The 113,482-nt window shown below is 73.5% G+C and carries 99 protein-coding genes and 2 pseudogenes (2 of these 101 cut by a window edge); 59 read left to right on the top strand and 42 right to left on the bottom strand.

Translation table 11 applies throughout. The features are described from left to right. Positions 1–1,389 carry the 5' portion of an ABC-F family ATP-binding cassette domain-containing protein gene (locus ACIDOF_RS10550; protein WP_409005510.1) on the bottom strand. The gene continues 249 nt to the left of window position 1, outside the view, so only the first 1,389 of its 1,638 coding nucleotides appear in the window; the start codon lies at positions 1,387–1,389; its stop codon lies beyond the left edge, outside the window. Positions 1,390–1,780: 391 nt separating this feature from the next. Here ACIDOF_RS10550 and ACIDOF_RS10545 point away from each other — a divergent pair, with 391 nt between their 5' ends. Further along, positions 1,781–3,832, top strand: a complete 2,052-nt coding sequence (locus ACIDOF_RS10545; RefSeq protein ID WP_409005509.1) for a M14 family zinc carboxypeptidase — start codon at positions 1,781–1,783, stop codon at positions 3,830–3,832. 131 nt (positions 3,833–3,963) lie between these two features. Here the strand turns inward: ACIDOF_RS10545 and ACIDOF_RS10540 are convergent, their stop codons facing one another. After that, positions 3,964–4,866, bottom strand: coding sequence for a helix-turn-helix domain-containing protein (locus ACIDOF_RS10540; RefSeq protein WP_409005748.1), 903 nt, complete (start codon positions 4,864–4,866; stop codon positions 3,964–3,966). A gap of 141 nt (positions 4,867–5,007) precedes the next feature. Between ACIDOF_RS10540 and ACIDOF_RS10535 the strand changes: the two genes are divergently transcribed. Then, positions 5,008–6,051, top strand: a complete 1,044-nt coding sequence (locus ACIDOF_RS10535; RefSeq protein WP_409005508.1) for an NAD(P)-dependent alcohol dehydrogenase — start codon at positions 5,008–5,010, stop codon at positions 6,049–6,051. A 73-nt stretch (positions 6,052–6,124) separates the two neighbouring features. Beyond that, complete coding sequence (locus ACIDOF_RS10530) at positions 6,125–7,054, top strand: aldo/keto reductase family oxidoreductase (protein ID WP_409005507.1); 930 nt, start codon at positions 6,125–6,127, stop codon at positions 7,052–7,054. 64 nt (positions 7,055–7,118) lie between these two features. On the opposite strand, the gene ACIDOF_RS10525 is transcribed toward ACIDOF_RS10530, so the two are convergent. The 7 genes from ACIDOF_RS10525 to ACIDOF_RS10495 all read right to left on the bottom strand — a co-directional run bounded on the left by ACIDOF_RS10525 (position 7,119) and on the right by ACIDOF_RS10495 (position 19,308). After that, positions 7,119–8,732, bottom strand: a complete 1,614-nt coding sequence (locus ACIDOF_RS10525) for a phosphodiester glycosidase family protein (protein ID WP_409005506.1) — start codon at positions 8,730–8,732, stop codon at positions 7,119–7,121. An 11-nt stretch (positions 8,733–8,743) separates the two neighbouring features. After that, complete coding sequence (locus ACIDOF_RS10520; protein ID WP_409005505.1) at positions 8,744–9,928, bottom strand: SGNH/GDSL hydrolase family protein; 1,185 nt, start codon at positions 9,926–9,928, stop codon at positions 8,744–8,746. Positions 9,929–10,222: 294 nt separating this feature from the next. Next, positions 10,223–14,344, bottom strand: coding sequence for an amino acid adenylation domain-containing protein (locus ACIDOF_RS10515; protein WP_409005504.1), 4,122 nt, complete (start codon positions 14,342–14,344; stop codon positions 10,223–10,225). A 175-nt stretch (positions 14,345–14,519) separates the two neighbouring features. Beyond that, on the bottom strand, positions 14,520–15,548 hold the full coding sequence (locus ACIDOF_RS10510; protein ID WP_409005503.1) for a GNAT family N-acetyltransferase: 1,029 nt from the start codon (positions 15,546–15,548) through the stop codon (positions 14,520–14,522). Then, complete coding sequence (locus tag ACIDOF_RS10505; protein WP_409005502.1) at positions 15,542–16,804, bottom strand: MFS transporter; 1,263 nt, start codon at positions 16,802–16,804, stop codon at positions 15,542–15,544. The genes ACIDOF_RS10510 and ACIDOF_RS10505 overlap by 7 nt, the downstream gene beginning before the upstream one ends. Continuing rightward, positions 16,801–18,051 carry an acetyl-CoA carboxylase biotin carboxylase subunit family protein gene (locus tag ACIDOF_RS10500; protein WP_409005501.1) on the bottom strand — a complete coding sequence of 417 codons (1,251 nt, stop codon included), beginning with the start codon at positions 18,049–18,051 and terminating at the stop codon, positions 16,801–16,803. The genes ACIDOF_RS10505 and ACIDOF_RS10500 overlap by 4 nt, the downstream gene beginning before the upstream one ends. Before the next feature lie 3 nt (positions 18,052–18,054). Further along, entirely contained in the window at positions 18,055–19,308 is a 1,254-nt protein-coding gene (locus ACIDOF_RS10495; protein WP_409005500.1) for an ATP-grasp domain-containing protein, read from the bottom strand. Between the two features lie 215 nt (positions 19,309–19,523). Between ACIDOF_RS10495 and ACIDOF_RS10490 the strand changes: the two genes are divergently transcribed. The 3 genes and pseudogenes from ACIDOF_RS10490 to ACIDOF_RS10480 form a co-directional block, all read left to right on the top strand. Next, positions 19,524–20,960, top strand: coding sequence for a coproporphyrinogen-III oxidase family protein (locus ACIDOF_RS10490; protein ID WP_409005499.1), 1,437 nt, complete (start codon positions 19,524–19,526; stop codon positions 20,958–20,960). Next, complete coding sequence (locus ACIDOF_RS10485) at positions 20,957–22,000, top strand: DUF1152 domain-containing protein (protein WP_409005498.1); 1,044 nt, start codon at positions 20,957–20,959, stop codon at positions 21,998–22,000. The genes ACIDOF_RS10490 and ACIDOF_RS10485 overlap by 4 nt, the downstream gene beginning before the upstream one ends. Before the next feature lie 160 nt (positions 22,001–22,160). Beyond that, positions 22,161–22,280, top strand: a pseudogene (locus ACIDOF_RS10480) (aldo/keto reductase); the annotation flags it as partial. Between the two features lie 348 nt (positions 22,281–22,628). Here ACIDOF_RS10480 and ACIDOF_RS10475 read toward each other — a convergent pair. Further along, positions 22,629–23,042 carry an SsgA family sporulation/cell division regulator gene (locus ACIDOF_RS10475; RefSeq protein ID WP_409005497.1) on the bottom strand — a complete coding sequence of 138 codons (414 nt, stop codon included), beginning with the start codon at positions 23,040–23,042 and terminating at the stop codon, positions 22,629–22,631. A gap of 251 nt (positions 23,043–23,293) precedes the next feature. On the opposite strand from ACIDOF_RS10475, the gene ACIDOF_RS10470 reads away from it, so the two are divergent. Next, positions 23,294–23,608, top strand: coding sequence for a cupin domain-containing protein (locus ACIDOF_RS10470; RefSeq protein WP_409005496.1), 315 nt, complete (start codon positions 23,294–23,296; stop codon positions 23,606–23,608). A gap of 13 nt (positions 23,609–23,621) precedes the next feature. On the opposite strand, the gene ACIDOF_RS10465 is transcribed toward ACIDOF_RS10470, so the two are convergent. Continuing rightward, a complete protein-coding gene (locus tag ACIDOF_RS10465) occupies positions 23,622–24,110 on the bottom strand; it encodes a glutathione peroxidase (RefSeq protein ID WP_409005495.1) in 489 nt (162 codons plus the stop codon). A 119-nt stretch (positions 24,111–24,229) separates the two neighbouring features. On the opposite strand from ACIDOF_RS10465, the gene ACIDOF_RS10460 reads away from it, so the two are divergent. From ACIDOF_RS10460 to ACIDOF_RS10450, 3 genes are all read left to right on the top strand, one after another. Then, complete coding sequence (locus tag ACIDOF_RS10460) at positions 24,230–25,759, top strand: hypothetical protein (protein WP_409005494.1); 1,530 nt, start codon at positions 24,230–24,232, stop codon at positions 25,757–25,759. 245 nt (positions 25,760–26,004) lie between these two features. Further along, entirely contained in the window at positions 26,005–26,805 is an 801-nt protein-coding gene (locus ACIDOF_RS10455; protein ID WP_409005493.1) for a hypothetical protein, read from the top strand. Positions 26,806–26,822: 17 nt separating this feature from the next. Then, positions 26,823–28,037: a hypothetical protein gene (locus ACIDOF_RS10450; RefSeq protein ID WP_409005492.1), complete on the top strand. Its 1,215-nt coding sequence runs from the start codon at positions 26,823–26,825 to the stop codon at positions 28,035–28,037. A 33-nt stretch (positions 28,038–28,070) separates the two neighbouring features. Here ACIDOF_RS10450 and sigJ read toward each other — a convergent pair whose 3' ends face one another. After that, the gene (sigJ, locus tag ACIDOF_RS10445; RefSeq protein ID WP_409005491.1) at positions 28,071–29,087 is read right to left on the bottom strand and encodes an RNA polymerase sigma factor SigJ; all 1,017 of its coding nucleotides are present in this window, start codon (positions 29,085–29,087) and stop codon (positions 28,071–28,073) included. Positions 29,088–29,270: 183 nt separating this feature from the next. On the opposite strand from sigJ, the gene ACIDOF_RS10440 reads away from it, so the two are divergent. Then, positions 29,271–30,278: an NAD(P)H-dependent oxidoreductase gene (locus tag ACIDOF_RS10440; protein ID WP_409005490.1), complete on the top strand. Its 1,008-nt coding sequence runs from the start codon at positions 29,271–29,273 to the stop codon at positions 30,276–30,278. A 216-nt stretch (positions 30,279–30,494) separates the two neighbouring features. On the opposite strand, the gene ACIDOF_RS10435 is transcribed toward ACIDOF_RS10440, so the two are convergent. Continuing rightward, on the bottom strand, positions 30,495–32,018 hold the full coding sequence (locus ACIDOF_RS10435) for a hypothetical protein (protein WP_409005489.1): 1,524 nt from the start codon (positions 32,016–32,018) through the stop codon (positions 30,495–30,497). A 286-nt stretch (positions 32,019–32,304) separates the two neighbouring features. On the opposite strand from ACIDOF_RS10435, the pseudogene ACIDOF_RS10430 reads away from it, so the two are divergent. Further along, positions 32,305–33,225: pseudogene (locus tag ACIDOF_RS10430) on the top strand (family 16 glycosylhydrolase); the annotation flags it as partial. A 140-nt stretch (positions 33,226–33,365) separates the two neighbouring features. Here ACIDOF_RS10430 and ACIDOF_RS10425 read toward each other — a convergent pair. Then, a complete protein-coding gene (locus tag ACIDOF_RS10425) occupies positions 33,366–34,061 on the bottom strand; it encodes a 4'-phosphopantetheinyl transferase (RefSeq protein ID WP_409005488.1) in 696 nt (231 codons plus the stop codon). A gap of 137 nt (positions 34,062–34,198) precedes the next feature. Between ACIDOF_RS10425 and ACIDOF_RS10420 the strand changes: the two genes are divergently transcribed. The 14 genes from ACIDOF_RS10420 to ACIDOF_RS10355 all read left to right on the top strand — a co-directional run bounded on the left by ACIDOF_RS10420 (position 34,199) and on the right by ACIDOF_RS10355 (position 50,211). Continuing rightward, the gene (locus ACIDOF_RS10420; RefSeq protein WP_409005487.1) at positions 34,199–35,260 is read left to right on the top strand and encodes a saccharopine dehydrogenase; all 1,062 of its coding nucleotides are present in this window, start codon (positions 34,199–34,201) and stop codon (positions 35,258–35,260) included. Beyond that, a complete protein-coding gene (locus tag ACIDOF_RS10415) occupies positions 35,257–35,976 on the top strand; it encodes a TetR/AcrR family transcriptional regulator (protein ID WP_409005486.1) in 720 nt (239 codons plus the stop codon). The genes ACIDOF_RS10420 and ACIDOF_RS10415 overlap by 4 nt, the downstream gene beginning before the upstream one ends. Before the next feature lie 67 nt (positions 35,977–36,043). After that, positions 36,044–37,222, top strand: coding sequence for a cytochrome P450 family protein (locus tag ACIDOF_RS10410; RefSeq protein WP_409005485.1), 1,179 nt, complete (start codon positions 36,044–36,046; stop codon positions 37,220–37,222). A gap of 55 nt (positions 37,223–37,277) precedes the next feature. Further along, a complete protein-coding gene (locus tag ACIDOF_RS10405; protein ID WP_409005484.1) occupies positions 37,278–37,469 on the top strand; it encodes a ferredoxin in 192 nt (63 codons plus the stop codon). Between the two features lie 4 nt (positions 37,470–37,473). Next, positions 37,474–38,652 (top strand): NAD(P)/FAD-dependent oxidoreductase, encoded by a 1,179-nt coding sequence (locus tag ACIDOF_RS10400; protein WP_409005483.1) that lies wholly within the window; start codon positions 37,474–37,476, stop codon positions 38,650–38,652. A 379-nt stretch (positions 38,653–39,031) separates the two neighbouring features. Further along, positions 39,032–39,610, top strand: a complete 579-nt coding sequence (locus ACIDOF_RS10395) for an acyl carrier protein (protein ID WP_409005482.1) — start codon at positions 39,032–39,034, stop codon at positions 39,608–39,610. Positions 39,611–39,662: 52 nt separating this feature from the next. Further along, on the top strand, positions 39,663–40,967 hold the full coding sequence (locus ACIDOF_RS10390; protein WP_409005481.1) for a beta-ketoacyl-[acyl-carrier-protein] synthase family protein: 1,305 nt from the start codon (positions 39,663–39,665) through the stop codon (positions 40,965–40,967). Positions 40,968–40,974: 7 nt separating this feature from the next. Next, complete coding sequence (locus ACIDOF_RS10385; RefSeq protein WP_409005480.1) at positions 40,975–42,138, top strand: beta-ketoacyl synthase N-terminal-like domain-containing protein; 1,164 nt, start codon at positions 40,975–40,977, stop codon at positions 42,136–42,138. After that, complete coding sequence (locus tag ACIDOF_RS10380; protein ID WP_409005479.1) at positions 42,135–43,412, top strand: beta-ketoacyl-[acyl-carrier-protein] synthase family protein; 1,278 nt, start codon at positions 42,135–42,137, stop codon at positions 43,410–43,412. Before ACIDOF_RS10385 ends, ACIDOF_RS10380 begins: the two co-directional genes overlap by 4 nt. After that, complete coding sequence (locus tag ACIDOF_RS10375) at positions 43,402–44,727, top strand: beta-ketoacyl synthase N-terminal-like domain-containing protein (protein WP_409005478.1); 1,326 nt, start codon at positions 43,402–43,404, stop codon at positions 44,725–44,727. The genes ACIDOF_RS10380 and ACIDOF_RS10375 overlap by 11 nt, the downstream gene beginning before the upstream one ends. A 15-nt stretch (positions 44,728–44,742) precedes the next feature. After that, on the top strand, positions 44,743–47,640 hold the full coding sequence (locus tag ACIDOF_RS10370; RefSeq protein WP_409005477.1) for an aminotransferase class III-fold pyridoxal phosphate-dependent enzyme: 2,898 nt from the start codon (positions 44,743–44,745) through the stop codon (positions 47,638–47,640). 102 nt (positions 47,641–47,742) lie between these two features. Beyond that, on the top strand, positions 47,743–48,489 hold the full coding sequence (locus ACIDOF_RS10365) for a 3-oxoacyl-ACP reductase family protein (RefSeq protein ID WP_409005476.1): 747 nt from the start codon (positions 47,743–47,745) through the stop codon (positions 48,487–48,489). Positions 48,490–48,497: 8 nt separating this feature from the next. Then, positions 48,498–49,337 carry an SDR family NAD(P)-dependent oxidoreductase gene (locus ACIDOF_RS10360; protein WP_409005475.1) on the top strand — a complete coding sequence of 280 codons (840 nt, stop codon included), beginning with the start codon at positions 48,498–48,500 and terminating at the stop codon, positions 49,335–49,337. Next, positions 49,327–50,211: a thioesterase II family protein gene (locus ACIDOF_RS10355; protein WP_409005474.1), complete on the top strand. Its 885-nt coding sequence runs from the start codon at positions 49,327–49,329 to the stop codon at positions 50,209–50,211. The genes ACIDOF_RS10360 and ACIDOF_RS10355 overlap by 11 nt, the downstream gene beginning before the upstream one ends. 597 nt (positions 50,212–50,808) lie before the next feature. On the opposite strand, the gene ACIDOF_RS10350 is transcribed toward ACIDOF_RS10355, so the two are convergent. Beyond that, positions 50,809–52,119, bottom strand: coding sequence for a hypothetical protein (locus ACIDOF_RS10350; protein ID WP_409005473.1), 1,311 nt, complete (start codon positions 52,117–52,119; stop codon positions 50,809–50,811). 121 nt (positions 52,120–52,240) lie between these two features. Between ACIDOF_RS10350 and ACIDOF_RS10345 the strand changes: the two genes are divergently transcribed. The 16 genes from ACIDOF_RS10345 to ACIDOF_RS10270 all read left to right on the top strand — a co-directional run bounded on the left by ACIDOF_RS10345 (position 52,241) and on the right by ACIDOF_RS10270 (position 70,520). Further along, positions 52,241–53,221 carry an ABC transporter substrate-binding protein gene (locus ACIDOF_RS10345; protein WP_409005472.1) on the top strand — a complete coding sequence of 327 codons (981 nt, stop codon included), beginning with the start codon at positions 52,241–52,243 and terminating at the stop codon, positions 53,219–53,221. After that, positions 53,218–54,291, top strand: coding sequence for a FecCD family ABC transporter permease (locus tag ACIDOF_RS10340; RefSeq protein ID WP_409005471.1), 1,074 nt, complete (start codon positions 53,218–53,220; stop codon positions 54,289–54,291). The genes ACIDOF_RS10345 and ACIDOF_RS10340 overlap by 4 nt, the downstream gene beginning before the upstream one ends. Positions 54,292–54,302: 11 nt before the next feature. Further along, positions 54,303–55,355, top strand: a complete 1,053-nt coding sequence (locus ACIDOF_RS10335; protein WP_409005470.1) for a FecCD family ABC transporter permease — start codon at positions 54,303–54,305, stop codon at positions 55,353–55,355. 68 nt (positions 55,356–55,423) lie between these two features. Beyond that, entirely contained in the window at positions 55,424–56,314 is an 891-nt protein-coding gene (locus tag ACIDOF_RS10330) for an ABC transporter ATP-binding protein (RefSeq protein WP_409005469.1), read from the top strand. A gap of 104 nt (positions 56,315–56,418) precedes the next feature. Beyond that, positions 56,419–56,532, top strand: a complete 114-nt coding sequence (amiA, locus tag ACIDOF_RS10325; RefSeq protein ID WP_267904559.1) for a streptamidine family RiPP — start codon at positions 56,419–56,421, stop codon at positions 56,530–56,532. A gap of 122 nt (positions 56,533–56,654) precedes the next feature. Continuing rightward, positions 56,655–57,503: a hypothetical protein gene (locus ACIDOF_RS10320; protein WP_409005468.1), complete on the top strand. Its 849-nt coding sequence runs from the start codon at positions 56,655–56,657 to the stop codon at positions 57,501–57,503. Next, complete coding sequence (locus tag ACIDOF_RS10315) at positions 57,500–59,044, top strand: CocE/NonD family hydrolase (protein WP_409005467.1); 1,545 nt, start codon at positions 57,500–57,502, stop codon at positions 59,042–59,044. The genes ACIDOF_RS10320 and ACIDOF_RS10315 overlap by 4 nt, the downstream gene beginning before the upstream one ends. Further along, on the top strand, positions 59,041–60,420 hold the full coding sequence (locus tag ACIDOF_RS10310) for a YcaO-like family protein (protein WP_409005466.1): 1,380 nt from the start codon (positions 59,041–59,043) through the stop codon (positions 60,418–60,420). Before ACIDOF_RS10315 ends, ACIDOF_RS10310 begins: the two co-directional genes overlap by 4 nt. A 9-nt stretch (positions 60,421–60,429) precedes the next feature. Further along, positions 60,430–61,803, top strand: coding sequence for a nitroreductase (locus ACIDOF_RS10305; protein ID WP_409005465.1), 1,374 nt, complete (start codon positions 60,430–60,432; stop codon positions 61,801–61,803). Then, positions 61,800–63,575, top strand: a complete 1,776-nt coding sequence (locus ACIDOF_RS10300; RefSeq protein ID WP_409005464.1) for an ABC transporter ATP-binding protein/permease — start codon at positions 61,800–61,802, stop codon at positions 63,573–63,575. Before ACIDOF_RS10305 ends, ACIDOF_RS10300 begins: the two co-directional genes overlap by 4 nt. Next, positions 63,572–65,341 (top strand): ABC transporter ATP-binding protein, encoded by a 1,770-nt coding sequence (locus ACIDOF_RS10295; RefSeq protein WP_409005463.1) that lies wholly within the window; start codon positions 63,572–63,574, stop codon positions 65,339–65,341. The genes ACIDOF_RS10300 and ACIDOF_RS10295 overlap by 4 nt, the downstream gene beginning before the upstream one ends. Positions 65,342–65,420: 79 nt before the next feature. Further along, entirely contained in the window at positions 65,421–66,563 is a 1,143-nt protein-coding gene (locus ACIDOF_RS10290; protein ID WP_409005462.1) for an amidohydrolase family protein, read from the top strand. Positions 66,564–66,808: 245 nt separating this feature from the next. Then, entirely contained in the window at positions 66,809–67,723 is a 915-nt protein-coding gene (locus ACIDOF_RS10285) for a phenylalanine 4-monooxygenase (RefSeq protein ID WP_409005461.1), read from the top strand. Between the two features lie 225 nt (positions 67,724–67,948). Further along, entirely contained in the window at positions 67,949–68,614 is a 666-nt protein-coding gene (locus ACIDOF_RS10280; protein WP_409005460.1) for a DedA family protein, read from the top strand. Between the two features lie 89 nt (positions 68,615–68,703). Continuing rightward, the gene (locus ACIDOF_RS10275) at positions 68,704–69,885 is read left to right on the top strand and encodes a histidine kinase (RefSeq protein ID WP_409005459.1); all 1,182 of its coding nucleotides are present in this window, start codon (positions 68,704–68,706) and stop codon (positions 69,883–69,885) included. Further along, complete coding sequence (locus ACIDOF_RS10270; protein WP_409005747.1) at positions 69,885–70,520, top strand: response regulator; 636 nt, start codon at positions 69,885–69,887, stop codon at positions 70,518–70,520. Before ACIDOF_RS10275 ends, ACIDOF_RS10270 begins: the two co-directional genes overlap by 1 nt. Positions 70,521–70,566: 46 nt before the next feature. On the opposite strand, the gene ACIDOF_RS10265 is transcribed toward ACIDOF_RS10270, so the two are convergent. Beyond that, entirely contained in the window at positions 70,567–71,076 is a 510-nt protein-coding gene (locus tag ACIDOF_RS10265) for a hypothetical protein (RefSeq protein WP_409005458.1), read from the bottom strand. Further along, positions 71,073–71,582: a cupin domain-containing protein gene (locus ACIDOF_RS10260; protein ID WP_409005457.1), complete on the bottom strand. Its 510-nt coding sequence runs from the start codon at positions 71,580–71,582 to the stop codon at positions 71,073–71,075. The genes ACIDOF_RS10265 and ACIDOF_RS10260 overlap by 4 nt, the downstream gene beginning before the upstream one ends. 66 nt (positions 71,583–71,648) lie before the next feature. On the opposite strand from ACIDOF_RS10260, the gene ACIDOF_RS10255 reads away from it, so the two are divergent. Then, the gene (locus ACIDOF_RS10255; RefSeq protein ID WP_409005456.1) at positions 71,649–72,200 is read left to right on the top strand and encodes a TetR/AcrR family transcriptional regulator; all 552 of its coding nucleotides are present in this window, start codon (positions 71,649–71,651) and stop codon (positions 72,198–72,200) included. Positions 72,201–72,244: 44 nt separating this feature from the next. Next, a complete protein-coding gene (locus tag ACIDOF_RS10250; protein WP_409005455.1) occupies positions 72,245–72,856 on the top strand; it encodes a class I SAM-dependent methyltransferase in 612 nt (203 codons plus the stop codon). A 142-nt stretch (positions 72,857–72,998) separates the two neighbouring features. Here ACIDOF_RS10250 and ACIDOF_RS10245 read toward each other — a convergent pair whose 3' ends face one another. The 3 genes from ACIDOF_RS10245 to ACIDOF_RS10235 all read right to left on the bottom strand — a co-directional run bounded on the left by ACIDOF_RS10245 (position 72,999) and on the right by ACIDOF_RS10235 (position 76,869). Continuing rightward, positions 72,999–73,667 (bottom strand): HD domain-containing protein, encoded by a 669-nt coding sequence (locus ACIDOF_RS10245; RefSeq protein ID WP_409005454.1) that lies wholly within the window; start codon positions 73,665–73,667, stop codon positions 72,999–73,001. 60 nt (positions 73,668–73,727) lie between these two features. Continuing rightward, a complete protein-coding gene (locus ACIDOF_RS10240; RefSeq protein WP_409005453.1) occupies positions 73,728–75,992 on the bottom strand; it encodes an alpha-N-acetylglucosaminidase in 2,265 nt (754 codons plus the stop codon). Between the two features lie 424 nt (positions 75,993–76,416). After that, the gene (locus tag ACIDOF_RS10235; protein ID WP_409005452.1) at positions 76,417–76,869 is read right to left on the bottom strand and encodes a TY-Chap domain-containing protein; all 453 of its coding nucleotides are present in this window, start codon (positions 76,867–76,869) and stop codon (positions 76,417–76,419) included. Positions 76,870–77,401: 532 nt separating this feature from the next. Here ACIDOF_RS10235 and ACIDOF_RS10230 point away from each other — a divergent pair. Further along, the gene (locus tag ACIDOF_RS10230) at positions 77,402–78,256 is read left to right on the top strand and encodes a PP2C family protein-serine/threonine phosphatase (protein ID WP_409005451.1); all 855 of its coding nucleotides are present in this window, start codon (positions 77,402–77,404) and stop codon (positions 78,254–78,256) included. A 60-nt stretch (positions 78,257–78,316) separates the two neighbouring features. Next, positions 78,317–79,369, top strand: coding sequence for an MASE1 domain-containing protein (locus ACIDOF_RS10225; protein ID WP_409005450.1), 1,053 nt, complete (start codon positions 78,317–78,319; stop codon positions 79,367–79,369). Positions 79,370–79,385: 16 nt separating this feature from the next. On the opposite strand, the gene ACIDOF_RS10220 is transcribed toward ACIDOF_RS10225, so the two are convergent. From ACIDOF_RS10220 to ACIDOF_RS10205, 4 genes are all read right to left on the bottom strand, one after another. Next, entirely contained in the window at positions 79,386–80,126 is a 741-nt protein-coding gene (locus ACIDOF_RS10220; protein ID WP_409005449.1) for a hypothetical protein, read from the bottom strand. Positions 80,127–80,178: 52 nt separating this feature from the next. Next, on the bottom strand, positions 80,179–81,450 hold the full coding sequence (locus ACIDOF_RS10215) for a hypothetical protein (protein WP_409005448.1): 1,272 nt from the start codon (positions 81,448–81,450) through the stop codon (positions 80,179–80,181). Positions 81,451–81,562: 112 nt separating this feature from the next. Further along, positions 81,563–82,210 carry a CatB-related O-acetyltransferase gene (locus ACIDOF_RS10210; protein WP_409005447.1) on the bottom strand — a complete coding sequence of 216 codons (648 nt, stop codon included), beginning with the start codon at positions 82,208–82,210 and terminating at the stop codon, positions 81,563–81,565. Between the two features lie 30 nt (positions 82,211–82,240). Continuing rightward, on the bottom strand, positions 82,241–83,710 hold the full coding sequence (locus tag ACIDOF_RS10205; RefSeq protein WP_409005446.1) for an MFS transporter: 1,470 nt from the start codon (positions 83,708–83,710) through the stop codon (positions 82,241–82,243). Positions 83,711–83,866: 156 nt separating this feature from the next. Between ACIDOF_RS10205 and ACIDOF_RS10200 the strand changes: the two genes are divergently transcribed. Next, a complete protein-coding gene (locus ACIDOF_RS10200; RefSeq protein ID WP_409005445.1) occupies positions 83,867–84,448 on the top strand; it encodes a TetR/AcrR family transcriptional regulator in 582 nt (193 codons plus the stop codon). Here ACIDOF_RS10200 and ACIDOF_RS10195 read toward each other — a convergent pair. After that, positions 84,441–84,572 (bottom strand): AraC family transcriptional regulator, encoded by a 132-nt coding sequence (locus ACIDOF_RS10195; protein ID WP_409005444.1) that lies wholly within the window; start codon positions 84,570–84,572, stop codon positions 84,441–84,443. The two genes, ACIDOF_RS10200 and ACIDOF_RS10195, sit on opposite strands and share 8 nt — an antisense overlap. Positions 84,573–84,630: 58 nt before the next feature. Here ACIDOF_RS10195 and ACIDOF_RS10190 point away from each other — a divergent pair, with 58 nt between their 5' ends. Further along, positions 84,631–85,215 carry an NmrA family transcriptional regulator gene (locus tag ACIDOF_RS10190; RefSeq protein ID WP_409005443.1) on the top strand — a complete coding sequence of 195 codons (585 nt, stop codon included), beginning with the start codon at positions 84,631–84,633 and terminating at the stop codon, positions 85,213–85,215. 58 nt (positions 85,216–85,273) lie between these two features. Here the strand turns inward: ACIDOF_RS10190 and ACIDOF_RS10185 are convergent, their stop codons facing one another. The 3 genes from ACIDOF_RS10185 to ACIDOF_RS10175 all read right to left on the bottom strand — a co-directional run bounded on the left by ACIDOF_RS10185 (position 85,274) and on the right by ACIDOF_RS10175 (position 89,580). Continuing rightward, positions 85,274–86,920: an MDR family MFS transporter gene (locus tag ACIDOF_RS10185; RefSeq protein ID WP_409005442.1), complete on the bottom strand. Its 1,647-nt coding sequence runs from the start codon at positions 86,918–86,920 to the stop codon at positions 85,274–85,276. After that, the gene (locus tag ACIDOF_RS10180; RefSeq protein ID WP_409005441.1) at positions 86,917–88,152 is read right to left on the bottom strand and encodes a glycosyltransferase; all 1,236 of its coding nucleotides are present in this window, start codon (positions 88,150–88,152) and stop codon (positions 86,917–86,919) included. Before ACIDOF_RS10180 ends, ACIDOF_RS10185 begins: the two co-directional genes overlap by 4 nt. A gap of 84 nt (positions 88,153–88,236) precedes the next feature. Beyond that, complete coding sequence (locus tag ACIDOF_RS10175; protein ID WP_409005440.1) at positions 88,237–89,580, bottom strand: UDP-glucose dehydrogenase family protein; 1,344 nt, start codon at positions 89,578–89,580, stop codon at positions 88,237–88,239. 172 nt (positions 89,581–89,752) lie between these two features. Here ACIDOF_RS10175 and ACIDOF_RS10170 point away from each other — a divergent pair, with 172 nt between their 5' ends. After that, positions 89,753–90,556 carry a TetR family transcriptional regulator gene (locus ACIDOF_RS10170; protein WP_409005439.1) on the top strand — a complete coding sequence of 268 codons (804 nt, stop codon included), beginning with the start codon at positions 89,753–89,755 and terminating at the stop codon, positions 90,554–90,556. 51 nt (positions 90,557–90,607) lie between these two features. Here the strand turns inward: ACIDOF_RS10170 and aspA are convergent, their stop codons facing one another. From aspA to ACIDOF_RS10155, 3 genes are all read right to left on the bottom strand, one after another. Then, a complete protein-coding gene (gene aspA, locus ACIDOF_RS10165) occupies positions 90,608–92,020 on the bottom strand; it encodes an aspartate ammonia-lyase (protein ID WP_409005438.1) in 1,413 nt (470 codons plus the stop codon). Between the two features lie 83 nt (positions 92,021–92,103). Beyond that, positions 92,104–93,120 carry an asparaginase gene (locus ACIDOF_RS10160; protein ID WP_409005746.1) on the bottom strand — a complete coding sequence of 339 codons (1,017 nt, stop codon included), beginning with the start codon at positions 93,118–93,120 and terminating at the stop codon, positions 92,104–92,106. A gap of 65 nt (positions 93,121–93,185) precedes the next feature. Beyond that, positions 93,186–93,893, bottom strand: a complete 708-nt coding sequence (locus ACIDOF_RS10155; RefSeq protein ID WP_409005437.1) for a FadR/GntR family transcriptional regulator — start codon at positions 93,891–93,893, stop codon at positions 93,186–93,188. A 110-nt stretch (positions 93,894–94,003) separates the two neighbouring features. Here ACIDOF_RS10155 and ACIDOF_RS10150 point away from each other — a divergent pair, with 110 nt between their 5' ends. From ACIDOF_RS10150 to ACIDOF_RS10140, 3 genes are read left to right on the top strand one after another with little or no spacing between them, the layout of a single operon-like run. Continuing rightward, positions 94,004–94,564, top strand: coding sequence for a DinB family protein (locus tag ACIDOF_RS10150; RefSeq protein WP_409005436.1), 561 nt, complete (start codon positions 94,004–94,006; stop codon positions 94,562–94,564). A 38-nt stretch (positions 94,565–94,602) separates the two neighbouring features. Continuing rightward, a complete protein-coding gene (locus ACIDOF_RS10145; protein WP_409005435.1) occupies positions 94,603–95,097 on the top strand; it encodes a hypothetical protein in 495 nt (164 codons plus the stop codon). Between the two features lie 55 nt (positions 95,098–95,152). Further along, positions 95,153–95,545: a DUF3592 domain-containing protein gene (locus tag ACIDOF_RS10140; RefSeq protein ID WP_409005434.1), complete on the top strand. Its 393-nt coding sequence runs from the start codon at positions 95,153–95,155 to the stop codon at positions 95,543–95,545. 39 nt (positions 95,546–95,584) lie between these two features. On the opposite strand, the gene ACIDOF_RS10135 is transcribed toward ACIDOF_RS10140, so the two are convergent. The 7 genes from ACIDOF_RS10135 to pcaD form a co-directional block, all read right to left on the bottom strand. Beyond that, a complete protein-coding gene (locus ACIDOF_RS10135; RefSeq protein WP_409005433.1) occupies positions 95,585–97,393 on the bottom strand; it encodes a gamma-glutamyltransferase family protein in 1,809 nt (602 codons plus the stop codon). A 14-nt stretch (positions 97,394–97,407) separates the two neighbouring features. Further along, positions 97,408–98,406 (bottom strand): ABC transporter ATP-binding protein, encoded by a 999-nt coding sequence (locus ACIDOF_RS10130; protein WP_409005432.1) that lies wholly within the window; start codon positions 98,404–98,406, stop codon positions 97,408–97,410. Then, positions 98,403–99,392, bottom strand: coding sequence for an ABC transporter ATP-binding protein (locus tag ACIDOF_RS10125; protein ID WP_409005431.1), 990 nt, complete (start codon positions 99,390–99,392; stop codon positions 98,403–98,405). Before ACIDOF_RS10125 ends, ACIDOF_RS10130 begins: the two co-directional genes overlap by 4 nt. Next, positions 99,389–100,267 (bottom strand): ABC transporter permease, encoded by an 879-nt coding sequence (locus ACIDOF_RS10120; RefSeq protein WP_409005745.1) that lies wholly within the window; start codon positions 100,265–100,267, stop codon positions 99,389–99,391. Before ACIDOF_RS10120 ends, ACIDOF_RS10125 begins: the two co-directional genes overlap by 4 nt. Before the next feature lie 14 nt (positions 100,268–100,281). Continuing rightward, a complete protein-coding gene (locus tag ACIDOF_RS10115) occupies positions 100,282–101,238 on the bottom strand; it encodes an ABC transporter permease (RefSeq protein ID WP_409005430.1) in 957 nt (318 codons plus the stop codon). Then, a complete protein-coding gene (locus tag ACIDOF_RS10110; protein ID WP_409005429.1) occupies positions 101,235–102,740 on the bottom strand; it encodes an ABC transporter substrate-binding protein in 1,506 nt (501 codons plus the stop codon). Before ACIDOF_RS10110 ends, ACIDOF_RS10115 begins: the two co-directional genes overlap by 4 nt. A gap of 217 nt (positions 102,741–102,957) precedes the next feature. After that, the gene (gene pcaD / locus ACIDOF_RS10105) at positions 102,958–103,770 is read right to left on the bottom strand and encodes a 3-oxoadipate enol-lactonase (protein WP_409005428.1); all 813 of its coding nucleotides are present in this window, start codon (positions 103,768–103,770) and stop codon (positions 102,958–102,960) included. A 143-nt stretch (positions 103,771–103,913) separates the two neighbouring features. Here pcaD and ACIDOF_RS10100 point away from each other — a divergent pair, with 143 nt between their 5' ends. After that, entirely contained in the window at positions 103,914–104,858 is a 945-nt protein-coding gene (locus tag ACIDOF_RS10100) for a LysR family transcriptional regulator (RefSeq protein ID WP_409005427.1), read from the top strand. Positions 104,859–104,867: 9 nt separating this feature from the next. Here the strand turns inward: ACIDOF_RS10100 and ACIDOF_RS10095 are convergent, their stop codons facing one another. Beyond that, a complete protein-coding gene (locus ACIDOF_RS10095) occupies positions 104,868–105,281 on the bottom strand; it encodes an Ohr family peroxiredoxin (protein ID WP_409005426.1) in 414 nt (137 codons plus the stop codon). A gap of 108 nt (positions 105,282–105,389) precedes the next feature. Between ACIDOF_RS10095 and ACIDOF_RS10090 the strand changes: the two genes are divergently transcribed. Then, positions 105,390–105,923, top strand: a complete 534-nt coding sequence (locus ACIDOF_RS10090) for a MarR family winged helix-turn-helix transcriptional regulator (RefSeq protein ID WP_409005425.1) — start codon at positions 105,390–105,392, stop codon at positions 105,921–105,923. Here ACIDOF_RS10090 and ACIDOF_RS10085 read toward each other — a convergent pair. Then, complete coding sequence (locus ACIDOF_RS10085) at positions 105,920–106,249, bottom strand: hypothetical protein (RefSeq protein ID WP_409005424.1); 330 nt, start codon at positions 106,247–106,249, stop codon at positions 105,920–105,922. The two genes, ACIDOF_RS10090 and ACIDOF_RS10085, sit on opposite strands and share 4 nt — an antisense overlap. A 207-nt stretch (positions 106,250–106,456) precedes the next feature. Here ACIDOF_RS10085 and ACIDOF_RS10080 point away from each other — a divergent pair, with 207 nt between their 5' ends. Beyond that, positions 106,457–108,283, top strand: a complete 1,827-nt coding sequence (locus ACIDOF_RS10080; protein ID WP_409005744.1) for an FG-GAP-like repeat-containing protein — start codon at positions 106,457–106,459, stop codon at positions 108,281–108,283. An 18-nt stretch (positions 108,284–108,301) separates the two neighbouring features. Continuing rightward, positions 108,302–108,571: an Imm21 family immunity protein gene (locus ACIDOF_RS10075; RefSeq protein WP_409005423.1), complete on the top strand. Its 270-nt coding sequence runs from the start codon at positions 108,302–108,304 to the stop codon at positions 108,569–108,571. A gap of 8 nt (positions 108,572–108,579) precedes the next feature. On the opposite strand, the gene ACIDOF_RS10070 is transcribed toward ACIDOF_RS10075, so the two are convergent. Next, entirely contained in the window at positions 108,580–109,662 is a 1,083-nt protein-coding gene (locus tag ACIDOF_RS10070; protein WP_409005422.1) for a phospholipase, read from the bottom strand. Positions 109,663–109,815: 153 nt separating this feature from the next. Between ACIDOF_RS10070 and ACIDOF_RS10065 the strand changes: the two genes are divergently transcribed. Then, the gene (locus ACIDOF_RS10065; protein WP_409005421.1) at positions 109,816–110,778 is read left to right on the top strand and encodes a VOC family protein; all 963 of its coding nucleotides are present in this window, start codon (positions 109,816–109,818) and stop codon (positions 110,776–110,778) included. A gap of 78 nt (positions 110,779–110,856) precedes the next feature. Beyond that, on the top strand, positions 110,857–111,357 hold the full coding sequence (locus tag ACIDOF_RS10060) for a nuclear transport factor 2 family protein (RefSeq protein WP_409005420.1): 501 nt from the start codon (positions 110,857–110,859) through the stop codon (positions 111,355–111,357). Positions 111,358–111,361: 4 nt separating this feature from the next. Here ACIDOF_RS10060 and ACIDOF_RS10055 read toward each other — a convergent pair whose 3' ends face one another. Next, complete coding sequence (locus ACIDOF_RS10055; RefSeq protein WP_409005419.1) at positions 111,362–112,042, bottom strand: SMI1/KNR4 family protein; 681 nt, start codon at positions 112,040–112,042, stop codon at positions 111,362–111,364. 355 nt (positions 112,043–112,397) lie between these two features. Here ACIDOF_RS10055 and ACIDOF_RS10050 point away from each other — a divergent pair, with 355 nt between their 5' ends. Beyond that, positions 112,398–113,482 carry the 5' portion of an esterase-like activity of phytase family protein gene (locus tag ACIDOF_RS10050; protein WP_409005418.1) on the top strand. Its footprint extends 124 nt past the window's final position, so the window shows 1,085 of its 1,209 coding nt (coding positions 1–1,085); the start codon lies at positions 112,398–112,400; the stop codon falls past the right edge of the window.

Raw genomic sequence — 113,482 nt, 5'->3', positions numbered from 1 at the left:
ACCGCCGGACAGCACCCCGACCGGAAGGTGCGCCCGCGTACCGCGGAAAAGGAAACGCGCCAGCAGATTCATCCGCTCCGCCTGCGGGCGCCGTGGCGCGAACGCGGCGAAATTCTCCGCCACCGTGCGTTCCTCGTCCAGCAGATCGAGGCGCTGCGACAGATACGCGATCCGCCCTTCGCCGCGCCTGATCTCCCCGCTCCCCGGGGCGAGTTCACCCGTGAGCAGCCGCAGCAGCGTCGTCTTGCCCGCACCGTTCCCGCCGGTCAGCGCGATCCGCTCCGGTCCCCGGACGCTCAGGTCGACGCCGCCCGGCGCGAACACCTCGCGCTCCCCGAGCCGCACCTGCATTCCCTCGCCGAGAAACAGATTCCGCCCGGCCGGCACCTGTGTGTCCGGCAGGTCGAGGATGAGGCGCTGTTCCTCGCGGAGCGCCCGCCCCGCCTCGTCGAGCCGCGCCTGCGCCTCGCCGACCCGCGACGCGTGCATCTGCCCGGCGCGCCCCGCGGATTCCTGTGCGCCCCGTTTCATGTTGCCCGCGAAGATCCGTGGCAGGCCCGCGCTCTTCAGATTCCGTGCGGCATTGCTCGCGCGCCGCTCGGCCCGTTCCCGGGCCTGCTGCAGTTCCCGCTTCTCCCGCTTCAACTCCTGCTCGGCATTGCGCACATTCTTCTCGGCGACTTCCTGTTCGGCCCGTACGGCCTCCTCGTACGCGGTGAAATTCCCGCCGTACAGGCGCAGTTCGCCCCGGCCGAGTTCGGCGACGCGGTCCATGCGGTCGAGGAGCGCGCGGTCGTGGCTGACGAGGAGCAGGGCGCCGGAGAAGTCGTCGAGCACGTCATAGAGCTTGTGCCGGGCCTCGGTGTCGAGGTTGTTGGTCGGCTCGTCGAGCAGCAGCACGTCGGGGCGGCGGAGCAGTTGGGCGGCGAGGCCGAGCGACACGATCTGGCCGCCGCTGAGCGTGCGGAGGGGGCGGTCGAGGCCGAGGGCGCCGAGGCCGAGCCGGTCGAGTTGTGCGCGGGTGCGCTCCTCGATGTCCCAGTCGTCCCCGATGGCGGCGAAGTGCTCCTCGGCCACGTCCCCGGACTCGACCGCGTCCAGGGCGCGGATCACGTCGGCGACGCCGAGCACCTCGGCGACGGTGAGCCCGCCGGCCAGCGGCAGGCTCTGCGGAAGGTAGCCGAGCGTCCCGGTCACGGACACCGAACCGGCGGCGGGAGCGAGCTCCCCGGCGATCAGCTTGAGCAGGGTGCTCTTGCCGGAGCCGTTGGGCGCGACAAGCCCCGTACGCCCGACGGGCACGGTGCAGGACAGCTCACGGAAGACCGGCGTCTCGTCCGGCCAGGAGAAGGACAGGTGGGAGCAGACGACAGCAGCAGACACAGACATGGGACACGACCTCGCAGGCGCGCGAGCGGACAGACTTCCGCCCTGGTCAACGTGGGGAAAAGGGGTACGTCGAACGGGCCACGGCCGGGGTGCTCTCCAGCACCGTCCGGGTGGCCTCAGGGGCGGCACTCACCCTGAGATGTCGACGTCACCAGCCACGTCTGCACTCCTCCAGCACACGGTCAAGGTCTCGGCCAGGCTAACACCACGGTCTGTGACCGCCGCCCGAATATCGTGTACATGCCATGCCGACGGGGTACTACCCGACCGCCTCCCCCCACCGACAGGACCGACAGGATGGGCGGGATGCGTGATGCGTAGAGGCAGAGGCAGAGGCAGAGGTAGAGGTAGAGGCAGAGCACGTTCTCTTACGGCCGTCGCCTGCGCCGCGGTGCTTGCCGCGGTCGGCGGCGCAACGGCAAGCACCACCGCCACAGCGGACACCGCGCACGCGGCGAGCAGCGACTTCCGGCCCCAGCTGGTGACCGTCGACACCCCCACCCGCGCCGCCAAGGCGAAACTCTCCGCGCTCGGGCTCGACCTGACCGAGCACGCCGGGCACGACTTCGTCGAGGTCGTCCTGCACACGCCCTCCGACGCGCTCGCGCTGCAACTCGCCGGGTTCCGTTGGCAGACACGCATCCCCGACCTCGTGCAGCGCGAGTCCGACGTCAACGCCGCGAACCGCGCCTACGCCGCCGCGACCGGCACCTCGCCGCTCCCGTCCGGCCGCGACAGCTACCGGCGGCTCGCCGACTACACCGCCGACCTCGACCGGCTGGCCGGCCAACACCCGGGCCTCGTACGGAAGTTCGCGCTGCCGCACCAGAGCCTCGAAGGCAAGCAGGTCCACGGTGTGGAGATCGCGCACGACGTGCGGGCGACCGATGACGGCCGGCCCGTCTTCCTCATGCTGGGCCTGCACCACGCCCGCGAGTGGCCCTCCGGCGAGCACACCGTCGAGTTCGCCCACGACCTGGTGAAGAACTACGGGAGCGATGCGCGGATCACCGCACTGCTGAAGAAGGTGCGGGTGCTCGTCGTGCCGGTCGTGAACGTCGACGGGTTCGAGAAGTCCGTGAACGACGGGCAGTTGATCGATCTGCGCGACCTCGACGACGGCGGAACCGGGTCGATCCTGGCCACGCCCGGCAACGCGTACAAACGCAAGAACTGCCGGATCGTCGACGGGCAGCGGCCGCTCGCGGGCGAGTGCGCCCTGGCGAGCAGTCCCGGCGGATTCGGGGCGGGCGTCGACCTCAACCGGAACTACGGCGGGCTGTGGGGCGGTCCCGGCGCGGCCGCCGAGCCCGTGCATGCCACGTACCGCGGGGCCGGGCCGTTCTCCGAGCCGGAGACGCAGAACGTCCGGGAGCTGGTCAGCGGCCGTCAGGTGACCGGGCTGATCACCAACCACACGTTCTCCGACCTGGTGCTGCGCCCGAACGGCGTCGCCCCCGACACCGTCGGCCCGGACGGGCAGCCCGTCGGCGACCCGCCCGACGAGCCCGCCCTGAAGGAGCTCGGCGACCGCATGGCCGCGCAGAACGGCTATACGAGCCAGCACAGTTGGGAGTTGTACGACACGACCGGCACCACCGAGGACTGGTCGTACAACGCGACGGGCGGCTACGGCTACACGTTCGAGATCGGCCCCGACGAATTCCACCCGCCGTTCCCCGAGGTCGTCGACGAATACCTGGGCAAGGGCGCGTACGCGGGGAAGGGCAACCGGGAGGCGTACCTGCTGGCGTTGGAGAGCGCCGCCGACCCCGAGCAGCACGCGGTGATCAGCGGGAAGGCCCCCGCGGGGGCGACGCTGCGGCTGAAGAAGACGTTCGCCACGCCCACCTGGTCGGGCACGGTCAAGGACACCCTCGACACGACCATGGAGGTCGGCGCGGACGGCTCCTACACCTGGCACGTGAACCCGTCGACGCGGCCCGTCGTGAAGGCCCGGCAGATCGAGGTCGTCGGCTCGGAGCCGCTGAAGCGGGAGACGTCCACGGGGACGACCGCGCCCGGACAGTCCACGGACCGGGAGTTCGTCGTCGACCGGGACGCCGATGTCCTGGAGGCCGCGCTCGACTGGCCCACACCGGACGACCTCGACCTGTACGTGCTGCGCAGGAACGCCGACGGCAGCCTCACCCGCGTCGGCAGCTCCACGGGATCCGTCGGCGAGAAGGAACGCGTCCTCATCGACGACCCGCAGCAGGGCACGTACGTCCTCCGCGTGGAGAACTGGGCCTCTGCGAGCCCGAGTTGGAACCTCACCGCGTCCCTGTACGAGTCGACGACGAGCGAAGTCGGCGGCGTCATCGAGAACTGGACCCTGTCCTGCGAGAAGGACGGCAAGGTCCTCCAGCAACTCCCGGTCGTGGCGGACCGCGGCGACCGGGTCAAGGCGGACCTGGGGGAGTGCGGGCGGAAGCAGGGCTGAGACGGCGGGCGCGCTCCGCACCGGCCCGGCGACCGTGCGGAGCGCGCGGGCCTATTCGTCGCGACCGCTTCCGGCGGTGCGCGCCTCGCCCTCGGCGGCTGACGACCGGGAGGGGGCTCCTGGGCGGCTACCTACAGCTTCGCCCGAGTCCCCTCGTCCACCCCCCAGCTCGCCAGCAGGCGCAGTGCCTCCGCGGACGGGGTGCCCGGTTCGGCGTGGTAGACGGAGAGGAACTGGCCGTCGTCGTCCGGGAGGTGGAGGGTCTCGTACGCGAGGGTCAGCTCGCCGACGACCGGGTGGCGCATGCGCTTCACGCCGTGGCCCTTCTCCTTCACGTCGTGCGTGGCCCACAGCCGCCGGAACTCGTCGCTCTTGACGGACAGTTCACCGACGAGCGCCGAAAGCTCCGGGTCCTCGGCGTGCTGCCCCGCGTACAGCCGCAGGTAGCTGACCATGTCGGCGGCCTTGGAGTCCCAGTCGAGGAACAGCTCGCGGTAGTCCGGGTTCAGGAAGGTGAGGCGGGCCCAGTTCCGTTCGGCGCGCGGCAGCTGCCCCCAGTCGCCGAACAGGGCCGCCGCCATCCGGTTCCACGCGAGGATGTCGGAGCGCGCCCCGCCGACGTACGCGGGCACGCCCTCGATGGAGTCCAGCAGATGGCGCAGCGCGGGCCGCACCTGCTGCTGCCGCTTCGGCGCCGACTGCCTGCGGCGCTGCTGCGTGGGCCGGGCCAGGTGGACGAGGTGGGCGTGCTCGGCGTCGCTGAGGCGCAGGGCGCGCGCGATCGCGTCGAGCACCTCCACCGACACGTTGCGCCCGTTGCCCTGCTCCAGGCGCGTGTAGTACGCCACCGAGACCCCGGCGAGCTGCGCCAGCTCCTCCCGCCTGAGCCCCGGCACCCGCCGGTGCCGGCCCATCGTCGGGATCCCCACGTCCTCGGGCTTCAGCCGGGCCCGCCGGGTACGCAGGAACTCGCTCAGCTCGGCCCGCCGGTCCAGGCCGTCCGCCGCGGGGGCCGTGCCGTCGTCCCGTGCCATGTCGTCGTCCATGATGTCCAGTATTCCTGGTGGTACGACCATGAGCCTGACCCTGCCAGTAGTAGGACCACTGGACGTACGTAAAGCGGTGACCTGCAGATTCTTTGCCTGCGGGGCCTGAGCGGGAGCAGCCTTGTGGCCATGACCACGACTGTTGCCGCATACGCAGCCCCCAGCGCCAAGGCCCCGCTGGAGCGCACCACCATCGAGCGCCGTGCCGTCGGCGAGCACGACGTACGGATCGACATCAAGTTCGCCGGAATCTGCCACTCCGACATCCACCAGGCCCGTGAGGGCTGGGGCGAGGCCATCTTCCCGATGGTCCCGGGCCACGAGATCGCCGGTGTCGTCTCCGAGGTCGGCCCCGGTGTGACGAAGTTCAAGGTCGGCGACCGGGTCGGCGTCGGCTGCATGGTCGACTCCTGCGGTGAGTGCGAGCCCTGCACGTCCGGCCGGGAGCAGCACTGCGTCGAGGGGAACATCCAGACGTACAACGCCGTCGGCAAGGACGGCGAGCCCACCTACGGCGGCTACTCGCAGCAGGTCGTCGTCACCGAGGGCTTCGTCGTCCGCATCCCCGACGGCCTCGCCCTCGACGTGGCCGCGCCGCTGCTCTGCGCCGGCATCACCACGTACTCCCCGCTGAAGCACTGGGGCGCGGGCCCCGGCAAGAAGGTCGCGATCGTCGGCCTCGGCGGCCTCGGCCACATGGGCGTGAAGATCGCGCACGCGCTCGGCGCGGAGGTCACCGTCCTCTCGCAGTCGCTGCGCAAGAAGGACGACGGCCTGAAGCTGGGCGCCGACCACTACTACGCGACGAGCGACCCGGCCACCTTCGAGGAGCTCGCCGGCACCTTCGACGTCATCCTCTCCACGGTCTCCGCGCCGCTGGACTTCGGCGCCTACCTCGGGCTGCTGAAGACGGGCGGCGCGCTCGTCAACGTCGGCGCCCCCGAGGAGCCGATCGCCCTCAACCTGTTCTCCCTCATCGGCGGCAACAAGATCCTCGCCGGGTCGATGATCGGCGGCATCGCCGAGACCCAGGAGATGCTCGACTTCTGCGCCGAGCACGGCCTGGGCGCCGAGATCGAGCTGATCGAGGCCGCGCAGATCAACGAGGCGTACGAGCGGGTCCTCGCCTCCGACGTGCGCTACCGCTTCGTGATCGACACCGCCACGATCTGAGCCGCGGTCCGAGCGCTGCCCGTCGGGTCCTCCGCCCGTGGACCCGACGGGCGGCGCACCACAGAATGGCGCCATGAAGACGATCGACTTCCCCGGCGCCAGGGTCCCGTCCTCCAACATCGTCCTCGGCCTGATGCGCATCGCCGAGCTCGACGACAAGGAGATCCGCGCCCTCTACGACAGCGCCCGCGCCGCCGGCGTCAACACCTTCGACCACGCCGACATCTACGGGCCCGAACGGCACGCCTGCGAGGAGCGGTTCGGGCGGGCCGTCCGGCTGGGCGCCGCGGAGCGCGCGTCGATCGTCGTCCAGAGCAAGGTCGGCATCCGGCCCGGCTTCTTCGACTTCTCCCACGAGCACATCGTGCGCACCGTCGACGAGTCCCTCGCCGCCCTGCGCACCGACTACCTCGACGTGCTCCTGCTGCACCGCCCCGACACCCTCGTCGAGCCGGAGGAGGTCGCGGCGGCCTTCGACGAGCTGCACGCCGCGGGCAAGGTCGTGAACTTCGGCGTGTCCAACCACACGCCCGGCCAGATCGAGCTGCTCAAGTCGGCGGTACGGCAGCCGCTGGTCGCCGACCAGGTCCAACTGAGCCTCACCCACGCCCCGTTGATCGCCTCCGGCGTCGCCGCGAACATGGCGGGGCTCGACCAGTCGCTGAGCCGCGACAACGGGCTGCTCGACTACGCGCGCCTGCACGGGATCACCCTGCAGGCGTGGTCGCCGTTCCAGAAGGGGTTCTTCGACGGCGTCTTCATCGGCGACGTCGAGCAGTACGCCGAACTCAACGCCGTACTCGACGAGTTGGCCGCCCAGTACGGGGTGACGCCGACCGGCATCGCCGTCGCCTGGATCACCCGCCACCCGGCCCGCATGCAGGTCGTGCTCGGCACCACCAACCCGGGCCGGGTCGCCGAAGCCGCGGCGGGCTCGGACATCCCGCTCACCCGCGAGGAGTGGTACCGCCTGTTCCGCGCGGCCGGGCACACCTTGCCTTAGCGGCACGGGCACACCTTGCCGTAGCGAGCAGCAGCCGGAAGCGGGTTCTTCGGGCCGGGCGGGCTCAGTCCCGTCGTGGCAGGATCAACAGCGCGTCCCCGACCGGGCGTTCGCCTGCCGTGTCGGACGGGTCGGTGAGGAGTTCGCCGTGTGCGACCATCGCGGTCGAGCCGCCGCCGTCGAGGTTGACCGCGTCGCGCAGGCCGAGCGCACGGGCCACGGTCGCGCTCTCGACGAGGCTCAGCCCGAGCGCGTCGGTGTCCCGTCCCTCCGCCGTGACGAGGACGGTCCGCCCGGCGGCGTCGGTACCGGCGAGGGTGCGCGGGTTCCGCTTGTGCGCCCAGCCGTAGTAGAAGCTCGGGTTGTCCGCGTGGACCATGCCGTCGGCGGCCGGGGTGACGTGCAGTCTCCCGTCGCGGACCAGCTCGGGCCCGCCGTTGACGACGCTGGTCGAGGGGGACGTGCCGAGTTCCGCTCCCCGTTCGTCCCGCAGGGCCTGCGCGATCCGCAGCCGTTCGCCGACCCGCGCGAGCCCCGCCAGCCGCTCGGCCAGGGCCCCGGTCGCCTGCACCGAACTCCCGCCCGCCGGCAGCACCCCGCCCCGCGGCGAGCGCACCTCCGCCACCCGGCCCCGCGCGTCCAGGACGGCCTCCACGCCCTCGCCCGCAGGCGTACGAGGCCCGAACGCGCCGGTGAACGCGACGAGTTCGTCCGGGTCCTGGCAGGTCACGTCGTGCAGCGGCCGCGCGGTCGGGGCGTCGTCGGCGGTGCCTCCGCAGTTCCTGATCAGCCCCGGCACCCGGTTGACGCCGTCCAGCTCAAGCGCGGTGTCCCGGCCGACGACCTCGCCCGACCAGGCCGTACGCACGACCCGGCCGCGTCCGCCCGCGTCCGTCACCAGCGCCGGCCGCCCGCCCACCGACTCGCTCTCCGTACGACCGCGGTACACGCCCGCACCGGCCGGGTCGCCGGGGGCGCCGGAGCGCGAGTCCAGGACGAAGTAGCCGCCGTTGACCGCGGCCGACGCCCCGCGCGCGGCGGCGAGTTCGCTGGTCTTCTCGCGCCGCTCCAGGTCGGGCCCGTACGACGCTTCGAGGCTGCCCCGGAACAGCCGCGGGTCGACCGTGAGCACGTCGATCCGCCACGGGCCGCGGTCCCGGGCGTCCCCGTCCCAGCCGGTGTGGACGGCGGAGCCCGTGTGCCCCGCCGCCACGAGCCGGGCCCGCTCGGCGTCGGCGTCGGCGCGGGCCGTGAACGTGCCGACCCGGACCCGCCAGCCCAGCGTGCCGCCCCCGAAGTCGGCGGTGGCGGGCGTGTCCACCCGCTCGGCCCGCGCCTCGAAGCCCTCCTGCCGCAGCCGGTCCGTCAACTCGTCGGCGCTCGCCCGGTCCTTGAGCGCGGTCGGCGGGGCGTCCGGGTCGGGGGACGACTGCCCGCCCGGGACGGCGACCTCGACCGTCCACGGCTGGGCGGGCGCGTCGGCGCCGCGCACGACACGGGTGAGCGTGACCCCGGGCTGCAAGGTCGTCGTGGTCCGCGTCTCGGGCAGGCCGGGCGCGCCCAACGGCAACTCCGCGCCCGCCCGTGTCCCCGCCCCCGCGGCCGCGGGCGCCTGCAGCACCCCCGTCACCGCCACCAGCGACAGCACCGCACCCGTACCGAGCAGTTGAACCCGCACCGCACTCCTCCTCACAGCAGCCTCCGCAGCACCTCGGTGTACGCGTCCGCGTACCGCAGCATGCCGAGGTCGCTGGGGTGCGAGCCGTCTGTCGTCGCCTCGTCGTCGTCACCGAGCAGACCCGCGCCCTCCAGGTACGTGAGCCCCGGCACCCCCGCCCCGCGCAGCCGCTCGTACGCCTCGCGGAACGCGGCCCGGCTGCCCTCGTGCCGCTCGCGCAGCGCGCCCACCAGCCAGGCGTGCGCGTACGTGCGGTCCTCCGCCATGACGATCGGCGTGCCGGGACGTGCCTCGCGCAAGCGCCGGATCAGCGGCTCGGCGCGTGCGGCGACCAGGTCGGCGGTCATGTTCGGCAGGCAGTCGATCACGAAGACCGCCGGGTCGAGCTCCGCGAGCAGGGCCCCGACCTCCGGCTCCATGAACGCGTTGCCCGAGAAGCCGAGGTTGACCACCGGCCGGCCGAGCCGCCGCCCCAGGACCGCCGGGAACGCCATGCCCGGCCGGGAGGCGCAGGCGCCCTGCACGATGGACGAGCCGTAGCAGAGGACCGGCCGCTGCCGCCGCGGCGCCACCGGCCGGAACGCCGCCCCGGCGTCGACGCCGATCTCCAGCGACTCGACGCCGTTGTAGAGCGGCAGATACGCCGTGTACCGCCGCATCCCCGGGTCCGCGCCGCTGACCAGACGCTCCGTCACCGACCCGGACGCCGGCTTGGTGACGCCGGCCCACCGGTCGCGGCCGGAGGCGTCCTGCGCGTAGAGGTCGAGCCCGCTGACCCCGGTCGCCGGCATGTGCGGCAGCGCGAGGCGGGGCGAGCGCAGGGTGTAACGGGCGTGCACGGACGCCGAGTCGGTGGCGAACCGGGCCAGCATGCCCGCCGAGGTGCGGCTCAGCTCCCAGATCACGGGCCGTACGGTCTGCTCCGCGCGGGCGGGCAGCCGGTCGTAGGACCGTGCCGTGTCGGACCAGCCCTTCCCCTCGACGCCCCATCCGGCCACGTCCCACCAGGCGATCTCGCCCTCGACCCGCGGTTCGGCGGCACGTGTCGCGCCGGGTGCGGTCGCGGTCCCCGTCGCCGCCCTCGCCCTGCCGGTTCCGGGCCCGCCGAGCGCCAGGGCTCCCGCCCCGAGCGCGGCCAGGCCGAGCACCTGTTTCCGGTTGAGCCCCTGCCGGTGCGACGGACGTGACGCGTTCACGAGGTTGCCCTTCCGCGGTACATGAGTCGGCACATGCGTCCGCGTGGGGGACCGGACCAGGCAACGGTGCGGGTGGTAGAGACCACTCGTCAAGAGCCGTGCGGGGGCCGTGCGGTGAACAGCTCCGGAACGGCGGCGGCGACGTCAAGGGGCCAGGCGGCGGCGGGTGTTGGCCGTGGCTTGCCGTACCTGGCCGTACCCCGAAGAGGTATGAGGCATTCCGGATCTTCGGTCGCTTGGGTCGCTTCAGTCGCTGCCGCCGTTGCCGCTGCCGCCGCCAGCCGTTGCCGCTGCTCAGTCCCTGCCGAGCCGCTCCGTGAGGATCTGCCCGATGGGCGCGATGTGGTCGGGCTGCATCATCGCGTGATGGGTGCAGTCGTACGCGTACGACGTGATCCGGCCCGTGACCCAGGGGCGCCAGGCCTCGCCGGTGGGGGCGTCGGCGGGCTTGCCGCGGCCGGCGTGGAAGTAGAGCAGGTCGCCGTCGAAGACCTCCCGCTCGTACGTCGGGGCGAGGGCGGCCTGGTGGGCGAGGACGTTGGTCGCGGCGATCATGTGCTCGTCGGCCAGCTCGGCCTGCAGCTCGGCGAGCAGCCGGGAGCGGTCGGCCGGCCGGTCGCCCGCCCCGACGAGTTCCCTGGCCCGGGCGGGCGCCGGGGCCCGCACCGGTTCCGCGGCGGTCCGGCCGCGCTCCGTCGCCTGCGCCGGGATGGGGAGGCGCCCCGCGGCCTCCAGGACGAGGGCGCGGGTCAGCTCCGGGTCGGCCTCCAGGCGGCGCGCCTCGTCCGGGTCGAGCGGCTGGGCGTCGAGCAGCGCGAGGAGTTCCACCCGCTCGCCCTCGGCCCGCAGGCGGACGGCGACGGCGTGCGCGAGGGAGCCGCCGAGCGACCAGCCGAGCAGCCGGTACGGGCCGGCCGCCCGCACCGAGCGGATCTGCCGTACGTAGTCGTCGATCATCTCGGGGAACGTGCCGGGCACCCCTTCGCCGTCCCGCAGCCCGCGCGCCTGCAGCACGTACACGGGCACGTCGTCCGGAAGGTGCCGGGGCAGCGTGGCGTAGCACCAGCCGAGGCCGCCGGACGGGTGCAGACAGAACACCGGCGTACGGGCGCCGGCGGGGCGCAACGGCAGCAACGGGCCGAACGGGTCCGGGAGTTGACCCGCGCCCGCGCCCGAGCCCGCGCCCCCGCCCGAATCCGCATCCGTACTCCCGTGAACCCCCGCCCCGCCACCCCCCATGTGCTCGGCCAGCGCCGCCACGCTCGGCGCCCGGTACAGCGCGGCCGTCGGCACCTGAGTACCGAGGCGGGCGCTGATGCGGGACGCGAGCCGGGCGGCCTTGAGGGAGTGGCCGCCGAGGGCGAAGAAGTCGTCGTCGACGCCCACTTCGGGCAGGTCGAGCACCTCGGCGAAGAGCGCGCACAGCTCCTGCTCCCGCGCGGTGCGGGGCGCGCGCCGCGCGGCCGGCGCGGGGGAGTGCGGTGCGGCGGCGAGGGCCGCGCGGTCCAGCTTGCCGTGCGCGGTGAGCGGCAGGGCGTCGTGGAACAGGAACGCCGACGGCACCATCGCGGCGGGCAGCCGCTGCGCCGCCCACGCCCGCAGGTCGGCGGGGTCCGGGGCCTCTCCGTCGGACGGCGCGTTCGAGGTGAGGTGGGCGGTCAGGGCGGGCCCGGCGGGGGAGACGGTCACCGCGGCCTGCGCGATCCGCGGGTGCCCGGCGAGCACCGCCTCGATCTCGCCCGGCTCGACGCGCACGCCGTGCACCTTCACCTGCTCGTCCGTCCGCCCGAGGAATTCGAGCAGGCCGTCCTCGGTCCACCGGGCCGCGTCGCCCGTGCGGTACATGCGGGCGCCGGGCGGGCCGAACGGGTCGGGCAGGAACCGCTGTTCGGTGAGGTCGGGCCGGTTCAGGTAGCCGCGTGCGACCTGGGCGCCGCCGAGGTGCAGCTCGCCGGGGACGCCGGGCGGGACGGGCTGCCCGGCGCGGTCCAGGACGTAGGCCCGCACGTTGTGCCCGGGACGGCCGATGACGGGCCGGGGGCCGCTCTCGTCCAGGCGGCAGTACACGGCGTCGACCGTGCACTCGGTCGGCCCGTAGTAGTTGTACGCGGCGGTGCGCCGGTGCGCGGCCGTGCCGGGCCGGTTGCGCAGCCGCTGCCACAGCTCGCCGTCGAGGGCCTCGCCGCCGACCATGAGCAGCCCCGGCCGGTGCGCACCGCCGGCGCCTTCCTCGTGCAGCAGCCCGGCGTCCAGCAACTGCCGCAGATACGACGGCGTGACGTCGAGGAAATCGATGCGCTGCCGCCGTACGTGGGCGACGAGTTCGGCCGGATCGAGCCGAACCGATTCTTCGACGAGGTGCAGTTCCTGGCCCGCCGCCAGGAACAACAGGCCCTCCCACGAGGTGTCGAACGTGAACGACGCGGTGAGCGCGGCCCGCAGCGGACGGCCCGCGGCCTCGGCGGCCGGCCGGATCAGTTCGGCCTCGTGGTCGGCGAACAGGTTGCCGAGCTGCCGGTGCTCGACCACCACGCCGTTCGGCCGCCCGGACGTGCCCGAGGTGAAGTTGACGTACGCCGGGTGGTGCGGGGCGAGCGGCCGCGCCCGGTCCCGGTCGGTGGGGTCGGACTCGGGCTGCAGGGCGAGCGCCTGCTCGGCCTCGGGGGAGTCCAGGTCGAGCACGGGCACCCCCGCCACGCTCTCCGTGGCGCCGCCCGTCGCGGTGAGCACGAACAGCGGCCGGCTGTCGTCGAGCATCGACCGCGTACGGGCGCCCGGATGCGCCGGGTCCAACGGCACGCACGCCGCACCGGACTTGAGCACCGCGAGCAGCGCCACGACATAGTCGGCGGTCCGCGGCAGTGACACCGCGACGTACGACTCCGGGGCGGCGCCGCGGGAGAGCAGCAGGTGGGCGAGGCGGTTGGCGCGGCTGTTCAGCTCGGCGGCCGTCAGCTCCTTCGCGCCGCACACCAGCGCCCTGGCCCCCGGCGCCTGCCGTGCCCGCTCCTCGAACAGCTCCGTGAGCGGGACGGGCGGCACCGGCCGCACCGGGCCCTGCCCGGCCGCGAGCACCTCGGTGCGCTCGGCCCCGGTGAGCAGGTCGATCTCGCCGATCGGCAGCTCCGGGTCGACGGTCGCGAGGGTGCGGAGCAGGCCGAGGAACCGGCGGTGGTGGCCGGCGACCTCCGCGGCGGTGTGCCGCTCCGGGTCGGCCTGCAGATCGATCCGCAGCGAGCCGTCGGACGGCCGGTCGTACACGTTCACCGCCCAGCCCGCGACGGGCCCGTTGGACAGGTTGTGGATCACCGCCGGAATCGACCCGAACCGCACGTCCCCGTCGTACGTCATGACGTTGATGCCCCAACTGCCCAGCGGCCCCGGCCTGTTGTGCTGCACGCGCAGTTCGCGTTCCAGCTGCAGGTACGGGTAACGCTGGTGCCGCAGCAGTCCCTTGGCCTGCTGGGCGGTGTGCCGCAGCAGATCGCCGACGGTGGTCTGCGGGGTGGTGTGCAGGCGGAGTGGGAGGACGTTGGCGAGGACGGCGGGCACGGTGCGGGAGGCGGGGCTGCGGCCGGTGACGGTGAGCTGCAGGCCGACGTCGTCGCTGCCGCCGAGCCGGTGCACGTACAGGCCGAGCGCCGCCATCGCGGCCGTCGCGAGCCCCGTCCGCGCCGTGCGGGCCAGGGCGCGCAGGCCCGCGGCGGCCTCGGCGTCGAGGTGCCCGGACTCGCGGACGAACGTGTACGACACCTCCTCGGGCCGGTGCGCGGGCGCGGACTCGGCGATCCAGTCGGCGAGTTGCTCGCGCCAGTACTCCCGGTCGCGGTCCATCGGCCCCGACGTGCGGTAGTCGAGGTCGTCGGCCACGGCCTGCTCCAGCGTGCCGAACGGGCACGGCGGCACGGGCTGCCCGGCGGAGAGCGCCGTGTACAGGTCGGCGGTGCGGTGCAGGAACAGCGAGAAGCCGTAGCCGTCGAGGAGGATGTGGTGCATCACGAGGTGGAACAGGAACCGTTCGTCCGCGGTCCGCAGCAGCGTGAACCGGAACGCGTGGTCACGCTGCAGGTCGAACGCCGGATGCCCGTGCGCCGCCATCCAGTCGTCGGCGGCCCGCGCCGGGTCGGCCTCGCCCCGCAGGTCGATCACCGGCAGCGTCCAGTCGTCCAACGGCCGTACGCGCTGGCGCACTTCGCCGTCCGCGGTGGTGTGGAACCGTACGCGGGTCGCCTCCGCCTCGACGAGCGCGCCGTGCAGCGCCTGCTCCAGGAGCGCGACGTCGACCGGCCCGAGCAGCTCCACGTACTCGGCGCAGAGGAACGCCGGGCTGTGCGGATCGCGTTCCTGCGCCAGCCAGAAGAGCATCTGTGCGCTCGTCAGCGGCAGACCGCGATCGCTGTCGAACGTGCTCTCCATGAACGTCAACTCCCGTGTCCGCACCACTGCTTCGACGCCGCACGTCGCGCATCCCTGCGCAGTCGGCGCTTTCGCGGGTCAACGAGCGGGCGCGGATACGGTGACGATCAGCCGGGGTCGGGCGGGGCGCGCGGAAGGCTGGAAGGCGCGCTCCATGCGCTCCCGAAGGGCGTCTTCACCGCCCCTTCCCGCTCCCGTAGGACGCGTCCGTCACCGCGTACAACCCGCTCACCACCGCGCCCCGCAGCCGCTTCGCCTCGATGGTGTTCATGCCGACGTGCAGAGCCGACGTGCCGTGCGCGTAGGCGGACTCGATGGGCAGGTAGTACGCGAGGTTGAAGTACAGGGAGGGGGCGGGGCGGGAGCTGTCGACGGCGACCGCGCGGACCCAGGTCGTGGCGCCGTAGTGGTAGGAGAGGCAGAACCCGGCCATCCGGTCGCCGTCGTACGCGGCCACGACGCGGGCCGTGTCGCCCATGGCCTGTGCCTGCCGCTTCAGGAGCGCGGTCATGGCGTCGACGCCGTCCCGGTCGCGGCCGTGCCCCTGCTGGTGACCGGCGAGCAGCGCCCCGGCCTCGGCGCAGCAGTCGTCGAGGCTCAACTCCCGTACGGCGAAGGGGGATTCGGCGAGCGTGCGGCGCTCCCGGCGGATGCTGACGCGGCGCTTGCCGGGCAGGGAGGCGAGGTAGTCGTCGAAGCCGCCGCCCGGCAGCGGGATCGTGGCGTCGTCCGCGAGGTGCAGGGGCGGCCGGTCGTGGTGCGGGGAGAGGCGGGCGGCGGCGTCATGCGTGAGGTACGGCCACCAGTGCGTGGTGCCGTGCGCGGCGGCGAAGGAGCGTGCCGCGTCCGTGAGCGCGGCCAGGCAGGCGTCCCTCAGGTCGGGCGTCAGGTCGGCGGAGAGCAGCGGGCCGTTGTGGTATCCGCGGCGGGCGCCCGCGATCACGCGGGGCCGTACCGGAGCCCAGAGGACCCGCTCCGGGCGGTAGTTGTCGTTGGGCTCGTCGTGCACGAGGTACAGCGGGGCCGCGGCGAGGAGGGCGCCGCGGCCGTCCCGTACGAGCGCGTACGCGGGCGTGGCCGTGGGGTCCTGTTCCTCTCCGGCCAGCCACCGGTGGGAGAGGTAGAGGCTCACGGGAGCCGCGAGTACGTCCCAGTCGGCGGCCGGGACCTGGTGGATGCTGTCGACGAGGGCGGTGCTCAACACGGGGGCCTCCTGCGGCGGTGACGGTCGGATGGGCGGAGCGCGGGCGCCGCGAGGAACGCGAGGAGGCAGGCCGCGGCCTCCGCTGCCCACGGGACGACCGGCCCGGCCTGGAGGAGCGAGGTGAACAGGGCCGGGGCGGCGACCATGCCGAGCGCCCACGCGAACTGGTAGAGGCCCTGCGTGAAGCCCGAAGCGGCCCTCGGCGTCAGGGAGACCGACAGCTCGCTCAGGGCCGGCCCGAGCAGGATCTCCGCCACGCTGAACAGCACCGTCGCGGCGACCAGTACGGCCCACACGGCAGGGCCGGGCCCGGTCAGGGCGGGCACGGCGAACGCGGCCATCGCCGCCGCCATCAGCAGATGCCCGGCGCCCACGGCACGGCGCGGCACGGCCGGTGCAAGGCGGGCCGTGACCACGGTGGAGAACCCCGACACGATCACCGTGTTGACGCCGAACAGCAGGCTCGCGGACCACGCCGGCAGCTCCAGCGCGCGGGTGACGTAGACGGCGACGAGCACCGACAGCGCGGCCTGCGCGAGGACGTACGGGACGGTCGCGGCGACGAGCAGCAGATAGCGGCGCGCGTGCGCGGAGCGCTCGTCCCGCGACGCTGGCGGCGGGTCCGGCGGCGGGGGAGTGGCGGTGAGCGTGCTGAAGCAGGCCGCGGCGAGCAGATACGTGCCGGCGTCGACGGCGATCATCCAGGTCAGCGCACCGCTCCCGAACACCGCAAGGGCGAGCCCCGCGACGCCGGCGCCGACCGCGAGCCCGACGTTGCGCAGCGCGCCGGTGAACGCGAACCACGCCCGGCGCTCCCCGTCCCCCGTGACGTGCGCGGTCAGGGTGCGCTGGGCGGTGAAGTATGCGTTGATCCCGGCCTGCACCAGCAGATACGCGACGGACACCTGCCACAACTCCCGCGCGGGCAGGAAGCAGAGAAACCCGGCCGCGGACAGCACGTTGGCCCCCACGACCAGCGACTTCGGCCCGAGCCGGTCCATCAGGCGCCCGGCGACGAACGTGACCGGCAGCGCCAGCGCCTGACCCACCGTCATGGCCACGCCGACGGCGGCCAGAGGGAGCCCGCGTACGTCGGTGAAGTACAGCAGGCCGAGCGGCAGGAGCATGCCGTTGCCGACCGAGTCGATCAGATGGCCGAGGACGAACAGGCCGTGCCCCCGCAGCCGCGGCACCCCCGAGCGGCGCGTGCGGCTGCGGGGAACGGTCCCGGTGGACGAGGTGGGGGCGGGCGTCACGGCGTGAGCAGGGAACAGATCTTGGCAAGGACCCCTTCGTCCGGGAACCCGGCCGTCGCACGGAGTTCCCGCAGCACCTTCACCGTCCGCTCCTCGTCCCCTTCGGCGAGGCGGAGGACGACGATGTCGCCGTGACACGTGTCGTCGATCACCAGCTCGTGCGCGGTCACCACGTCCAGACGCGCCCGCAGCTCGGCCGCCACCGGCTCCGGGATCCCTTCGGGCACGAGGAACTCGATCGCCCAACTCGTGCGCGGAGCAAGGCCGTCGACCGGCGGGAGCCCGCGGGCCAGGTCCGTGAGCGCGGTGAACGTGTTCGTGCCCGAGGCCGCGCAGGACAGGGTGGTGGCGCCGCCGATCCGCGGGTTGACCTCCAGGACCGTGAACCGCTCACCGGTCCAGATCATGTCGACGTTGACCGACCCGAGCACGCCGAGCCGTTCGCACAGCGCGGCGAGCCTGCCCGCCACGTCCCCGAACCGTTCGTCGGCCTCCGGGCGCGGCCCGCACCAGCGCAGGTCCTCGAACGTGAAGACCGGCTCAGGCCCGGCGCGTCCCGTCCAGCACACCGGCAGCACGCGGTAGGCCCCCGGCCGCCCCACGACGTCCACGCTGCACAGGTCCCCGCGCACCACCTCCTCGACCACCGCCGACACCGGGGGCGGATCGGCCAGGTACCCGTCCAGGGCGGCGGGCGAGGCCAGCGGGCGGATGCCGAAACTCGTCGAGTCCCACACGGGTTTGGACAGCAGCGGATACCCGATCCGCTCGGCCTGCGCCCGTACGGCGTCCCGGTAGCCCGGCACCGGCACCCCGCGCCCGGCAAGCAGGTCCGAGTCGACGCGGAAGCCGCGCGGCACGTCGAGCCCGGCGTCGGCGAGGAGTTGCTTGGTCTCCCACTTGTCGATCAGCCGCAGCGTCGAGTCGAGCGGCGTCATGACGGTCGGGACGCCGCGCGCCTCCAGGTACGACTTCGCCGCCGCGTCACGCAGCGCGTTCTCGCACGGCAGGGAGATCGACACGGCCGCGTCCGCTCCCCACCTCGCCACCTGCTCGGCGAGTTCGAGCGGCGTGACGTCCTCGTCGAGGCGGTACCGCTCCCCGGGGAAGTCGCCGTCACCCGGGCCCCCGTGGGTGTGGAAGAGCGCCGCCTGTACGCCCTGCGCGGTGAGGGCGCGTACGGCCTCCTGGATGTACGGGTCGGCGCGCCGGACGTCCACCGACCGGAGAAACGCGATCTTCCGCATGCCTCAGCTCACTTCCACTCGGGCCCCGGCGACCACCAGGTCCGCCAGGCGTTCGGCCGCCTCGACACGCGTCGCCCGCGCCAGCACATGCCCGACCCGGCACGATTCGTCGGCCGGGTCCGGCACCAACGCGCCGGTTTCCAGGCGGAGTTCGTGGTACGTGCCGGGCTGCTGCGGTACGTGCACCCGCTCCAGCCGGCCGCCGCGCTCGGGCAGCAGGAAGCGGATCGCCGCCGCCTCGTCGCGTACGGGCGTGGTGTCGGGCATCCGGCCGAGGACCGCCTGAAGGGAGGCGGCGGCCGTGCTGACGCCGGTGGCCGCCTCGACGACCTCGCAGATGTTCCCGCCCGGCAGCCGCGCGCCCGTCTCGATCACGTACGGCACGTCCGACCCCGGCCGGACCTTCACCTCCGTGTGCGCCACCCCGTTGCGCACCCCCACGGCGAGCGCGGCGCGGGCCGCGGTGTGCTGCACCTGCCGGGCCAGGGGCGCGGGGAGCCCGGAGGGGCAGGCGTGGCCGGTCTCCACCCGGCGGCCGCCGTCGGTCGTCGACTTGCGGACGACGGGCAGCGGGTACGGCACCCCGCCCACGACCACCGTCTCGCAGGAGAACTCGTCCCCCGGCACGTACTCCTGCACCAGGACCCGGGTGTCGAGCCGCAGCCCGTGCGGCTCGGCGTACGCGTGGCGCCGGGCGTCCGCGACCGCGGCCGACAACTGGTCGGGGCCGCTCACCACGCTCACCCCCCAGGAGCCGCCCTGCTCGGCGGGCTTGACCACCAGCGGCCAGCCCAACTCCCGCGAGGACGCCACCGCGTGGGCCCCCGCCTCGTCCTCGACGACCCGCGAGCGCGGCGCCGGCACACCCGCCGAGGTGAACACCTGCCCCATGAGGATCTTGTTGCGGGCCGCCCGGGCGAGCGCCGGGTCGTTGCCGGGAAGGCCGAGCCGCTCGGCCAGGAGCGCGGCGAGCGGCGTGAACAGCTCCCAGCAGGCGGTCACGCCGCGGACGCCGTGCGCGCGGCAGAACTCCTCCATGTCGTCCAACGCCCGCGGCACATCGGTCAGATCGGTCGCGCACACCCCCGCCAACGCCGACCTGAGCCGGTCCGGGTAGGTGTCGTGCACGTCCTTGTGGGTGGCCGCGTACAGATGGACGCCCAGCCGGTCAGCGGCCTCGACGAGGAAACGCCCGGCGTTCCCCATCGGCTCCACGACCAGCACTCTCGACCCCTCGGGGCCCGTGCCGCTTCGCATGGCCCCACCCAATCCGCCGGGCCGGTTGCGTGGCTATCGGGCCGACCGACGAAAACACCAGGCGGCACGGTCGGCCCGTTTGGATCAACATCCGAACAACTGCCCCGTCACAGCAGGGCATTTGGTGTGCACCGCTCATGGCTCCCCGCCGCGCGAGCGTGGTCGGATCGCGTCGCACGGTCACCTTCACTGGCACAACCGAAATGGGGAAGCACGTGAACACCCTGCGCAAGCAGCTCGCGCAGTACATCGACCAAGGCGTCATCCCGCCCTACCAGTACTCCTACCCGCCCCGCTCCACCTACCGGCCCCTGGAAGAGGGCCGCTGGAACGTGAGGGACGTGTGGGAACGCGACCTCGCGCATCACCAGACGCCCGAGCTCAACCTCTACCTGCACGTGCCGTTCTGCAACGTCAAGTGCGGCTTCTGCAACCTGTACACGATCATCTCCACCGACCAGGACGTGTACGACGCGTACACCGACGCCCTCTGCACCCAGATCCGCGACCACGCCGACATCATCCGGGCCCGCCGCCTGCGCACCGTCTACATCGGCGGCGGCACCCCCGCCCTGCTGCGGACCGAGCACTTCGAACAGATCTTCCGCACCCTCGGCGAGGTCTACCCCAACTGGCGCTCCACCGTGGAGGAAGTCGCCGTCGAGGCCACCCCGGACTCGATCGTGGACGACCCCGACGGCTTCGCCCGCCTCCTCCGGCTGGGGCTGACCCGCGCCAACGTCGGCATCCAGTCCCTCGTACCGCAGGAGATCCGCGAGGCCGGGCGGCGCAAGTCCGGCGAGGACGTCATCCGCGAGGCCGTCGCCGTCGTCCAGGACCTCGGCCTGCCCGACCTGTCCACCGACCTCATCATGGGCTTCGCCGGGCAGACCCCCGAGTCCTGGCGGCACTCGGTCGACGAGCTCGCGAAGCTCGGCCCCACCACCGTCAGCACGTACTTCCTCACGGTCCGCCCGGACGCCTGGTTCTCCCGGACCGGCTCCTACCAGTACATGTGGCAGCCCGAGCTGTACGAGCGCTACGACTACGCCCGCAAGGTGTTCCTCGACCACGGCTATGTGCAGGAGGGCTCCGTCCGCTACAAGAAGCCGGGACGCGGCGGCTACGTGCAGAAGGTCCTCACCTTCCACGGCGTGCCCCTGCTCGGCCTCGGCGTCGGCGCCCGCTCGTACACCACCGTCCTCGACTACATGACGGGCAGCGTCAAACCCTCCACCGCCGAGGTCGCCGACTACATCGACCGCGCGAAGAACCACCGGCTCCAGCCCGTCACCGGCTTCGAGCTGACCCCCGAGGAACTCGTCCGCAAACGCCTCGTCCTCGACACCTTCGACCTCGACCTGTCCGAACTGGACCGCTTCGGCCTGGAGAAGATCGGCCCCGAGGTCGAGGCCGTCCTCGACGCCGCCGAGCACAACGGCCTCATCCACCGCCTGGGCCGCCGCGTCCAACTCACCCCGAAGGGCTTCAAGTACCGCGACATCCTGTCCTGGATGTTCTACTCCGACCACGTCACCGCCCTCGACCGCGAGTACTACGAGGGCCTGCACCACGCCAACAAGCGCGCCCAGCGGAACATGGGAGCAACTCCCGTACGCATCACCGGAATCGACCTCCGGGAGAGTGCGTGAGCGATCTGCTCATCGCGGCCGGCGGAGGCGGCGACCCGCTCGGCGCCACCATCGCCGCGCACCCGCTCGTCCCCGGCCACGGCCGCCCCGCGATCGCCACGTACGCCTGGGAGCGCCCCGAAGTCGACCCCACGCCCGGCCCGTTGGGCGCCGCCGACTTCACCGGGCTCGGCCAGGACCCGGCCGGACCCGCCTTCACACCCGCGACCCGGGCCGTCGCCCCCGCCGGCTCGACCCTGCCGGCCCTCGCGGAAGCACTGCCCGCGCGGCTCCTGATGCTCGACCCGACCGAGGGCCTGACCGGCCTGGCCCGGCAGATCGCCGCCATGGCCGTGCCCGCCGCCGGACGGGTCAGGATCGTCGACATCGGCGGGGACATCCTCACCCGCGGCGACGAACCCACCCTGTGCAGCCCCCTGGTGGACGCGTACACCCTGGCCGCCTGCCACCTCGCGGGCGTCACCGCCACCGTCCACGTCGCCGGCCCCGGCGCCGACGGGGAGATCCCCCAGGACACCCTGCTCGCCCGCCTCACCGACCGGTACGTCACACCCGGCCCGACCGCCGCCGACCGGGCCGCCGCGGCCCTCCGGTGGCACCCCACCGAGGCGTCCGCGCTGTTCGCCGCCGCGATCCACGGCACCCGCGGCACCGTCCGCACCGTCGCCCGCGCCGTCCCGCTCACCGACGCCTCGGCCCGCGTCCACGAACTGCCGCTCACCGAGGCCCTCGACCGCAACCCGGTCGCCCAGGCCCTCCTCGACCAGCGGCCTCCGACCCTGGACGAGGCGGCCGACCTCTCGCACAAGGTCACCGGCATCCACGAGCTCGACCGCGAGCGGGGCCGCCCCGGCCCCGTGTGGACCGCCGCGTTCCCCGCCGACCGCCACCGCGCGCTGGCCGAGATCAGAGAAGCCGCGGAGGGCGCCGACCACGCCACCCTCCGCTTCGCCGCCCGCACCCTGGGCCTCACCTGGCACGACATCCCCGCACTGCGGCTCCTCCTGAACGCACACGGGCCACTTCTGCACCTCACCTGAGGGCCCGGCCCCGGCTCTCCCGGGCCGAGCACGCGGTTCTCGTACGGCTTCACAGGCCGTACGAGAACCGCTCAACTGCCCGCACCGCTGGGGAAGTTCATGGGCGACCGGTTCCCGCGGGGCCGGGCGGTGTGCGTGGCTCACGGGGTGCGCCGCCGAACTCGGCCGTACGCCCGCGCAGATCGCCCTGGCCTGGGCGTTGCGGGCGCCGGGCGTGACGGCGCCGGTCCTCGGCGCCCGTACCCCGGGCCAGCTGGAGGACAACCTCGGAGCCCTCGACGTCGCCCTCGACGTCGACCTCGCCCCCGACCAGCGGGCCCGCCTCGACACGGCGAGCGCGATCGAGCTCGGCCACCCGCACGACCTGCTCGCCGGCGACCACATCCGCAGGGTGATGTCCGGCGGTGGGCGCCGAGGACACGGGCGTAGGTGCCGGTGGTCTCCAGGTCGAGGATCTCGCCGCACTCGATCTGCGCCGCCCACAGCCGGGACAGGCCGGCGGCGGAGGCGGCCTGGGAGAGGGGGAGGCCCTGCTCCACGCGGATCGCCCGCAGCCGCTGCCCGAGAGCGAAGGCGTCGACGGAGTCCATGCTGCGACGGACGGGCCGGGCGCTGTCGAAGTCGCGGTTCACGCCCGGCCTCCGAACAGCGTCGCGAGACCGTGCTCCAGGTCGACGGTCACGGCCTCCTTGGCGGGCGCGACGACGGAGTGCGTACGGACCAGGAACCGGCGCAGGACCCGTGTGTCGAAGCGGAGCACGGCCACACCCTGGGGTGTGAAGAGCTGCACGAGGGTGTGGGTCGGCCCTTGCGGCCGGATGCGTACGTTGCCGATGCCGCCCCCCGCGGCCAGCCCCTCGGCGAGGAGGGAACGGGCGAACACCCAGGTCGCCTCCTTCCCGTCGGCCGTGATGTGCTCGGGGAACCTGAGCCGGACGGCGAGCGGGTCGGCGGAGTCGTAGCCGAGGGTGACCGAGACGGGTATCTCGCGGTGCGCGGTGACCAGGCGGGCGCCGGTGGCCAGTTCCAGAGTGACGTGCATGAGGGGCTCCATGGTGGGGACAGCAGCACGGCCTTTCGCGGGCCGCTGTGGTGGGAGAGCGCCTCCGGGGTTTTTCCTTACGCGGGTTTACACAAGAAGATTGTGTGACCTGAGTCACGGTTGGTGAGGGAGGGGTGGCCGGGGTCCGGGTGGGCGTGCGGCGCCGCGGCGTTAGCCTGCGGTCCGGGGCGCGGCCCCGCCCGCCCGCGCCGACGGCACGGGCGAACCGACCGGCAAGGAGGCCTCCAGCCATGACGACCACCGCCCGCGCGAGCGTGCAGCACGAGGACGAGCGGGTGCGGGTCACCCGCTGGGACTTCGAGCCCGGCCAGAGCACCGGCCGCCATGTGCACGCGTACGACTACGTCGTCGTCCCCGTCACCGACGGCCGCACCGACGTGCACACCCCCGACGGCGCGGTCACCACCTCCGAGCTGCGGGCGGGCGAGTCCTACGCCCGGCAGGCGGGCGGCGAGCACGAGGTCGTCAACGCGGGGACCGAGCCGCTCGCCTTCGTCGAGATCGAGATGAAGCAGAAGCAGGAGCAGAAGCAGGAGCAGGGCTGACGGCGGGACCGTGTCAGGCCGGGAGGATCTCCTCCAGGGCCTCCACGATCTCGTACGAGTCCGGGGTGGTCTGCGGGGAGAAGCGGGCGGCGACCTTGCCGTCGGGGGCGATGAGGAACTTCTCGAAGTTCCAGCGGATGTCCCCCTTGTGCCCGTCCGCGTCCGCGGCGCGCACGAGCTTCGCGTAGAGGGGGTGCCGCCGCGGGCCGTTCACCTCGACCTTCTCGGTCAGCGGGAACGTCACGCCGTACGTGGACGAGCAGAACGCGGCGATCTCCTCGGGCGTCCCGGGCTCCTCCGCGGCGAACTGGTTGCAGGGGACGCCGAGGACGGTGAAGCCCCGGGCCGCGTACGTCCGCTGGAGCTGTTCCAGCTCGGCGTACTGGCGGGTGAGGCCGCACTTGGAGGCGACGTTGACGACGAGGACGGCCTTGCCGCGGTACTGGGCGAGGTCGGCCGGGCCGCCTTGGAGCGCGTCGATCCGGACATCGTAGAGGGACATGCCGGAGATGCTAGGTCTCGTCCTGTGCGGGGGTGAGACCGGGGCGGGGCCGGCTTTGGTGGGGTGGCGGGGTCGGGGCGGCAAGTCCGTTGTCAGTGGGCGCTGTTACGTTCTGTGACATGACCGATCACGCGCTGCAGCTGCTTCGGCGGGACCGCCGCCTGGCCGAACTGGCCGCATTCCCCTTCGACTTCGACCTGGACCGAGCCGCCCACGGCCACGTCGAGGAGGTCCGCCTCGCCTCGGGCGGGCCGCTGGAGGTGGTGGCCGGGGACGACACGGGCGGTACGTACTTCGTGTGCGCCGACGGCTCGGTGCTCTACGCCGACTCGGAGGGCAGCGCCGGAATCATCGGCTCCAGCGTCGACGAGGCCCTGGAGATCATGATCGGCCTGCCCTGCTGGCGCGACTGCGCGCACCTGTCCCCGGGCGACGGCGAGGAGAAGATCCTGGCCCGCGTCACGGAGATCGAGGACGAGATCCGCGAGGACTACGGCATCGACGAGGAGCGGGCCGAACTCCGCGCCGCCCTCGGCTTCCCGGACCGCTCCCCGGTCGAGCTGGTCGGCAGACTGCACGCCGCGCTGCTGCGCACCGAGCCGGAGTTCGTGCTGCTCAACGCGGACGAGGGGGGTGCGTACCAACTGCTCGGCCCGGCGGGCCCGCCGCTGTGGGAGCCGGTGCTCGCGGCGGGCCGCGCCGACCTCGCCCGGCTGCGGGAGGGCGACCGCGAGACGTGGTGGCGTGCCGTCCCCGAGGACCCGGTGCGCCGCCGGGCCGCCGTGCGGGCCGCGCAGTTCGACCGGGCCGACGGCGATCTGGAGCTGCTGCGGCATCTGCTGCGGCACGAGGCGGAGTCGTCGATGACGGAGGAACTGCGCATCGCCGCCGTGCTGGTGGGGCTGCACGGGGACACAGCCGATCTGCCGCTCCTGGAGGAGGTCCGGTTCACGGACTTCGACACGGCGTGCGGCCTGAGCGACATACCGGAACAGGGCGCGAGCGCCGACGAGTTGCGGCGGTGGGCGCGCGGGCTCGACGCGTCGATGGTCGGGTCGGACCCGGCGGACGAGCCGCTCTCCACGTGGACCGACCTGGCCCGGGACCAGGGCATGACGGAGCTCGCGCGGGTGGCGCTGATCCGCGAGCTCGACGCGATCGACGGGGACCGGAGCAGACTCCGCCGCCCCGGGACGCCCCACGCCCTGACCACGGCACCGCTGAGCTCGCTCGCCCGGGACTTCGAGGAACTCGGCGACCTCCCGCAGGCGTTGCGAGCCCAACGCCTGTACACCGCGCTCCAGGACACGGCCTGGGACCGTGTCTCGGCCGGGCGCGACCTGGCCCGCCTGGAACGCGAGGCGGACCGCCTGCCGCAGGCGGCCGAAGCCCTGGCCGCCGTACGCACCGCCCTCGCCACCCCCGGCGACCCCTCCCTGGACCACTGGCACCGGACCAACCTCGGCCGCTGGACAGCCGCGGAGCACTACCACCTCACCCGCGCCTTCGCCGACGCGGGCCGCACCGAGGAGGCCCGCACGCTCCTCACGACCGCCGACGCCGTACTCGCCCAGCTCGCGGAGAACGCCGCGAACGACGTCCGCGAACTGGCGGAGGGGACGGCTGCGCGGGTGGGGGAGGTGGGCTGAGGTCAGGGAGGGCGGGGGAGCGCGGGGAGGAGCGACGGGTGCACGAGGCGATCGGCGCTGCCCCTGGCTGCTCTGTCGTCGAGCAGCAGCTTTCCCTGTCCCAAAGGCACGGCGAGTACGTCATCACCTCGTAACCGTGCTTCCCCCGGCGCCGTCGGATCGGGCAGGGTCAAGATCGACCACTTGCACAGCACGGCCTGCCGATCGGCGGGCCGGACTTCGTACCACCATGGGGGAACCGCATCATGCTTCGCACTCAGCGCCGCAGGGCCGTCATCGCCGCCGCCGCACTGCTCGCCACGACCGGGCTGCTCACGGCCTGTCAGGGAGACGCGGACGGGGGCAAGAAGGCGTCCGGGTCGTCCGGGTCGTCCGTCTCCGACTCGGACGCGAAGGGCGGGGGCGGGGGCGACGGCGCCGCGGCGGACGGGGCGAAGTCGCAGGCCGGCACCGGCGGTTCGGGGGCGAAGCCGGCGGGCGGCAAGGACGTGACCGGCACCTGGTTCGGCACCGTCTCCTACCTGGCGCCCGGCAAGTACACCGTCACCGACCTGAAGGACACCCAGCAGGCGTTCTTCACCTCGACCGACACCGACATCCAGGGCGCCGGCGAGATCTGCGGCGACGCCGACGGCCAGGCGGCGACCCCGTGCAGCGAGGAGCAGTTGGAGGCCGCGGCGAAGAAGGGCGTGTCCGCCACGGTGAAGCTGGAGAAGGGCATCGCGGTCAGCGTCGTCGAGGACCGTGCCGGCAGCGGTGGCGGTGACGACTCCGGCACCGGCAAGCCGACCGGCACCCGCTCCGGGGAGCTCGGCTATCTGGCCCCGGGCAAGTACTCGCTGCTCGGCAGCGACGGCTCGAAGCTCGCGTTCTTCAGCGCCACCGCCACGACCATCAACGGCAACGGCTGGATCTGCGGCGAGAACGGCGACAACAAGCGCTGCACGGAGGGCGAGCTGGAGGCCGCGGCGAAGAAGGGCGGCGTGCGGGTCGTCGTGAAGCTCGACAACGGCGCCGCCGTCACCATCGACGAGGAGCACAACTGAGCCGTTTCCGCAGCGAGTTGAGCAAGGGAGCGGGACGCAGGCGGCCCCCCGGTCGGGCCGCGCGCGCCGGGGTGCTCGCGGGCGCGCTGCTCGTGGGAGCGCTGCTCGGGGCGGGCGGCACGGCGGCCTGGCGTTCCGGTGAACTGCCCTTCGTGGCACGGGACATGTGCTGGGGCGCGCTCTCGCCCGAGGTCGCGCACGCCCTGTTCTCGGACACCGACGTCCGCAGCAGCGAACTCCCGCTGCGCCGCGCCACCGAGGACCCGATGCGTACGCAGTGCAGCATGCAGGGCTTCGGGGACGACGAGCTGGAGTCGGAGGTCACGGCGTCGGTGCGGACGCTGGGCGGTCTGCGGGGCACGCCGGCGCGGAGCTGGACCGAGCAGTACCTCTCGGCCCGTATGACCCCGCTCGGCGGCGGCGTGACCGGCATGGCGTCCGCCAACCGCGCCTGGGTGGCGCTCCCGGCGAGCTGCGAGGACCGGCCGTACGAGCCGGGCGAGAAACCGCCGTTGCGGGTGGTCACCCTCGCCTCGGACGAGGCCGACCCCGCGTACCTGAACGAGGTCGACGCGCGGCGCGGCCTCGACGCGATGTCCCGGGCGGTGGTGCGGTTGGCCAACGGGGTCATGGAGCGGTACGGCTGCGAGGAACGGTACGACGACCCGCCGAGGCTGCCCCGCGCCCCGGAGGGCAACGAGCTGCCGGACACCGACCCCGAGCGGCTCTGCGGAATCCGCGGCGTGCGCTTGCCCGACTGGGCCCGCGGGCCCGAGACGAAGGCGGTACGCACGACACCGGGCGCGGACACGGGCGCGGGCACGGGCGCGGGCGCGGCGGCCTGGGCGTGCGACGTCAGGTCGCCCTTCGGCGCCAACAGGCTCCGCCTGATGACGGTGACGGACCCGGAACTGGCCCGCGTCGTCTCCCGGACGCTCTCGAACCGGGCCGCACCGCTGGGCGGCGACGGCCGCGGCGCCCACGCGGACGGCCTCGGCGTCTACACCGCGGACTGCCCCTCCGGCCGTGTCGCCTTCGTGGCACACGAGCGGAAGACGGAGGACGGCTCGTACGAGGACTCGTACGACGACTCACACGACAACTCGTACGACGACGCGTACGACGACGCGTACGACGACAGATCCCTCGCCCTCGCCGTCCTGCCGTCGTACGTCGAGGCGGAGGCGAAGCGGGTCGGGTGCGGCGAGGTGCACGTGGACCTGGAAACGTGAGGGGGTGCCCGCCCGAGGAGCCCGCCGGGCCGCTCAACTCCCCGCCCATGACCGCAACTTGGCCGGATTCCGCACCGCCCAGATACGCGTGATCCGGCCCTCGTCCACGACCTGAGAACCCGCGACCTGAGAACCCACGACCCGCGAACCCGCGACCTCGAACGCGTACACCGCCGCGATCTCCCCGCCGTACTGGAGCACCAGCCCGGCCCGCCCGTTGACCGTGCGCTCCGCGACCGTCAGGCCGCCGGACGCGCGTGCGGAGAGGTCGGTGAGGTGGCGGGCGATGCCCTCGGCGCCCTCGATCGGGTGGAGCACGGCGGCGACCACCCCGCCGCCGTCCGCCGTGAACGTGGCGCCCGGCGCGAGGAGGCCGACGAGCGCGTCGATGTCCTGGGCGTCCCAGGCCCTCTTGAACTTCCTTACCAGTCGGGCCTGTTGGGCCGCAGGGGTCTCGGGGGCGGTCAGGGAGGCGCGGATGCGGCGGCGGGCGGCGGAGGCGAGTTCGCGGCAGGCCGCAGGCGTGCGGCCGGTGATCCCGGCGATCTCGGCGAACGGGAACCCGAACACGTCGTGCAGCACGAGCGCGACACGCTGCGCCGGGGTCAGGGACTCCAGTACGACGAGGAACGCCATGCTCACCGACTCGTCGAGGGTGACCCGGTCGGCCGGGTCCGCGGAGCCCGAGGCGCCCGAAGTGGCGCTGCCGGGGCGGCCGTCGAGCCACTCGGCCCGGTCCGCCCGCGCGGGCAGCGGCTCCGGGATCCACTCGCCCACGTACCGCTCGCGCCGCACCCGCGCCGAGCCGAGGAGGTCCAGGCACACGCGGGTCGCGACCGTCGTCAGCCAGGCGCCGGGCGACTCGACGGCGTCCTGCTGCGGCCGGGACAGGGCGTACCAGCGGGCGTACGTCTCCTGCACCGCGTCCTCCGCCTCGGCGAGCGAGCCGAGCAGCCGGTAGGCGAGCCCGGTCAGCCGCCGCCGCTCACCGACGATCGCGTCCAAGTCGGCCTCGGGCGGCGCGAGTTGCTGTTCCGGCTGGTCGGTCATGGCTCCTGTGGCTCCCTGCTCCTGGATCGTCCCTCGCTCGTACGAGTACGACGAGACAGCCCGCCGGATTGTCACGTCCGCCGCTCTCCCTGACATTCGGGGAGGCCGCGTCGTCGTACTGCTTGAAGCACTCGCTTCGAAGCACTCGCCTCGAAGCACTCGCCACGTCAGGAGACGACAGACATGACGGCTACGGCAGCCAAGCGCAGGATCGGCATACTCATCGGCAGCACCCGGCCCGGCCGCAAGGGCGCGCAGGTCGCCCGCTGGGTGCAGGAGCGGGCCGCCCGCCGGGGCGACGCCGAGTTCGAGGTGATCGATCTCCTCGACCACCCGCTGCCCCACCTCGACGAGCCGCTGCCCGCGCTCACCGGGCGGTACGAGCACGCCCACACCCGCGCCTGGTCGGAGACCGTCGCGCGCTGCGACGGATTCGTCATGGTCACCCCCGAGTACAACGCCTCGATCCCCGGCGTGCTGAAGAACGCCGTCGACTACCTGCACGCGGAGTGGACGGGCAAGCCCGTCGGGTTCGTCTCGTACGGCGTCCGCGGCGGCGTCCACGCGGTCCGGCAGCTGCGGGCGCTCTGCGAGCTCCTCACGATGCGCGCGGTGGCACCGCAGGTGTCGTTCTTCCTGCACACCGACTTCAAGGACCGGACGACCCTCGAACCCGGCGACGAGCACGCCACCGCCCTGGACGCCCTCCTCGACCACGTCGTCGCCCGGACCACGGACGAGCGGCCGCCCACGCCCACGCGGCGCGAGGCGGACGAAGCGGCCGTCCGCCGCAGCGTCGACGCGCTCGCCGCGGCGATCCGGGCCAAGGACCTCGACGGCCTGCGGCGCCGCTACGCGACCGACGCCGTCTCCTTCGACATCGACCCGCCGCTCCAGCACGTCGGGATCGACGCGAAGCTCAAGAACTGGGCGAACGTGTTCACGTACTTCAAGAACCCGGCGTACGAAGTCCGCGACCTGACGCCCACGGTGGCCGACGACCTCGCGTACGCCCACGCCTTCGGCCGCCTCAGCGGCACGCTGGCCGACGGCACACAGGTCGACGGCATGTGGGTCCGCGCCACCCTCTGCTTCCGCAGGACCGACGGCGAGTGGCTCATCACCCACGACCACGTGTCGGTACCGCTGGACATCCGGGACGGGAAGGGGGTGGTGGACCTGGAGCCGTGACCCTCTCCCCGTCGGGAAGGGCGAGGTCGGCCGATGCGCGAGCAGTGCCGGAGGAAGATGGCACGCGGGCCGTGGCCGACGCGTCGAACCCGGACCGGCTGCCCGGACCGGTCGCCGTCGTCGTCGGCCGTGAGCACTACGTCGACGGCGAGGGGTGCGACGAGGCCGAGTACGCATCGCCGCGTGGAAGGAGACCGGCGAGGGCAGCGCGCCTGCTCAGTTCCGCCTGCGTCGGCGGCGGACGACGTACGGGACCGCTGCCAGGGCGAGGGCGGCCGCAACTCCGGCGCCGACGGCGAGTTCCCAGCCGATGCCGCCGCTTCGCCGGCCGTCAGCGGTCTCTCGACGCTCGCCGGGCCCGGCCTTCTTCCCGTCGCCGTTGCCCTCCGTACGGACGTCCCGCTCCGTATGGCCGTTCACGGTGATCGCCGCGACGTTGTCGCCCTTGTCCGGGTCGCGGTCCGCGTAGTCGTCGCCGGCGACGGCCGTCACGCGTCCCGGGGCTCCCTTCTCCTCGTCGATACGGAACCGCAGCACGTCGGTGTCCGACTCGCCGGGGCCCAGCCCTCTGCTCCCGCAGGAGTACCGCTTCGCGCCCGGCTCCCAGGGCTCGCAGACCCATGTGGGCAGTTCGTCCGCCTCCGGGTCCGGGGACGGCTTCTCCGGCGGCAGCAGGGTTGTGCCCTCGGGCGGGACGACCGTGTAGCTGAGGTAGTTTGCGGCGACCTGTCCCGGGCCGTCGTTGCGCAGCCCGACCCTCAGCTCGACGACGTCTCCGGGCCGGCCGCGCAGGTCCCCGGCCACGGCCTGCAGGTCGACGTGCTGCCGGGTGACGATGGAGACGTGCGAGGAGCCCCGGGCGAACCCCTCGGGCTCGGTCGGCGTCAGACCCAGCTCGGGACCTGCGCCCTGGACGGTGTACTCGGCCTCGTCGAAGTAGGGCCCGGCGTCCTGGCCGGGCGCGAAGGCGTTCACGTACACCGAGCCCTTCGTCAGGGCGGTCCCGCCGTCCGCGACGAACGGCGCGTCGAACGCGTAGGCCCGGCCCGGCTCCACGCGCTTGTCGAAGAAGCAGTACGCCTTGGTCGGGCTGGTCTCGGTGTAGCGGCAGTTGCGGTATCTGCGGGCGAGCTGCGTCCGGGAGTCGGGCGTCACCTCCACTCCGAATCCGGTTGCGGCGATGGGCCCGCGGTTGAGTACGCCGCCCCGGATCTCCACGGGCTTCCCCGCCGGGGCGTCCTTGATGGAGACCTTCTTGCCCCACAGCTCCGGTGTCCCCGCCGTCATCACCGTCTCGGCCTCGGCGCGCTGCCCGTCGGGGCCGGTCGCGGTGAGGCGTACGGTGCCGTGCGTGCCCGGTTCGGCGGCCTTGTCGGCGCCGAGGACGACGAGATCCGTCAGGACGTGGCGCTGCCGCGAGGAGGTGAGGCGGCAGGTGAAGACGTACCCGGCGCCCTCCTCGCAGACCCGCTTCGCGTACAGCCGCACCACGCCCCGCACCTCCGAGGCGTCCACGGTGAGCGTGACGCCCCGTACGGAAGCGCCGTCTCCCGCGTCGATCGTCACCGGCAGGTGCACGCGCACCGGGTCGGACGTCTGCGTGTAGTACATGCCCGGGGCCCGGAGGGCCGGCCCGGCCCCGTCGTCATCGGCCTGCGGCGCAGCGACCGCCCCCGGCGCCAACGCTCCCGTTGCCAGCACGGCGACTGCTGCCGCGACCGGCCCCCATTTCCTCGTCATGGCCCGAGCATGCACTCCGCAGCACAACGAGCGGATCACGCGGCCGAACCAGTTCCGCCTCGATGCGGCCCGACCTTAAGCGAGGGTCAAACACGCCTTAAGCGTGCTGCGGAAGACGTGCGGGCCAGTTCAAATCCCCGCAGGCCAGGGGCAGTTGAGGAGATCACGGGAGGGCCGTGCGCCGGCGGTGATCGTGCTTGGCGTCTGGTGCCGCGCCAGTACCCCTGGTACGAAATGGAGAGCGCTCTCAGGATCAACTCCCCCCACAGACGAGGTGTGTTCCCCCATGGCCACTCACCGTGCCCGTCGATGGTCGCTGGGAGGGCTGGCGGTCATGCTGTCCGCCGCCCTCGGCTCCGCCGTCCTGTTCAACACGTCCGGCCCGGCCACGAGCCGGGCGAGCGCCGCCACCGCGGCCACCTGGTCCGACGAGTTCGACGGGGCCGCGGGCAGCGCGCCCGACTCCTCGAAGTGGACCCTGGAGACCGGGGGCGGCGGCAACGGCAACCACGAGCTGCAGTACTACACGGACAGCACCGAGAACGCCGCGCTCGACGGCGAGGGCAACCTGGTCGTCACCGCCCGCAGGAACTCCGACCCGGGCCTCCAATGCTGGTACGGCACCTGCGAGTTCACCTCCGCCCGGCTGAACACGGCGAAGACGTTCACGCAGAAGTACGGGCACTTCGAGTCCCGCATCAAGGTCCCCGCGGGGCAGGGCGTCTGGCCGGCGTTCTGGATGCTGGGCGACAACCTGGGCGAGGTCGGCTGGCCCAACAGCGGTGAGATCGACATCATGGAGAACGTCGGCAAGGAGCCCGGCACCGTCCACGGCACCCTGCACGGGCCCGGCTACTCCGGCTCCGGCGGCATCGGTGCCGCGTACCAGCTGCCGGACGGCCAGGCCTTCGCCGACGACTTCCACGTCTTCGCCGTCGACTGGAGCCCCTCCAAGATCACCTGGTCCGTGGACGGCCACGTTTACCAGACCCGCACCCCGGCCGACGTCGAGGGCAAGGAGTGGGTGTTCGAGCACCCGTTCTTCCTCATCCTCAACTTCGCGGTCGGCGGCGACTGGCCCGGAAAGCCGGACCCCGGCACGCCGTTCCCGCAGACGATGACGGTCGACTACGTCCGCGTCACCACCTCGGACTCGGCGAACGTGCCCGGGACTTCCACCGGCAGCGGCAACGGCAACGGCACCGGTAACGGCAACGGCGCCGGCGACAACTAGGCCGCGTCCAGGCCGACTTGAGGGCCTGCGCGAGAAGAGGCCGGTACGTGTTCCGCGCCGGTGCAGGTCGTCGTCAGGTCCCGATCCCGGGCCGGAGCACGACTCCGCTCCCCTCACGCCCGCGCCGGGACTGCCACAGCCGTGACCAGGAACCCGTGCGCGGCGTGCCAGTTCCCGGTCGGGTGCGGGCCGTCGCCGTCCGCGGCGCCGGACGAGCCACGCCGCACGGTGAACGTACCGACCGCACCGGCCGTACCGAAGGCGCCCGCCTCCTCCCGGAACGTGACCTCCGCGTCGTCGAAGCGCAACGGGCGGTGGGCCGCCGCAGCCGAGGCCTTGTAGAACGCTTCCTTGGCGCTGAACAGGAGCCGGTCCCAGTGGACGTCCGGCCGGACGGCGTCCAGTCGGCGCAGGTGTGCGCGTTCCGTGGGCGACGTGATGCCGTGCCGGACCGAGCGGGGCAGGGGCGCGTTCGGCTCGGCGTCGATCCCGAGCCGGGCGACGGCGTCGGTGCGGGCGACGGCGGCCGCCCGGTAGCCGTCGCAGTGCGTGATGCTGCCGGTGACGCCGGGCGGCCAGACGGGGGCGCCGTCCGGGCCGGGGAGGAGCGGCGCCGCGGGCAGGCCCAGGGCGGCCAGGGCGCGGTGCGCGCACCGGCGGGCGGCGGCGAACTCGCGGCGACGTTTCTCCCCGGCCCGTTCGACCTCCCGCGCCTCGGCGGGGAACAGGGCCGCGTACGCACCGGACGCCGGTTCGCCGAGCGCGTCCTCGCCGACGGCTCCCGGGGGAAGCGCGCGCGAGATGAGCATGAGCCGGACCTCAACTCCTCTGTGTGGACGCCGAGTTGGGGCGATCGGCGCCAGTACGGCCGCCGCCGACCCGGTGCGATGAGTGCGGTGGACGACCGCCGTTGAGATTCTAGGTCACATGACCTAGCCTCTGCGGTGTGGACGATGACATTCAGCTGGACGCGACAGGCCCGGTGCTCGTGGTGGGCGGATACGGAACCGTCGGCGGTGATCTCACCCGGCTCGCGGCGCCCACCTGGCCGCTGCTGCTCACCGGCCGCACACCGGCGCGCGGGCAGGCGCTCGCGGACGAGGTCGGGGCGGCGGTGCGGCGCTGGGACCTGAGCGACCCGGAGCCGTTCGAGGCGAAGGTCCGGGCCGTGATCAGCACCGTGAACGACCCGGACGACCGGGTGCTGCGCGCCGCGATCCGTGGCGGGGTGCCGTACGTGGACATCACGCGCTGGACGGCCCGGCTGCAGCGGGCCACCGCCGTCGCCGCCGTGACGCCGCCGACGGCCCCGGTGCTGCTCTCGTCGAGCTGGATGGGCGGCGTGACCGCCCTGGTCGCCGCCGCGCTGGCGGCCGAGCTCGGCGGGGCGTCCGCCGTGGAGACGGCCATCCGGTACGACCTGAAGGACCGGGCCGGCACCGACTCGGTGGAGTTCATGGACCGCCTCGGCCTCGACTACGAGGTCACCGAGAACGGCGAGCGGCACATGGTCATGCCGTTGAGCGGCGCGGGCAACGTCGACATCGGCGGGCACCGCACGAAGGTCGCCCGGATCGACACACCCGAGCAGTTCACCCTGCCGCTCACCCTCGGCGTGGACACCGCGATCACCCGGATCGGGTTCAGCGCCAACTCCTCCACGTCCACCCTGCTCGCCCTGAAGAAGACCGGCTTCTTCCGCTGGGGGCGGGGCGACCGGTTCGAGTCGACCCGGCGGTCGATGCTCTACTCGCCGGGCGAGGGCGGCAGCGCGCTGCTGCGGATCGACGTACGCGGACGGAGCGGAGGCCGACGTACCGCCGTGCTCGACGACCCGGCCGGGCAGGCCCATCTCACCGCGCTCGGCGGCCTGTTGGGGCTGCGGCGCGTGCTCGGCGAGGACGGCCACGCGGCGCCGCGCGGGGTGGCGTTCCCGGAGCTGACCCCGGCCCCGCAGGACGTCGTCCCCGCCCTGGAGAAGGCCGGCGTGAAGGTCACGGTGTCGTGAGCGAGGAGGAAGCGGCCGTGGAGCGGCAGGAAGCAGCCGCGGACGGGAAGGCGGCGGGGAGGACGGCGGGCGTGGACGCGAAGGCGAAGGGCGGCGGCAAGTCGCAGCTGACCCGGCAGGGCAGCATCCGGCGCACCAGCCTCCTCGACGCCGCCGAGACCGTCCTCGTCGCCAAGGGCAACGCCGACGCCTCGCTGCGCGCCATCGCCGGGGAGGCCGGCGTGCGGGTCGGGCATCTGCAGCACTACTTCCCGACCCGCGCCGACCTCGTCAAGGCCGTCCTGGAACGGGCGTTGGACCGCTCCCTGGACCGCCTCGCCGAGACGACGGGCCTGCGCGTGACGGGCGAGGACCCGACCGTCATAGCGGCCCCCGACGGCCTTGCGAGCCCCGCCGACGTCGTGGCCGTCGTCCTCGCCGAGCAGGAGGACCCGCAGCTCGTCCGCCTCTACGTCGAGGTGTGGGCCCTCGCGGCCCGGGACGCCGACATCGCCACGGTGGTCCGGGAGTTCTACCAGCGGTACGTCGCCCACGTGGCCGCGTACGTCGAGCTCCGCCGCCCGGACTGGCCGGCGGAGCTCTGCCGGGCCCGCGCCGAGACGTTCGTGGCGCTGGTCGAGGGGGCGGCGCTGATGCGGTCCGGCATCGCCGGCAGCCGCTCACCCGCCCTCGACGAACAACTCGCCGCGCAGGCCGCGCAGTTGATCGGCGAGTAGCACAGCCACCACCGTCGGCCTCGCACCTTCGCGCTGTCCGTCACGCCGCACCCAGGGGGACTTCCGCATGCCCGAGATATTCGACCTCGCCGAACTTGCCGCCTCCGCCGACCTGGAACAGGAGCTGGCCCGCCTGACGGAGAGCCACGGCATCATCCGCACCCGGCAGTTGAACCAGCAGGAGAACTGGACGGTGCTCGGGGCCGCCCTGACCCGGCGGCTGCTGAGCGATCCGCGGCTCTCCAACGACGTCCACACCCACGCCCCGCACGGCGCACTGGTGCCCGGCATGGCCGTGATGCTGCTCGAACAGGACGACCCCGGGCACAGCCGGGCCCGCCGCCTGGTCAGCGCGGCGTTCGCCTCGCGGGCCGTGCGGCGACTGGAGCCGCGCATCGCGGAGATCACCCGGCAGCTCCTGGACGCGCTGGGCGACAGCGGCACCGCGGACTTCATCGAGGAGTTCACGTACCCCATGCCGCTCGAAGTGATCTGCGAGCTGCTCGGCGTGCCGGCCGAGGACCGGGCGCCGTTCCGGAAGTGGGCCATGGACATCTCCGCCGCGCCGTCGGCGGAGGCCATGGAGGCGTCGGCGGGCGAGCTGTTCGCGTACTGCATCGGGCTCATCGGCGCCAAGCGGGAGCAGCCCACCGAGGACCTGCTCGGCGAGCTGATCGCGGCGCGGTTCGACGACGGCACCGGGCTCACCGACGAGGAACTGTCCTCGTTCGCCGCCGTACTGCTGATCGCCGGCCACGACACGGTGACGAACCTGCTCGCCAACGCGCTGCACGAACTCCTCACGCACCCGGGCCAGTTGGCGGCGCTGCGGCAGGACCGCTCCCTCGTGTCCGGCGCGGTGGAGGAGGCGCTGCGCTTCCGGGGCTCGGCCATGACGACCGTCAACCGGGTGGCCCTGGAGGACATCGACGCGGACGGGGTCCTGATCCGCAAGGGCGAGCTGGTGCGCTTCCTGCTCAACGCCGCGAACCGTGACGCCGGGGTGCGCGAGGACCCGCACACGTTCGACATCGAGCGGTCCACCGCCCAGCACGTCGCGTTCGGCATGGGCCCGCACTTCTGCCTCGGACAGCGCCTCGCCCGCCAGGAGGCGACGATCGCGCTCACCGAGATCCTGGACCGCTTCCCGACACTGGAGCTGGCGGTGCCGCAGGAGGAGCTGCGCTGGCTCGCCTCGGACGCGATCCGCGGCCTCGAAGCGCTGCCGCTCCGGTACGCGCGCTGAGCCAAGGCGTCTGTCAAGTCACCTGCTGTGTCCGTGAGTTGAGGGGATTTCCGGCATGCGTATCACGGTCGACCGCGAGCTGTGCGACGGGCTCGGGCAGTGCGCCCTCGTCGCGCCCGAGGTCTTCGCGCTCGACGACGACGAGCGGCTGACGGTCGCCCCCGACCCGCCGGCCGAGCTCGCGGACCGGGTCACCGCCGCCGCGCGGGCCTGCCCGGTGCGGGCGATCTCGGTCGAGGAGAGCTGACGCCTTGCACGAGGTCGTCGTCGTGGGGGCGGGCCTGGCGGGCGTACGGGCCGCGGAGGAACTCCGAGCCGAAGGGTTCACCGGCCGGCTGACGGTCGTGTCGGCCGAGCGTGAACTCCCCTACGACCGGCCGCCGTTGACCAAAGGTCTGCTCGCCGGAACGCTCACGGAGGACGACATCCGCCTGGCCGGCGCCGACGCCCTCGACGCCCGCTGGATCCGCGGCAACGGCGCCGTCGGCCTCGACCGGGAGCGGCGCCGCTTGCTGCTCGCCGACGGGGCCGAGCTGCCGTACGACGGGATGGTCCTCGCCACCGGTGCGCGGGCGCGCGCCTGGCCGGGGGATGCGCCGCCGGACACGGTTCTGACGGTGCGTGAACTGGGCGACGTACGCGCCCTGCGGGCCGCGGTGGCCGGCGGGGTCCGGGACGTGGTCGTCCTCGGGGCGGGCCTGGTCGGCGTGGAGTTGGCGTCGTCGCTGGTGGGGCTCGGCGTGCGGGTGACCCTGGTGGAACCGTCCGGCCGGCCGCTGCGGGCACTCGGCGGCGCCGTCGCCGAGCGGATCGCCGAGGCCGCGCGCCGAGCGGGCGTGGAGCTGCTGCTCGGGACCGGGGTAAGGGCGGTCCGTACGGAGCAACGGCGGGGCGACGCGGTCGAGTTGACCGACGGGACGGTGCGCCCGGCCGGGCTCGTGGTGGCGGCGGTCGGCAGGGCGCCCGCGACCGACTGGCTCGCGGAGTCGGGGCTCGCGCTGCCGTCCGGGTGGATCGGCTGCGACGAGCGGCTCTTCGCCCGGACGACTCCGGGCGGAGCGGATCCGCGGATCGTGGTCGCCGGGGACGTGGCGTGCTGCGACGCGGTGCGCACGGCGGACGGGCCGGCGCCGTTGGAGCACTGGAGCAACGCGGCCGCGCAAGGGCCGTGGGCCACGCGCAACCTCCTCGCGGGGCCGGACCGCGCGACCGCGTACGAGCATCTGCCGTCGTTCTGGACGTCGGCGTTCGGCCTGCGCGTCAAGGCGGTCGGGCTGCCGGGGACCGGCGACCGGGTCGTCGTCGAGTCGGAGGAGCCTGCCGTCGGGGCGCTGGTCGAGGCGCACTACCGGCGGGGGCGGCTCGTCGGCGCGGTGAGCGTGAACGCGGGGCGGCTCCTCGGGGAGTACGCCCGCAGGCTCCGCGTATGAATTCGCTGTTAACTCTGGAACGGACACACGACTTTTATTAACGGCGTCTTTCGAAAAGCCTCTGGGTCACGTGACCTATCCCACAGCGGTCTGGTTATCTCGAATATGCCTGCTAACGTTTTCGACGTGCCCCGCTCAAGGGGCGGACGGGCATTCGGAGAAGTGGCCCGTTCCTTCGCGTACGTCAAGCGTTCATGTGCTACGGGGGTAGACGACGTGTACAGCGCCTTCATGCGTGTCTGAATTCTTTAATTTCTCGCCGCAGTCGCCCGGCCGCCGTGCAGGGGGGTGTGCGGAATTCTGTGCTGCCTGTTTTCGTGTGCGCCCCCATGCCCTGAGAAGCGTGTTACCCAGAGTTTCAGTGAACACGGAGAGAATAATGCAGAATCCCTTCACGGAGAACCGGATCCACGACATTGTGCGGGAGGGCCTGGCCCAGGTGCTCGGCACCGGAATCGACGACGTGACGGCCGACGCCACCCTCGTCGCCGACCTCGGCGCCGAATCCCTCGACCTGGTCGAATTCCGCTTCGAGATGGAGACCCGGCTCGGCGTGGCCCTGCCCAAGTCCAACGTCCTCGACGAGCTCGCGACCGCCCTCGGCGGCTCCGGCGAGCTCTACGACGAGCGCGGCGGCATCACCGAACTGGCCGCCGAGGTGCTGCGGCGCAGCGCGTTCGGCTACACCGAGGAGCAGGTGCACGCCGGGATGCGGCCGCACGAGGTCGCGGCGGCGGCCACCAGCGCCCACTGGGCCGCCTTCACCCACGCGATCTTCGACCACCTGCCCGCGAAGTGCACCGAGTGCGGCGCCGACAAGGCGGAGATCGCCGCCTCCGGCAAGGCCGTCTGCGCCGACTGCGGCGCCGTCCCCGAAGCCCTCTCGGGCGACGAGGTCATGGCCGCCGGCGTCCGCACCGCCCTCGACGCGATCGGGCACGTCCAGCCCGTCGCCTGACCGCGCCGACCCCCACGGAAAGCGCCGCACGCCCCATGCGAAAGGGAAGTACGTGACACCCGAGTTACCCCAAGCCGCCGACCACGAGGTCGTGGTCACCGGCATCGGTCTCGTCGCCGGCCGGCTCACCGACCCGGAAGCGCTGTTCGACCACCTCGCGCACGGGGGCACCCTCATCGAGGAGCACCCCCTGCACACGGACTGGGGCGTGCCGAGCGCCGTGTCGGCCCACATCGACCCGCAGGTCCGGCAGAACCTCGAGGCCGCGCTGCCCGCCGAGGCCGGGCCCCTCGGCCCCGCCGGGGTCCTCGCCTGGCACGCCGCCGCACAGGCATGGGAGCGCAGCGGACTGCCCCGGCGCCTCGAAAGCGACCGCGGCGGCGTCTTCCTCGCCTGCAACCGCATGGTCATGGAGCCGTCCGAACTCACCGCGCTCGCCGGCCACGTCGACTTCGAGACCGGCACGTTCGACCTCGACGCCTGCCTCGACGCGGACGACGGCCCCGAACCGCAGCGGCTGCGGCGGATCCAGCCCGACACCGCGACCGCCCGCCTCGCCGACTGGTTCGGCGCCGCCGGAGTCATGGAGACCCACGCGGACGCCTGCGCCGCCGGCGGCATGGCCATCGGCAGCGCCTACCGCTACATCCGCAACGGCGCCCTCGACGTCGCCCTCGCCGGCGGCGCCGAGAGCCTCACCACCCTCACCAGCGTCACCGCCTTCCACGGCGTCGGCGCGCTCGCCCCCAGCCAGGGACGCGAACCCGCCCGCATCAGCCGCCCGTTCGACAAGGACCGCTCCGGGTTCGTCATCGGAGACGGCGCCGCCTTCCTCGTACTGGAGTCGCGGGCACACGCCGAAGCACGCGGCGCCCGCGTCCTCGCCCGGATCGCCGGATACGCCGGAGTGACCGAGGCGGTACGGATGACGTCCAGCACACGGGACGGCTCCGACTACGCCGAGTGCATCCGCGCGGCCCTCGCCGACGCCGGACTCGCCCCGGACGCCATCGACCACATCAACGCGCACGGCACGTCCACCGAGGCCAACGACACCTGCGAAGCCGCCGCCCTGCACGCCGTGTTCGGCCCCGACGCGCGCATCCCCGTCACCGGCAACAAGTCCGCCATGGGACACTCCCTCGCCAACAGCGGGGCCGCCGAGGCCGTCCTCTCGGTCCTCAGCCTGCGGCGGCAACGCGTCCTGCCCACCCTCAACTTCACCGAACCCGACGAGGTGACCCGCGGCCTCGACATCGTCACCGCCCCACGTGACGTGCCCGTACGCGCGGTCCTTTCGAACTCCTTCGGCTTCGGTGGCCAGAACTGCTCCCTGATCCTGGCCCAGGCGGGGTGAGGCGACCATGACGACCCTCGACTCCGTACGCCTCACCGCACCCGGCCTCTACACCGCAGCCGGCACCGACACGGCCGACCTCTGGGACGCCCTCCTCGCCGGGAAGGACACCCGCAGCCCCGCCGAGATCCTCGCCGGGACCTGGCCCGGTACGGACACCGCGTACCTCGTGGACGACCCGGACGCCGCCACCCTCGGCGTGCACCGCAGGGTTCTGCGCACCTCCGAGAAACAGGCCCGCACAGCCCTCTACGGCGCCCGCCTCGCGCTCGCGGGACGCGACGGCGTGGGCGGCGCCGACTGGGGCCTGTACCTCGGACTGCCCACCGTGGACGAGGAGTTGCTGCGGTTCGACGCCCTCGGCCGGCTCCGGCAGGCCGCCGGCTCGCCCGACCGGGTGGCGGCGCTCTTCGCCCGCGAGGTGCCGCCGTTCAGCGGGCTCTCGCACCTCAACAGCACGGCCGCCGCGCACATCTCGGCGACCTTCGGACTGACCGGCGCGATGGCCGCGTACTCGCCGTTCTCCGACGCCGGCCTCCAGGCCCTGATCGACGGGGCGCTGTCCGTCGCCGAGCGGGAGAACGAGGCCGCGGTCATCGGCGCCGTCAGCCCCAAACTGCACCCCCTGCTCCTCGCGCAGTACGAGGAGCTGGGCTGGAACGGCGCGGTCCCCGGAGAGGGGTCCGCCTTCCTGCTCGCGACCCGCACCGGTACGGAGCCCGACGCGACGCCGACGGCCAGGATCACCGGCTACGGCCGCGCCTTCGGCGCCGGGGACGCGGCGACCCGTACGGACGCGATCGCCGAGGCGGCCCGTGCGGCCCTCGCGACGGCCGGCGCCGACCCCGGCGGCCTCGGCTGGGTGCTGCCCGACGCGACATGGACGACCGACGGCGAACGGGCCCAACGCGCCGCCCTCGACCGGGTGTTCGCGGACACACCGCAACCGCCCCCGGAGTTCACCGGCGAACGCGCCACGGGCGTGCTCGGCCCCGCCCAGCCGCTGAGCCACGTGCTGCTCGCCCTGCACGGACTGGCCCACGGCAGGCGGCTCGTGCGGGACGGCGACGCGGTGCGCGAGGAGGCACTGCCCGCCTCCCGGGTGCTCGTACTCGCCTGCGGCGCACGCGGCCAGGCCTGCGCCGTCGTACTGGAAGGAACCCGAACATGAGCCGGCGCGTGGTGGTGACCGGGCTCGGCGCCGTCTGCGGCCTGGGCCTCGACTGGCAGACGATGTGGGAAGGGCTCTGCGAGGGCCGCTCCGCGATCCGCGACTGGCGGCTGCCCGGCATCGAGGACTTCCCGGTGCGCTATGCCGCCCCCGTCGACGACGCGGCCTTCGAGGAGCGCTTCGGCGCCGACGAGGAGCAGGGCCGCCCCATGGAGCGCCGGGTGCGGTTCGGCCTCGCCGCCGCCGCGCAGGCCCTGGCCGACGCGGGCATCGACGCCGACAGCCGCCCGGGCCGGATCGGGACGGCCGTCGGATCGGGCGTACCGGAGCGCGATCCGTACGAACTCCTCGAAGCCGTCGGCGAGGACGGGCGGCCCAGTTGGCAGACGCTCTACGCGCGGCGATCCCGGCTCGACCGGTCCAGCGGCCTCTTCTGCACCAACGACGCCCTGACCGCGGGGATCGCCGCCCGGCACCGGCTGCGCGGGCCCGCACTCAACTTCTCGACCGCCTGCGCGGGCGCCACCCACGCCATCGGGCACGGCTTCCGCATGATCCGGCGCGGCGAGACGGACGCCATGCTGGTCGGCGGCGCCGACTCCGTGCTCAACCTGCCGACCATGACGGGCCTGCACCTGCTCGGCGCGCCCTCCACGTCCGAGCTGTTCGGGGACCGCCTGTGCCGGGCCTTCGACCGGGACCGCAGCGGACTGGTCGCCGCGGAGGGCGCGGCCATGCTGGTCCTGGAGAGCGAGGAGAGCGCGCGGCGGCGCGGTGCGCGGATCCACGCCGAGCTGGCCGGCTTCGGCAGCTCCCTCGACGCGTACCAGGTCACCGCCCCGCACCCCGAAGGGCACGGCGCCGCGCTCGCGATGAGCCGGGCCCTCGCCGACGGCGGTGTGGCGCCGCACGAGGTGCACTCCGTCAACGCGCACGGCACGTCGACCCCGCTCAACGACCCCATCGAGACCCGCGCCATCAAGGACGTGTTCGCGGAGCGCGGGCACTACCGGAAGCTGGCGGTCACCGCCAACAAGACCATGCTCGGACACCTGATCGCGGCCGCGGGCGCACCCGAACTCATCGCCACGGTGCTGTCCGTACGGGACGGCGTCGTGCCCCCGACGCTCAACCTGGAGAACCCGGACCCGGCCTGCGACCTGGACTACGTGCCGGACAAGGCGCGGCACCAGGAGGTGTCGGCGGCAGTGAGCAACTCCTTCGGCTTCGGCGGCCTCAACGCCAGTCTGGTGGTACGCGGTTATGAGCACTGACAGCACTGACAGCACCGACAACCCGAGCACGCGCGGCTCCGGCGGCATCGTCGTCACCGGCATCGGCGCCGTCCTGCCCACCGGCCGCGGCCCCGAGGCCCTCTGGCAGGCGTGGCGCGACGGGCGGCCCGCCCTCACCCCGTACCGGGACCCGTACGTCCGCACCCGGCGGATCACCCGCTTCGGGCACGTGCCCGCCGACCTGCAGGAGCTCAGCCGCGACCAAGTCCCCCACAAACTAAGGAAGTTCGGCACTCCGTTCACGTTCGGCGCGGTCCTCGCCACCCGGGACGCGCTCGCCGACGCGGGGGAGAGCTGGCGGGCGATCCCCGAGGAGCGGCGCGGCCTCTACGTCGCCCAGGACGACTCGACCGACCTGAGCGTCGCCGCGTTCCACAAGGCCCTCGCCCGCGCCCGCACGGAGGAACCCGCCTCGGAGGGCGTGGAGCTGCGGCGCCTGGTGGCGGAGGCGTTCGGCAACGCGGCGACGTTCAACCCGTTCACCGTCATCAGGGCGCTGAACAACAACACCCTCGCCCTGGTCAGCATCGTCGAGCGGTTCCGCGGCGACTGCGCGGCCTTCGCGCAGGACGCGGGCGCCTCCCTCGGCGCCCTGCAGCGGGCCGCGTTCAGCCTCCGCTCCGGGTACTGCGACACCGCCGTGGTCGTCGGCGCCGGCAGCCACAACGAACCGCTGAAGCTCGCCGCCCACCAGCGCGCCGGGCACCTGAGCGGCGACGGCACGATCCGGAGCTTCGACGCCGCACGCGACGGCACGGTCCTCGCCGAGGGCGCGGTCGCGCTCGTACTGGAACGGGCCGAGGACGCCGCGGCACGCGGGGCCCGCCCGCAGGTGGAGATCCTGGGCGCGGCACTGCGGCCCGCCCCGGACGACGGCGTCGGCCCCTTCGCGCTAGCCGAGCAGGCCCGCGCGCTGACCACGGCGCACGGCCTCGACCCCGACGCGCTCGGCGCCGTCCTCGCCGACGGCAAGGGAACTGTGGCTCACGACGCCGCCGAGGCCGAACTCCTGCAGGCCCTCCTCAAGGACAGCGGCGTCCCGGTCAGCTCCGTACGCCCCGTCACCGGCACCCTCGGCGCCGCCGGACCGCTCGCCGAACTCGCCCTGGCGCCGAACCTGTTCGCCGCCGACACACTGCCGCCCGTACCGCATCTGACCGCGCCGCCCGACGACGGCACCGACTTCGTCGCCGGCACGGCAAGGGCCCGGCGCATCGACTCCGTGCTCAGCCTGCACAGCACCTTCAACGGGTTCGCGGGCGCCCTGCTCGCCAAGCGGCCGCACACCTTCTAGGGGGACCACCGCGCTATGTCACCGTTCACCGAATACGTGCAACCCCGGATGGGCCGGCTCCTCACCGCGCTCGGCCTCGACGTCGAGTACGAGCGCGCCGAGGGCAACACCCTCCACCACCGCGACGACCAGGGCGACCTGGTCCCGGTCCTGGACCTGATGGGCGGCTACGGCTCCCTGATCCTCGGCCACAACCACCCCGACCTGGTCGCCCACGCCATCGAACTCCTGGGCCGGAACCTGCCCGTGCACGCCCAGTTCTCGCTGCGCGGCGAAGCGGGCCGGCTCGCCGCCGCGCTCAGCGACGTCGTGCGCCGCGAGACCGGCGTCCGGGAGCCGTACGTGGCGACCTTCGGCAACAGCGGAGCCGAGGCCGTCGAGGCCGCCGTCAAACACGCCGAACTCGTCCGCGTACAGCGGGTGTCGGCCCTCGCCGACGAGACCGCCGCGCACACCGAGACCGCCCGCGAGGCCGTCCGCCGGGGCGAGGCCCATCTCGCGGACGACGCGTTCGACCTGCCCGCGCTGCGCGGGAAGGCAGCCGCGGCCGACGGCGTCGACGGGCTGCTCGCCGCGATCGCCGCCCACAACGCGGCGGCCCTCGCCACCCGGCCGCTGTTCCTCGCCCTGGAGCGCTCCTTCCACGGCAAACTCGTCGGCAGCGTCCAGCTGACCTACAACCCCGGCTTCCGCGCACCGTTCCAGCACCTCGGCGCCCGCGTCCGGTTCGTGTCCGCCGACCGCCTCGAACAGGCCGACCAGCTGGACCGGATCGCCGACGACGAGCGGGTCGTGCTGCTCGACACGGAGACCGAGGACGGCCGCGTACGGGTCGTCGAGCGGGAGCTGCCGGTCATCACCGCGTTCCTCGTCGAACCGGTGCAGGGCGAGGGCGGCATCCACGCCCTCACCGCCGAACAGGCCCGCGCCGTCCGGCTGTTCTGCAACCGGGTCGGCACCGCGCTCGTCGTCGACGAGGTGCAGAGCGGCCTGGGACGCTGCGGCGCGTTCCTCGCCTCCTCGCTCGTCGGGCTGCGCGGCGACTACTACACGCTGTCCAAGTCCCTCGGCGGCGGGCTCGCCAAGATCTCCGCGATGCTGGTCCGACGCTCCCTCTACCAGGGCGAGTTCGACGTCATCCACAGCTCGACCTTCGCGATGGACGACTTCTCCTCGTCCGTCGCCCGCAAGGTCGTCGAGCTCCTGGAAGCGTCCGACGGCGCCCTGTACCGCCAGGTCACCGAGCGCGGCGAACGGCTCACCGCCATGCTCCACGACCTCGCGGCGGCCTACCCGGACGTCATCGAAGAGGTCCGCGGCAAGGGCCTGTTCCTCGGCGTGCAGCTGCGCGAACAGCACGAGGCACGCTCGATGGTGCTGCGCGGCACCGCCTACTCCGGCTCCCTCGGCTACCTCATCTCCGGCTATCTGCTGCGCCAGGAACGCATCCGCATCGCCCCCACCGGAAGCGCCGGCAACGTGCTGCGCATCCAGCCCTCCGCCTACCTCACCGACGCCGAGATCGAGCAGCTCCGCGCCGCCCTCGACCGGGTCTGCCGCATCCTGCGCCACGAGGACACCCTGCACCTGGTCCACCCCGCCTCCGACCGCACGATCCCCAAACCCCGCGCGGAGATCCGGGACTTCAGGGGCGCGATCGCCCCGTACGAGGAGGAGCGCGAGCCGCGCCCGGTCAGCGGGCCCGTCCGCAAGGTCGCGTTCGTCAACCACCTGATCACGCCCGCGCATCTGCGGCAGGTCGACCCGGCGCTCGCCGAGCTGAGCGACGCGGCGCTCCGCTCCTTCGTGCTCGGCATGGAGCCCGTGAAGACGGCGGCGCCCTACCCGGGCGTACGCATCGACTCGCCGCTGGGCAGCGCCGTCGAGTTCTGCCTCTACCCGCTGATGGTCGGCTCCGAGCAGATGGGCCGCTACCTGGCCGCCGGCGACGTCGCCGGGATCCGCGCGGACATCGACGAGCGGGTACGGGCCGCCCGCGACGACGGCTGCGACGTGGCCGGGCTCGGGATGTACACCTCCATCGTCACCAACAACTGCACCTCCCTGAAGACCCCCGGCATCGCCCTGACCTCCGGCAACGCCCTGACCGTCGCCATGGGCGTGCAGGCCATGGAGCGCGGCGCCCGGGACCGGGGCCTGACGGTCGCCGACTCGACGTTCGCGGTGGTCGGCGCGGCCGGCAACATCGCCTCCGTGTACAGCCAGCTGTTCGCGGAGCGGCTCAGCCGGATCGTGCTCGTCGGCAGCCGCAGGGACGGCTCGGCCCGCCGCCTTCGCACCACCGTGCACGGCATCTACCAGGAGTGCTGGTCGCGGATCGCGGCCGGCGGCGAGCTGACCGGCATCCCCGCCCGCCTCGCCGAGGAGCCGCTCGTCACCAAGTGGCTCGCGGAGGGCCCGTCCGACGACGACGCCCACCGGGGCGCGGCCATCGCCGCCCACCTGGAGGAGCGGTACGGCACCGACCCGTTCCTCACCGTCACGCAGGACGCGGCCGCCCTCCGCGAGGCGCAGCTCGTGCTGTGCGCGTCCAACAGCCCCGAACCGTTCCTCACCGCCGAGCACTTCGCCCGGGACGCGGTCGTCTGCGACATCGCCGTACCCAACAACGCGGTTCCCGGCCTCACCGACGAGCGGCCCGACCTGGCGTACATGCTCGGCGGCATCGTGGCCACGCCGGGCGGCGAGAGCCTGCACCCGTCGGCGCGCGCCTTCCTGGAGGCGGGCCAGCTGTTCGCCTGCATGGCGGAGACCGCCCTGATGGGCCTCGCCGGCATCGACCGGCACTACTCCTACGGCGACCTGACCCGCCAGCAGGTCATCGACATCGCGGCGTTGGCCGACGCGCACGGACTGCGGCTCGCCGACTACAAGAGCGCTCACTCCGTGTGAGCACCCGGGGCGCCGCGCACGCCCGCGCACCCTCACGCGGACGTACGCGGCGCCCCCCACCTCTCTCCACGTACCGGACCGGAACGGAAGGACAGCACCGCCATGGACTTCGAAGGCCAGGTGGCCCTGGTGACCGGCGGCAGCCGGGGCATCGGCCGCGCCGTCGCCCTCAAACTCGCGCAGGAGGGCTGCGACATCGCCCTCAACTACCGCAGCTCCACCGCCGAGGCCGAGCAGGCCGCCGAGCAGATCGGCAAACTGGGCCGCAGGGTCGAGCTGTTCCAGGGCGACCTCTCCGACCCCGAGGTGCCGCACGCGGTGGTGTCCGGCGTACGCGCCGCCTTCGGGCAGATCGACGTCCTCGTCAACAACGCCGGCATCACCCGCGACGAACTCCTCGTCAACCAGAGCCTCGACGACATCCGGGCCGTCCTGGACACCAACCTGGTCGCCCCGATGCTCACCGTCCAGGCCGTCGCGCCCGCGATGCTCCGGCGACGGTACGGGCGGATCGTCAACCTCTCCTCGTCCGCCGCGTCCAAGCCGGGCCGCGGGCAGTCCAACTACGCGGCGGCCAAGGGCGGTCTGGAGGCGTTCACGAAGGCGATGGCCGTCGAGCTCGCCTCCCGCGGCATCCTCGTCAACGCCGTCGCACCCGGCGTGATCAACACCGACATGACGGACGCCATCCGCAGCCACGGTGAGGACGAGATCATGAGCCGCCTGCTGCTGAAGTCGTACGCCGAACCCGAGACGGTCGCCGACGCCGTGGCGTACCTCGCGAGCCCCCGCAACACGTACACGACGGGCGAGGTCCTGCACGTCGACGGCGGACTGAAGATGGCGTGAGGACGGCCATGACCGACATCGACACCCCACCGCAGCCCGGCGAACTCCCGCTCCCACACGAACTCCCGCTCCCACAGGGCGAGTTCGCGGGCCGGACCGCCGTCGTCACCGGCGCGGCCCAGGGCATCGGCCGTGAAGTGGCCCTGCTCCTGGCCGAGTCCGGCGCCGCCCGCCTGATCCTCGTCGACCGCGACGCGGACCGCCTCGACACGGTCGCCAAGGAGGTGGGCGACCTGGGCGCCGCCGCCGTCCCGCTCGCCGTGGACCTGCGCGAGCGGGACCTCGTACGCGCCCGGCTCCGGGACGCGCTGCGCGCCGCGGGACGCCTCGACATCCTCGTCAACAACGCCGGCGTGGCCGACGAGAACGGGCCCGACGACGAGACGACCTGGCTGCGCGTCCTCGACATCAACCTGCACGGCACGTTCGCGGTCACCGCGGCCTGCCTGGAGCACCTCGCCGACCGGGGCAGGATCGTCAACGTGTCGTCGATCCTCGGCAAGGCCGGCAAGATGCGCAACACCGCCTACTGCGCCTCCAAACACGGCCTGATCGGCTACACCAAGGGCCTCGCCCTCGACCTGGCCGCCCGCGGCATCACCGTCAACGCCGTGCTGCCCGGCTGGATCGACACCCCGATGCTCCGCCGTGAACTCGCCGCCCAGGCCGAGGAGATCGGCGCCGACCCGGCCCGCATGCTGCGCCAGGCCCGCAAGCAGGTGCCGCTGCGCCGGCTCGTCGAGGCACGGGAGGCGGCCGAGCTCATCGCCTTCCTGGCCTCCGACCGCGCGGCCGCGATCACCGCGCAGAGCCTCACCGTGGACGGAGGGTTCACCCGTGGCATGTGACGCTCCCGCCCCGGCGGGCGGTGCTACGACGGCGGTACGGGCCGAACTGCCGCCGCCCGGCCCGTGGTTGCGCCGACTCCGCCCCGGGCCCGTACGTCCCGTGGCCGGGCGCGTGGTCTGCTTCCCGCACGCGGGCGGCGGCGCCGGCACCTACCGTCCGCTGGCCACCGCCGTGGCCGCGGCGGCCCGCGCCGCGGACACCCGGCCGTACGAGACGCTCGCCGTGCAGTACCCCGGCCGCCACGACCGCATCGCCGAGGCCCGGTTGGAGACGCTGAGCGAACTCGCCGCGGGCGCCCACCAGGCGCTGCGCCCGCTCCTCGACCGGCCGCTCACCCTCCTCGGGCACAGCATGGGCGCCCTCGTCGCCTACGAGACGGCCCGCCTCCTGGAACGCGACGGCACACCCCCGGCCCATCTCGTGGTCTCCGGCGCCTGGGCCCCGGACCGGGTGCCCGGCGGCACCGTGCACCTGCGGGACGACGACGCCGTCGTCGACGAGATCCGCCGGATCCAGGGCACCGACCCCCGGCTGCTCGCCGACCGCGGCGTGCTCGCGCCCGCACTGCCCGTCGTACGCAGCGACTACAAGGCCGTGGAGACCTACCGCCACCGGCCGGGCCCGCCCCTGACGACACCGGTCACCGCACTGGTCGGCGACAGCGACCCCCTGGTCGGCGTCGACCAGGCCGCCGCCTGGCGCGACCGCACCACCGCCGCCTTCCGGCTGCGCACGTTCCCCGGCGGCGACCACTTCTATCTGAACCGCCACTGGCCGGAGGTGGCGGAACACCTCGTCGGCACGGGCCTCGCCGACGGCCGGGGCACCGGTCAGCCCGCCGCGCGGTCTCAGCCCGCCGCGCGGTCGAGGTAGGCCGTCACGGCGGCGCGGCTGCGGGTCGCCTCCGCGGAGTTCCGCGACACGGCGGGCAGCATCCTCATCACGGTCCTCAACCTCGGCATCGCCGCCGGCGCGGGCCTGGGAAGCCTGGTGTCCACCTTCGCCGCCCTGCCCCTCCTACCCCTGATCGCGGCAGCGGTCGCGACCCTCGCACTCGTCCCGCTGGTGGTCTTCCGTACCCGCGGACCGTCGGCCGCGACGGACCCGGCCCAGCCGACTCGGGGGAGCGGCGCTGCTTCGGGGCAGAGGGAGGAGGTACGTGCCTGAGAGCGACGGCCGGGCCGCCCGGCGCTCTCGTACGGCTCTCGCCCGGCGGGATGCTGCAACACTGCCGGGATGCCGTCCGCCCGGCAACGTGTCCCACCCGGCGAGCGCCCCCTCGGACAACGGAAACCGCTCCCCGAGGGGCAGACGCCGAACGAAGTACTGGGCTCGACAGCGGCACGGGGTTCGACGGACGGCGTGGCCCGCGTGCACGTCGACCGCTGGGGCGACGGCTCCGCCCACCTCCACTTCTGGCTCCTGGCCCGCCCCGTCGGGCCGGGTCGTGTCTCGGAGGCGGGTGGACCGTCAGCGTCCCACGGGATCCCCGTGAGCCCCGTCCCCCCGCACCATCAGCGCCATGTGCCCGCCCTCGTCCAGCGGCGTCGGAACGGTCAACTCCCGTCGTACGTCCGGCTGTTCGCTGTCGACGAGCAGGACCTCGCCGTGGCCGCCGCGGCTCACCGCGATCAGCGGCCCGCCCGGTGAAGCGGCGATCGCCCGGCGTTGCACCCCGTCCCACGGCGTACCTCCGCGCCGCGGCGCCCCGGCCATCGGCGGCAGCGGCACGCGCGCCACGACCCGGGGCCGCTCCGCGTCCAGGAGGACGAGCTCGTCGCCGTCCGGGTGCACCCGCGCGAACGCCACGCGGTGTGCCGCGACCGCGAGCCGGAAGACCAGGCCGGGCCCCAACTCCACGCTCCCGCCGCCGTGTTCGGCACCACGGTGCGAGCCGTCGAGCGGGTGCCACCAGGCGTGGTTGGTCCACTCCGGCCACGCCTCGGGCGCCGGCGGACCGCCCCGTACGCACGACCACAGCGTGCGGCGCACCGGGTCGAGCCGCAGGTAGTAGCCCCGCCCCTCGACGCCCCAGGGGAGCGGGTCCTCCGCCGTCAGGCCGCCGTCCACGACCCGCGCCCGGTGCACCCCCTCGCCGGTCGCCGCGAACACCCGCCCGTGCACGGGGTCGTGGGCGTCCCCGTGCCCGTCGTCCGGCAGCGGCAGCTCCGCGTCGGGGCGGGCCGGAGGGCAGGCGGGCGGGGACGTGAGGAGCGCGCTGTGGCGGTACGCGGCCAGCGCGCCCGGCTCCCGGTGGCGGAGCACGACCAGCGGGTCGTCGGCGCCGACCACGGTCACGCCGGGCTCGCCGACCCGCGCCCGTACGCGCACCGCGTCCGGGCCGCCCTCCGCGCCGAGGTCGACCACCGTCAGCAGGTCGCTCCACGGCTCCCAGTTGCGGCCGAGCCCGCTGGTCACGGCGAGCCGTCGGCCGCTCGGGTCGGCCGCGAGATGCTCGCCGGGAACGGCCACGGCGGCCCGCGCCTCGACCAGCCCGCCCGGGGCGTCGGCGTCCGTGTCGGAGTCCGCGTCCGCGTCGGCGTCCGCGAACGGCGCCAGGACGACCAGCTCGCCCGCCCGGTCGTCGACGAACGCCGTACGGTCCCCGGGCAGCGCCAGGAAACCCGCGTGCTCCGCCAGGTGCCGGCCGCGCAGCCGCCCTCGTACGCGCCCGTCCGGCAGGTCCAACACGTGGACGACGCCCGCGACTTGGTCGGCGACGAGCAGTCGCTGCTCGCTCGCCGCCGCTGTCCGGGGGTGCGCTTCTGGGGAGGGGGTCACGGGCGGGCTCCTTCGCTCGTCGTCGGCGGCGACACCGGGTTGATTTGAAAATGATTATCATGCTTAATATGCGGCAGTCCGGGGGGACCGCCTCCGGGAGCCGAGTACGAAAGAGCTGCCGATGTCGCGCACTTCGATCAAGCGGGTGCACCGTTGGGTCGCCGCCGCCGTCCTGGGAACCCTCCTCACCGGCTGCGGCACAGCCGCCGAACCCGCCGCGGGCGGAGCCGGCGACGGCAGCGGCGAGCGGACCGACGTGTCGGTGCGGCCCGTGAAGTCCGCGCGCACGATCACCGACCCGCACGGCGAACGCATCACCACGAAGAAGGAGCCGCAGCGGATCGTGTGCCTCGTCGCCCTCTGCGACGACATGCTGGTCGAGCTCGGCCTGGAGCCCGTCGCCACCAACTCCGCGCTCCTCGCCCACCCGAAGTTCCTCGGCAAGAGCCGCGCCGCGAAGATCCCCACCGTGCCGGGCGGGTTCCTCGCGCCCGAGGCCGAGGCGATCCTGCAGCAGAAGCCGGACCTGGTCATCGGACTGAAGGACACGCACGGCAAGTTGGCGCCCGCGCTGAAGGGCGCCACCGCCTTCTGGCCCGTGCAGCCCGACACCTGGCAGGACAGCGTCGGCTACCTGCGGGACCTGGCCGCCCTCACCGGGCGCGGCGCGCAGGCCGAGGCCGCCGAGAAGAAGTTCCGTACGAAACTCGCCCGCGCCGAACGTGCGAAGAGCGAGAAGACCGCGCTCGTCATCTTCGGCAGCGACGAGAACTTCGGCGTCGCCACCCCCGGCAACGACGTCGCCGGCGGCCTCTTCCCGAAGCTCGCCGACTATCCGTGGAAGAACCGCGGCGTCGAGGGCACGTACAGCCTGGAGGAGATCATCGCCCGGGACGTGGACGTGCTGTTCGTCGAGACGATGTCGTTCGGGGACTCCGACGGGAAGCTCTCCGAGAAGCTCGCCAAGAACCCGCTGTGGAAGCAGATCCCGGCCGTCAAGAACGACAAGGTCGTCGAGGTCGACCCCGAGGTGTGGGCGAAGGGGCGCGGCACCCGGTCCCTCTCGCTCGTCCTCGACGAGGCCACGGCCGCGCTGAAGTGAACACCCGTCATATCGCTGTCGCCGCAGGGCTGTTGGTGCTGGTCGCCGGGTGCGCCCTGTGCCTCGGCACGCCGTTCGTGCCGCCGCAGAAGCTGCTCGGCCCGACCGGCGCGGACGCCGTCGTCGTGGCCGAGCTGCGGCTGCCGCGGCTCGTCCTCGCGCTCGTCGCCGGGGCCTGCCTCGGCGCCGCCGGGCTCGTGCTCCAGGAGGCCCTGCGCAACCCGCTCGCCGTACCCGAGATGCTCGGCGTCTCCTCCGGTGCGGCACTCGGTGTGGCCGCCCCCCTCGTCCTGGCGGTCGCCCTGCCCGCCGCCGTGCAGCCGCTCCTCGCCATCGGCGGGGCGCTGCTCGGCGGCGGGCTCACCCTCCTCGCCGCCGGACTCGGCCGCGGCCCCGCCGCCGTCCTGCTGACCGGCGCCGCCGTCGCCGCCGCCCTGCAGGCCGGGCTGCTCGTCCTGATGGTCCTCGCCGACCAGCTCGACCTGCAGCTGATCTACCGCTACCTGCTCGGCAGCCTCTCCGCCCGCACCTGGGACGACGTGACCGGCCTGTGGCCCTGGCTGGTCGTGGCCGTGCCCGCGCTGTTGCTGTGCGCCCCGGTTCTCGCGGTGCTGCGGCTCGGCGACGACGACGCGCAGGCCCTCGGCGTACGCGCCGGACGGGCCCGCGTCGGCGCCCTGTTCGTGGCCGTCGTCCTGATCGCCCCGGTGGTCGCGGTGTGCGGGCCGGTCGCCTGGGTCGGATTCCTCGCCCCGCACCTGGCCCGACGGCTGCACCCCGACGCCACGGCGGTCGGCTGGCTCCCGTGGGCCGCCGCGTACGGCGCGCTCGTCGTGGCCTGCGCCGACCTGCCCGCCCGCCTCGCCCTCGCCCCGACCGAGACCCCCGTCGGCGCCTGGACGGCCCTGCTCGGCGTGCCGGTCGGGGTGGCGATGCTGCGGACGCGCGGACGCGGCAGGGACGGCCGCCACGGGGACGAAGACCGTACGACCGGTATGACGGGACGCGCGCCGGACGGCACCGCGCAGCCGACCGCACTCGCCCCGGCCGACGGAGGTGTCCGCTCATGAGGCCTCCGGTCATGACACGCACACGCTTCCGTACGGGGCCCCGCCGCCCGGGGCGGGCGTTCCTCGTCCTCGCCGCCGCCCTCCTTCTCGCCGCCGTCGCCGCGCTGCTCGCCGGGCGGGCCGTGTCGCCGGGTGCGGTGTGGCGGATCGTCGGCGGGGCCGAGGGCGCGGTCGATCCGACGGCGCGGCACATCGTGCTCCAACTCCGGCTTCCCCGGCTGCTCGTGGCCCTCGGCGCCGGTGCGTGCCTGGGGATCGCCGGGCTCGTCCTGCAGTCGGCGCTGCGCAACCCCCTCGCCGGACCCGAGGTCACCGGGGTCACGCCCGGCGCGGTGCTCGGCGCGGTCACCGCCACCGGGCTCGGGCTCGCCGGCTGGCAGTCCCCGGCCGCCGTGGTCGCCGCCGCGTGCCTCGGCGGGTTCGCCGGGGCCGGGCTGCTGTGGGTGCTCGCGGGCCGCGACCGGGGCGACCCGGAGCAGACGGCCGTGTACGGGGTGCTCGTGTCGGCCGTGCTCGCCGGGCTCACCGCGATGGTGCTGCTGGTGGCGCCCGGTGAACTCGGCAGCGTCGTCCAGTGGTTGGTCGGCTCCACCGAGGGCCGGGTCTGGGAGCACTGGCGGCTGCTGTGGCCCTGGGCCCTGTGCTGGGCCGTCGCCGCCTGGCTGCTCGCCGGGCCGCTGACGCTGCTGCGCTGCGGCGACGAGCAGGCCGCCGCGGCGGGCCTGGCGACCGGCCGCACCCGTGCCGCCGCCCTGGTGTGCGCGGTGGCACTGACGGCGGGCGCGGTGTCGGTGGTCGGTGCGCTCGGCTTCGTCGGGCTGCTCGTACCGCATCTCGCCGTGGCCCTGTTCGGAGCCGAGCTCCGCGTCGGACTGCCCGGCGCCGCGCTGCTCGGCGCGCTCGTGGTGTGCGGCGCCGACGCGGTGGCCCAGGGCGCCTCGCAGGTCCTCGCCGGGGTCCTGCAATCCGACCGGCTCGTGCTGCCGACCGGCGCCGTGACGACCTTCGCCGGCGCGGCGCTGCTGCTCCTCGCGGTCCGCCGCACGGCCCGTACGCCGAGTTGAACTCCCCTATCCCATCCGCGAGTTGGCGTGCCTCCGCTGCCCGCCCGCCCCGTTCCCCGAGGAGGGACATGACGCACCCGACGGTCTCCGCCTCCGCACCCGCGTCCACGACACCCGGACGACCCCCGCAGCCTTCGGCCGGCGAACGCGGCGAAGCGCTGCGCGTGGAAGGGGTGCGCTTCGGCTACCCGGGCAGGCCGCCCGTGCTCGACGGCGTCGATCTCCGCGTCGCCCGGGGCGAGTTGACCGCACTCGTCGGCCTGAACGGCTGCGGCAAGAGCACTCTGCTGCGGATCATGGCGGGCCTGCTCCGGCCGGACTCCGGTGACGTCCTGATCGGCGGCGAGCGCCTGGCCCGGATGCCGCGCCGCGCCGCCGCTCGCAGAGTCGCCCTGCTCCACCAGTCCGCCCCGTCCGTACCGGGCATGACGGTACGTCAACTCGTACGGCAGGGGCGGTACGCGGCGCGCGGCCCGCTCGGCATGCTGCGCGACGGCGACGACGCGGCCTGCCGGCAGGCCCTCGCCGACGTGGGCGTGGCCGACTGGGGCGCCCGGCAGGTGGACACGCTGTCCGGCGGCGAGCGCCAACGGGTGCGCCTGGCCATGGCGTTGGCGCAGGACACGCCCGTACTGCTGCTCGACGAGCCGACCACGTACCTCGATCTGCGGCACCAGCTGGAGGTGCTGCAGACGGTGGTGCGGCTGCGGGACGAGCGGGCCCTGACCGTGGTCATGGTGCTGCACGACCTCGCCCATGCCGCGCGTTTCGCCGAGCGGATCGTCGCGCTGCGCGAGGGCCGGGTCGCGGCCGACGGGCCGCCCGCCGAGGTCGTCACGCCCGCGCTGCTCGCCGAAGTCCTCGGCGTGGCCGGGCGGGTGGGACGCGATCCGGAAGGGGGCTGGCCGGTGTGTTACCCGGATCACCCTCTGCCCGCCCCCACCTCTCTTGTTAAATGACAATCGTTTTCATTAAGGTCTTCGGTGTGACCCCGGAAAGGGGTCGCGGCCACCACCGAGGCCGTGCGGTACGCGTACGGCCGTGATCAGGAAGGGCTCAACTCATGGACCAGGAAAAGGTGTTCACGCCCATCGCCGAGCAGGGTCAGCTGGCGCACCTGTCCGCGACCCACTCCAACGCCCTCGTCGAGAACCCCTTCGACGACGGCGAGGAGTAACAGCGCCGCGGGGCCCGTCCGGAACGGCGGTTCCGGGCGGGCCCCGCACCGTTCCGCCCCCCCCGCGCAGCCACCCGCCCCTTCCCCGAGCCGACCGCCCGACCACCTTGGAGCACCTCCCCATGAACCCCAGCCGACTCGCCCCCGGCGTCAGCCTCGTCGCCGTACCGGGCCAGGGCCTCGCCGTCCGCACGGCCGACGGCGAGTTCCTGCGGGTCGGCACCGGTGACGTACCCGAGAGCGCGCTGTGGGAGCGGCTCGGCGGGGCGGCGGGCGAGGACGCGTCGGACGGTGAACTCGACGCGCTGGTCGGGGCGTTCGAGCGCGCGGGGTATCTGCGGCCGCAGGAGGACCCGGCGACGCCCTCCGGGCCGCTGTCCGTCCTGCTCGTCGGCGCCCCCGCCCTCACCGGCCCGCTCGCCGCGCTGCTCGTCGACAGCGGTACGAGGGTGCGTACGGGCACGGCCGACGAGATCGCGGGCGCCGTGGCGGGCGAAGTGGTCGTGTGGTGTCTCGACGGGCCCGTGCCCAGGGGGAGTTGGGACGAGGCCGACCGGCTGCCGGCGCGTGGCGTCGGCTGGCTGCGCTGCCACCGCGAGGGACACCAGCTGTGGATCGAGCCCCTCGCCCTGACCGCCCGCGACGTCACCTCCGCGCACGTACGGGCCCGCCGCCTCGCCGCCACCCCCGCCCACCGCGAACTCGCCGCGTACTGGGAGGGCGGCGACCGGCGCATCGACGGCGAGGCCCAACTCCCGCCCGCCGGGGCCGCGTTGGCCGCAGCACTGCTCGCCGCCGACCTCGACGCCCACGCCCACGGCAGCCCCCGCACCCGCCGCCTGCGCCGCGTCGACCTGCGCGACCTCAGCGTCACCGAGCACGTCGTGCTGCCCGTACCGGACGTGGCGCCGATGCCCGACACGCTGCCCGCACCCCGTACGACCCCGCAGCCCGAGCGGACCACCGCATGACCGACACCACCACCCGGCCCGCCGAAGCCGCAGGCCCCGCCCGGCGGGCCACCGTGCGGGCCACGCTGCTCGCCGCGCCCGACGGCACCGCCCTCGCCGCCGACCTCGCCCTGCCCGCCGGACCGGGACCGTTCCCGGCCGTGCTGATCCGCACCCCGTACGACCGCCGCAGGCACCGCTCCGAGCTGCGGGCCTGGGCCGGGCGCGGGTTCGCCGCGGTCTCCCAGGACGTGCGGGGGAGGCACGGCTCGCAAGGGAGCTGGCGGCCGTACCGCGACGAGGCGGGCGACGGCGGCGCGGCGCTCGGCTGGATCCGGCGGCAGCCCTGGTCCGACGGGCGGGTCCTCGCCTCCGGTGCGTCGTACGGGGCGCACTGCGCGCTGGCCCTCGCCGACGGTCCGGAGCGCGCCGACGCCGTCATCGCCGCCGTACCCGCCCTCGGGCCCGCCGAGACGGCGCGGGAGGCGGGCGGGCCGGAGCGGCTGTACGCGCGGGCCGGCTGGTGGGCCGCGCACGGGGACCGGCCCGACTCCGACGAGGCGGCCCTCGACCGCGCCCTGCACGCCGACCCGGCGCTCCTGGAGCACCTGCCGCTGCGCACCCTGCCCGACCGGCTCGGCCGCCCCCTGCCGTCCTGGCCCGGCCTGTGGGCCGACCACAACCCCTACCAAGTCCCCGCCGACGGCGTGCCGTTGCTCGCGGTGGGCGGCACGCACGACCCGTTCGCCGAGGACACGCTGCGGCTGTGGCGCGCCTGGAACGGCCCGGCCCGCCTGCTGCTCGGCCCCTGGGGCCACGCCCTCACCGCCGACCCCGGCGCGGACGCCCGCCCCGCCCACAAGGTCGGCCTCGGCGGGCTGTACGTCGCCTGGGCGCGGGCCGCACTCGACGGCGCCCTGAGCGCGGGGCGGGGCGGCGTCGTCGGTCTCGGCTGCTCCGAACTCTGGCTGCCGGCACGGGAGTTGTGCGACGAGCCGACCTCGTACGGCCTGGCCGGGATGAAGCTGCTGCGCGGGCCCGCCTTCCGGGCCGACCCCGCCCGGCCGGTGCGCTCCGACCGGCTCGACGTGCCGCGGACCGGCGCCCCCGACCGCTGTCTGCTCGTCACGCCGCCGCTGCCCCGCCCCCTCGACCTGCTCGGGCGCGCCGCGGCACGGCTCCGGGTCACGGCCGACACGCCGTGCGCCGACTGGGTCGTACGCGTCGTCGCCGTCACCGTCGACGACACCGCCGAGCCGCTGGCCACCGGCATCGCCCGGGAGTCGGAGCCGACTTCCGGTGGTTTCCGGGAAGTCGAGGTCGGCCTCGGGCATGTCGCGCGGCGGCTGCCGGCCGGGACGCGGCTGCGCGTCGAGGTCGCCGGACACCACTTCCCGGCGCACGCCCGCAACCCGCACACAGGCGAGGACCCCGTCACCGCGACCCGGCTGCTGCCGTCCGAGCGGACCGTCGACCTCGGCGCGAGCGCGCTGCTGCTGCCCGTCGTGCCGCCCCGCCACCTCACCCACGCCGCCACGCCGCACCAGGAGCTCCGCCGATGACCGTGCTGCCGCCCGACGCCCTCGTCGACCCCGTGTGCGGCATCGTCCGCCGCGTCGCCCCCGTCGACCACCCCGCCGGGGCCCCGGCCCGCTACACCGCCATGACCGCCGACGTCGCCGACGCCCGCCGCCTCGGCCTCTGGCCCGCCGACCGCGTCGCCCTCGGCACCACCTTCGGCGACCCCGACGGCGCCAGGATCGCCGCGATCGCCGAGGCCGTGGAGCGCTACTGCGGCAACCGGGTGCCCCCGCCCGGCCACCCCGACGAGCCGCTCCGCGCCACCGCCCGGCAGCTCACCGCACGGGGCCTGAACCTGTACGGGCCCGGCGAGCTGCCCGCGTACGCCGACTGGCAGTACGCCCGCGAGCGGTTCCCGTACGAGCCGTTCACCGCCGACACGCCCGCCCTGTGGGCCCGCGGGCACGAACTCGGCAGGGACGGCGGCGGCACCGAGTGCTGGGCGCCGGTCGCGCTCACGCACCTCAACTGGCGGCAGGGCGCGCTGCGTTCACTGCCCCGCACCCACCACCTCAACTACGCGGGCATCGCCACCGGGCAGGGCTTCGACGACGCCGTGGAGCGCGGACTCCTCGAAGTCGTCGAACGCGACGCGCTCGAACTGTGGTGGCACCTCGACGGCCCCACCCGCGGCATCGACCCCGACAGCGTGCCCGGACTGCGCGCCGACCTCGCCGGGTGCGGGCTCGACGTGTGGATCGTGCAGATGCCGTCCGAGTTCGCGCCCTGCATGGCCGCCCTCGCCCACGACCCGCGGCGCGGCCTCTACGCCGCCGGGTTCGCCTGCCGCCACGACCCGGCCGAGGCCGCCCGCAAGGCCGTCCTCGAAGCCGTGCACACCTGGGTGTTCACGCAGGGCCTCACCGAACCCGACGGCTGGGTGTTCCGCGCCGTCGACGCCGGCATGCTCGCCCGCGGCCTCTACCTCGACCACCGCCCCGACCGCCGCTACCTCGACGACTGCGGTCCGCAGTTCGAGGCCGTACGGGACCTCGGCGCGCACGTGCAGGTGTGGCTCGACGAGCGCGCCGCGCCCCTCGCCGCGCGCTTCACCCGGCCCGCCGAGGGCGTCGTCCCCGTCGACGCCGTGCCGCACGGCAGCCGCGCCCGGCTCGACAGGGCGCTCGCGGACGGCGGTCACCGCGTCCTCGCCTTCGACCTGACCACCGAGGACGTCGCCGAGACCGCGCTGCGCGTCGCCCGCGTCCTGGTCTCCGGGCTCGTCCCGAACGCCCCCGCGGCCTTCGCGTACCTCGGCAACCCCCGCTTCGGCGAGGCCGCCCTCGCACGCGGCTGGCGCACCCAAGTCCCGTACGCCCCGGGGGACTTCACGCTCGCGCCGCCGCCGCACATGTGAGGAGACACCGTGCCTGTCGAAACCGCGGCGGACCGCCTGCTGCTGCACCGGGCCCGCAGCCACGCCCTGTCGACCCGGCCGCCGGGCCCGGACACGCACCCCGGACCGCAGGTCACCCCTCGTACCGGCCCCAGAGTCATGCCGGGTCGACTCCCCATGCACGGCGGTGAGTTGCTCGACCTGGACGCCCTGCTGCGACGCTCGCTCGCCGCGCACGATCCGGCCGACGGGCGGCTGCGCGGTGTGCCGTCGGCGGGCGGCCTGCACCCGGTCGACGCGCACGTCCTGGCCGGGCCCGGCTGCACGGTCCCGCCCGGGCGGTACGCGTACGACCCCGTCGCCCACCACCTCGTCCTGCGCGGCCCCGCACCCGCCGACGCGCCCGAGGGCGCCCTCGTCGTCCTCACCGTCACGGCCCGCCGCACCGTCTCCCACTACGGCCACCGCGCCTGGCCGCTGCTGCTGCTCGACACCGGGCACGCGATGGCCGGGCTGCTGACGGCGGCCGGGGAGCACGGGGTCGGGGCGGGCGTGGAGTGGTGCCTCGACGCGGACGCGGACCTGCTCGCGGCGGCGGGCGGGATGGACCCCGGGTGGGGTGAACTCCCGTTGGCTGCCGTGCACTTGGGGCTCGGCGGCACCGGCGGGGGAGAGGCGGCCCTGGCCGCCTGGGCGCACGCGGGCGGGGTGCGGGACTCCGGTTCCGTCGACCCGTCCGGCGTGTCGCACCCCGAGCTCCGCGCGGCCGAGGAGGTGCTGCGGCTCCTCGGCCGCGCGGGCGGGTCGACGACCGGCACATGGCGTCCCGGGCGGGTCGCCGTCCCGCCGCGCTCCGGACGCAGTGCGATACCGCCCCTGCCCGGCGTGCCGTCCACTGCGCAGCTGGCCGCGCTCCTCGGCGTGGCGGGCTCCGTGCCGGGTCCGCGCTGGTGTGCCGCGGTCGGCGGTCCGGGACCGTCCGTCGTCGAACTCGGCGCCGGAAAGCGGGAGTTGACGGTGCTCGCCCGAGGCGACGCCCGAGGCACCCTCGCCGTGTGGGCGGCCCGGCAGGGCTGGCTCGCCGACTGCGGGGCCGTGCTGCTCGCGTACGGCTGCCCGCTGGACGCCGGGCCCGCCCAGGTGCGGCGCTACCACATCGCCGCCGGGGCCGGCGCGGGCCTCGCCCAGGCCCAGGCCGCCGCGCTCGGACTGCGCTCCCGGCCCGTCGGCTCCTGGCAGGGCGCGGACCTCGGGGCGGCGCTCGGCGGGCCGCCGCAACGCGACCTGATCGTGCACGGCCTCGCCCTCGGAACGACCCGAGCACCCGCTCAACACCCGCCGACAGAAGGCCAGTTGACGGCACCCGACCTCGCCCACGCCGCCGAAAGCGACCGCACCCCATGATGCTGCACCGCGAACTCCTCACCGCGGCCCGCACCGTACGCCGCCCCCTCGCGCACGCCACCGCCCTGCTCGCCGCCGTGACCGTCACCCACCTCGCGCAGGCCGTGCTCCTCGCGTACGCGCTCGCCGCCATCGCGCGCGGCGACACCGCACCCCTGCCCGCACTGCTCGGCGCGATCCTCGGCGTGGTCGTCGCACGCGCCCTGCTCACCCGACGGCAGCGCCAAGTCGCCGTACGCGCAGGCTCGTCGGCCCGCGTCCGGCTGCGGGACGCGCTGCTCGCCCAGCTCGGCCGGCTCGGCGACACCCACCTGACCACCGCGCGGGCGGGCGCCGTGCGGGCCACGCTCGTCGACGGCGTCGAGGGCGTCGACGCCTACCTCTCCCGCTACCTGCCGCAACTCGCCGTCACCTGCCTCGTACCGCCGCTGCTCCTGATCCCCGTCGGCGTCCTGCAGCCGTACGCGCTGCTCGCCCTCGGCCCCGCCCTGCTGCTCGCCCTGCTCGTGCCGCGCTGGTGGGACCGGCTCCTGGAGCGGCGCGGCAAGGAGCACTGGGACACGTACGAGGGGCTCGCCGCCGACTACCTGGAGGCACTGCAGGGCATGCCCGCGCTGCGCGCCGCCGGGGCCGTGGGCCGCACCCGCGCACGGCTGGAGGACCGCTCGGCGGCGCTGCACCGGGCGACCGTCGCCAAGCTGCGCGTGTCCCTCGTCGACACCGGGCTCACCGACCTCGCCGTGCAGGGCGGCACCGTCGCCGCCGCGCTGCTCGCCTGCGGCTCCGCCGCGACCGGCACGGTCACCCCGGTCGGCGGCTATCTCCTCCTCATGCTCGCCTCCGAGTGCTTCCGGCCCGTACGCGACCTGTCCCGCGAGTGGCACGCCGGCTACCTCGGCGTGTCCGCCGCCGACGGCATCGCCGCCCTCCGCACCGCCGAGCCCGGCGTGTCGGACACCGGGACGCGACCCGCCGACTGGGGAGCCTCGCCCCAACTCCGCTTCGACGCCGTCACGTTGACCTACCCGGGCGCGGCGCGGCCCGCGCTCGACGGTGTCTCCTTCACCGCCGAGGCCGGGCGGACCACAGCCGTCGTCGGCCCGTCCGGCGCCGGGAAGTCGACGCTCCTCGCCCTGCTGCTCCGCCGCCGCGAACCGGGCAGCGGCACGGTCACCGTCGACGGCGCGCCCGTCGCCGCGTACCGCCTGGACGCGCTGCGCCGCGGCATCGCCGTCGTGTCGCAGGAGACGTACCTGTTCCACGCCACGATCGCCGCCAACCTGCGCCTCGGCCGCCCCGACGCGAGCGACGCCGAACTCGCCGCCGCCGCGCGGGCCGCGGGCATCCACGACGAGATCACCGCCATGCCCGACGGCTACGACACCGTGATCGGCGAACGCGGCGCCACCCTCTCCGGCGGCCAGCGCCAACGCCTCGCCCTGGCACGGGCGTTGCTCGCCGACGCGCCGGTCCTCGTCCTCGACGAGGCCACCTCCGCCGTCGACGAGCACGGCGAGGCCCGCATCGGCCGCGAGCTGCTCCGCGCCGCCGCCGGCCGCACCTGCCTGGTCGTCGCCCACCGCCTGGAGTCCGTACGCCACGCCGACCGCATCGTCGTCCTCGACCACGGCCGCGTCGACGCCGCCGGCACGCACGAGGAACTCCTGGAGCGAGGCGGGCTGTACGCACGGCTGGTGCGGGCCGACCGGGCTCCGGCCGCGGATGCCGACGGCCTCGCTTCCGACGCCTCCGACGAGGGAAGGGCCGCATGAGCGTGACCACCGTACGAGAAGATCCCCTGGCCCAACGAGGCGCTCTGCGCGGCCTGTTGCCCGCACTCGGGCAGCACCGCGTGATGGTGGCCCGCACCTGCGCCGCCGCCGTCGTCGACCAGGCGGCCCTGGTCGCCCTCGTGACGCTGGTCGCGCACACCGTGGGCGCGGCCGTCGTCGACCGCACCCCGCCCTCCGGCACGACGGTCGCCCTGCTCGTGGGCCTCGTCCTGCTGCGCGGCCTCGCCACCTGGCGCGAGATGGACCTCTCCCACGACCTCGCCTACCGCGTCCTCGCCGCGCTGCGCGTACGCGTCTTCGACGGGCTGGCCCGCAGCGCGCCCGCCCGGATCGGGGGCCGCCGCAGCGGCGACCTCGCGGCCACCGCCCTCGCGGACGTCGAGGCCCTGGAGTTCTTCTACGCCCACACCACCGCCCAACTCCTTGCCTCCGGCGCGGTGTTCGGGGCCGGGGGCGCGGTCCTCGCCGTGCACGAGCCGTGGCTCCTCGCGGCCGTGCTGCCCGCGGCGCTGCTGCTCGTCGTCGCCCCGTTCGTCGGCGCAGGCGAACGGGCCGCGCGCGGCGCCCGTACCCGCAAGGCCGCCGCAGAACTGTCGGCGGACGCCGTGGAGAGCGTCGACGGGCTGCGCGAACTCCTCGCCTTCGGCGCGCTCGACGCACGCCGCCGCAGGCTCGCCGAGCGCGGCGCGGAGGTGGGCGACGCGCAGCGCGCCGAACAGTCCTGGGAGGCCACGGCCGCCGCCGTGCGCGACGTCACGGTCGTCGCCGCCGTGCTCGGCGTCGTCGCGGCCGCCGCGCACGCCGTCGCCGTGGGCCGCCTCCCCGGCGCGCTCGCCCCCGCCGCCGTGGCGCTCGCCCTCGGCATCCTCGCCCCGGTCGCCGACGCTGCCGCCGCGCTCGGCCAGGCCGGCGGACTGCGGGCGGCGGCCACCCGGGTCGGCGCGGCCCTGCGCGCACCCGCCGGCGCGCCCGCCCCGACCGCGCCCGTCCCCGTACCGGCCGGGCCGCTCGGCCTGCGGCTGCGCGGCGTCCGCTTCGACTACGGCGGGGCGCCCGTCCTCGACGGCCTGGACCTGGACGTGCCGCCCGGCCGTACGGTGGCGCTCGTCGGCGCGTCCGGCGCGGGCAAGTCGACGTGCGCGCACCTCGTCGCCCGCTTCTGGGACCCGTCGGCGGGTTCGGTCGCCCTGGTCACGCCGGAGGGTGCGGCCGTCGACGTACGGGAGGTGGCGGACCCGGAGCTGCGGGCCGCGCTCGCCGTGGTCGGCCAGGAGGCCCCGCTGTTCCACGGGACGCTCGCGGAGAACCTGCGGCTCGCCGCGCCCGACGCGTCCGACGCGCACGTCGCCGAGGCCGCCCGGATCTGCGGCGTCGACCGTATCGCCGCCGAACTCCCCGACGGTTACGGCACGTTGGTCGGCGAACGCGGCGCCACCCTGTCCGGCGGGCAGCGGGCCCGCGTCGCCCTCGCCCGCGCCCTCGCCGCCGACCCGCGCGTCCTCGTCCTCGACGAGACGACCGCCCACCTGGACACGGCGGGCGACGCGGAACTCGCCACCGCCCTGGCTTCGGCGTCCGAGGGGCGGACGACCCTCGTCATCGCCCACCGCCCGGCCACGATCCGCCGCGCCGACACGATCGCGGTCCTCGACGGCGGGCGCATCGTGGAGCGCGGCACGTGGGCGGAGCTGTCGGCGGCGGGCGGCGCGTTCGGGCGGATCGCGCGGCGCACTCCGCCCGAGTAGCCCGTTGCGGTCACGCCCGATGATCTTCCGGTGAGGCGAAGAAAGTCTCGCCCTGCACCGGTCACACAATAACTTCGCCATGATCAACTTCGATTGCGGCCCGGTCGTGAACCGGGCCGCGAACGGCGAAGGAGTTCCGCACGTGCACCGCTTGGGGAGAAAGTCCGTCATTTCCGGTGCGGCCTGGGTGGCGGCGACCGCCGTCCTCTGGCCGACCGCCGCTTCCGCCGCCGAGGAAGCCTGCTTCGACCGCGAGAAGCAGCCGTACACATCCGTGGTCGACGGCCATCTGCATTTCCGGCCGTTCGGCGGTGAAGCCGTCCCGTTCAAGGAAATGGTCGGCTATCTGAAGAAGAGCGGCGTCCGGCACGCGAGCGTCTTCGGCATCGGGCAGCGACTTCCGGTGAACTCCGACTGCACCTACTACCTCGACTGCCCCGGCACCGCCGTCACGCCGAGCCTGAAGAACGACATGGCGAACGCCGAGAACGTCGTGGAGTTCAAGCCGAAGGACGTCGACCTGACCCTGTCCATGACGTTCCCCGACCTGGCCGACCCCGATTCCGTACCGGCCGGAATGCGCATGCTGGACAAGGAATACCCGGGAATGTTCCGGTGGATGGGCGAGGTCAACCTGATCAAGCAGGCCATCCTGCCCAACCAGCACGAGCCCGCGGACCTCGACGACATCCGCCGCTGGGCGCCCTTCATGGAACGCCTCCGGGAACGCGAAATCCCCCTCACGATCCACTCGGACCTCGGCAACAACGAGAACCCGACCCAGTACCTGCACCTGATGCGGGAAGTCCTCAAGCGCTACCCGGAGAACAAAATCGTCTGGGCGCACATGGGCCTGTCCAAGGAACTCACCACGATGAAGCCCGACCGGCACATCCGCATCATGAAGAAACTCCTGGACCGGCACCCCAACCTCACCCTCGACCTCAGCTGGAGAGTTCTGGAGGACACGTACTTCAGCAAGACGGGAATCCGCGAGAAGTACGCCGACTTCCTCGACGCCTACCCGGAAAGGGCCATCCCCGGCACGGACTTCGTCGCCTCGCGCAACAAGAACTACAAGGTGTACGAGCAGGAACTCGAAGTCACGAGCCGCATCAACAAGGCCCTCGGTGACGAGGCATTCCGCAACATCGCCCTCGGCCAGAACTACTTCGAGCTGCTCGGCATCAAGGAGACGGCACCGCAGATCTGCGAGGCGTGAGCCCTTCGGGGAACTCCGGGGGCCTCGGGGGAGTACGGGGAAATCCGAACAGCAGAAAGCAGGCCCGGCGCACTTCCTCGCGCCGGGCCTGCCGTGCGTCCCCCCGGGGGGGGCGTCCGAGCCGGCGGTGCTGTGTTGACCGTCGGCCACGACCGTCGTGCCGTCCGAGCGTTGTACCGGTCGAACCGAGAACGAAGACCACGAAGACACGAAGACCACGAAGACCACGAAGGAACAACCCGCACGTGACGAACACGAACATCCCCTTACGTCGGACCCCGCTGGATCCGCAGGGCTCACGGCTGGGGCACTCCGCCGAGCACCCGGGTTTCGCCGATCGCGCCTACCTGCGCCGCCGGAACACGATCGTGGCCGCGGCGGACGGCCACCGGGTCGGCGAACCGTCACCGCCCATCGGCTACACGGAGGCCGAGCACGCGACCTGGCGCACGGTGTACGCGGCCCTCGTGGACAAACAGCAGGGGCGCGTGTGCCGGGAGGTGCTGCGGGCCCGCCGGGCGGCGCCGATTCCCGCCGACCGGATTCCGCAACAGGAAGAGGTGTCCGACCGCCTCCAGCCGCTGACCGGCTTCCGTTTCACGTTGGCGGGCGGGATGGTTCCCAACAAGCGGTTCCTGGGAGCGATGGCGGACGGCTACTTCCACGCGGTGCAGTACGTGCGCCACCCGGCGATGCCGCTCTACACCCCCGAACCGGACATCCTCCACGACGTGTTCGGCCACGGCACCCACCTGTGCGACCCGTTCTTCGCCGACCTGTACCGCACGGTGGGCCGCGCCGCCGCCCGAGTGGAGTCGACCGACGCACTGGAACTGCTCAGCCGCGTCTACTGGTACACCCTCGAGTACGGCATCGTCCGGGAGCGAGGTCTGCCCAAGGCCTACGGCGCCGCGCTGCTGTCCTCGTACGGCGAACTCGACCACTTCACCCGGGCCGACATCCGCCCCTTCAGCCTTCCCGAACTGATCCGACGGCCCTATCGGGACCTGGTCGCCGGCTACCAGCCGGTCCTGTTCTGCGTCGACTCGCTCCCCCACCTCGCCGAGCTCCTGCATACCTTCTGCGACCACTTCGACGACGACACCCCGGCACGCCACGGCATGTGCCCGGAGCCGGCGAGACGGTCGACCGGGGGGTGACGGCCGCCGCCTGCCGACCGCGCACAACTCCCGTACGCGCGACGGAACTTCCGGCCCGCGGTGGGCCCCCCTGCGGAAAACCGCAGGGCCCGCACCCCCGGAAACCCGCATCAGCCCGACGGCTTCCCGCATACCGCCCCCGAGCTGCGCTTTCTAGCGTGATCCCCGGATCGCGGCGCAACGGCCGCGGCACGCGTTTCGTACGACGTGACGGGAGACCTCGACATGGACCACAGCACCCTCGCCCTGCCCCAGGAGCCGGCCGACGGCATCGCGGGCTGGGCGGCCGACCTGGTGGACGTCATGGGGGCGTCGGGGGCCGGGATCGCCGTCGCGCTGGAGAACCTGTTCCCGCCGCTGCCGAGCGAGATCATCCTGCCGTTGACCGGATTCGCCGCCGGGCAGGGCGTCATCAGCCTGTTCGCGGCGCTGTTCTGGACCACCCTCGGCTCGGTCGTGGGCGCCGCGGTCCTCTACTGGATCGGCGCGCTGTTCGGCCGCGAGCGGATGTACGCGATCTGGGCCCGGCTGCCCCTCGTCAAGACCTCCGACCTGGAGCGGACGGAGCGGTGGTTCGCCCGGCACGGCACCAAGGCCGTCCTCCTCGGCCGCATGGTGCCGATCTTCCGCAGCCTGATCTCCGTCCCCGCGGGCCTGGAACGCATGCCGATGGCGACGTTCCTCACCCTCACCGCCGTCGGCAGCCTGATGTGGAACTCCGTTCTGGTCCTGGCCGGTTACTGGCTCGGCGACCGGTGGGGGACCGTCGAGGGTTACGTCGGCGTGCTCAGCAAGGGCGTCCTGGTCCTGGTCGTCGCCGCGCTCGCCTGCTACGTCGTGGTCCGGCTGCGCTCCCGCGGCCCGGCCGCACAGCATCGTCGTACGTCGTGAACAGGCGGTTCCCGGGACCTCCGAACGATCTTGCCCCCGGCCGCCGGGCCCGATTACTGTCGGCCGACGTGCAGGGGGATGCGGATGCGGTGGATGCGAAGGACTCGGCAGAGCGTGAGCCCGCGCCCCGCTCGGCACCGCCCCCGCCGTTCCCCCGCCGCGCCGCCGGAGCGCTCCTCGGCTGCCTCACCGCGCTGCCCGGGCTGCTGTACTTCGTCGTGGCCGGGACCCTCCTCGGCCCGTTCCTGCTGTGGCCGCGCACCCGGCGGCGGGCCTTCGCCGTCCTCGCCGCCGGGGCGCGACGGCTGACCGCCCTCGAACGCCGGCGCCGCGCCGTCTTCTTCGGCGACCGCCTCCCCGACCGCCCGGTGCCCGACCGGCGCCTGCTGCGCTACCTCGCCTCCCGTACGTACGCAGGTCTGCTCACCGCCGTCGTCCTCGGGCTGCTCGTGTTCGGCGTCGTCCTCGCGGGGCTGCTCGTCGCGAGTCTGGTCCGCGGCAGCCTCGACTGGGCCGAACTGCCCGCGCAGATCGTGCTCGGCGGGGTGCTGCTCTTCCTCGACGTACAGGGCCTGATCTCGCTCGACGCGCTCGACGCACGCCTGGCCCGCGCGTGCTTCGGCCGCTCGGAGCGCGAGCGGATGCAGCAGCGCATCGACGAACTGGCCACCAGCCGGGCCGCCGTGCTGCAGGCCGTCGACGCCGAGCGCCGCCGCATCGAACGCGACCTGCACGACGGGGTGCAGCAGCGCCTGGTCGCCCTCGCCATGCTCCTCGGGCGGGCGCGCCGCGGCAGCCGTACGCCCGAGCAGGCCCGCGGCCTCCTCGACCAGGCGCACCAGGAGTCGCAGGACGTCCTGACCGAACTGCGGGAAGTGGCCTGGCGGGTGTACCCGACGGCGCTCGACCACCTCGGGCTCCAGGAGGCGCTGGCCGGGGTGTCGGAGCGGTGCGCGATCCCCGTACGGACCGACTTCTCGGTCGCCGTACCGCTGCCCGCATCCGTCGAGACCGCCGCGTACTTCGTCGTGTCGGAGGCGGTCACCAACGCCGCCAAGCACGCGGCCGCGACGGAGATCCAGGTGAGCGTCCGCGCGTACGGGCCGGTCCTCGTCGTCCGCGTCGAGGACGACGGCGTCGGCGGGGCGAACCCCGACGGCAGCGGCCTGACCGGGCTGCGCTCCCGGGTCGGCGCCCTCGACGGCCGGCTGCACGTCCACAGCCCCTCCGGGGGACCCACCACGATCACCGCGGAGCTGCCGTGCGCGTAATGCTGGCCGAGGACTCGACCCTGCTGCGGGAGGGGCTCGTACGGCTCCTCGTCGAGGAGGGGCACGAGGTCCTCGCGGCCGTGGGCGACGCCGACGCCCTGCTCCGGGAGGTCGAGGCCCGACCGCCGGACCTGGTCGTCGTCGACATCCGCATGCCGCCGACGCACACCGACGAAGGCCTGCGGGCGGCCCTCCGCATCCGCGAGCGCCGGCCCGCCGTCGGCGTCCTGGTCCTCTCCCAGCACATCGAGCGCAACTACGCGGCCCAGCTGCTCACTTCGAGCGCGGAACGGGTCGGCTACCTGCTGAAGGACCGCGTCGCACAGGTGGAGGAGTTCCTCGACGCCCTCGACCGCATCCACGCGGGCGGCGCGGCCATCGACCCGGAGGTCGTACGGCAGTTGCTGATCCGTACGACCCACACCGACCCGATGGCCCGGCTGACCCCCCGCGAACGCGGCGTCCTGGAAACCCTGGCCCAGGGCCACACCAACGCGGGCATCGCGGAGCAGCTGCACATCTCGCTGAGCACGGTGGAGAAGAACCTCAACGCGATCTTCGACAAGCTGGAACTCCCGCACACGACCGGCTACAACCGGCGGATTCTTGCTGTGCTGCGGTATCTGGAGTCTTGAGGGCGGGGGCGGGGCGGCGGGGCGCGGTTGGGTGGCCCCGCCGACCTCAAGCTGCGCCCTCGGCCGGACGGTCGGCGGATGCGGTGGTGCGGGTGAGCGTGCGGTCGAGGGTCAGGGGCAGGGGGGTCGTGGGGGTCAGGGCCAGGAGGGATGCGGCTGCTGCTGCGGTGAACACCGAGCTGTTCAGCGGGGCTTGGGGGCCGGAGAAGAAGAACATCGACAGCGCGAAACCGAGCAGGACCGCCGCACTGGCCCATGCCGACGCACGCACCCGCACGCCGAGCAGCAGGGTGACGCCGAGGATCGCCTCCACCACGGTCGCCGCACCGCCCGCGACGTCGACGAGGCCGTCGGACAGGTAGGGGGCCAGGTCGTGGACGTACGACAGGTAGGCGTCGTAGTCGCCCCACGCGACGTTGCCGGTTCCGGCCGCGCCCCAGAGGCCGAAGCGGTCGGCGACCGCCGACAGGAATCCCGCCGCCAGGACGAGGCGGGCCAGGAGTGTCGTGACCGCCCAGGGCCGGAGGGCCGCCGGTGCGGTGTGCCTGTTCTTCACGCCTGCTCCTCGTACGTCACCTGGTGCTTGGCGGCCAGCCGGTTGAGCGCGGCGGGGTCGAGTCGGCCCTGCCTGCTGATCTCCCGACGGTTCTCGATCAGGTCCTCCAGGAGGCACTCCCAACCGCCCGGCGAGGAGATCTGCAGTACGCGCGGCGGCGGGGTGGAGGCCGGGCGGAGTGCGTGCGGTACGCCGTACGGCAGCAGGACGAACCCGCCCGCCGTGACCGTGCGCACCCGGTCGTCGAACTCGACGGCGAGCTCGCCGTCGAGGACGTACACGGCTTCGTCGGCCACGTGGTGCACATGGCGCGGGACGGCCTGGGCCACGACCACCTCCAGCAGGGAGAACCGGCCCTCGGTGTCCCCGGTCCCCGCCTTCACGGTCATGGCGGGCGGCAGCGGCACCCGGGTCGGGCGGGAAGCGCCTGTTTCCAGGAGGATGAAGCGGTCCTCGGGAGCGCGGGGTTCGGACACGGACAGGGACGCGGGCTCGGGCTCGGGCATGAGCTATCCTTCCGTAACGGATGCGGAATCCGATTCCGTTTAGAGCTCAGCAGAGGGAACACAGCGATGTCAAGACCTTCACGGGCCGACGCCGAGCGCAACCGCCTGCGGGTGCTGGAAGCCGCCGAGGCCCTGTTCGCCGAGCGCGGCGACGAGGTGCAGATGGCGGAGGTGGCGCGCGCGGCCGACGTCGGCATCGGCACCGTGTACCGGCACTTCCCGAACCGGCAGGCCCTCGTCGAGGCCGTCACGGAGCGCCGTTTCACGCAGATCCTCACGTACGCCGAGCAGCACTGCCTGCCGCGTACGGACACCCGCGAGGCCGTCGCGGGCTTCCTGACCCACGTGGGCGAGATGCACGAACAGGGGCGCGGCCTCTCCGGAGTGATCGAGGCGGCCTTCGGTTCGACGGCCCCGCGGGGTGCGGTCGGGGACGCCCTCATGGATGTCGGCGAAACCCTGGTCGCCCGGGGCCGTACGGACGGGACGCTGCGCGCCGACGCGACCGTCGCCGACCTTTACATGCTGGTCGGCGCCGTCGCCGCCCTCAGCCGCAACGGCATCGGGGACTGGCGCCGGTTCATCGACGTCACGCTGGACGGCCTGTGCGCCCGCTGAGGCCACGTGCGGTGCGTACGTGCCGTTCGCCTAGCCTGTCCGGCATGAGTCGTTGGGAAGAGTTGACCGGTGGCGCCTCCGGGGAGGACTACGCCGCCAGGTTCGAGGCGCTGGCCGCGAGCGGCAAGGACATGCACGGTGAGGCACGGCTGTGCGCCGCACTCGTACCGCCCGGGGCGCGCGTGCTGGACGCGGGGTGCGGCACCGGCCGCGTCATGATCCGCCTGGCGGAGCTCGGGTACGACTGCGTCGGGGCCGACCTCGACGCCTCCATGCTGGCCGTCGCCCGCCGACAGGCCCCCGAACTCCCGTGGATCCAGGCCGACTTGGCGACGCTCAGCCCCGACGAGCTGCCCGGTGGAGCGGACTTCGACCTCGTGGTCGCCGCCGGCAACATCTTCCCGCTCCTCGCCACCGGCACCGAGCCCACGGTCGTCGCCCGCCTGACCGCGGCCCTGCGCCCCGGCGGCCTGCTGGTCGCGGGCTTCGGCCTGGACGCCGCCCACCTGCCGGTGCCGCCCACGATCACCTTGCAGGAGTACGACACCTACTGCACCGAAGCCGGCCTCACGCTCGTCAACCGCTTCGCGACGTGGGACGCCGACCCCTACGAGGGCGGGGGGTACGCGGTGAGCGTCCATCGGGCGGCGGCTTGAGGGGCGGGCGGTTTGAGGGCCGGGCGGGGGCGGTGGCACGGCGGGTGCACGGCGGGCCGAACCGGCTGTTCCGGCTCGTCCTGGTCGGTTCGGAGAACCTGCCCGGTTCCGAGAACCTGCCCGGCTCGGAGAACCCGCCCCGCTAGCGGTCGCTCGGGGGTTCGCCGCTGCGGGACCAGCCGCGGCGTTCCCCTTCGTCGATGAGGAGCCGGCCGGCCTCCCACAGCGGGCTGGAGGCGTCGCCGATCACGGCCTTGCGGCGGCGCACGTCGTCCGCCGTGACGCCCGGCGTCCGCCAAGTGCCGCCCCGTGCCATCCAGTTGAGCAGCAGCGGCTGCAGGCGGTCCATCGCCTTGGCGAAGCGGGCCTCGGGCGTGCCGCGTGCCTCGAACTCGTCCCACAGGGCGCGGATCCGCAGCGCCTGGTCGTCGGGCAGCAGCGCGAACAGCGCGTCGGCGGCCGCCGCCTCCCGCTCCTCCTGGTCGACCCCGGCGGCACTGTCGTACAGCGGGGTGTCGCCCGCGTAGATCTCGACGAGGTCGTGGACGAGGACGAGTCGGACGGTGTGCCCCACGTCGATCGGCTCGTCCGCGTGCTCGGCCAGGAGCAGCACCATCAGGGCGAGGTGCCAGGAGTGCTCGGCGTCGTTCTCGCGCCGCTGCACCGAGACGAGCGGCGACTGCCGCACGACCGCCTTCAGCCGGTCCACCTCGACGAGAAAGGTGAACTGCTCCCGCAACCGCTCGTCCAGCCCGTCGGGGAACGGCGCCCTGTCCACCAGCAGGTTCCGGTCGCCATCAGCCATGGTCATGGGGGCATCGTGGCACGGGGGAGGGGGCGGGCGGGGGCCCCGCGCCCCGGCGGCCGGCCGTCAGTCCCGGCCCGCGTCCGCTGCCCGCAGGCCCAGCGCGTCCCTGACCTCCTCGGCGACGCGGACGATGTCCCCAGTGGGTTCGGTGGCGTACGGGGGATGGTCGCGCAGCCACTTCTCCTCCAGCGCGTACCAGTCGTGCGGCTTCGGCGCGCGGTTCTCGGCGAGGGCGGCGGACAGTTCGCCGAAGTACGTGCGCCAGCGCAGGGCGTAGAGGCCGGAGACCAGGCCGGACCATTCGCGGTTGGCGTAGTCGCGCAGCCCGCCCCCGTCGGCGGCCTGCCGGGGGCCCCAGACGGTGAGCAGGGACTCGGCGTCGTGGGCGAGCCGGTCCCGCTCCTCGCGGGTGGCGCCCCAGGAGCGGGCCTCGGCCGTCCACCGGCCCAGCAGGTGGCCCGGGTCGGTGGCGACGGCCTTCTCCAGGAGGTCGAGCCACCGGAACCACTCGCCGGTCAGCGCGGCGAAGGCGGCCCGGTCCTCCGCCTCGTACGCCGTGCGGATCCGGGGCAGGAGTTGCCGGGAGCGGTGGGAGAGGACCTGGCGGGTGACGTCGAGCAGGTCGTAGCGGTAGCCGGAGCCGGTGCGCAGCGCCGGGGCGACCGCCAGGAGCGCGGGCAGGGCGCGGGCGAACTCCTCGGGGTCGTACCGGAGTTGCTGCGGTGACCAGGCGGCGGCGCTCTTCGCGCCGAGGCTCGGGCGGGCGCCGAACAGGCCGTCGTGCGGCTCGCTCCACGAGTCGGCGCGGGTGGTGCCGTACGCGGTGCGGCGCAGCACGTCCCAGGCGGCGACGGCCTGCGGGTCGGGCCGCCCGCCGGGGCCCGTGCCGTACCGGTAGGCGGGCCACTCGGTGAACCACTCCGCGAGGTCCACCCGCCCCTCGGCCCAGGCGAGGTCGCTGAAGAGCGCGAGGGCCGCCGGGTTGTTGTCGGCGCCCTCGGGCATGAGGGCGATGCCGTCGAGCGCGCTGCCGGGTTTGGTGCGCCACTTCTCGTACAGCTCGGCCCAGTCGGGGGTGTTGGCGCCCATGGCGGTGTGGCCGCCGAAGTTCCAGATGGAGCCGAAGGCATAGGGGGCGCCGCCCCAGTCCGCCTCCCGGTCGGTGACGGTGGGGAAGCGGTCGGAGAGGCCGTCCACGACGAACACCCGGTCGCGGTCGACGGCGTCGAGGATGTCCCTGCGCGGGTTGTTCTGCCAGCCGAGCATCGCCCACACGGCGTTCGGCCGGGCGGTGCGCAGCGCGGTCTCGACGGCCCTGGCCGCCTCGCCGACGGGCACGTCCCCGGCCTGCCCGCCCTCGTGCAGCAGGTCCATCTTGTACATGCCGCTCGTGCCGATGAGTTCGCCCTGCACGGCGTAGAAGCGGGCGGCGACGCGGGCGAAGACCTCGCCGCGCGGGTCGAGCCAGTCGGGGCGGCGGAAGCCGACCCAGTCGCCCTGCGGGACGGTACGGGCCCCGGGGTTGCGGTCGGCGAAGCCGGGCGGGACGGTGCCGAAGTAGCCGGGCAGTACCGGGGTCATGCCGAGGGCGCGGGCGCGGTCGGCGACGCGGCGGGCCAACGCGGCGCGTGCGTCGAGGAGTTGGCGGCTCACGGGGCCGCCGAAGCCGGACATGTTCTGGAGCAGCCACCAGGGCTGGTGGGCCGGGCCCGGTATCCAGTCGCGGAGTTCGGCGTCCGTGTAGCCGAAGTCCTGGAAGGCCCGGTGGTAGACGGCGTCCGCGCCGAGCGAGAGGAACACCTCGTTGTAGCCGTGCAGGGCGAGCACGTCGAGGGTGCGCTCCCACTGGTCCCAGGTGCGGTAGGGGCCGGAGTAGCCCTCGTTGGTGTCGTTGAAGACGAAGCGGTGGCGGACGTTCGCCGTGCGCTCGACCGGCTCGGCCACGGCGGGCAGCCGGACCGGCAGCCGGGTCTGCGCGCCGGTCCAGGAGAACGAGGCGCGCGCCGTGTGCCGCAAGTACCAGTGCAGTCCGGTGAGTTGCACGGCCGGCGTGGTGCCCTCGACGACGATCGCGCCCTCGCCGCCGGACACCCGGAACCGGTCCGCGCCGTCCCGCCGCGGCTCGACCGCCCGGAACGTCACCTGGCCCGCGTGGCGGGGCAGCAGCCGGGCGAGCGCCTGCCCGGCCACCCCCTCCCCACGGGCGGATGCGGTGCCCGAGGCGGTGCCCCGGGTGGTTCCCGACGCGGTCCCCGAGGCGGCTACGACACCGCCGCCGGAGGCCGTGAGGGCGAGCGAGGCCAGGAGCGTACGACGCGACAGCGGCATGGGTCCTCCGGGGCGAGGCGGGGCGAGGCGAGGCGGGGCGGGGCGGCGTGGTGGCGGGGAAGCGGAACGGCACCGGCACGAGAATTTCCGCGCCACCCACGGCCCGTACATGTACGAATGCGCCGAACACTTGGACATTCGCGGCGTGCCGTCGACGGCTCAGCCGGGGCGTCCTGTTCCGCGGCGCTCTGCCCCGCGCTGCGCGCCCACCCGTCGGTGCGGTTCGGAGAAGGCGAGCCTGCCCGTCAGCGACGGCTCCGTGTCCCGGCGCCGCCCGCACACCTCCACACAGCACTCCTGCGCCGCCGACCGACTGCGGCTCGGCGAGGCACGCCCACTCGGCGAGATGGCACGCCAACCAGGCGTCCTCGCCGGTGAGTCGACGGGCACGGGCCGTCAACTCCGCCCCAGTCGCTCCGACCGCTCACACCGCCGGGTCCCTCCGCCACGTCCACCGCGCGTCGGGCGGCTCCTCGCCCAGGACGCGGAGCGAGTCGGTCGCGATCCGGGCGAGCCGGTCGACCTCGTCGAGGCCGAACCACATCTCGTGGTTCTCCGAGCGCCCGCTGCGCGGCTGGTGGGTGTCGGGATCGGACCAGCCGAGCGCCAGCAGCCGCTGCTTCTGCTCCTCGGTCGTCTTCCGGTACGCCGACGAGACGCATTCGGCGCCGAACCCGTCGTCCCACCTGATGAACTGCACGTAACGCCCGGTCTCCTGGCGGGGCTTGGACCGCCGCTGCCACCAGCGTCGCCCGGGTGCGTCGGGCACGGGCGCGGGCTCCGGGTCGGGCTCGGAGACCACCAGGGTGTCCCTCTCGCGCATACCGGCCACTTCCGCCCGCAGCCGCTCCCGGAACTCGCTCCACACCTCGTCCATCGGCCCAACGTACCGGCACGGACCGGGGAGCCACCCTCCGCATCACGGACCGGACGACACGGCCCTACCGGCTGGGCGGGACACTGCGGAACGGGCCCAGGTCGGCACAGTCGTCAGGGTCACCGACCCACGCGTACAGCCGCGGATGCTCTCGGGTGCCGCTGAGGTAGAAGTACACCCGCGAACAGCGCCAGAAGGTCGTCGACCACCTCAGCCGACAGCGCTGGGCCGACGCCGAGAACGGCACGTACGCCCGGCTCTCCCGCGAAGTGCCCCTTCGACGAGAGCGGCGACGTCGCGCCCACCGACCGCGTCCTGCCCGAGACCCTCCTGGTCGCCGGCGTCGACGCTCGACGCGTTCTTCGCCAGGAACCTCGCCTGACCCCCGCCCCCGCCCACTCCCCGGCCGGAACCCTCTCCTGGTGCGGCCCGGAGCGAGACCAGGCACCGTAGAAGGGAGCCATGTCCGCGCTGCCCGAGCGCGGTGTGGGAGGAACTGATGCGAGGGACTCTCGCTGAACCGGAGTGAGCGATGTCCCGCGGCGGGTCGGTCGACGACAGCGAGGAGCTGCTGAAACGGCTCGGGCGGATGACGGCCCGGGCACGCGAGCTGGCGGCCCTCCAGCGCTCCCGCGTCGAGCTCGCCGTGGAACTGCAGCGCACCATGCTGCCCGGCGACCTCCTCCCGCACCCCTCCGGCATCAGCGTCGCCGTCGGCTACACCCCCGCGACGCACGGCCTGAACGTCGGCGGCGACTGGTACGACGCGTTCACCCTGCCGGACGGCCGCGTGGCCATGTCCATCGGCGACGTCCAGGGGCACAACATCAAGGCGGCCGCGTTCATGGGCCAGGTGCGTGTCGCCCTGCGTGCCCTGGCCTCCGTCACCGGCGACCCGGGCGAGCTGCTGCGCCGTACGAACGACCTGGTCATCTCCCTCGGCTCGGACCTCTTCGCCACCTGCACGTTCCTGCGCCTCGACCCGGTGACCGGCATCCTCGAGTCCGCGCGGGCCGGCCACATACCCCACATCTGGGCGACCGCCGACGGCCGCTCCGGGATCTCCGACGGCGACGGCGGGCCCCCGCTCGGGGTGCTTCCGGGCGCGGAGTACCCCGTGTCCCGGCACCAGCTCACCCAGGGCGGCGTCTTCGTCCTCCTCACCGACGGAGTGGTCGAGGGCCCGTCCCTGAACCTGGACGACGGCCTGCGGCAGGTCGCCCGGCTCGCCCAGCTCGCCGTCGTCGCGGGCGTCGGCATCGACGGCCTGGCCGAGGCCGTCATGAAGATGGCGGACACGGTGGGCCACGAGGACGACGCGGCCGTCCTCGTCGTCGGCCACGACGGCGGTACGCGGGGCAGGCTCCTGCCGCACTCCGATCCGTGACGGCCCACGGCGCGAGTGTTGTGCACGGCTGGGGGAGCGGCCCCGGTGTCTCATAGCCGGATGGCGGATGCGAAGCATTTAGGGCGCCCCGACTCCGTGCGGCGGCCCGACTCCTTGCGGCGGCCCGTGAAGAACGCCCTCGAGGTGCTGGCCGTGGCGGCGCTGTACTTCGCGGCCGGGCGCCTCGGCCTGCTGGGCTCGCTGGGCGTCAAAGGCGTCGTGGTGACGCCGGTGTGGCCGCCGACCGGCGTCGCCGTGGCCGCGCTCCTCGTCTACGGCGTACGGGTCTGGCCGGGCATCGCGATCGGCGCGGCGCTCGTCATCGCCTCGCTGACCACGCTCCAGCCCACCGCGCTGATCAACATCGCGGGCAACACGCTGGCCCCGCTCTGCGCCGTCCTGCTGCTGCGCCGCGTCGGCTTCCGGCTGGAGATCACGCGGCTGCGGGACGGCCTGGCGCTGGTGTTCCTCGCCGCCTTCGGCGCCATGCTCGTCAGCGCGTGCCTCGGGGTGGGCGGCAATCTGGTGACCGGCGAACTGAGCAGCGCCGAGTTCTGGCCGCTGTGGCTGGCCTGGTGGGTGGGGGACGCGATGGGCGTCCTCCTCGTCACCCCGCTGCTGCTCGTGCTGCTGGCCCCGTCCGCTTCCGGCCGGGTCTCCACGGGGCGGTGGGCGGAGCGGGCCTGCCTGTACCTGGTGGCGATCGCCCTCGTACCGCTGACGACCCTCAGCCCGATGAGCCTGCTGTTCCTGATCTTCCCGCTGCTGATCTGGGCGGCCCTGCGCCTGCAGCTCCTCGACGCCATGGTGTGCGCCCTGTTCGCCTCGATCCTGGCGACGTTCGCGGCGAACACCGAGAGCGGCGCGTTCACGGAGATGTCGAACGTCGAGGTGATGGTGAAGCTCCAGGCGTTCAACGGCGCCGCCGCCCTCACCGCGCTGCTGCTGTCGTCGCTGGTGACGGAGCAGCGGGCCACCCGCCGCTCGGTCGAGCAGGCCTGCGACGAACTCGCCGAGGTCCTCGACCACCTCAGCGCGGGCGAGACCCTGCCGGAAGGCCCGGACCTGCAGGGCCTGGGCGGCCCGAACGGCGGCGACACCAGGAGACGCTGACGGCGGGGCCGCGCGGTCAGAGGTGGCGGGTGAACGGGGCCGGGTCGATCGCGAACAACCCGCTGAAGGGCTGGTCGAGTTGATGGATCAGCAGCACGGTGAAGGTGATGAGGGCGGACAGGCCCATCACCATCACCACGTGCGTGAGGCTGCGCTTGACGCCGAACAGGAACATGAACGCGACGGTGAGCGTGCCGCCGACGATCAGGCCGAACCAGATCGCGAGGGACAGGTGCTCGTCGGCGACGGCCTCGCGTCCGCGGCGCGCCTCGCCCAACGTGCTGAGCTGGGCCAGCGTCTCCTGCCCCGTGACCTGCTGGGCGAGCGTGGCGTCCGCGGGCACCTGGCCGGCGGCGCGCACCCGGTCGAGGAGCCGCCACCCGGCGGCGGACGGCGGTGTGCCCTCCGCCATGGCGGGCCACTCGGTGCGGGAGACGTGCCGGACGTACGTCTCGATGCCGCCGCGCAACCGGTCGGCCTGTACGGCGGGCATTCCGGAGGCGAGCAGGTGGATCTGGTGCGCGGCGCCGGCCTCCGCCGCGGTGTGGTCCTCCGCGCGGGCCCGGGTGTCCCAGACCGAGACGAGGGCCAGGCCGAGGATGAGGGCGTACAGCACGCCGACCATCATCGAGATGTACTCGGCGACGTCCTCGCGGGGTTCGTCGTCCGGGCCCATCGGCCACAGCCGGTGCTTGAGCAGGACGGCCGCGGCGGCGAGCAGGGCGACGCCGAGGACGATGGCGAGGGTTTCGAGCATCTCAGGGTCCGCTCTCGTGGATGGCGCGGTCAGCTTCTGCGGGAGCCCGCGGTCAGCTTCTGCGGGAGCCGAGGACGGCCGCGGCGACGGCCGCCGGAATCAGGAGCAGCAACAACACGCTCGCGACGCCGAGCGTGGCGGGCGAGTGGTCCTCGCGTACGAACGCCCTGAGCGCCGAGCGCTGCTTCTGACGGTGCTGCTCCTGACGGTGCTGCTCCTGACGGTGCTGCTCCTGAGGGCGTTGCTGTCGAGGCCGCTCGGGCGGCCGGGGGGTGGCGGGGGCGGCCGCCGACTCCGGGGGCGGGGGTTGGGTGCGGGGCGCCGTCCTGTCCGGCGCCGCGATACGGGGCGGGGGAGGCGGTGTCGGCAACAGCAGGGCGGCAGGGGGTGGTTCGGCGGCGGTCGGCGGCGGTGCGGGGAGGCCCGGTCCGCCGGGCGGGCGCGGAGCGGGCGCGGTCGCCGGGCTTCGGGGTGCGGGAGCGGCGGGTGGTGTCGGCGCGGGGAACGTGAACCGGGCCGTGGCGCGGGCCACGAGCCGCGGCGGGGCGGTCGTCCCGCCGTCCGGGGCCAGGGTGCGCAGCAGGTCGCTGCCGTCGGCGCCGGCCCGGCTGACGTAGGTGCCGGCGGCGCGCCGCGCATCGGCGCGGCAGGTGACGGCGGCTCCGGGAGCGAGCCGCGCCACGACACGGCCGCCGCTCGGGCAGACGATCCGGGCCGGGCCGAGCGCCGGATCACCGAGCCGGATCCGGTACGCGGGCCGGTTGCCGGTGTTGATCACGGTGTAGCGCACCCTTGCCCGCCCCGGACCGGCCCCGCGCGCCGTCCCGCGCAGCGTCAGGTGGGCGCCCACTCCCGCGTACCCGGAGAGGGCCCGCGCCCGCACGGTGGCGCGCAGGTGCGGCTGCCGGCCGACCGCCAGGACGTAGCCGATCCAGGTGCCGCGGCGTGCGGTCGCGCGGGCCGTGCACGTCACCGACCGGAGCCCGGTCAGGAGCGGCACGTGGTCTCGTCCTCCCGGGCAGCGGATGCGGGCCCCGGGCAGCGTGGGGTCGTGGATGCGCAGCGCGTACAGGTCGGCGCCGCCGCGGTTGGTCAGCCGGTACGTCTTCACCACGGCGGCGCCGGTACGGATGCCCGGGCGAAGCGCGCCGAGGCCGGGCCGCCCGTTGACGTTCACCTGGAGGGCCGGCCGGCCGGGTCCGGCGCCGTCGGCGGCGGCGGCCGGTCCGCCCGTCGGCGGGCCGAGCACCACCGTCAGGAGGACGACCGGCAGCAGCACCATCGACCGCCGCCGGGCGGGACTCCCACTCCAACCGATGATCACACCGGCATGCTGGGCGGTACGGCTCCCGCCCCCGGCCCTGGCGCGCGCGCACGCTGCGTCGTTCACCCGAGCGGCAGCCACGGCCCCGGCGTGCCGCGCGGGTGCGGGCGGCTCAGGCGGTGCCGCTCTCCGGGGCGAGGCGCGCGATGTCGGCCGGGGTGCCGGACATGATCGTGCGGGCGTGCGCGGTGATCAGGTCGGCGGGCCAGTCCCACCAGGCGGCACGCCGCAGCAGCGCGACGTCCGCGTCGTCGTAGCGCCGCCGGATCGGGCGGGCCGGGTTGCCGCCGACGATCGTGTACGGCGGGACGTCGGCGGTGACGACGGCGCCGGCCGCGATGATCGCGCCGTCGCCGATGCGTACGCCGGGCATGACGGTCGCCCGGTAGCCGAACCAGACGTCGTTGCCGACGACGGTGTCGCCGCGGCTCGGCATGCCGGTGACGAGGTCCAGGGTCTCCTCGGCCCACCGGCCGCCGAACATGGTGAACGGGTACGTCGAGACGCCCATCGTCGGATGCTCGGCGCCGGCCATCAGGAAGGTCGTCCCGGTGGCGATCGCGCAGAACTTGCCGATGACGAGGCGCTCCGGCCCGTACGCGTAGAGGACGTTGCGGCGCTCGAACTCCGTGGCGCCGTCCGGGTCGTCGTAGTACGTGTACGCGCCCACGCTGATGTTCGGGGAGGTGACGAGCGGCTCGAGGAACACCACGCGGTGGTGGGCGGGCAGCGGGTGGACGGTGGTCGGGTCCGGGGACACGGGCGGGTCCTTCGTGTGGTCGGGGCGGCGTCAACTGCTGTGCGTGGAAGCGTTGTCGGCGGAGGCGACCGTACCCGGCGCGGCAGGGGGCAGGGGTGCGGTGGGGGTTTCCGCGGGTTCGGACCTCGTCAGCCAGAGGGCGGTGCACACGGCGGCGGCCAGGGTGACGGCTCCGGCGGTGAGGAAGGCGCTGCCGAGGCCGGCCTCGAAGGAGGCGCCGCCCGCCTGCCGGGTGCGGACGACGGCCCCGAGCAGGGCCACGCCGAGCACCGCGCCGATCTGCCGGGTGGTGCTGCTGATGCCGGAGGCGAGGCCGCCCTCCCGCGGGTCGACCGCCTGGATCGCGGCGCCGGTCAGCGGGGACAGGCTCAGGGCGAAGCCGGCGCCGACGAGTCCGAGCCGCCACCACACGTTCCCGTAGCCGGTGTCGGCGTGCACCGTGCCGAGCGCGAGCAGCCCCAGTCCGGCCAGGGCGAGCCCGGCGGTGACGACGACGCGGAACCCGTACCGGGCGGCGAGCCGGCCCGCGTACGGGCTGACGACCACCATGGCGAGGGAGACCGGCAGGGTCTGCAGTCCGGCGCGCAGGATCGAGCTGCCCTGCACGTACACGAAGAACTGGGAGAAGAAGAACGACGCCCCCATGAGCGCGAACCCCACCACGACCATGGCCGTGTTGGACACCGTGAACAGGCGCTGCCGGAACAGCCGCAGCGGCAGCATCGGGGCCGGGCGGCGCGCCTCGACGGCCACGAACGCGGCGAGCAGGACGGCCGCGGCGGCGAAGCAGCCCAGGATCACCGGCGAGGTCCAGCCCCGCGCGCCGCCCTCGATCAGCCCGTACGTCAGCGCCCCCACCGCCAGGACGGACAGGACCGTGCCCGGGACGTCGATCGCGGGGGCGGCCGGATTGCGGGACTCGTCGAGCCGGCGCAGGCCGACGAGCAGCAGGACCGCGCCGATGGGCAGGTTGACCAGGAAGATCGCGGGCCAGCCGAAGGCCTCCGTCAGCACACCGCCCGCCACGGGGCCCGCGGCCAGACCGAGCCCGCTGAACCCGGCCCACAGGCCGATCGCCTTCATGCGTTCCTGCGGTACGGGGTGGGCGGCGGCGAGCAGGGCCAGCGAGGCGGGGCTCAGCGCGGCGGCCCCGATGCCCTGCAGCACGCGGCCGGCGATCAGCCAGCCGAGCGAGGGCGCGAGCGCGCACAGCAGGGACGCGGCGGTGAACACGGCCGCGCCGGTCAGGTAGACCCGCTTGCGGCCGAACCGGTCGGCGAACACCCCGCCGGACAGCAGCAGCATGGCGACGAGCAGGACGTACGCGTCGACGATCCACTGCAGCCCGGTCAGCCCGGTGTGCAGCCGCTCCTGCATGTCGGGCAGCGCCGCCCCGACGATCGTGTTGTCCAGCAGCACCATGAACTGGCCCAGGCAGGTCACCGTGAGCAGCACGGCCCGGTGCGGTCGACCGCCTGCGGTCGTATCCGGTACGGCCACGAAATCCCCCTCGATCGATGGTGGTTCAGAGCGCCACGCGCCGACGCAACCGCCTAACGCAGTGGCTGACTGCGTTAGGCGACTATAGGGAGGGGCTTCCATAAACGCAACTGAGACCTGCGTTAAGGTGGGGGGTGTGACCGAAGGGCGGAAGGCATGGCGGACGGCGTGAACGAGGAACGACAGCGGGCCCGGCGGCCCGGCGGGCGCAGCGCCCGCGTCGCCGCGCAGGTGCACCAGGCCGTCACCGACCTGATCGGCGAGCGCGGCTACGGCAACTTCACCGTCGGCGACGTCGCGACCCGGGCGGGAGTGGCCGACAGCAGCGTCTACCGCCGCTGGGGCAACCTCGAGACCCTGCTCGCCGACGTGGTGCTGACCCGCCTCAACGCGCAGTCACCGATGCCCGACACCGGAACCCTCGCGGGCGACCTGCGTACGTACGCCGCGCAAGTGGCCCGCGAGATCACCGGACCCGACGGCCCGGCGCTGCTGCACCTGGCCGTCGCCCTGTCCAGCAGCGGCGAGCGGGGCCGGCAGGCGAGCGAGGCCCTGCGCGCCGAACGCACCCGGCAACTCCAGTCCATGCTCGACCGCGCCCACGACCGCGGCGAGAGGGCCCCCGACGCGTACGAGGTCCTGGACCACGTCCTGGCCCCCATGTACATCCGCGTCCTGTTCGGCCTGGTCCCCCTCACGCCGGACTACATCGAGGGGCTGGTCGAGCGGGTCATGTGAGCTCGGCGTCCTCCCTCAAGTCGCCCGCCGGGCGGGCCCGGTGCTGCTGCGGGGTGATCCCGCGCTCGCGCTTGAACGCCGTGCTGAGCGCGGAGGCGCTCCCGTAGCCGACCTGCCGGGCCACGGGGGACGCGGCGTTCCCCGGGGCCGCGGAGGCGGTCGGGGCGTTCGCCGACCTGGCGGTGGACCGCGGCGCGACCCGGCTGGTGCTGCTCGCCGACCGCGGCGCGCGCGAGGCGGAACGCTGCGAGCGGGCGGTACGCGCGTCGGGCGCCGAGTGGACCGTCGTCCGTACCGGCTTCATCGCCCAGAACTTCAGCGAGGACGTCCTCACCGGCGCGGTGCGGGCGGGCGTGGTGGCGCTGCCGGTCGGCGTGGTGGCGGAGCCCTTCACCGACGCGGAGGACATCGCCGACGTCGCGGCCGCGGCCCTCACCGAGGACGGCCGGCACGTCGGCGAGGTGTACGACGTGACCGGCCCGCGCCTGATGACCTTCGCCGAAGCGGTCGCGGAGATCGGCGCGGCCGTCGGACGCACCGTCCGGTACGAGGAGATCAGCCGGGAACGGTTCACCGCGACGCTCACGGAACAGGGCGCACCGCCCCGGCTCGCCGAGCCACTGGCCGACCTCATGGCCGAGGTCTTCGACGGCCGCAGATCCCGCCTCGGCGACGGCGTCCAACGCGCCCTCGGCCGCCCGCCCCGGGACTTCGCCGCGTATGTCCGCGCTGCGGCGGCGAGCGGGGTCTGGGCCCCGGCCGGTTGAGTCCGGGCCCGGCCGCCGGCCCCCTCGCCCTGCGCGCCGACGGTCGCGCCGCGTCAAGCTACTCGTCCGACAGGCGTACGTCCGGTACGCGCCAGGCCGCGAGGACGAACGCGAGGAGGGTCACGGCCGCGCCCGCCAGGAAGACGACGCGCATGGCCGCCACGTAGCCGTCGAGGAACGGGACGGCCAGGCGCGGGTCGAGGGTGTGCAGGAACGCGGAGTTCTCCAGGTCGACGCCGCCGCCGGGGAGCAGTACGCCGCTCAACGCCTGGGCGTTCTCGGGCTGTTCGGCGAGGCGGCGCAGGGCCGGGTCGCGGAACGTGCCGGCCAGGAGCTCGGCGATCCGCGGGCCGGCCAGGGAGAAGAGGAGGGAGAGGAAGGCCGCGGCGCCGACCGTGCCGCCGTTGGAGCGGAAGAAGTTCACCGAGGCGGTGGCGGCGCCCATGTCGCCGCGGGGCACCTCGGACTGGGCGAGCGTGGTCATGGTCTGCATGGCGGCGCCGAGGCCCGCGCCCATGAAGAGCATGCCGACGGACACGTGCCAGAGCGGGCTGTCGGCGCGGAGCGTCGCGTACACGAGCATCGCGGCGGTGAAGCAGCCGATGCCGGTCACCAGATGCACCTTGAGGCGGCCGGTGCGGGAGATCAGCCGGCCGACCGTGAGGGTGACCGCGACGTTCGCGACCGTGGTGGGCAGCATGGCCAGGCCCGCCGCCATCGGGCTCATGCCCTGGGCGAGTTGGAGATACAGCGGCAGCGTCGTCATCGCGCCGAACATGCCGATGCCGACCACGAAGTGGAGGGAGGTGCCGAGGCGGAAGCTGCGGATGCGGAACAGCCGCAGGGGCAGCAACGCCGCCTGCCCCATGCGTCGTTCGACGGCGACGAAACCCACGAGGCCGGCCGCGCCGACCACGTACAGGGCGAGGGCCTGCGGCGACGACCAGCCCCAGGTGCGGCCCTGCTCGGCGACGACGAGCAGCGGGACGACGCCGGTGGCGAGGGTGAGGGCGCCCGCGTAGTCCAGGCGGTGCCGTACGGGCTGGTGCGGGACGCGGTGCAGGACGCGGGTGATGACGGCCAGGGCCACTGCGGCGAGCGGCACGTTGACGAGGAAGATCCAGCGCCAGCCCGCGATGCCCAGCAGCGTGCCGGCGCCGGCGAACAGGCCGCCGACGACGGGCCCGACGATGCTGGAGCCGCCGAAGACCGCCATGAACCACCCCTGGTAGCGGCCGCGTTCGCGCGGTGAGGTGATGTCCGCGATCACCGTCATGGCCAGCGACATCAGCCCGCCGCCACCGAGCCCCTGGACGGCGCGGAACGCGGCGAGCTGGTGGATGGACGTGGCGCAGCCGCACAGCAGCGAACCGGCGGCGAAGAGGGCGATCGCCCAGAGGTACATGCGGCGGCGGCCGTGGATGTCGGACAGCTTGCCGTACAGCGGGGTCGAGAGGGTGGCGGTGACCAGGTACGCGGTGGTCACCCAGGCTTGCGCGGTGAGGCCGTGCAGGTCGTCGGCGATGGTGCGCAGGGCCGCGGAGACGACGGTCTGGTCCAGGGCGCCGAGGAACATGCCCAGCATCAGGCCGGACATGACGGTGACGACCTCGCGGTGCGAGAGCCGCGCGGGCGGGCCGGACTCCTCGCCCGGCCCGCCCGCGGGCTGCGGGCCCTGCTCGCGCAGCGCGTCGGACGAGGTCACGCGGGGGCTCCGACGAGGCGCTCCAGGTCGGCCGGGGCGCTGTCGACCTCGGGGAGCGTGAGCATGTCCAGGCGGGCGCGGCGCATGGTGGCGGCGGCGCGGGCGTCGGCCAGGACCTCGCGGCAGGCGGCGGCGATGCCGTCCGGGGTGCGGTCGACGGCCTCCCGGCCCATGCCGAGCTCCTCGACGCGGCGGGCGTTGGGGTACTGGTCGCCGAACTGCGGCAGCACCACCAGCGGCGTGGCCGTGCGCAGGGCCTCGCGGACGCTGTTGAAGCCGCCGTGGGTGAGGAACAGGTCGGCGCCCTCCAGGAGCAGGGGCTGCGGCAGCCGCTCGGTGAGGTGGACGTGCGGCGGCAGGTCCACGTCGTCCACGGGCACGCCCGCGGTGGCGACGACGACGGTGCACTCGTCGAGCCGGGCCGCGGCCTCGACGATCGTACGGAGCGTCTTGACCGGGTCGGGGTACTCGAACGGCATCGAGTCCGGCTGCTGTCCCCGCTCGCGGAGCTTCTGCAGCATGGGCAGGGCCGTGCCGATGGCGGCCCACACCAGGGGCCGGTCGGTGGGCAGTTCGGCGACCCACCGGGGGAGTGTCGCGGCCCGCTCGACGGTGATGGTCTGCCGGTAGGTCAGCGGGTTCGGCAGGTGCCGGGCGAAGGAGAAGGCGGCCGGTACGTAGTCGATGCGGCCGTGCGGGGCGATCGACAGCGGGTCGTCGGCCAGGGGCAGGCCGAACTCCGCGCGCAGGGCGTTCAGCCCGGGGTGGAGCTCCGCCGGGTCGAGGACGTTGGCGGCGCCCGACGGGGTCGGCAGGTGCGGGATGCCGAGCTCCTCGCCGAGCAGGCAGGAGCCCAGGTCCATGCCGTCGCGGAGGACGAGGTGGGGGCGGAACTCGCGGGCGACGGGGAGGAGGAGCTCCCGGAGCCGCCTGGCCATCGGCCCGGACAGGACGCCGTTGAGGAAGCGCAGCAGGGCGGCCTGCTGCTCGGCCGGGTCGGCGCCCGCGCCGGGGGCGGTCCCGGGGCTGTACTGCGCGTCGGCGGCGAAGGTGCTGGGGGAGAGGTTCGGCAGGCAGGGGGTGACGGTGAGGTCGTCGGCGCGGAACATCGGCGCGAGTTCCTCGGTGGTGGCGACGCGCACCTCGTGTCCCGCGGCCGCCAGAGCGCGGAGCACGGGCAGTTGGGCGCGCCCGTGCGAGGGGCTGGCGATGGTGGTGACCAGAACACGCATGACGGGGCCTTTCGGGGTGGTCGTGTGCGGGGGGTCGGTCGTGTGTGCGGGTTGGTCGTGTGTGTTGGGGGCGGTCCCGGGGCGTCAGCCCGCCATCGTGAACGCGCTGCCGATGCTCTGCCGGACCAGACCGGCCCGCTCCAGCCGATCCTGGTCGAGGAGGTTGCGGAAGTCGTGGACGACGCGGCCGTCGAGACGTGCGGCGATCGCGGGCCAGTCGAGATCGCGGAACTGCGGCCACTCGGTGAGGACGAGACAGGCGGCGGCGCCGTCGGCCGCCTCCAGCGGGTCCCCGGTGAGGGTGACCAGGTCGCTCAGATCGGGCCGGGTCTCGCTCAGCGCCGGGTCGTACGCGAACAACTCGGCCCCGCGCTCGCGCAGTTGCCGGGCGAGGGCCAGGGCGGGCGAGTCGCGCAGGTCGGAGGTGCCGGCCTTGAAGGCGAGGCCGAGGAGCGCGAGCCGGACGCCGGTGAGCGTTCCGTCCGGGCCCGCGCACTGGGCCACGACGCGTTCGACGAGCCTGCGCTGATGTTCGACGTTGGTCTCGATGGTGGCGCGCAGCAGGGGGAAGTCGATCCCGGCGGCCTCGCAGACGGACAGCAGCGCGTGCGTGTCCTTCGGCAGGCACGAGCCGCCCCAGCCGGGGCCCGGCTTCAGGAACGCCTCGCCGATGCGCGGATCGCGGCCGATTCCCGCCGTCACGTCGGCGACGTCCGCGCCGAAGCGCTCGCACAGCGTCGCCAGGTTGTTGGCGAAGGACAGCTTCATGGCGAGGAAGAAGTTGGCCGCGTACTTGGTGAGTTCGGCGCTGGCGGCGTCGGTGACGACGTGCGGCGCCGCCAGTGGCGCGTACAGGTCGGCGACCCGGCGCGCGGCCTCGGGGTCGGCGCCGCCGACGACGACGCGGTCCGGGTGCAGGAAGTCGTGGACGGCGTGTCCTTCGCGCAGGAACTCCGGGTTGCTGACGACCGGCACCTCCGGGCGGCCGAGCAGCGCGCCGACCCGCTCCGAAGTGCCCACCGGGACCGTGGACTTGTTGACGACGACGCAGCCGTCGGGCAGTTCGGTGCGGATCTCCCGCGCGACGGCCTCGACGGCGGCGAGGTCGGCGGCGCCGCCGGCGCCCATGGGGGTCGGCAGGCAGAGGAAGACCACGTCCGCTTCCCGGACGGCGGCAGGGGTGTCGCGGACGAACTCCAGGCGCCCCGAGCCGAGTCCGTCCCGGACGAGCTCCGGCAGCCCCGGCTCCAGGATGTCGACCTCGGCGCGCCGCAGCCGCTCGACCTTGCCCGCGTCGGCGTCCGCGCACACCACCCGGTGGCCGAGCGAGGCGAGGCACGCTCCGGTGGTCAGGCCCACGTAGCCGGTGCCGACGACGGCGACGCGGGCGGGTCGGTCGGCGGACCTGGGGGCAGTTGTTCCGCTCACTGAGCATCGTCCTTCCGGGAAACGTCGCGAAGGCATCGCCGGCGGCCCCGACTGTAGGGCGGTGACGGCACGACAGGTCAACGATCGATGACAACGACCGATGACTTCCGGACGCGGCCGGAATCCTGGACGATGTGTGGCCCTACGACAGGCCACGGAGAGGTGTGCATCGGTGAGCCGAGCGACGGACGGGACCGGCGAACTCCCCGCCGGGGCGCGCAAACGCAGCGCTGCGGGCACCCGCAGCGCCCTGATGGCCGCCGCGTACCTGCGCTTCGGACGGTACGGGTACGACGGCACGAGCCTGCGTGACATCGCCAAGGACGCCGGGGTGGACGCCGCTCTCGTCTACCGCTATTTCGGCTCCAAACAGGCCCTGTTCGCCGCGGTCTCCTGCCGTACGGCGCTCTTCGACCCGCTCCTGGAGGTCCCGCTCGACGAAGTGGCCGACTGGGTCTGCGACTTCGTCACGAGCGGCCCGTCCGACGAGGAGATCCCGCACCCGGTGCTCTCCGTGCTGCGCTCCTCCAGCCGAGGGGACGCGGTGGGCGGCTTCCGGGACGAGGTCGCGGAGGTGTTCTCGGACAGGTTCGCCCGACGCCTGGAGGGGCCCGACGCGGACGTACGCGCGGAACTGCTCGCCGCGTGGCTCCTCGGCACGAGCCTGCTGCGCCGGGTGTTCCGTACGCCTGCCCTGGCCGCCGCCTCGGAGGACACCCTGCACGCCCACCTCCGCGCGGGCCTCGCAGGCCTCCTCACCGCACCGGCCCCGGAGCCCGCACCGGCTCCGGAGCCCGCACCGGCTCCGGAGCCCGCACCGGCTCCGGAGCCCGCACCGATACCGCAACCCGAAGCGCGCCCGCAGCCCGAAGCGCGCCCGCAGCCCGAAGAGTGCCCGGGGCCCGAACAGCGCCCGCAGCCCCAGCAGGAGCGCCCCTGCCGGGAGCACCCTCGCGCGAGCGAGCAGCGCCCCTGACAGGGGCGGGCGAAAAGCCTCGCTCACCCGAGGCCCACGCGAGCCTTCGGCTCAGACCCCCACGCCGCCGGTCCCCGCGACGACCTCCGGCCGCAGCAGGGCGGTGAGCTGCTCGGCGGGCAACAGGCCCTTCTCCAGGACGAGTTCGGCGACGCCGCGGCCGGTGACGAGGGCCTCCTTGGCGATGTCGGTGGCCGCCGAGTAGCCGATGTGCGGGTTGAGGGCCGTGACCAGGCCGATGGAGTTCTCGACGCTCGCGCGCAGCGCCTCCGTGTTGGCGGTGATGCCGTCCACGCAGCGCTCGGCGAGCGTCAGGCAGGCCGCCCGCAGATGCGTGACGGACTCCGACAGGGAGTGCAGGATGACCGGTTCGAAGGCGTTGAGCTGGAGCTGTCCCGCCTCGGCGGCCATGGTGATGGTGACGTCGTTGCCGATCACCTCGAACGCGACCTGGTTGACGACCTCGGGGATCACCGGGTTCACCTTGCCGGGCATGATGCTCGAACCGGCCTGCACCGGCGGCAGGTTGATCTCGCCGAGACCGGCGCGCGGCCCGGACGACAGCAGCCGCAGGTCGTTGCAGCTCTTCGACAGCTTCACGGCGATCCGCTTCAGCACGCCCGACATCTGCACGAACGCACCGCAGTCCTGCGTCGCCTCGACCAGGTTGGCCGCGGTGACCAGCGGAAGCCCGGTGATCTCGGAGAGGTGCCGGCGGGCCGACTCGGCGTATCCCGCCGGGGCGTTGAGGCCCGTGCCGATCGCGGTCGCGCCCAGGTTGATCTCGTGGATCAGCTCGACGGCCTCGGCAAGCCGGCTGCGGTCCTCGTCGAGCATGACGGCGTACGCGGAGAACTCCTGGCCGAGCGTCATCGGCACCGCGTCCTGCAGCTGGGTGCGGCCCATCTTCAGGACGTCGCGGAACTCGACGGCCTTGCGCCCGAAGGAGTCCTGCAGCACCGCCATCGCCTGGAGCAGCCCACGCACCGCGAACACGGTCGCGATCTTCACGGCGGTCGGGTAGACGTCGTTGGTGGACTGGCCGAGGTTGACGTCCTCGTTCGGGTGCAGGTGCTCGTACTGGCCCTTGGCGTGGCCGAGCAGCTCCAACGCCCGGTTGGCGACGACCTCGTTGGCGTTCATGTTGGTCGACGTGCCGGCGCCGCCCTGGATCACGTCGACGACGAACTGGTCGTGCAGCTTCCCGGCGCGGATCTCCCGGCAGGCGGCGACGATCGCGGCGGCCTTCTCCGGCGCGAGCAGACCGAGCTCCTCGTTGGCGAGGGCGGCGGCCTCCTTGACGGCGGCGAGGGCGTCGACGAGGTGCGGGTAGGCGGAGATCCGCATGCCCGTGATGGGGAAGTTCTCCGTGGCGCGCAGCGTGTGCACGCCCCAGTACGCGTCGGCGGGAACGTCCCGGTCTCCGAGCAGATCGTGTTCGCTGCGGGTGCGGTCGGCGGTCATGACGGTGTCGGTCTTCTTTCCGAAGTACGAGGAAGTACGAGTGAGGGGAGGGGAGTCGGGCCCGGGGCGGCGAGGAGGGACCGTCACGCGCAGGTCGGCAGCGGCACGTGGCCGAGGGCGCGCAGGGGCCGTACGGACCCCACCGGCCGTCCGCCGCCGAGGAGCGGTTCCCCGGCGAACTCGGTGAGCAGCCCGGCGTCCACACCGGCCCGCGCGAGCGCGGACGCGGCGACCGGGACGCGGGCCCGGTCCGCGCCGTCGGCGATCTTCACGGCGATCGCGCGGCCGTCGGGCAGCGCGGCGACCTCGACGCCCTCGAAGCCGTCCTTGGCGATCAGGCCGGGCACGGCCCGCATCAGCGCGGCCACGTCCCGGCCCGCCCCGGAGGCCATCTCGGCGTGCCCGCGCAGCGCGTCCGCGAACCGGGCCTCGTGGGTGCCCGGCGCGGCGGCGGCGATCCGGGCGGCGGCGCGGGCCAGTCCGTGCAGCGACACGGCGAACAGCGGGGCGCCGCAGCCGTCGACGGTCACCTTGGCGATCCGCTGCCCGGTGAGGTCCTCGACGGTGTCGGCGATCGTCATCTGCAGCGGATGCCCGGGGTCCAGGTAGTCGTGCAGCGACCAGCCGTTGAGCTTGCAGGTGTACAGCATCGCCGCGTGCTTGCCCGAGCAGTTCTGCGCGAGCCGCGAAGGCCCGCGCCCCTCCCGCAGCCACGTGTCCCGCACCGCGCTCCCGTACGGCATGTCCGGGACGTTGCGCAGCTCGTCCTCGGTGACCTCGGCCAGGTCGAGGATGCGCCGCGCCCCGGCGAGGTGGCGGTCCTCCCCGGAGTGGCTGCCGGCCGTGAGCGCGAGCAGCTCGCCGTCGAGCGGCAGACCGGCCCGCAGCATGGCGACGGCCTGTACGGGCTTGAGCGCCGAGCGCGGGTAGAACGCGGCCTCGATGTCGCCGATCTGGAACCGGACCGTGCCGTCGGCGTCGCGGACCACGACGGAGCCGTAGTGGATGCCCTCGACGACGCCGCCGCGGACGAGGTGGGCGACGGGGGCGTGGAGGGGTTCGCGGACGAGGGGTGCGTCCGCCGGGGAACTGCCGTGCATCACTGTCTCTTCGGTCATGTCGTGGTGGGCCGCGGTCTGTGCGGTTGCGTCGTGGTGGGCCGCGGTCACTTGGAACCTGTCGTGGGCCGCACGATGTCGGTGAGGGTGGTCTCGACGCGGCTGAGGTGGTGGCGCATGGCCTGCTCCGCGTCCTTCTCGGAACCGTCGGCCAACGCCTCGACGATCATGCGGTGTTCGCGGTTGGACTGCTCGCGGCGGCCGCCCAGCTGGTTCAGGAAGGCGGACTGCCGCGCCAGTGCGTCGCGGATCTCCTCGATCACCCGGCGGAACACCGGGTTCTGCGCGGCCTCGGCCACGGCCAGGTGGAAGAGGGTGTCCATGGCGACCCACGCGGTGGTGTCGGTCTCCTGCTCCATGCGGTCGAGCAGGTGGTTGAGGTGGTCGAGGTTCTCCGGGGTGCGGCGCACGGCCGCGTACCGGGCGACCGGGATCTCCACGTGCTGGCGCACTTCGAGCAGGTCGCTCGCCGCGTAGTCGCCGAAGGTGGGGTCCTCGACGGTGGTGGAGACCACGAAGGTGCCCTTGCCGGTCTTGGCGACCGTGAGCCCCATGGTCTGCAGGGCGCGCAGGGCCTCCCGCAGCACGGGCCGGGACACCTCTAGGGTGCGGCAGAGCTCGGCCTCGGAGGGCAGCTTGTCGCCTATGGCGTACTCGCCGCGCTCGATGGCGCCGCGGAGGTGGGCGAGGACCGCTTCCATGGCGCTGACACGCCGCGGGCCCCGGCCTGCTGTCTGGCTGTCTGACAGGTTCACGGAGCGATGGTCCGGGCAGGGGCCACGGGATGTCAAGCGGGGCCGATCCTCGGAGGGGCCACCCGGATAAGGAATTCCCCGCGGCGGGGGCGCTGTGCGAGGGTCGGCCGGTGACTTCCCCACCCGATGCCCCCGGCACGCCTCCGTACGAACTCGACCTGCTGCGCTGGCAGTTCGATCTGACCTGGTCGCTGTTCGAGTACCACCTGGAGCGGCTGGAGCCCGACGACTTCCTGTGGGAGCCCGTCGCGAACTGCTGGACGCTGCGCAGGGCCGAGGACGGCACGTGGGTGCCGGACTTCGCGGAGAGCGAGCCCGACCCCGTCCCCGTACCGACCATCGGCTGGCTGAGCTGGCACATCGGCTGGTGGTGGAGCGTGGCCGCGGACCACGCCCACGGCAGGCCGCCCCGGGAGCGCAGCGCAGTCGTCTGGCCCGGAGCGGGGAGCCCGACCGTCGACTGGCTGCGCGGCCTGCGCGCGGACTGGCTGGCGGCGCTGAGCCGGTTCACCGCCGCCGACCTGGAGGCGACCGCCCCGTTCCCCTGGCAGGACGACCCTCGGCACACCGTCGCGCACACGGTCGCCTGGGTGAACGCCGAGCTGATGAAGAACGCCGCGGAAATCGGCCAGCTCCGCCTCCAACGAGCGGCCGACCGCCCGACGGACTGAGGGGCCCGTCCGACGCCCCGAGGGAGGGAGGCGAGACCGTGCGGAAGGTGTTCTGGTGGAGTGCCGTGCTCTACGGCGCCGTGCTCCTCGTACTGGCGTGGACGCTGCCCGCCGACGGCGTCGTCCTGCACAGCGGCCCCGACGGCCCGGACCGGTACGGCAGCAAGGCCGAGCTCCTCGGCGTGACGGCCGCGGTGGGCGCGGGCACGGCCCTGCTGTTCGGCGCGCTCGCGGAGCTGTTCATGGCGCGCGTCGACCTGACGTCGCCGCTGGTCAACCTGCCGTACAAGACGTGGTGGACGCGGACGCCGGAGCGGACGGCGACGGCGCGCCGCATGCTGACGGACGACCTCTACGGGGTGGGTGCGGGGACCCTGGTGTTCCTCGCGCTGGCCCTGGGCGCGGTGCAGTACCTGGCCGAGTGGGTCACGGCGGCGCTGGTCGGGGTCTTCGTGGTGGCCGTTCTGGGCTGGTGCGTGCACGGCGTGACGCGTCGCTACCGGCCACGGCCCGGGGCGGAGCCGGACGGCTGACGGGTGGCGGGTACCGTTCTCTCGCTCATGAGGCGGCATCGGCGTGAGGACTCGGATGACAAGCCCCTGGCTCTGGCTGCTGGCCGGCGTACCGGCGACCGCGGTGTCGCTGCTGTGGCTCCTGCACGCCTGGCGGCGCGCCCGCACGTGGACGCGCGTCGAGGCGACGGTCGTGTCCGTGAAGGACGGCACGGCGCCCGACAGAACACCCCGGACGGTCGTGAAGTACCGGTACGTGGACGCCTCGGGCAAGACCCACGTCGGCGTCGACCACCCCACCTTCCGCAAACCCCGCCGCGGAAGCACGACCCCGGCGCGCTACAACCCGGAAAGCCCGGAGATCAGCGAGACGGTCTCCGGCTATCTCGTCCTCTACCTCGGCGTCGCGGCGGTCGGGGCTTTCGGCATCGGGGCGGTCGCCGTGGGGCTCACCGGGCTGAGTGGCTGAGCGGGTGAGCGGGTGCGCGGCTGAACGTCCGGCCAGGGCTCAGCGCCCCACCGCGTACCCCTGCATCCCCCGCGGGTTCGCCGCCGCGCTGAGCACGCCCGTGCGCGGGTCGCGGGCGACGGCGCAGAGGCGGCCCTCGGACCACGGGTCGCCGACCGTGACGTCGTGGCCGTGCCGGCGCAGGTCCTCCACGACGTGGTCGGGCATGCGCGACTCGACCGTCACGCTGCCGGGGCGCATCCCGCGGGGGTGGAAGGAGCCGGGGAAGGAGTCGGTGTGCCAGTTCGGGGCGTCGATCGCGCCCTGGAGGTCGAGCCCGCCGCGCACCCGTTCGCGCAGCGCGACCGCCAGGAAGAAGTGGACCTGCCACTGGTCCTGCTGGTCGCCGCCGGGCGTGCCGAACGCCATGACCGGCACGCCGTCCCTGAGCGCGAGCGACGGCGTCAGCGTCGTACGGGGCCGCCTGCCCGGGGTCAGGGAGTTCGGCAAGTCCTCGTCGAGCCAGGCCATTTGCAGGCGCGTGCCGAGCGGGAAGCCCAGCTCGGGGACGACGGGGTTGGACTGCAGCCAGCCGCCGGAGGGGGTCGCGGCGACCATGTTGCCCCAGCGGTCGACGACGTCGAGGTGGCAGGTGTCGCCGCGGGTGGCGCCGTTCCCGGCGACCGTGGGCTCGCCCGCGCCCGCCGCCGGTATCCCCATCGCGTCGAAGCCCGGCTCGCCCGCCGCGACCGCGAGGGCCTGCCGGCTGAGCCTCGGCACGCGCCCCACGGGGCTGCCGGGGCGCAGCTCGTACGAGGCCTTCTCGCCGATCAGCGCGCGCCGCGCGGCGTTGTAGCCGTCCGAGAGGAGCGCCGGGACCGGGACCTCGCCGCCCGCGTCCCCGTACCACGCCTCCCGGTCCGCCATCGCCAGCTTGCAGCCCTCGATCAGCAGGTGCACGTAGGCGGCCGAGCCGTACGCGGGCAGCTCCTCGACGGGCGGCAGCAGCGCCAACTGCTGGAGGAACGCCGGGCCTTGGCTCCAGCCGCCGGCCTTGCACAGCGTCCACCCGTTCCAGTCGTACGTGGCGGGCGCCTCGTACGTGGCCTCCCAGCCGGCGAGGTCCGCGGCGGTCAGCGTGCCCGTGTGGTGCGTGCCGCTGGTGTCCAGGGTGGGCCGCCGGGCCTGCGCGACGAGGGCCTCGGCGATGAAGCCCTCGCGCCAGATGCGGCGGGCGTTCTCGATCTCCCGTTCGCGGTCGTCGTGCGCGGCCTCGGCGAGCAGGCGTCTCCAGGTGGCGGCGAGCGCCGGGTTGCGGAAGAGCTCGCCGGGCTGCGGGGAGCGCCCGCCGGGCAGATACACCTCCGCCGACGACGTCCACTCCTCCTCGAACAGCTCGCGGACGGTCTCGACGGTCTCGCCGACGCGCTCGACGGGCGCGTGCCCGTCCTCCGCGTACCCGATGGCGTACGCGAGGACCTCGGCGAGCCTCCTGGTGCCGTGGTCGCGGAGCAGCAGCATCCAGGCGTCGAAGGCGCCGGGCACCGCGGCGGCCAACGGGCCGGTGCCGGGGACGAGTTCGAGGCCGAGCCGACCCCGGTAGTGCTCGACCGTCGCACCGGCCGGGGCCACACCCTGCCCGCACAGCACCCGGGGTGTGCCACCGGCCGGGGCCAGGATGATCGGGACCTCCCCGGCCGGGCCGTTGAGGTGCGGCTCGACGACGTGCAGGACGAAACCGGCGGCGACGGCCGCGTCGTACGCGTTGCCGCCGCCCTCCAGGACCGCCATCGCGGACTGGGAGGCCAGGTAGTGGGTGGACGACACCATGCCGAAGGTGCCTTGCAGGGTGGGGCGGGTGGTGAACATGTCCGGCCTCCAGGTCAGTTGTGCGTGCTCGCGGCCGACGCGTCGGGGGCGGTTCCGTCCTCGGCGACCAGGTGGCAGGCGGCCTGCCGTTTCCCGTCCGGCAGGGTGCGCAGGGCCGGGACCTCGGTCCTGCACCGGTCCACCGCGAGCGGGCAGCGGGTGTGGAAACGGCAACCGGGCGGAGGATTCAGGGGGCTGGGGAGTTCGCCGCTCAGGACGATCCGCTCGCGGGTGCGCTGCGCCGCCGGGTCCGGCACCGGCGCCGCCGACAGGAGCGCCTGGGTGTAGGGGTGCTTGGGGTCGGCGAACAGCTCGGCCGTGGGCGCCTCCTCGACGATCTGCCCGAGGTACATCACGGCGATCCGGTCGGCGAGGAACTCCACCGCCGCCAGGTCGTGGGTGATGAACAGGCAGCCGAAGCCGCGGTCCCGCTGCAGGTCCGCGAACAGGTTGAGGACCGACGCCTGCACGGACACGTCGAGCGCGGACGTCGGCTCGTCGGCCACCACCAGGTCGGGCTCGCAGGACAGCGCGCGGGCGATGGACACGCGCTGCCGTTGCCCGCCGGACAGCTCGTGCGGATGGCGTTCGGCGTGCTCGGGGCGCAGGCCGACCTGCTGCAGGAGCTTCTCGACGCGCCGACGGGCCTCTTCGCCCCTGGCGATGCGGTGCAACTTGAGCGGCTCGGCGACGATCTCGCCGATCGTCATGCGCGGGTCGAGCGAGGACGACGGGTCCTGGAACACCAGGTGGAACTTCCGGCGCAGCGGCCGCAGTCGGCGCCGGGACAGGGACGTGACGTCCGTACCGGCGATGTGCACGCTGCCGGAGGTCGGCTCGTCGAGGCGTACGGCGATGCGGCCGACGGTCGACTTGCCGCTGCCGGACTCGCCGACCAGACCCACGACCTCGCCCCGGCCGACGGTGAGCGTGACCCCGTCGACGGCGCGCACCGGCCCGAAGTGGCGGGTGAGACCGCGCAGTTCGAGGGCTTGCTCGTACTCGGTGTTCATCGGGCCTCCCCCTCGTGCGGGTGCCAGCAGGCGGCCCGGTCGAGCCGCGGCCGCGCGGTCGTGCACTGCTGCGTCGCGCGCGGGCAGCGGGGCGCGAACGTGCACGCGTCCGGCTGCGTCTCCAGGCTCGGCACCAGGCCGGGGATCTCCGGCAGTCGGCGTCCGCCCTCCGCGCCGGGCGTGAGGACGGCCCCCAACAGGCCGTTGGTGTACGGGTGTCGGGGCTGCGCGTACAGCTCGTGCACCTCGCCCTGTTCGACGACGCGGCCCGCGTACATCACCATCACCCGGTCCGCGATGTCGGCGACGACGCCGAGGTCGTGGGTGATCAGGACGATCGCGGTGCCGAGGCGTGCGCGCAGCGACCGCAGAACGTCGAGGATGCCCGCCTGCACGGTCACGTCGAGCGCCGTCGTCGGCTCGTCGGCGATGAGGACCGACGGGTCGCAGGCGACCGCGATGGCGATCATGACGCGCTGGCGCATGCCGCCGGACAGCTGGTGCGGGTACTCGCCGACGCGTCGGCGCGGGGCGGGGATGCCGACCAGGTCGAGGAGTTCGACGGTGCGCTCGGTGGCCTGTCTGCGGCTGAGGCCCTGGTGCCTGCGCAGCACTTCGCCGATCTGGCGGCCGACGGTGAGGACCGGGTTGAGCGAGGTCATGGGCTCCTGGAAGATCATCGCCAGGTCGTCGCCGCGGACCCGGGCGAGCTCCTTCTCGCTCGCGCCGACCAGTTCACGGCCGCCGAGCCGCACCGAGCCGGTGACCGTCGCAGTCGGCGGGAGCAGACCCATCGTCGCCATCGAGGTGACGGACTTCCCGCAGCCGGACTCGCCCACGACGGCGAGGACTTCGCCCGGCCCGACCTCGTAACTGATCCGGTCGACGGCGTGCACGGTGCGCTCTGCGGACCGGAAGGAGACGGAGAGGTCGGTCACCTTCAGCACGGGCTCGGTCATCGCGTTGCTCGGTACGGGCTCGGTCATCGGGTCGCTCCACGGGGGTCGAGGACGTCCCGCAGGCCGTCGCCGAGCAGGTTGAAGGCGAGCGTCGCGGCGACGATCGCGAGACCGGGGAAGACCGCCATCCAGGGCGCGGCGGCCAGGAAGGACTGGGCGGAGGACAGCATCACGCCGAGCGAGGGATCGGGCGGCTGCACACCGAGGCCGAGGAAGCTGAGCAGCGCCTCGCCGATGATCGCGGCGGGGATGCCGACGGTGGCCTGGACGGTGAGGGCCGAAGCGGCGTTGGGCAGGACGTGCCGGAGGAGGACGGTGCCGTCGCCGCCGCCGCTCGCGATCGCCGCGGCCACGAAGTCCACGTTCTTCAGCCGGAGGGTCTCGGCGCGGGTGATGCGGATGACGGCCGGGACCTGCGAGATGCCGATCGCGATCGTGGCGTTCAGCAGGGAAGGCCCGAGGATGGCGGCCAGGCCCACGGCGAGCACCAGGAACGGGAAGGCGAGCATCGTCTCGGTGATCCGGGAGACCGTCGAGTCGGCGAACCTCCCGTAGTAGCCGGCGAGCAGGCCGAGCGGGACTCCCACCAGGAAGGCCAGGACCACCGCGAGCAGGCCGACCTGCAGCGAGGCGCGCAGGCCGAACAGGACGCGGGAGAGCTGGTCGCGGCCGAGGTCGTCGGTGCCGAGCCAGTGCGACCAGGCGGGCTGGGCGAGCGCGTTCTCGAAGTCGGCCTGCGCCGGGTCGTACGGGGAGAGCAGCGGGGCGAGCAGCGCGGCAAGCACGAACAGCGCTGCGATGACGCCGCCGGTCAGGGCGAGCCGGTTGGCGAGCAGGGCCCGGGTGCGGGCGCCGCCGAGCGCGCGGGCGAGGCGGGCGCGTATCGGGCGCGTGAGGGTCATGGTCGAGGACGGGTTCATCGGGACGCACCTCCGAGCCGGATCCGCGGGTCGATCACCGAATACGCCACGTCCACCAGGAGGTTGATCAGGATGTACGCCGCCGAGGTGCAGAGCACGACGCCCTGCAGCATCGCGTAGTCGCGGGTGAAGACGGCGTCGATGGTGAGCTTGCCGAAGCCCGGCAGGACGAAGATCTGCTCGGTGACCACGGCGCCCGAGATCAGCTGGCCGAGTTGCAGGCCGAGGATCGTGACGACGGTGACCAGGGAGTTGCGCAGCGCGTGGCCGCCGATGACCTGCCTGCGGCTGAGCCCCTTGGCGCGGGCCGTGCGCACGTAGTCCGCGGACAGCGAGTCGAGCATCGCGGCGCGGGTCTGACGCATCACGACGGCGGCGAGCCCGGAGCCGAGGACGATCGCGGGCAGCACCATGCGCCGCAGGTTGTCGACCGGGTCGACGCCGAAGGGCACGTAACCGGAGGCTGCGAAGACCGGTACGGCGATGGCGAGGGACAGGACCAGGACGATGCCCAGCCAGAAGTTCGGCACCGAGAGGCCGAGGAGGGCAAGGCCGTTGGCGAACCACTCCGCGGGCCGGCCGCGGCGCACGGCGGCGATCACGCCCGCGCCGATGCCGAAGACCACGGCGAACAGCAGGGACAGGAGGGAGAGTTCGACGGTGACCGGCAGCGCGTTGACGATCGCGTCGTCGACGGGGAGGCCGGTGCGCGCGGAGGTGCCCAGGTCGCCGGTGACGGCGTGGGCGACGAAGCGCCCGTACTGCTCGAAGACGGAGTCGTCGAGCCCGTACTGCTCGCGGATCGCGGCGAGCGCCTCGGGGCTGCGTTCCTCACCGGCCAGGGCGAGCGCCGGGTCGCCGGGGATCGCGCGGACGCCCGCGAAGACCACGACGCTGACCAGGAACAGGGTGACAAGCGACTGCCTCAGCCGCTTGAGGACATAGCTGCTCATCGCGCGTACCCCGCAGACTTCACCCGGACCAGGCCGTCGCCGTAGACCCGTAGTCCGGCGATGTCCTTCCCGGCGACGACGTAGTTCTTCTGCCGGTAGAGGTAGACGAGGGCGTGCTCGGCGTTGACCTTCTCGGTGAGCTCGCGGTAGATCTCCGCGCGTTCGCCCTGGTCGCCCTCGGTGCGGCCGCGGGCGATGAGCTCGTCGATCTTCGCGTCGCCGAGTCCGTACGCGTTCATCGCGCCGCGGGTCGTCAGGAAGCTGGCGATGTTGCCGTCGGGGTCGAGCCGCCCGGACCAGCCGCTGCGGAAGGCGTCGTAGCGGCCGGAGTCGGTCTCCTCCAGCATCGAGGCGTACTCCATGGGCCGCAGGGACACCTGGAATCCGGCGTCCTTGGCCATGGACTGCACGACCTGGCCGAGGCGGATGTCCTCGGGGGTGTTGTTGATCGTGTACTCGAAGCGGACGGGGGTCTTCACCCCGGCCTCCTTCAGCAGCTTCCTGGCTCCGGCGACGTCGCGTCCGGGGCACTCGCTCGGCCGCACGCCGGGGGCGATGGCGGACTGCGGCGAGACGGGGCCGCAGGCCGGCTCGTACATCCCCTGGAACACGATCTTGTTGATCAGCTTGCGGTCGAGGGACTTCTCGAAGGCCTCGCGGACGCGGACGTCGCTGCCGAGCGGGGTGTCGATCCTGCCGGGCTTCTCGCCGAGGCCCTTGGTGTTGCCGACGTTGATGCCGATGCCCTGGTAGCCCATGGACGGCGAGTTGAAGAGCTTCAGCTTGGGGTCGGTGAGGACGCTGCTGACCTCGACCGGCGTCATCTGGTCGCCGATCTGCACGTCCCCGGAGCGGAGGTTGGCGAGCCGGACGTTGCCGTCGGGGATCGGCTTGTAGATCACCCGGTCGAGGTGCACGGCGTCCGCGTCGTAGTACCTGTCGTCCTTGACGAGCACGATCCGGTCGCCGCCGACGCGTTCCTTGTACTTGAACGGGCCCACGCAGGAAGGGTGGTTGGTGAAGTTCTTGCCGTACTTCGCGATCGCCTTCGGGGACAGCACCATGCCCGCCCGGTCGGCGAGGACGGTGGGCAGCGGGGTGTACGGCTGCTTCAGCGTGATCTCCACCGTGTACGGGCCGGTGGCCTCGACGCTGTCGACGGGGCCGAGTTCGGTGGCCCGGGCGGAGCCCGCGATGTCGCGGTGCCGCTTCAGGGAGGTGACCACGGCGTCCGCGTCGAGCTTCGTGCCGTCGCTGAAGGTGGCGTCCTCGCGGACCGGGATGGTGACGGTGCGGCCGTCGTTCGAGATCTCGGGCAGCTCGGTGGCCAACTGCGGTACGAGCTGTCCGTCCTCGTCGCTGTCGTACAACTTCTCGCACATGGACGCGAACACGGTCCGGCCCACGAGGGTCTGGGCGAGGGACGGGTCGAGCTTGTCGGGGTCCGAGGCCAGGGCGACGGTCAGCGTGCCGCCGTCCCTGGCCTCCCGGGCGTCGGCCATGTGCGCTCCGTCGACCTCGGTCGCCGCCGACTGCAGCGAAGTGCAGCCCGTGGTGATGGTCAGCAGTAACCCGACTGCCGCTGCTGAAGGCGCTGTTCGGCGCACGGGAAGGTACCTCCTGCCGCAGGAGATCAAGGAATACCGCAGACCGTATTTCGCATACAGTCGGTGCGACAAGGCCCCGTACGGAAGAAGATCGAGAGGGCCGTCAGGGCCGTCAGGACCGTTCCGTGAGGAAGCCCAGCACAGCGTCGAGGAACTCCGCCTGCGCCTCGATGTTCGCCAGGTGCACCGTCGGCAGGAGCGTGAACCGTGCGCCGGGGACGGTCGCGGCGAGCTCCTTGCCGTGCTCGGCGGAGGTGACCGTGTCGTGCTCGCCCGCGATGACCAGGGTCGGGCTGTGGATGAGCGTGGCCGTGCGGCGCAGGTCGGAGTCGCGTACCGCGGCCCAGCTGCCGGCCACGCCCTCGCGCCGGGTGGCGAGCAGGGTGCGGCGGAAGGCCTCGACCACCTCGTCGTCGCCCTGCAGCATGGGGGCCGGGAACCAGTTGTGCAGGAACATCTCCGCGGTGGCCCGCATGTCGGGCGCCGCGAGCAGCTCGGCGATCGGCCGGTCCCACTGGCTCGGCGGGCCGAGGTGCGCGGCGGTGTTGGAGAGCACCAGCCGCTCGACGCGCTCCGGTACGTGGATGCCCAGCCACTGCGCGACGATCCCGCCCAGGGACAGCCCCAGTACGTGCACCCGCTCCAGGCCCAGCGCGTCGAGCAGTTCCACCACGTCGCGGCCGAGCCGGTCCAGGGAGTACGGGCCGCTCGGCACGTCGGACGCGCCGTGGCCGCGCGCGTCGTACCGCAACAGCCTGAAGTGCTCGGTCAGGGCGGGCACTTGACCGTCCCACATGTGGAGGTCGGTCCCGATGGAGTTGGAGAGCAGCAGCACCGGCTTGGTCGCGTCGCCGTCGAAGCGGTAGGCGATACGGACGCCGTCGCCGGTGGTGATGGCGGCAGGGGTACGGGTCTCGGTGGTCATGTCGGCTCCAGGGAACTGGTGAACGCGTGGCCTCGCGGCCGGTGTGCTGTGCGTTCGGGTGTGCGCTCAGCCTAGGAACGCCGCCCACCCAGAGCTATTACAAAGATCGGACGAAGCCTGTAGGTTCACTGGACAATGCCGCCATGTCGAACTTCACGCTCCACGAACTGCAGTGCTTCGACGCGGTAGTTGTCGACGGCGGATTCCAGGCCGCCGCCGAGCGACTGCACCGCTCGCACCCTTCCGTGTTCGCGGCGGTCGCCAAGCTGGAACGCCAGCTGGGCCTGGACCTGCTCGACCGCTCCGGCTATCGGGTCCGGCTCACCGAGGCCGGCCGCGCCTTCCACCGCAAGGTGCGCCTCCTGCTGCACGAGACCGAGGAACTGCAGACGTACGCCGCGCAGTTGGCGATGGGCGAAGAGGCCGAACTGCGCGTGGTGCTGGGCGACCTGTGCCCCCTTCCGCCCGTCCTCGAACTGCTCAGCCGCTTCTTCGCGCAGCGCCCGCAGACCCGGCTGCACCTGCAGTTCGAGGCGATCACCGGCCCCTGGGAGCGGCTCCTGGAGGACGAGGCCGACCTTGTCGTGCACCGCGTACCCAGGAGCGACGTACGGATGGAGCGGGTCGATCTCGGCCGTGTCGCGCTCGTACCCGTCGTGGCGCCCGGCTTCCTGCCCTTCGCCCCGGGCACCGAGATCACACCGCAGCGGATGCAGGCCTTCACCCAGTGCGTGGTCCGGGACTCGGCGCGGAACCCGACCGAGCAAGGCCATTTCCTGGTCGAGGGCGCGCCCCGCAGCACCGTTCCGGACCACCTCATGAAGAAGGAGCTGATCCTGCACGGCATGGCGTGGGGTCATCTGCCGCGGTTCATGATCGAGAGCGAGTTGCGGGCCGGGAGCCTGCTGTCGATCGCCGGACGACACTTCCCCGGAGTGGTCGAGGACCTCGCGGCGGCCCGCCGGCGCGACCGGCCGCACGGACCGGTCGCCGACCAGCTCTGGGACTACCTCACCCGCCACGCACCGCTGCTGCGGCCGACGCTGGGCCGCGTCCCCAAGGCGAGGAAGACGCCGGTACGCGTCTGACTCTCCGCGTCACTCGATCACGAGCTCCACGTCGATGTTGCCGCGGGTCGCCTTGGAGTACGGGCAGTAGGCGTGGGTCTTCTCCAGGAGCTCGCGGCCCGCCTCGCCCTGGAGGTGGTCGGGGAGCTCCGCGCGCAGGACGACCGCGAGGCCGAAGCCGCCGTCGGTGTCCTTGCCGATGGAGACCTCCGCGGTGATCGAGGCGTCCTTGACGTCGATCTTCTCCTGGCGGCCGATGGCGCCCATCGCGCTGGCGAAGCAGGCCGCGAAACCGGCGGCGAAGAGCTGCTCGGGGTTGGTGCCCTGACCGTTGCCGCCGAGGGCGGGCGGGAAGGCGAGCGGCAGGTCGACCTGACCGTCGGAGCTGACGGCCCGGCCCTCACGGCCGTTGGCGGTGGCGACTGCGGTGTAGATGGCGTCCATGATCCAGTCCTGTCGTCGGTGGAATCTGCGTCCCCATATTGATAGCGCACAATTAAGTTGTGCACAACTTAATTGCGAGTGGCGGACGCCGTCGGTACCCTGGAGGGCATGGCTGCAACCCGCGACGTACGAGACGTACGAGACGTACGAGACGTACGAGATGTGCGTGAGGTACGAGACGAGGACCTGCTCCGACTCGACCGGCAGGTCTGCTTCTCCGTGCACGCCGCCTCGCGGGCGTTCAACAGCGTGTACCGCGAACCGCTGAAGGAGCTGCGGCTCACCTACCCGCAGTACCTCGTCATGCTGGCGCTCTGGGAGCACGACGAGCTGGCCGTGAAGCGCCTCGGCGCCCTCCTGCGCCTCGACTCCGGCACGCTGTCCCCGCTGCTCAAGCGGCTGGAGGCGGTCGGGTACGTGGAGCGGCGGCGCAGCGCCGAGGACGAGCGTTCCGTCGTGGTCCGCCCCACCGAGGCGGGCCGGGACCTCAAGGCGCAGGCCCTGGAGATCCCACGCCGGATCGCGACCGCGACGGGCCTCACGCTCGACGAGTTCCACCAACTCCGCGAACACCTCGACACGTTGACGCGCGCACTGGACTCGGCGGGGGAGAGCGCGGAGGAGAGGACGGGGGAGAGCTAGGCCGAGTCCGGTCGGACGGGATCGGTGAACGCGACGGGCTTGCCGGTGGCGTGGGCGTACGCGATCTCCCTGCGCGTGGACTCACCGATGTACCCGCCGGGGTTGACGACCAGAACCCGGTCGGCCAGGTCGATCTTGCGCAGGTGAAGGGCGCCGAGCGCGGCCTGCTGCTCGCCGGTGAGCAACTCGCCCGCTGCGCCTGTTTCCACCTCGCCCGGCGCGACGACGATGACACCCGCGAAGGTCAGATCACGGTTCGCCGCACGCATCTCGTCCACGAACCGGGCAGAGCCACAGATGCAGACGATCTCAGGCCGGTCGGGCACGGCTCGCTCCTTCGGTCGAACGGGAACCGCCAGTGTGACGGGAAACGTCCAGTGCGCACGGGGAGTTGGCGCGAACCCGGCCCGTGGCGGGCCTGCGTCGATATCGCGCCGCTGATCCCGCCCTCAGAGCGGGCTTTTGGCCACTCCCATGGTGAGCGGTGAGAGAGATCAGACGCGGGATTACGGTGAACCCTCCAGCTCTTGGAGATGGGAGAGGGGATCGGCATCGTGGGGGAGAGTCGACTCGGGCTCGTGATGGTCCACGGGTTCATGTCCGGGCCGAAGGTGTGGGAACCGCTGCGCGGACTGATCGCCGCCGACCGGGGGCTCGGGTTCGTCGAGCCGCTGACGTTCGAGTACGCGACCGGGCTGATGCCGGTCCACCCGCTGCGGGTGTTCCCGTCCATCGACACGGTCGCCGACAGCCTCAAGGAGTACCTGGTCACGGAGGCCGGTGCGTACGACCAGCTGTTCCTGGTCACCCACAGCCAGGGCGGGCTGGTCGCCCAGCGGTATCTGGCCCGCATGCTCCACGACGGCAGAGGCGCCGAACTCGCCCGGATCCAGCGGCTCGTCATGCTCGCCTGCCCGAGCAACGGTTCGGAACTGCTGCTCTCCTTACGACGGCGTGCGCTGGGCGGGCGCCATCCGCAGGAGAAGGATCTGCGCCCGCTGAACGACCAGGTCAGCGCGACCCTGCGTACGGTCGTCAAGGACGTCGTGCACGCCCCGGCGGTCACCGAACGGACCTGCCCCATCCCGGTGTCGGTGTATGCGGGCGAGAGCGACGGCGTGGTGTCCCGCGCCTCGGCGCAGTCCGTCTTCCCGGACAGCTCGGCCCTGCCGGGCGACCACTCCAGCATCCTCAGGGCCGACTCGCCCCAGCACCGGACGTTCACCGCGCTCCGCCGCCTCCTCCTCGCGACGCGCACCGAGCCGTACGCACCCGGGTCCGAGCCGTACGCACCCGGGTCCGAGCCGGCGGCACCGGCCCACGAGCACGCCCCGGCCGCGGAGAAGCCCGCCGGGAAGCGGCGCCCGACGCTCGCGATCGCCTCGGTCGCCGCCCTGGCGATCGTCGCCTCGCTCCTCTATTTCGCCCCGATGCCGTGGAAATCGGATGCCGACTCGTCCGGCCCCGACCCCAAATCACCGGACGCGGCTGCCAGTTCGGACACTCCGAGCCCGCCCCGACACGACGCCGTCATCGACCCGCCCGAGGATTTCCCGGCCACGAACAGATTCTGGTTCTTCGACATCAACGAGGACGAGAGAGCCGAATACGTCACGGTCTACAAGGACCAGACATTCAAGTTCTGGTGGAACGACGACGCAGAGGACGGCCCGTTGCTCACCGGCGGGCAGTACAAGAGCTCCTACATCCCCGCGCCCGGCGCGGACGGCGACGCGTTGCGTTTCGGCGACATCGACGGCGACGAACGGCCCGACTGCATGGTGGTCGACAAGACCGGCGGGGTGGCCGTCCACACCTGGGGCTTGGGAAACTCCGTCGCGTGGATGTGCCGGAAGGAGTACGGCGGCGACGCCGACGTTCCCTTGCTCGAAAAGGCAGGTATCGAGCAGGACCTCGAGGAGATCCAGTTCGCCGACGTCGACGGAGACGGGAAAGTCGACTACCTGTGGGTCCAACCGAGCGGCGAGGTGACCGTCTGGCGCAACGAGACGAAGGTGGGCGACGACGGTTCGATGGAGGTGCGCTGGTCCCCTCCCCGGAGCCTCTACAAGAAGGTCTTCAACCGTGACCTCAAGTTTGCCGACCTCGACGGCAACGGGTATGCCGAGCCGATCCTCATCACCCTGAAGGGCGGCGCACGGGGCTGGCTCACGGGCACGCCATCGTGCGAAAGCCCCTACGACATCGGGGAGATCGTGCCGGAACCGAAAACCCGCACCCCGGCGGAGGAGATTCAGCTCGCCGACGTCGACGGAGACAGAAAAGCCGAACTGCTGCGGGTCAGCAAAGCGGGTGAGGTCCGCGTCGAGAACCCCCGCCTGAACCACCGCTGCACATGACGTGACCGACGAACCGCCGTGGCCGCGGCCGAGACCGTGCTCGCCGACCCCGCCACCGCGTGGGAGGACTGCGGTATGTGGGAGACGGACGGCCCGGCCGTGCTCATGGACTCCGTGACGGCGGGGGACGAGCTGGGGGTTGCCTACCCGGCGGGCGGCGGCCCGCCGGAGGAGGCGCCCGTCCCGATTCCGCCCGGCCGCCGGGCAGTTCGCGCCGTCCACGCCTCGCCGATCGAGCACACCTCGGTCGGCGTGATCCACCTCCTGCCGCTGCCGCCGCTCCGCTGACGGAGAGGTCAGCTGCCGAACGGGATGTCCCGGCTCGTGGCCATACGGCGGCTCTTCGGGTGCGCCTCGACGTAGTCCGTGATGTACGAGAGGGACTCCCGCACCCCGCTGTCGTCCGTGCCGCAGCCCTTCGGGCCCCTGACGCCGTCCGGGTAGCAGGACATGCGGTTGCCGTAGATCAGCGCGTCCACGGCGGCGCCGGTACCGGAGCCGACGCCCGCGTCGGAGCCGTCCAGGAGGGTCTCGGCGCGTTCCCGGTCGCCGGGGCCGACCGTCCAGCCGACGGTGCGGGCGAGTTCCCCGCGGTCCCGGGCCTCCCCGCCGGCCTGCAACTCCTCGCGGATGCTGCCGAACTTGAACGCCATGCTGAACAGGCCGTTGTCCATGACCCGTTGGTTCCGCGCGACGGCCGCCCCGTGCTCGGCGTACCCGCTGCGCACGTCCGCGTAGTCACCGCTGTACGCGACGCCCTCCTTGCTGTTCAGGCTGCCCGTCACGTCTTTCCAGCCGCGGCCGCCCTCGGTCCCGTAGAAGCCGTAGAGCACCCGGATGCCGTGGCTCTCCAGCTTGTTGCGGGCCAGATCCCGCAGAGCAGCCGCAGAGCACTGCTTCCGTTCCGGATCACTGCTCTCGCACCAGTCGGGATTCTTCATGTCCAGCCATACGAACGAGACCTGACGCCCCGCCCGGTGCTCCTTCGCCACCTGGTCGAACATGTCGGCCATCGGGTCGCCGTAGCTGGTGAGGGTGCCGTCGTGGTCCGCCCACCAGCCTTCCTTCCAGGCCGTGGCGTCGATCTCCAGCGCGTTGGCGCCGTCCCGCAGTGCCGCGCTCACCCCCTCGGCGGTGAGCACCCGGTGGGCGATGGCCCAGGTCGGACGCTGCTGAGCAGGCCCGGACCGCTCGGCGGCGGCGGGCGCGGAGTTCTGGGCGGCGGTGGGCGCGGAGTTCTGGGCGGTTGTGGTCGCGGGGGCGGCTGCTGTGGCGGTCGCAGTGACTGCTGTGGCGGCCACGGCGGTGCCCAGCGCGGCCGTGACGAAGGCCAGGGCCGGCGGAAGCAGTGTCCTGCGGCGGCTGCGTACGGCGCTCATCCGGACGGGATCCTCTCTGCAAAACTCGGAGGAGCCTACGCGTAATTACCGCCCGGTAACCAGTCGGTGTGACGGACGCAACCGGTCGGCAACCCGACCGGGGGGAGGGGGAGCGGCGTGGGGCGGCCCGGGCGTGCGGCCTACCGTGAGCCCATGCCTCACGACATCTCACGCCTGCACCACGTCGGCCATGTCGTCGGTGACATGGCGCAGGCCATGGCGCTGTACCGGCGACTCGGCTTCCGTCTGCCGCCGCCGAGCGTGCCCGCGCTGGCACCCCGTGACGGCGGTGTACCGGTCCCCTTCGGGGCGGCCAACACGCACGCCGACCTCGCCCGTGGCTTCATCGAGCTGGTGACCCCGGTGAACGCCGGAAGCACGGCGGCGGGACTTCCCCGCGACACCCGGACCGTGCCGCTGCAGGCGCCGCCGGAGAAGCTGCCCGTACTCCAGTCGCGGATCGAGGCGACCTCCGCCCGACTCGCCGACTGGCGCGGCCAGTTCGAGGGGCTGCACATCCTGATGTTCTCCTCGCCGGACATCGACGGCGCGGCGGACCGGCTCACCGCGGCCGGTGTCGGGCACGGCGGCGTGAACACCGTCGGCCGACCCGTCGAGACCCCGGACGGCCAACGCACCGAAACGGTCCGCTACTTGGAGATCGGTCACGGGGAGGGCGGTGAAGCGGCGCACGAACCACCGGTGGGCCGGATCGGTGTCGTCGCCGACCTGGACCCGGACTTCCAGCACCTCCGCCACCTCGACCACCCCAACGGCGCCCAGGACCTCGCCGAGGCGGTGCTGTGCGTGGCCGACGACCAACTCCCCTTCGTACGCGAGCGATTCGAGCGGTACCTCGGCCGACCCGTCGACATCGACGCCGACGCACCGCTCACCCTCGTACGCGTGACCGACCTCCCCGATCTGCTGCCCGGCGAGCAGCCGCCCGCGCTCCCGGCACTGATCGCCTGCACCGTGACCGTCCCCGACACCGCACGGGTGCGTGCGCTGCTGGAGGAGAACGGGCTGCCCGTACGCGAGACCGGCCGAGGCGAGCCGTTCGTCCCGGCCGCGGCAGCCCTCGGCACGGCCCTGATCTTCCGTGAGGCCCCCTGACCCCTCCGACCACGCCGCTTCGACCTGGACGTCCGACAGCCGCCAGCAAGCCCCTGCCGCAGTGCTCATGCTGACGGCATGACGACGCTGCCCACCACCGAGCCGCCCACCGAGCCCGCCCCCGAGCCGAGCACCGAGCCCGCCACCGTCCTCACCGGCATGTACGCGGCGGAAGCCGAGTACCTGGCGGCGGGAGGCCCCGGCGAGGCTTCGTTCGACCTGCTCGCCCCGTTCTTCGCGCCCGACGTCGAGCTGCACCAGGCAGAGGGCCTGCCCTACGGAGGCACCTGGCGTGGGCACGACGGCATGACGCGGTTCTTCCTCAGGATGGGGGAGGTGTGGGAGTCGTTCGACATGGTCGAGCAGGAGTTCCTCGCCACCGGCGAGCACGCGGTCGTACGCACCCAGGTCCGCGCCCGCGCTCGCGCGACCGGCCGTGAGCTCGACTTCGCGGTCCTGCAGGCGATCACGGTCAAGAACGGGCAGATCACCGAGGTCCGCCCGTTCTACTGGGACACGCAGGCCATCGCCGCCGCCTGCACCGCGCCGACCGCACCCGGGGCGGGACCCGCCGACTGAGGACCTACCGCGCCGACAACGCCGCCCGCTCGGCCTTCTCCAACCAGCCGGTGTACCACTGGGCGAACCTCACCGGCGTACCGTCGTCGGCGAGGAGCGGGGCGAGGTCGACGTCGTCCGCCCGGCAGTCGGACCAGATCGTGCCGCGGTGGCTGCTGCTGACGACCAGCCACTCCCGCTGCGCACAGCCCCGGTGCGAGACCACGATCGCGCCGGCGGTGCGCTCCGGGGCGAACATGACGGCCGCCCACCGCTCGTCCCACGCCTCCGAGGCGTCGTCGAACTCCTCGATGTCGTCGAAGTCCTCCTCCTCGGGACGCTCATCGAGCAGAGCGTCGACCAGCTCCGGGTCCGGGCCCCGCTCCGGGAACGGCTCGGCGAGCAGCGACAGGTCGGCCAGATCCGCCCCGTCGCCCTCCCAGCGCCAACGGCCCTGCACGCGCCGGACCGGGAACAGCCCGTACGCGGGACCGGCGCCGCCCGCGCCCACCTCCAGCAGGAACGCCCGGTACTCCGCCGGCAGCCGCACGCCTATCTGCGCCTCCAGCTCGGCGAGTTCGCCGGGCGTGAGCGGATCCTCCAGAACCCACTCGTGCCCCAACGCCCCGAAGACCTTGCCGCTCCCGGGCCCGCCACCAGCCGCCTCGACCCGCTGACGTACGCCCACCCACCACTGATCAGTCATGAGCAGACCGTACGTCCCACCACTGACACCCCCGAGCCCACCACTGACACCCCGGCCGCCCTTCGACGCGGACAAGCCGCATCCCCTGACCGGCGCCTCGCTGCCGCAGATCCCCGGCCACGAGTTCTCCGGCACCGTCGTCGCCGGGTCAGCCCTCCCCACTACTCCGACCGGGCGTACGCATACCGGCCACTTTCCGGAGGAGCCACCGGCCCGGGCACCCTGACAGGACCCGGCGCTTTCACCAGCAGGCGAGACCTGATGCAGCCTCATATGGCTGATTGAGGCGGCTTGTTGACGCATATCTGCGGACAGGTGGCCGCGCCGGTCGGCCGACCAGGCCATGATCACCGCCATGAGAACCTCCCTGATGCGACGAGCCTGCGCTGCCGCAGCCCTGCTCCTCTCCTCGGCACTGGCCTCGGCCCTGCCCCCGGCCACCACGGCCGCCGCCCAACCCGGCGACTCCGTACGGAAGTCGGAGCAGTCGGAGCGGTCGAAGCAGTCGGAGCCGGGCGGCGCGCAGGTCCGGCTCCTCGGTGAGCGGACCGTCCCGCACAAGCTGGCCTTCGACGGCACCACGGTCGGCGGCCTGTCCGGCATCGACCGCGACCGCTGCACCGGCCAGTACGTGTTCATCAGCGACGACCGCTCATACCTGAACCCCGCCCGCTTCTACACCGCGAACCTCGACGTCGACGCCGCCGGAGTGCACGCCGTCGACTTCACCGGGACGCACGCCTTCCGCCGGCCGGACGGCGCCACGTACCCGTCGCCGAACACCGACCCGGGCAAGGCCGTCGACCCGGAGGAGATCCGCGTGGACCCGCTCACCTGCCGCTACTGGTGGGGTCAGGAGGGCGACCGGCCCAGGACGAGCGCCGAGCCGGTCGTGCAGCCGTCGATCCAGTACGCGTCCCGCACCGGCGGATACCGCGGCAGCTTCCGGCTCCCCGCGAACTACACGATCAGCGAGGACCGCGGCCCGCGCCGCAACCAGGTGATCGAAGCGCTGTCCTTCGGCGCCCGCGGCACCCGGGTCACCAGCGCGATCGAGGGGCCCCTCCTCCAGGACGGCCCGCTTCCCGACACCGACCGCGGCGCCCTCGTACGCCTCACGCAGCAGACCCGGACGGGCCGCGTGCAGGGCCAGTTCGCGTACCCGCTGGAGAAGATCTTCGCCCCGTCCGACCCGACCAGCCCCTGGGGCCCCGACACCGGCGTCCCCTCCCTCCTCGCCTTCCCGAACGACCCCGACCGCTACCTCGTCCTCGAACGCACCTGGGTCGCCGGCTCCGGCTACAAGATCCGCATCTACGACGCCACCACCCGCGGCGCGACCGATGTGCAGGCGATGGACGCGCTGGCCGGCGAGTCCGTCGTACCGATGCGCAAGACCCTCGTCGCCGACTTCGACGACCTCGGGCTCTCGTCCGTCAA

This window comes from Streptomyces sp. Da 82-17, from assembly GCF_046098215.1.
In the GTDB taxonomy this organism is placed as follows: domain Bacteria; phylum Actinomycetota; class Actinomycetes; order Streptomycetales; family Streptomycetaceae; genus Streptomyces.
The sequence above is the reverse complement of the archived record's forward strand: the minus strand, read 5'-3'. Positions and strand labels throughout refer to the sequence as shown.

Bases quoted from the DNA above. Each gene is read 5' to 3' on its own strand.
- ACIDOF_RS10540 (WP_409005748.1), bottom strand. From the start codon at position 4,866: ATGGCACGGGACGACGGCACGGCCCCCGCGGCGGACGGCCTGGACCGG.
- ACIDOF_RS10535 (WP_409005508.1), top strand. From the start codon at position 5,008: ATGACCACGACTGTTGCCGCATACGCAGCCCCCAGCGCCAAGGCCCCG.
- ACIDOF_RS10530 (WP_409005507.1), top strand. From the start codon at position 6,125: ATGAAGACGATCGACTTCCCCGGCGCCAGGGTCCCGTCCTCCAACATC.
- ACIDOF_RS10515 (WP_409005504.1), bottom strand. From the start codon at position 14,344: ATGGAGAGCACGTTCGACAGCGATCGCGGTCTGCCGCTGACGAGCGCA.
- ACIDOF_RS10500 (WP_409005501.1), bottom strand. From the start codon at position 18,051: ATGCGGAAGATCGCGTTTCTCCGGTCGGTGGACGTCCGGCGCGCCGAC.
- ACIDOF_RS10495 (WP_409005500.1), bottom strand. From the start codon at position 19,308: ATGCGAAGCGGCACGGGCCCCGAGGGGTCGAGAGTGCTGGTCGTGGAG.
- ACIDOF_RS10475 (WP_409005497.1), bottom strand. From the start codon at position 23,042: ATGCACGTCACTCTGGAACTGGCCACCGGCGCCCGCCTGGTCACCGCG.
- ACIDOF_RS10470 (WP_409005496.1), top strand. From the start codon at position 23,294: ATGACGACCACCGCCCGCGCGAGCGTGCAGCACGAGGACGAGCGGGTG.
- ACIDOF_RS10465 (WP_409005495.1), bottom strand. From the start codon at position 24,110: ATGTCCCTCTACGATGTCCGGATCGACGCGCTCCAAGGCGGCCCGGCC.
- ACIDOF_RS10460 (WP_409005494.1), top strand. From the start codon at position 24,230: ATGACCGATCACGCGCTGCAGCTGCTTCGGCGGGACCGCCGCCTGGCC.
- ACIDOF_RS10455 (WP_409005493.1), top strand. From the start codon at position 26,005: ATGCTTCGCACTCAGCGCCGCAGGGCCGTCATCGCCGCCGCCGCACTG.
- sigJ (WP_409005491.1), bottom strand. From the start codon at position 29,087: ATGACCGACCAGCCGGAACAGCAACTCGCGCCGCCCGAGGCCGACTTG.
- ACIDOF_RS10440 (WP_409005490.1), top strand. From the start codon at position 29,271: ATGACGGCTACGGCAGCCAAGCGCAGGATCGGCATACTCATCGGCAGC.
- ACIDOF_RS10435 (WP_409005489.1), bottom strand. From the start codon at position 32,018: ATGACGAGGAAATGGGGGCCGGTCGCGGCAGCAGTCGCCGTGCTGGCA.
- ACIDOF_RS10425 (WP_409005488.1), bottom strand. From the start codon at position 34,061: ATGCTCATCTCGCGCGCGCTTCCCCCGGGAGCCGTCGGCGAGGACGCG.
- ACIDOF_RS10410 (WP_409005485.1), top strand. From the start codon at position 36,044: ATGCCCGAGATATTCGACCTCGCCGAACTTGCCGCCTCCGCCGACCTG.
- ACIDOF_RS10405 (WP_409005484.1), top strand. From the start codon at position 37,278: ATGCGTATCACGGTCGACCGCGAGCTGTGCGACGGGCTCGGGCAGTGC.
- ACIDOF_RS10395 (WP_409005482.1), top strand. From the start codon at position 39,032: ATGCAGAATCCCTTCACGGAGAACCGGATCCACGACATTGTGCGGGAG.
- ACIDOF_RS10385 (WP_409005480.1), top strand. From the start codon at position 40,975: ATGACGACCCTCGACTCCGTACGCCTCACCGCACCCGGCCTCTACACC.
- ACIDOF_RS10380 (WP_409005479.1), top strand. From the start codon at position 42,135: ATGAGCCGGCGCGTGGTGGTGACCGGGCTCGGCGCCGTCTGCGGCCTG.
- ACIDOF_RS10375 (WP_409005478.1), top strand. From the start codon at position 43,402: ATGAGCACTGACAGCACTGACAGCACCGACAACCCGAGCACGCGCGGC.
- ACIDOF_RS10370 (WP_409005477.1), top strand. From the start codon at position 44,743: ATGTCACCGTTCACCGAATACGTGCAACCCCGGATGGGCCGGCTCCTC.
- ACIDOF_RS10365 (WP_409005476.1), top strand. From the start codon at position 47,743: ATGGACTTCGAAGGCCAGGTGGCCCTGGTGACCGGCGGCAGCCGGGGC.
- ACIDOF_RS10360 (WP_409005475.1), top strand. From the start codon at position 48,498: ATGACCGACATCGACACCCCACCGCAGCCCGGCGAACTCCCGCTCCCA.
- ACIDOF_RS10345 (WP_409005472.1), top strand. From the start codon at position 52,241: ATGTCGCGCACTTCGATCAAGCGGGTGCACCGTTGGGTCGCCGCCGCC.
- ACIDOF_RS10335 (WP_409005470.1), top strand. From the start codon at position 54,303: ATGACACGCACACGCTTCCGTACGGGGCCCCGCCGCCCGGGGCGGGCG.
- ACIDOF_RS10330 (WP_409005469.1), top strand. From the start codon at position 55,424: ATGACGCACCCGACGGTCTCCGCCTCCGCACCCGCGTCCACGACACCC.
- amiA (WP_267904559.1), top strand. From the start codon at position 56,419: ATGGACCAGGAAAAGGTGTTCACGCCCATCGCCGAGCAGGGTCAGCTG.
- ACIDOF_RS10320 (WP_409005468.1), top strand. From the start codon at position 56,655: ATGAACCCCAGCCGACTCGCCCCCGGCGTCAGCCTCGTCGCCGTACCG.
- ACIDOF_RS10315 (WP_409005467.1), top strand. From the start codon at position 57,500: ATGACCGACACCACCACCCGGCCCGCCGAAGCCGCAGGCCCCGCCCGG.
- ACIDOF_RS10310 (WP_409005466.1), top strand. From the start codon at position 59,041: ATGACCGTGCTGCCGCCCGACGCCCTCGTCGACCCCGTGTGCGGCATC.
- ACIDOF_RS10300 (WP_409005464.1), top strand. From the start codon at position 61,800: ATGATGCTGCACCGCGAACTCCTCACCGCGGCCCGCACCGTACGCCGC.
- ACIDOF_RS10295 (WP_409005463.1), top strand. From the start codon at position 63,572: ATGAGCGTGACCACCGTACGAGAAGATCCCCTGGCCCAACGAGGCGCT.
- ACIDOF_RS10290 (WP_409005462.1), top strand. From the start codon at position 65,421: ATGATCAACTTCGATTGCGGCCCGGTCGTGAACCGGGCCGCGAACGGC.
- ACIDOF_RS10280 (WP_409005460.1), top strand. From the start codon at position 67,949: ATGGACCACAGCACCCTCGCCCTGCCCCAGGAGCCGGCCGACGGCATC.
- ACIDOF_RS10270 (WP_409005747.1), top strand. From the start codon at position 69,885: ATGCTGGCCGAGGACTCGACCCTGCTGCGGGAGGGGCTCGTACGGCTC.
- ACIDOF_RS10260 (WP_409005457.1), bottom strand. From the start codon at position 71,582: ATGCCCGAGCCCGAGCCCGCGTCCCTGTCCGTGTCCGAACCCCGCGCT.
- ACIDOF_RS10255 (WP_409005456.1), top strand. From the start codon at position 71,649: ATGTCAAGACCTTCACGGGCCGACGCCGAGCGCAACCGCCTGCGGGTG.
- ACIDOF_RS10250 (WP_409005455.1), top strand. From the start codon at position 72,245: ATGAGTCGTTGGGAAGAGTTGACCGGTGGCGCCTCCGGGGAGGACTAC.
- ACIDOF_RS10245 (WP_409005454.1), bottom strand. From the start codon at position 73,667: ATGACCATGGCTGATGGCGACCGGAACCTGCTGGTGGACAGGGCGCCG.
- ACIDOF_RS10240 (WP_409005453.1), bottom strand. From the start codon at position 75,992: ATGCCGCTGTCGCGTCGTACGCTCCTGGCCTCGCTCGCCCTCACGGCC.
- ACIDOF_RS10235 (WP_409005452.1), bottom strand. From the start codon at position 76,869: ATGGACGAGGTGTGGAGCGAGTTCCGGGAGCGGCTGCGGGCGGAAGTG.
- ACIDOF_RS10230 (WP_409005451.1), top strand. From the start codon at position 77,402: ATGTCCCGCGGCGGGTCGGTCGACGACAGCGAGGAGCTGCTGAAACGG.
- ACIDOF_RS10225 (WP_409005450.1), top strand. From the start codon at position 78,317: ATGGCGGATGCGAAGCATTTAGGGCGCCCCGACTCCGTGCGGCGGCCC.
- ACIDOF_RS10220 (WP_409005449.1), bottom strand. From the start codon at position 80,126: ATGCTCGAAACCCTCGCCATCGTCCTCGGCGTCGCCCTGCTCGCCGCC.
- ACIDOF_RS10200 (WP_409005445.1), top strand. From the start codon at position 83,867: ATGGCGGACGGCGTGAACGAGGAACGACAGCGGGCCCGGCGGCCCGGC.
- ACIDOF_RS10180 (WP_409005441.1), bottom strand. From the start codon at position 88,152: ATGCGTGTTCTGGTCACCACCATCGCCAGCCCCTCGCACGGGCGCGCC.
- aspA (WP_409005438.1), bottom strand. From the start codon at position 92,020: ATGACCGCCGACCGCACCCGCAGCGAACACGATCTGCTCGGAGACCGG.
- ACIDOF_RS10160 (WP_409005746.1), bottom strand. From the start codon at position 93,120: ATGCACGGCAGTTCCCCGGCGGACGCACCCCTCGTCCGCGAACCCCTC.
- ACIDOF_RS10140 (WP_409005434.1), top strand. From the start codon at position 95,153: ATGACAAGCCCCTGGCTCTGGCTGCTGGCCGGCGTACCGGCGACCGCG.
- ACIDOF_RS10135 (WP_409005433.1), bottom strand. From the start codon at position 97,393: ATGTTCACCACCCGCCCCACCCTGCAAGGCACCTTCGGCATGGTGTCG.
- ACIDOF_RS10130 (WP_409005432.1), bottom strand. From the start codon at position 98,406: ATGAACACCGAGTACGAGCAAGCCCTCGAACTGCGCGGTCTCACCCGC.
- ACIDOF_RS10125 (WP_409005431.1), bottom strand. From the start codon at position 99,392: ATGACCGAGCCCGTACCGAGCAACGCGATGACCGAGCCCGTGCTGAAG.
- ACIDOF_RS10120 (WP_409005745.1), bottom strand. From the start codon at position 100,267: ATGACCCTCACGCGCCCGATACGCGCCCGCCTCGCCCGCGCGCTCGGC.
- ACIDOF_RS10115 (WP_409005430.1), bottom strand. From the start codon at position 101,238: ATGAGCAGCTATGTCCTCAAGCGGCTGAGGCAGTCGCTTGTCACCCTG.
- ACIDOF_RS10110 (WP_409005429.1), bottom strand. From the start codon at position 102,740: ATGGCCGACGCCCGGGAGGCCAGGGACGGCGGCACGCTGACCGTCGCC.
- pcaD (WP_409005428.1), bottom strand. From the start codon at position 103,770: ATGACCACCGAGACCCGTACCCCTGCCGCCATCACCACCGGCGACGGC.
- ACIDOF_RS10100 (WP_409005427.1), top strand. From the start codon at position 103,914: ATGTCGAACTTCACGCTCCACGAACTGCAGTGCTTCGACGCGGTAGTT.
- ACIDOF_RS10095 (WP_409005426.1), bottom strand. From the start codon at position 105,281: ATGGACGCCATCTACACCGCAGTCGCCACCGCCAACGGCCGTGAGGGC.
- ACIDOF_RS10090 (WP_409005425.1), top strand. From the start codon at position 105,390: ATGGCTGCAACCCGCGACGTACGAGACGTACGAGACGTACGAGACGTA.
- ACIDOF_RS10080 (WP_409005744.1), top strand. From the start codon at position 106,457: ATGGGAGAGGGGATCGGCATCGTGGGGGAGAGTCGACTCGGGCTCGTG.
- ACIDOF_RS10070 (WP_409005422.1), bottom strand. From the start codon at position 109,662: ATGAGCGCCGTACGCAGCCGCCGCAGGACACTGCTTCCGCCGGCCCTG.
- ACIDOF_RS10065 (WP_409005421.1), top strand. From the start codon at position 109,816: ATGCCTCACGACATCTCACGCCTGCACCACGTCGGCCATGTCGTCGGT.
- ACIDOF_RS10060 (WP_409005420.1), top strand. From the start codon at position 110,857: ATGACGACGCTGCCCACCACCGAGCCGCCCACCGAGCCCGCCCCCGAG.
- ACIDOF_RS10055 (WP_409005419.1), bottom strand. From the start codon at position 112,042: ATGACTGATCAGTGGTGGGTGGGCGTACGTCAGCGGGTCGAGGCGGCT.